Source organism: Streptomyces sp. Xyl84 (assembly GCF_059731885.1).
On record NZ_AP029182.1, the window covers coordinates 2,629,723 to 2,744,733 of the forward strand.

Here is a 115,011-nt window from a genome sequence, read left to right on the forward strand (position 1 = left end):
TGACGGCGACGAGCCAGCCGGCCGCGCCCGCCACGGCCGCGCCGCGGCCGCGCATGGCCCGCGCACCGCCGAGGAAGAGGCCCGCGGATCCGGCGAGGGCGAGGAGCAGCCCGCCGGGGAACCAGGCGGCCTGGACCAGCGCCCCGGCGATGCCGACCACCGCGCCGAGCACGAACAGCCCCAGGTAAGCGGCGGCCCGCCCGGCGGAGGGCGGCTTGAGGGGCTGCGCCAGCATGGAACCGCCGCCGCTCTGCGCGGGCCGGCGTCCGGACGTACTCATCGGGCTGCCGCCCCTTCCTCGGTCCCCGCGAACAGATCGCTCTCGGCACCGTCGGCACCGCCGGCGCCCGCCTCGCCGCGTACCAGCTCGTAGTACTCGGTGGTGAAGAGGGGCTGCGCGAGCTGGTTGGAGAGCGCGAAGTACGGTTCGGCCACCTCGATCTGGGTGGCGTGGGCGCGCATGGCGGCGGCCTTGGCGGCGGCGTGGGCGGGGCCGCCCTCGATCCGCGCGGTGATGCGCTCGTCGTCGACGACACCGGGGACGTCGTCGAGGGTGGCGGCCTTGGCGAAGGGCAGGCCGGGCAGCTCCTGGCCGAGCCGCGCGAAGGCGGCCTCGGCGACGGAACGCGGCACCCGGTTCCAGTACGCCTTCGCGATCCGCCAGGGCGCGCCGAGGTCGGGCCGTACGGCGGGGTCGGCGGCCAGGTCGAACGCGCGCATGGCGACGCGGTGGGCCTGGATGTGGTCGGGGTGGCCGTAGCCGCCGTTGTCGTCGTAGGTGACGAGGACCTGCGGACGGACCTCGCGGATCACGGCTACGAGGTGTTCGGCGGCCGCGTCGACACCGGCCTGCCAGAAGCAGTCCGGGGCGTCGTTGTCGGCCAGGCCCATCATCCCGGAGTCCTGGTACCGTCCGGCGCCGCCGAGCAGCCGGAAGTCCGTGACCCCGAGTTCTCCCATGGCGGCGGCCAGCTCCCGCCGCCGGTACGCGCCGAGCGCGGCCCCGCCCAGGTGCCGCAGCCCGTCCGGGATGACCTCACCCCGCTCCCCCAGCGTGCAGGTCACCAGCGTCACCAGCGCGCCCTCGGCCGCGTAGCGTGCCATGGTCGCGCCGTTGTTGATCGACTCGTCGTCGGGGTGCGCGTGCACCAGCAGCAGACGCCGATCGGGCAGTTCCGTCATGCCTCCACCCTACGAGGCACAGGACGCGGCACCGGCCCAGGCCCGCCCCGCCCCACGCCTCCTGCAGACTCCGCTACTCGAAGATCTGTTCGGCAACCGGCACGGTCACGGCACGGGTGAGCCAGCGCCGCAGCAGCTCGGGATCGTCACAGGCGCTGACCCGCTCACGAACCGCGCCGGACACGCCGAGCCCGCGGGTCTCCAGGACGAGGAGGATGTCCTCGGCGGCTTTCCGGACAAGACTCTCCGCCCGGACTTCGTCCTGGACCTGCGCGCGTACTTCGTCCTGTACCTGCGCACGGACTTCATCCTGTACCTGCGCACGGACTTCATCCTGGACCTGCGCGCGGACTTCATCCTGGACCTGCGCGCGGACTTCCGCACGGACTTCTTCGGCGAGGTACGACTTGTAGAAGGAGAGGTCCACGGCCACCAGGTTCCTCCAGATCTCTGCGGCCCGGCGACTGCTGCCCAGGCCTTGTGCGGTGAATTCGATGATCGGGCCGGCGAACGTTTCGGGCACGCCCCGCAGAGCAGCGGACAGGGCTTTCAGTATCCCATCGACGGCCGGTTCTTTCGCGTGGGTGATGACGGACAGCGTGGCCAGTGCCAGATCCTCACGGGCTTCGGCCGGGTCGGTGATCACAGGCATGTTGTGGGGCCCGGCCACCAGGGGGTGCAGCGTGAGGGCGGGCCACTGCCGGGGCCCGATGGCCACCGGCCGGGAGGCCCACTCGGCTGTGGCCCGGTCCTGGCAGACGACGAGCAGCAAGGGCGGGACCTTGTACTTCGTGTAGAGGTAGGCCAGGTAGTACGCCCAGCTGGCGGGCTTGTCCGGGTCCTTCCCACGCTGCGCTTCCACGGCCACCAGGAGCGACTCGTCGTCGTTCGAGTCGAAACGCAAAAGCGTGTCGACCCGGCGCTCGACGGGCTGGATCTCGGTGAGATCGCCCGGCAGAACCGCCATGGATGTGGGCTGGACGAACGGAAGACCCAGGACCTTGGAAACTCCGGCGAACAAGCCGGGGTACTCCTGGAAGATGCGGTGCATCGCCTCGTGGGACGAGTTGACCATGCGGTTCCTTGCTCGCTCTTTCAATACGGGATTCTTGTCACTTCGGAAACGTGAGAACAGGAGTTCTGGTTACGCCACGCTCAGTTCCGCCCAGACCGTCTTGCGCGGGAAGCGGCCCTCTGCGACGCCCCAGCGGTCGGCAAGGGCGTCGACCAGCAGCAGGCCGCGGCCGGACTCTGCCACGGGACCCTGGTCGGACTCGGGCTCTGGCAGCACCGGCTGCCGGTCGCCCCGCGTGTCGGTCACCTCGATGCGCAGCGTGCGCCCGACGACGTAGAGCGTGAGGCGGAAGCTGCGGCCGGGCAGGCGGCCGTGCGTGGCCGCGTTCGCCGCCAGCTCCGCCACGACGTGCCGCGCCGCCTCGCAGGGAGTGCCGGCGATGCCCCACTCACGGAGCTGGTCGGCCGCGAGCAGCCGGGCCAGGCGGGCGCCTCGCGGCGTGGAGGACAGCAGGACGCTGAAGTGGCGCACGGAAGCGTCCAGTTGGTTGCGGGGCGCGGCGATTTCCTGATTCACGTCACTCAGCGTGGCCACTCCGCCTTACTGTGGGAAGTGATCGGCCTGTTGCGTAGGGTGACTGTCCGGCTCTTGTCCAGTGCTGTCCGCACTGTCGCCGGCGTTCCCACGGGTGAGAGAGCGGCACCAGGAGGGACGCGGATGTCAGTGGACGATGTGGTGGAGGAGACGGACGAGCCGGGCTGGGAGGTGGACCCGGACGACGACTGGGCACTCGCCGTGGTGGCCACGGTGGGACGCCAGTTGCGGCTCCGCCGGGAAGCGGCGGGCATGCGCGCGGGCGAGTTCGCGGAGGCCGTCGGATACAGCGAGGACCTCGTCTACAAGATCGAGTCCGGCAAACGGATCCCCCGCCCCGAGTACCTCGACATGGCGGACAAGGTCCTGAACGCCGACGGCCTCATCTCGGCGATGAAGGAGGACGTGAAGAAGGTCCGGTACCCGAAGAAGGTGCGGGATCTTGCTCAGATGGAGGCGCGGGCGGTGGAGCTTCAGCTCTACGATCCGCTGCACATCCACGGGTTGCTGCAGACTCCCGAGTACGCGCGCGCCCTCCTGTCGATGCGGCGGCCCGCGTACTCGCTGGAAGAGGTGGAGCGGTTCATCACGGCACGTGTGGCCCGGACAGCGATCTTCGAACGGGACCCGGCGCCTGAACTCAGCTTCGTCTTGGAGGAGTGGACACTTCGGCGTCCGCTGGGAGGCAAGACAGTCCTGCACGCCCAGCTCGGGCACTTGCTTGAGGTAGGTCAGCTGCGAAGCGTCGAGCTGCAGGTGCTGCCGTTGGATCTCGAAGGGCACGCCGGAGTGGACGGCGGGATCGAAGTCCTGAAGTTCCAGGACGGCTCAGCAATCGGGCGCTCCCAAGTGGTGGCCGGCGGCCGCCCGGTCTCCGACCCCAGGCAGCTTCGTATCCTTGAGCTGCGCTATGGCATCATCCGAGCGCAGGCCCTCACGCCCCGTGAGTCGATGGCCTTCATCGAGCAACTGCTGGGGGAGACATGACCGCCACCACCACGTCCCTGGACGGCTCGGGCCTGGCGTGGTTCAAGAGCAGCTACAGCAGCGGCGCCGAAGGCGACTCCTGCGTAGAAGTCGCGCTGGACTGGTTCAAGAGCAGCTACAGCAGCAGCAGCGAGGGCGACTCCTGCGTAGAGATCGCCACCGACCCCACCACCATCCACGTCCGCGACTCGAAGTACACCGGTCGCGGCCCCCGGCTGGCCTTCGGGCCGTCCGCCTGGGCGGACTTCGTCCCGTACGCGTCCGGAGTGTGACGTCGTGAGGCTCGTCCAGCCAGGTCGGCGAGCCTCACGCTTCCGATGTCCGCGCCGCCTCAGAACTTCAGGCTGCCGATCATCCCCGCCACGTTCTTGGTCAGTTCGCTGATCGTCGGGGCGACCGTCGAAGAGGCCAGGTAGAAGCCGAGGAGGACGCACACGACCGCGTGACCTCCCTTCAGCCCCGACTTCTTGATCAGCAAGAAGACGATGATCGCCAGCAGCACCACCGCCGAAATCGAGAGTGCCACGGCGGCTCACCTCCAAAGATCCCAGGACGCGGGGGGTGTCGGGGGGTCGGACTATGGGGGCAGATAAATCCACGCAACGGTCAGCAGGTTCATACCCACTATGCGCTAACGATCATAACTATCCGCACGCGCGCATCGCTCGGCGCACGGCCGCACAAGGGGGCGCATGGCCAATATGGTCTTGGTATGACGACCGAGCCTGTCTCCTTCCCCCGGCAGCACGCACGCACCCAGCGGTTCACGCTCGGCGCACCGCGCGCCTTCACCGTCGCACCCGACGCCTCCCGTGTCGTTTTCCTGCGCTCCGACTCCGGTACGGACCGGGCCAGTTCACTGCGGGTCCTCGACCTGGCCGAACGCCGGGAGCGCGTGGCCGCGGACCCGCGCGCCCTCCTCGGCGGCGCCCTGGAGAACCTCTCGCCCGAGGAACGCGCGCGCCGCGAGCGCACCCGTGAGGGCGGTGCGGGCATCGTGGGCTATGCCACCGACAGCGCCGTGGAGTTGGCGTCCTTCGCCTTGTCAGGCCGGCTGTTCACGGCCGAGCTGCGGGCGGGCACGGCACGTGAACTGCTTGTATCCGGGCCGGTGATCGACCCGCGCCCCTCCCCGGACGGGCGGCACATCGCCTACGTCGCCGCCGGCGCGCTGCGGGTGGTCGGCGCCGAGGGCGACGGCGACCGGGCGCTCGCCGAGCCCGAGTCCGGCACCGTCACCTACGGCCTCGCGGAGTTCATCGCGGCCGAGGAGATGCACCGCTACCGGGGCTTTTGGTGGGCACCGCAGTCGGACCGGCTGCTCGTGGCGCGTGCGGACGACGCACCGGTGCAACAGTGGTGGATCTCCGATCCGGCGCGGCCCGAGCGGGAACCCCGACAGGTCCGGTACCCGGCCGCGGGCACGCCCAACGCCGACGTACGGTTGTTCGTGATCGGCCTGGACGGGGCGCGCACGGAGGTCTCCTGGGACCGTGCCCGCTACCCGTACCTGGCGAGTGTGCACTGGTCAGCGGCGGGTGCGCCGCTGCTCCTGGTGCAGGCGCGGGATCAGCGCAGCCAGCTGTACCTGGCCGTGGACGCGGAATCGGGCGCGACCCGCATGGTGCACGCGGACGAAGATCTAGATTGGCTTGATCTTTTCCCCGGTGTGCCGTGCTGGAGCCCCTCCGGGCAGCTCGTGCGCCTGGCGGACGAGGGGGGCGCGCGGGTCCTGGCGGTCGGCGAACGCCCGCTGACCGGCGCTCAGTTGCACGTCCGGGCGGTACTCGACGTCGCGGAGGGCGATGTCCTCGTCTCCGCCTCCGCGGGCGAGGAGGCCACCGCGGCGGAGATCGGCGAGACGCACGTGTACCGGGTCAACGAGCTGGGCGTGGAGCGCGTCAGCCAGGAGCCCGGCGTGCACACGGCCGTGCGTGCGGGCGACGTGACCGTGCTGGTGTCGGCGACCCTGGACCGGCCGGGGTCGCGGGTGCGGGTGCTGCGGGCCGGCGAGGAGGTGGCGTTCATCGCCTCGCACGCCGAGGTGCCCGGCATCACCCCGCGCGTGACCCTCACCGAGGGGGGCGCACGCCGAATTCCGTGCGCCGTGCTTATGCCTACGGACTACCCCCGTGACACAGCCACGGCCGCCCCCCTGCCCGTCCTCCTCGACCCCTACGGCGGCCCGCACGGCCCCCGGGTGCTGGCCGCGCACAACGCGTACCTCACCTCCCAGTGGTTCGCCGACCAGGGCTTCGCCGTGGTCGTCGCCGACGGCCGCGGCACCCCGGGCCGCTCGCCCGCCTGGGAGAAGGCGGTCCACCACGACTTCACCGTCACCCTGGACGACCAGATCGAGGCGCTCCAGGACCTCGCCAAGACCCATCCGCTCGACCTCGGCCGGGTGGCGATCCGGGGCTGGTCCTACGGCGGTTACCTCTCCGCCCTCGCCGTGCTGCGCCGCCCGGACGTCTTCCACGCGGGCATCGCCGGCGCCCCGGTCACCGACTGGCGTCTCTACGACACCCACTACACCGAGCGGTACCTGGGCGACCCGGCCGCGGACCCGGGGCCGTACGAGCGGTCCTCCCTCGTCACCGAGGACGGCGCCCTGTCCGCACCCGCCGCGCCGCACCGCCCGCTGATGATCGTGCACGGTCTGGCCGACGACAACGTGGTGGTCGCGCACGCCCTGCGGCTCTCCTCCGCGCTGCTCGCCGCCGGCCGGCCGCACGAGGTGCTGCCGCTGTCGGGAGTCACCCACATGACCCCGCAGGAACAGGTCGCGGAGAACCTGCTGCTGCTTCAGGTGGACTTCCTCAAGCGGTCACTCGGCCTCGGCGGCTGAGCCGGCACGGCGACGGCCCGGACACGGCGACCGGCCGGGACACGCCGGCGGGCCGGGACACGCCGGCGGGCCGGGTGCGCACCGCTCCCCCGCAGGGGGCGGGGCGCACCCGGCCCGCGAACGGCACCCGCACGGCCGTACCGCCTCATCCTGCCGTCCGCGCGTATCGGCCCCGTTTCCTCGGCGTTGCCCGCGTGTCAGCGCACGGTCTTCCGCTCCGCCGCGAAGTGGCAGGCCGAGTCGTGGGCGGCCGGGCCGGGCGTGTGGCGGAACTCGGCGGGGACGGCCAGCAGCGGCACCTCCCGCGCGCAGCGCTCGCGGGCCTTGAAGCAGCGGGTGCGGAAACGGCAGCCGGAGGGGATGTCCGCCGGGGACGGCACGTCACCGGTGAGGATGATCCGCTCGCGGCGCTCGCGGGCCTCCGGGTCCGGCACCGGGACCGCCGACAGCAGCGCCTGCGTGTACGGGTGCGTCGCGTGGTCGTAGATCTGCTCGTCCGTGCCGGTCTCCACGATCCGGCCCAGATACATGACCGCGACCCGGTCGGAGATGTGCCGGACGATCGACAGGTCGTGGGCGATGAAGACATAGGAGAGGTCGAACTCCGCCTGGAGCCGTTCCATCAGGTTGATCACCTGGGCCTGCACGGAGACGTCGAGGGCGGAGACCGGCTCGTCGGCGACGATGACCTCCGGGCGCAGGGCGAGGCCGCGGGCGATGCCGATGCGCTGGCGCTGACCGCCGGAGAACTGGTGCGGGTAGCGGTTGACGTACTCGGGGTTGAGACCGACGACGTCCAGCAGCTCCTGCACCTTGCGGCGCCGGTCGCCCTTCGGGGCCACCTCGGGATGGATGTCGAAGGGCTCACCGATGATGTCGCCGACCGTCATCCTCGGGTTGAGCGAGGTGTACGGGTCCTGGAACACCATCTGGACGTTGCGGCGGACCGCCTTCAGCGCACGCCCGGACAGCTTGGTGACGTCCTCGCCGCGGTAGCGGATCTGCCCGGCCGTGGGCCGTTCCAGGTGGCAGAGCAGCTTGGCCACCGTGGACTTGCCGCAGCCGGACTCGCCCACGATGCCCAGGGTCTCGCCGCGGCCGAGGGTGAAGTCGACGCCGTCGACCGCCCTGACGGCGCCGATCTGCTTCCTGAAGAGGATGCCCCGGGTGAGCGGATAGTGCTTGACCAGCCCCACGGCCTCCAGCAGCGGCTCAGCCATCCAGGCACTCCCTCCAGAAGTGGCAGGCGGAACCGCGCTGTTCGTCCACCCGGTACAGCGGTGGCACGTCCGTGCGGCACACGTCCCGGGCCATCGGGCAGCGCGGGTGGAAGGCGCAGCCGGAGGGGATACGCGTGAGGTTGGGCGGCAGGCCCTTGATGGCGTACAGCTCGCGGCCCTTGTGGTCCAGGCGCGGGATGGAGTCCAGCAGGCCCTTCGTGTAGGGGTGCGCGGGCGCCTTGTACAGGTCGTGGACGGGGGCGGTCTCCACGATCCGGCCCGCGTACATCACCGCGATCCGGTCGGCGACGTCGGCCACCACGCCCAGGTCGTGGGTGATCAGGACGAGTCCCATGTCGTACTCGCGCTGCAGTTCCGCGAGCAGGTCCATCACCTGGGCCTGGACCGTCACGTCGAGGGCCGTGGTCGGCTCGTCGGCGATGATCAGGTCCGGTTCCAGGGCCAGCGCCATGGCGATCATGATGCGCTGGCGCATGCCGCCGGAGAACTGGTGCGGGTAGTCGCGCACGCGCTGGGCGGCGGCCGGGATGCGCACCCGGTCCATCAGCTCGACCGCCCTGGCCCGCGCGTCCCTGCGGGACATCCCCCGGTGCACGGTGAACATCTCGCCGAGCTGGTCGCCGACGGTGAGCACGGGGTTGAGGGCGGACAGCGCGTCCTGGAAGATCATCGCGATCCCGGCGCCCCGGATCCGCCGCCGCTCGTCCTCCGGCAGTTTCAGCAGGTCCCGGCCGCGGAAGAGTACCTCCCCGCCGGTGATGCGGCCGGGCGGCATGTCGAGGATGCCCATGACGGCCTGCGCGGTGACGGACTTGCCGGAGCCGGACTCTCCGAGCACGGCGAGGGTCTGGCCCGCGTCCACCTCGTAGGTGACGCCGTTGACGGCGTGGGCGACGCCGTCACGGGTGCGGAACTCCACGTGCAGGCCGCGGACTTCGAGCAGCATCGCGCCGTCACCTCAGCTTGGGGTCGAGGGCGTCGCGGACCGCGTCGCCGAGCATGATGAAGGCCAGCACGGTGACGGCCAGGGCGCCGGCGGGCCACAGCAGTGCGTGCGGGGCGTTGCGGACGTAGGGCGAGGCGGCGGAGATCTGGATGCCCCAGGACACGCTCGGCGGTTTCAGCCCGACCCCCAGGTAGGACAGGGTGGCCTCCAGGGCGATGTACGTGCCGAGGGCGATGGTGGCGACCACGATCACGGGGGCGACGGCGTTGGGCGCGATGTGGCGCAGCAGGATCCGGGTGTCGGAGGCGCCGAGGGCGCGGGCGGCCTGCACGTAGTCGTGCTGTCCGGCGGTGATGACGGAGCCGCGGGCGATGCGGTAGATCTGCGGCCAGCCGAGCAGCACGATGAACCCGACGACGGGCCAGACGGTGTTGCTGGTGACCACGGACAGCAGGACCAGGCCGCCGAGGACGACGGGGATGGCGAAGAAGATGTCGGTGACGCGGGAGAGGACCGCGTCCCAGGCCCCGCCGAAGTAGCCGCCGAGGGCGCCGAGGACGGAGCCGAGGACGGCGACGCCGAGGGTGGCGCAGACACCGACGGTGACGGAGGCGCGGGCGCCGTGCACGGTGCGGGTGTAGACGTCGCAGCCCTGGCCGTCGAATCCGAAGGGGTGGCCGGGCGAGGAGCCGTCCTGGGCCCGGGCCAGGTCGCAGGACAGGGGGTTGCCGGGGGCGATCAGGGAAGGCCTGATCGCGATGACGATCAGGAAGCAGATCACCAGCGCGGAGAGCAGGAAGACGGGGTTGCGGCGCAGGTCGCGCCAGGCGTCGGACCACAGCGAGCGGGGCCGCTCCCCCGGGCCCGCGCCGTCGGCCGCCCCGCCCGGCCCCGGTACCAGGGTGCTCGCCTCGCTCGCCGCGAGGTCCATCCCGCCGCCCGTCCCGGTCCCCGCGACGGCGCCCTCGGGCTCGTGGGGCTGCGGCTGCGGCTGCGGCGGCTGCTCAGGCATAGCGGATCCTCGGGTCGAGTACGGCGTACAGCAGGTCCACGAGCAGGTTGGCGACGAGGAAGACCAGCACGAGGACGGTGACGAAGCCGACGACGGTCTGCGTGTTCTGCCGCAGGATGCCCTGGTAGAGCTGGTAGCCCACGCCGTGGATGTTGAAGATGCGCTCGGTGACGATGGCGCCGCCCATCAGCGCGCCGATGTCGGTGCCGATGAAGGTGACCACGGGGATGAGGGAGTTGCGCAGCAGGTGCCGTACGACGACGCGGCGGCGGGGCAGGCCCTTGGCGACGGCGGTGCGGACGTAGTCGGCGCGCCGGTTCTCGGCGATGGAGGTGCGGGTCAGCCGGGTGACGTAGGCGAGGGAGACGGAGGCGAGGACCAGACCGGGCACGATCAGTTCGTCGAAGGAGGCCTCCGGCGGGACGGACGGGCGGATCCAGCCCCATGTGACGCCCAGCAGCAGTTGCAGCAGCAGGCCGGTGACGAAGGTGGGCACGGAGATGACGACGAGGGTGAGCAGCAGGACGGTGGTGTCGACGGGCCGGCCGCGCCGCAGCCCGGTCACCACGCCCAGGGTGATGCCGATGACGATCTCCAGGACGATCGCGACGATGGTGAGCCGGATGGTCACCGGGAAGGCGGCGCCCATCAGTTCGGTGACGGGCTGGCCGTTGAAGGCGGTGCCGAAGTCGCCGGTGAAGACGTTGGCCATGTAGGTCGCGTACTGCTGCCACAGCGGCTTGTCGAGGCCGAACTCCCGCTTGAGCTGGGTGGCGGTGGCGGTGTCGCAGGCGCGTTCGCCGCACAGCCCGGCGACGGGGTCGCCCATCACGTTGACCATGACGAAGATGAGCAGGGTGGCCCCGATGAAGACGGGGATCATCTGGAGCAGGCGTCTGACGACGTAGCGTCCCATGGCGGGTCAGCCGACCTTGATCTCGTTGTAGACGGGCACGCTGAACGGGTTGAGGGCCACGTGGTGCAGCCGCTCCGAGTAGCCGGCGCTGCCGTTCTGGTACCAGAGCGGGATGGCCGCCATGTTGTCGCGGACGACACCCTCGGCCTGCTGGAAGAGCCGGATGGCCTGCGCCTTGCCGGTCTCCGCGTTGGCCCGGTCGACGAGGCGGTCGAACTGCTGGTTCGACCACTTGCCGTCGTTGGAGGAGGCGTCGGTGTAGTACAGCGGCTGGAGGAAGTTCTGGATGAGCGGGTAGTCCATCTGCCAGCCGGCCCGGAAGGGGCCCCGCATGCGGTGCCCGGAGATCTGGTTGCGGAAGTCGGCGAAGGTGCCGACCGGGTTGCCGACGCACGCGCGGTCGTTGCCGAGCGCGTTGTTGATGGAGTTGCACACCGCGTCCACCCACTCCTTGTGCGAGCCCGTGTCCGCGTTGTACGTGATCCGCACCTGGCCGCCGGGCAGCCCGCCGCCCTCCTCGACCAGCCTCCTGGCCTCGGCGGGGTCGTACGCGCAGGCCCTGCCGCACAGCCCGGCCCGGAAGCCGCCGGCCGTGCCGAGCACCGGTGAGGTCCAGTCGGTGGCGGGGGTACGGGTGCCGCGGAAGAGGGTCTTGGTGATCTGCTCCCGGTTGATGGCCATGGACAGGCCGGTGCGGACCTTGCGGGCGCCGTCGGTGTTCCACGCCTTGTCGTAGAACGGGAAGGCGAGGGTCTGGATGATGCCGGCCGGGGTGTTGATGTAGCGGCCGTCCAGGTCCTTGGTGACGTTCTTGAGCTGGCTGGCGGGGATGTCGTCGGCCAGGTCGAGGTTGCCGGCCAGGACGTCGGTGTACGCGGTGTTGCTGTCGGTGTAGACGAGCAGGGTCACGCCCTCGTTGAGCGCCTTGTCCGGGCCCGGGTAGCGGTCCCGCTTCTTCAGGTACATCTGCGCGCCCTTGGTGTAGGACTCGATGGTGTACGGGCCGTTGCCGACGGGCTTGGCGAGCCAGGCCGTGTGGTCGGTGAAGAAGGACCGGGGCAGCGGGGCGAAGGCGACGTAGCCGAGGGTGTCGGGGAAGGTGGAGAACTTCTGGTTGAGCCGGACGGTGAAGGTCCGCGGGCCGGTGACCTTCAGCCCGCTCAGCGTGTCGGCGCTCTGTGTGCCGCTGACGGGGTGGACCTTGTCGTAGCCGTCGATGTACCCGAAGAAGTACGCGTTCTTCTGGTTGTTCTTCAGGCTCGCGCCGTAGTTCCAGGCGTCGACGAAGGACCGCGCGGTGACGGGTTCTCCGTTGCTGAACGTCCAGCCGGGCCTGACGGTGATCGTGTAGTTCTGCGAGTCGGCCGTCTCGATCCGCTCGGCGAGCATGTTCTCGGCCTTGCCGGTGCGCGGGTTGTACCGCTTCAGTCCGCGGAAGACCATGTCGAGGACCTTGCCGCCCTGCACCTCGTTGGTGTTGGCGGGCTCCAGCGGGTTCTGCGGGTCGCCCCAGGAGGAGCTGAGGACGCCGGCCCCGGCACCCGTCGTGCTGCCGCACCCCGCGGCCAGCGGCAGCGAGGCCGCCGCCAGTGCCGCACCGGCCCACCGCACGCGGGTGCCTCCACGCATGGGCGCCTCCTCGGGTACGGGACGGGGCACGGTCCGGCCGACGGCTCGCCCACATATCAGCACATAAGCCGCATATATCCCGTACGCCTCACCGGCGACGGCCCCACTCCAGCCGTATGCACGCCCGCCGGACCCGCGAACGCCGATGCCCGGCACCCTGGTGGGGGTGCCGGGCATCGGCGGTGGTGCCGCGGTGGGGACTACGCCGCGTGGACGACGTCCTTCTCCTCGGCGAAGTGGCAGGCCGACTCGTGCGCCGCCGGGGTGTCCGAGGCCTTGAAGCGCTCGGGGATCGCCAGCAGCGGGACCTCCTCGGCGCACTTGTCCTGGGCCTTCCAGCAGCGGGTGCGGAAGCGGCAGCCCGAGGGCGGGTTGGCCGGGGAGGGCACGTCACCGGTGAGGATGATCCGCTCGCGGTGGTCGCGGGCGTCCGGGTCCGGCACCGGGACCGCCGACAGCAGCGCCTGCGTGTAGGGGTGCGTCGGGTGGTCGTAGATCTGCTCGTCCGTGCCGATCTCGGCCATCTTGCCCAGGTACATCACGCCCACGCGGTCCGAGATGTGCCGGACGATCGACAGGTCGTGCGCGATGAAGATGTACGACAGGTTGAACTCGTCCTGCAGCCGCTCCATCAGGTTGATGACCTGCGCCTGCACCGACACGTCGAGCGCGGAGACCGGCTCGTCGCAGATGATCACCTCGGGGTTGAGCGCGAGGCCGCGGGCGATGCCGATGCGCTGGCGCTGGCCGCCGGAGAACTGGTGCGGGTAGCGGTTGATGTACTCGGGGTTGAGACCGACGACGTCCAGCAGTTCCTGCACCTTGCGGCGCCGGTCGCCCTTCGGGGCCACCTCGGGGTGGATGTCGAAGGGCTCACCGATGATGTCGCCGACCGTCATCCTCGGGTTGAGCGAGGTGTACGGGTCCTGGAACACCATCTGGATGTTGCGGCGGACCGCCTTCAGCGCACGCCCGGACAGCTTGGTGATGTCCTGGCCCTTGTAGAAGATCTCGCCCGCGGTCGCCCGCTCCAGGTTCATCAGGAGCTTGGCCACCGTGGACTTGCCGCAGCCGGACTCGCCCACGATGCCCAGGGTCTCGCCCTGGTACAGGTCGAAGGAGACGCCGTCGACGGCCTTGACCGCGCCGACCTGCTTCTTGAACAAGATGCCCTGGGTGAGCGGGAAGTGCTTCACCAGGCCGCGCACCTGGAGGATCGGCTCGCCGCGCTGGACGGGCGCCTCCAGGGCGTCGACCGCCTCGTCCTCGGTGCCCGCCTTGACGACGTCCACCTCGGAGACGTTCGGCGTGGCGTCCTGCTGCTCGCCGTTCTTGCTCGGCTCAGCCATGGATCGTCTCCTTCCAGAAGTGGCACGCCGAGGCGCGGCCCGGCAGCTCGCCGCCGTCGCGCTCGGTGACCGCCAGCAGCTCCGGGATCTCCGTACGGCAGATGTCCTGAGCCTTGGGGCAGCGCGGGTTGAAAGCGCAGCCGGTCGGTACGCGCAGCAGGTTGGGCGGCAGGCCCTTGATCGCGTACAGCTCCTGGCCCTTCTGGTCCAGGCGCGGGATCGAGTCCAGCAGACCCCGCGTGTACGGGTGCGCCGGGCGCTTGTACAGCTCGTGCACGGGCGCCTGCTCCACGATGCGGCCCGCGTACATCACCGCGATCTTGTCCGCGACGTCGGCGACGACGCCGAGGTCGTGGGTGATCAGGATCAGACCCATGTTGTACTCGCGCTGCAGCTCCGCGAGCAGGTCCATCACCTGGGCCTGGACCGTCACGTCGAGGGCCGTGGTCGGCTCGTCGGCGATGATCAGGTCCGGTTCCAGGGCCAGCGCCATGGCGATCATGATGCGCTGGCGCATACCGCCCGAGAACTGGTGCGGGTAGTCGCTGACGCGCGCCGCGGCGGCCGGGATCTTGACCCGGTCCATCAGGTCGATCGCCTTGGCCCTGGCGTCCTTCTTGGACAGGCCCTGGTGGACGCGGAACATCTCGCCGAGCTGGTAGCCGACGGTCAGCACCGGGTTCAGCGAGGACAGCGCGTCCTGGAAGATCATCGCGATCCGGCGGCCGCGGATCTTGCGGCGCTCCTCGGCGGACATGGTCAGCATGTCCTGCCCGCGGAAGCGGATCTCGCCCTGGGGGATCTTCGCCGGCGGCATGTCCAGGATGCCCATGATCGCCTGCGCGGTCACGGACTTGCCGGAGCCGGACTCGCCGAGCACGGCGAGCGTCTCACCGGCGCTGACGCTGTAGTTGACGCCGTTGACGGCCCGCACGACACCCTCGCGGGTGTGGAACTCGACGTGCAGGTCGCGCACGTCGAGCAGTGGCCCGCCGTCCGCCCCGCCGTCGCGGGGCGACGGCACGGGGGTGACTTCTTCGATGGTGGTCACGTACGCCTCCCTCAGCGCGTCTTCGGGTCGAGGGCGTTGCGGACGGCCTCACCGAGCATGATGAACGCCAGCACCGTGATGCTGAGCATGATCGACGGATAGAGCATGATCCACTGGGCCACGCGGATCGAGTTGCCGCCGTCGGAGATGTCGTTGCCCCACGAGGCGCCGTTCAGGCCGAGGCCGAGGAACGACAGTGTGGCCTCGGCGCCGATGTAGACACCGAGCGAGATGGTGGCGACGACGATCACCGGCGCCACCGCGTTGGGCAGCACGTGGCGGAAGAGGATGCGGTTGGTCCCGGCGCCGAGCGCCTTGGCGGCCTGCACGTAGTCCGTGGACTTGACGGTGATGACCGCACCGCGCATGACACGGGCCGTCTGCGTCCAGCCGAGGAAGGCCAGCGCCAGGATGATGACCGGGATCGTCCGGTCGGTGAAGGCGTTCAGCAGGACCAGCGCGCCGAGCAGGAACGGGATGCCCATGAACATGTCGGTCACCCGGGACAGCACCGCGTCGACCCAGCCGCCGAAGTAACCGGCGACCATGCCGATCAGGCCGCCGAGCAGGGTCACCGCGAGGGTGGTCCCGCCGCCGACCAGCAGCGAGGCGCGGGCGCCGTAGATGGCGCGGACGTACACGCTGCGGCCCTGGGCGTCGTAGCCCAGCCAGTCGACCGAGAAGACCTTCCCGTACTGCGGGTGCGCCAGGTAGTGCCCGGCCAGGTCCTTGTTGTTCGGGTCGCCGCCGGTGAACAGGCCGGGCCAGGCGGCCATCAGCAGCAGCAGCAGGATGAGGAGCGCCGAGACGATGAACACCCAGTTGGTGCGCAGGTCCTGCCAGGCGTCGCCCCACAGGCTGCGGGTCTTCTCCGCCTTGGGCTGCGGCAGTTCGGCGCCCGCGGCGGCGGTCGCGGCGGCGCTGGGGGCTTCGTCAGCGGAAGTGGTCAGCTCAGGCATAACGGATCCTCGGGTCCAGAACCGCGTAGAGCAGGTCGACGATCAGGCTGCAGAAGAGGTACACGAGGACCAGGATGGTGACGAGGCCGACGAGTGTGGTGCCCTCTCGCCGCACGATCGAGTCGTAGATCGTGCCGCCCACGCCGTGGATGTTGAAGATGCCCTCCGTGACGATCGCGCCGCCCATCAGGGCACCGAGGTCGGTGCCGAGGAAGGTGACGACCGGGATGAGCGAGTTGCGCATCAGGTGCACACCGATCACCCGGCGCTTGGGCAGGCCCTTGGCGATGGCCGTGCGCATGTAGTCGGCGCGCAGGTTCTCGGCGACCGAGGTGCGGCTGAGCCGGGCCACGTAGGCGAGCGACGCGCTGGCCAGCACGATGGCGGGCAGGATGAACTGGTTGAGGTCGGTGTCGTCGGTGACGGACGGCTCCAGCCAGCCCAGGTTGATCGCGAAGACGGTCTGCAGGATGTAGCCGAGCACGAAGACCGGCACCGAGATCAGCAGCAGCGTCACGAAGAGGATGACGGTGTCGGCGGCCTTGCCCGCGCGCATGCCGGCGATGACGCCGAGCACGATGCCGACGACGGCCTCGATGGCGAAGGCGAGACCGGCGAGCCGCAGCGTCACCGGGAAGGCCTCACCGAGGATGTCGGTGACCGGGCGGCCACTGGCGATCTGGTCGCCGAAGTCGAAGTGCAGGATGATGCCCCGCATGTAGTCCCAGTACTGGACCAGGACCGGCTTGTCGAGGCCGTACTGGTGCCGCAGCGAGTTGATCACCTGCGGTGTGGTGGCCTTGTCCCCGAAGAGCCCGCGCACGGGGTCGCCGGGCAGAGCGTAGACCATCAGGAAGATCAGCAGGGTTGTCCCGATGAAGACCGGGATCATCTGGAGCAGTCGTCGTGCGACATAGCGCCCCATGGTGCCTCCATGTCAGTCACAGCGGCAGGCCCTTTTCGCCCCGTACGAGCGGCTTCCCGAAGAATTCCGTACGTACGAGGCGAAAAGGGCCCCCCGGCCGTTCGTCGGCCGCTTCCGTGCCGCACCCCTGGAGGGTGCGGCACGGCACGCGCTGTCGTCGTCAGCGGTTACTTCTTGACCTGAACGCCGGTCAGGATCGGGTCACCGCTCTGGTTGTACTTGACGTCGGTGACCTTCTCCGAGTAGCCCGCGTTGACCTTGTAGTACCAGAGCGGGATGCTCGGCATGTAGTTCGGCAGCTGCTTCTCGATCTGCTGGTAGAGCTTCTCCGACTCGTCCAGCGTCTTGGCCGCGTCCGCCTTGGCGATGAGGTCGTCGACCTCCTTGCTCTTGAATCCACCCTGGTTGCCGTCGGCCTTGGAGCCGAACAGGTCGCGGATGAAGTTCGAGATGAAGGGGTAGTCGAGCACCCAGCCGGAGCGGTAGAGCGACTTGACCTGCTTGTTGTCACGGGCGTTGGTGTCGGCCTGGAAGTCGGCCTTCGAGTCGCCCGTGCACGCCACGCCGGTGGCCTTGGTGATGGAGCCGCAGACGGCCTCCACCCACTCCTTGTGACCGCCGTCCGCGTTGTACTGGATGGAGATCTTGTTGCCCGGGACGCCGCCACCCTCCTGGATGAGCTGCTTGGCCTTGGCCGGGTCGTACTTGGTGATGTCACCGACGGCGTTCGGCTCGTAGCCCAGGACGCCCTTGGCGACCCAGCCGGTGGCCGGCTCACGGGTGCCCTGCAGGACGGTCTTGGTGATGGTGTCGCGGTCGATCGCCATCGACAGGCCCTGGAGGACCTTCACGTTGACGTTCTTCCACTGCGGCGCGTAGAAGGCCACGGCGATGGTCTGGATGGCCGAGTACGACTCGTCCACCGCGCGGTCGCCGAGGTCCTGCTTGTAGACCGGCAGGTCACGCGGGGCGACCTGGCGCATCACGTCGAGGTTGCCGGACTTGAGGTCCTGGTACGCCGTCTCGAGCTTGGCGTAGTTCTTGAAGACCACACCGCCGTTCTTGGCGGCGTTCGGACCCTTGTAGTCGTCGTACTTGGCGACCTCGATCGACTGCTTGTGCTTCCAGCTGACGAACTTGTAGGGGCCGTTGCCGACCGGGTGCTCGCCCGCGGCGGTCGGGTCCTTGTAGAAGGACTCCGGCAGCGGGTCGAAGACCTCGTAGCCGAGCTTGTAGACGAAGTACGGGATCGTCTTCGACAGGGTGATGGTGAAGGTGTTGTCGTCGACGACCTTCAGGCCGGACATCTTGTCCGACTTCGGCTTGCCGCTGGCCGGGGCGACGTCGTCGTAGCCCTGGATGTCGGCGAACCAGGCGCTGTTGGTCTGCTTGTTGGCCGGGTTGGCGGCCCAGTTCCACGCCTTGACGTAGGACGTGGAGGTGACCGGGGTGCCGTCGTGGAACTTCCAGCCCGGCTTCAGCTTGACCGTGAAGGTCTTGTTGTCCTTGGTGTCGACCGACTGGGCGTTGACCATGACGATCTTGCCGCTGGAGTCGTAGTCGACGAGCCCGGAGAAGAGCGACTTGATGACGATGCTGCCGTTGGACTCCATGGTGTTCGCCGGCTGCAGCGGGTGCTGCGGCTCGCCCACCTCGACGGAGAACTTTCCGTTGGGGTCGACCGCGGCCTTGCTGTCGCTGCCCTTGCCACCGCCGCCACCGCAGGCCGTCGCACCCAGCGCCACAACCGCGGCTATCGCAACCCACTTGGCGCTCTTGGCACCACGCATGGGGCTCCTCCTCATGAGTCCATTGGTTCACCGCATGGAGGGGCACTTGACGCATCACCGTTACCGGTGCCTGAAATGCTCAGGTGCCCCCTGGCTCGTGAGTCGGCGCCGCCAGCAGCGCGTGACCCGTTGATCCGAGCTCTACGCGCCTAACTATCTGCCATCCGAACCGTACCGAACCACACCTTCCAGGTCTCGGTTCGATCACACCTGCCGTGTACTTCTTCCAAAATCCGGACAAAGGGTTTGGTGAAAGATCCCTGCGAAACGGACTTGTTACACAACTATCGGGCGCGACTGTCCGAATAGCGGACAGGAGGCCGGAAAAACCCGTTGCGCTGGACGGCGGCGCGAGCATGCCTGGAGGGCGGTCCGGGGCCGGTGCGCGGAACAGACCGGCACGAGGACCCGACAAGCCGTAGATTCCGGTCACTCTAACAATGGCGCGAACCGTGCAGGTGTCACCGAGCGTGCTGATGCCCGGTTGTAGGGAAAACCCTGTACGGACCTGACACCGCGGCGCGCGGGAGAACGCGCGGGCCCGCCCGGCGTGCTGCCGGGCGGGCCCTGGTGCGCTGTGTGTCCCGCGGCCTTCAGGGGCCGGCCGGGACTCAGCCGTGCTTGGCCCTGCTGGCCGCGCGGGCGCGCTCGCGGGCGTCCAGGTTCACCTTGCGGATGCGGACCGCCTCCGGGGTCACCTCGACGCACTCGTCGTCGCGGCAGAACTCCAGGGACTGCTCCAGGGAGAGCTTGCGCGGCGGGACGATCGACTCGGTCACGTCGGCCGTCGAGGACCGCATGTTGGTGAGCTTCTTCTCCTTGGTGATGTTGACGTCCATGTCGTCGGCGCGGGAGTTCTCGCCGACGATCATGCCCTCGTACACCTCGGTGCCCGGCTCCACGAAGAGCACGCCGCGCTCCTGCAGGTTGGTCATCGCGAAGGCGGTGACGGCGCCGGCGCGGTCGGCGACCAGCGAACCGTTGTTACGGGTCGTCAGCGTGCCGAACCAGGGCTCGAAGCCCTCGTGGATGGAGTGGCCGATGCCGGTGCCACGGGTCTGGGTCAGGAACTCGGTGCGGAAGCCGATCAGACCGCGGGAGGGGACCACGAACTCCATGCGGACCCAGCCCGAGCCGTGGTTGGACATGTTGTCCATGCGGCCCTTGCGCACGCCCATGAGCTGCGTGACCGCGCCCATGTGCTCCTCGGGCACGTCGACCGTCATGCGCTCGACCGGCTCGTAGGTCTTGCCGTCGACCTCCTTGGTGACGACCTGCGGCTTGCCCACGGTCAGCTCGTAGCCCTCGCGGCGCATGGTCTCCACCAGGATGGCGAGCGCCAGCTCACCGCGGCCCTGCACCTCCCAGGCGTCCGGGCGGTCGGTGTCCAGCACGCGCAGCGAGACGTTGCCGATGAGCTCGCGGTCGAGGCGGTCCTTGACCTGGCGGGCGGTGACCTTGCGGTCCTTGACGGCCGCCTTCGCGTCGGCGCCCTTGCCGGTGCCGCCGCGGCCCACCAGCGGGGAGGTGTTGGTGCCGATGGTCATGGAGATCGCGGGCTCGTCGACCGTGATCAGCGGCAGCGGGACCGGGTTCTCCGGGTCGGCGAGGGTCTCGCCGATCATGATGTCCGGGATGCCCGCGACGGCGCAGATGTCACCGGGGCCGGCCTTCTCGGCGGGCTTGCGGGTGAGCGCCTCGGTCATCATCAGCTCGGAGATCCGTACGTTCTGCACGGAGCCGTCGCGCTTGATCCACGCGACCGTCTGGCCCTTGCGCAGCTCGCCCTGCTCCACGCGCAGCAGCGCGATACGGCCGAGGAAGTTGTCCGCGTCCAGGTTGGTGACGTGGGCCTGCAGCGGCAGGTCCTCGTCGTAGGTCGGCGCCGGGATGTGCTCCAGGATGGTGGAGAAGAACGGCTCCAGGCTGTCGGAGTCGGCCGGGACCGTGCCGTTGTCCGGCTTGGTCAGCGAGGCGACGCCGTCACGCCCGCAGGCGTAGACGATCGGGAACTCGATCTGCTCCTCGTCGGCGTCCAGGTCGAGGAAGAGGTCGTACGTCTCGTTGACGACCTCGTCGATCCTGGAGTCCGGGCGGTCCGTCTTGTTGATGCACAGGATGACGGGCAGGCGCTGCTGGAGCGCCTTGCGCAGCACGAAGCGGGTCTGCGGCAGCGGGCCCTCGGAGGCGTCGACCAGCAGCACGACACCGTCGACCATCGACAGACCGCGCTCGACCTCGCCGCCGAAGTCGGCGTGGCCGGGGGTGTCGATGATGTTGATCGTGATGGGGTCCCCGCCGTCCTTGGGGTGGTACTTCACCGCCGTGTTCTTGGCGAGGATCGTGATGCCCTTCTCACGCTCCAGGTCGTTCGAGTCCATCATGCGGTCGTCGACGGAGTCGAGCTGGTGGGCGGCGAAGGCACCGGCCTGCTTCAGCATGCCGTCGACGATGGTCGTCTTGCCGTGGTCGACGTGAGCGACGATGGCTACGTTTCGAATGTCGTGGCGCGTGGCCATATTGAGGCGTACTCCCGGAGTGTGCGGACGGCTGCGCGTACGTCCTCGGTACGCGCGCCCTGCCGGGCTGAACACGCCACGGCCTCACCCCATGGTACGGGTGCGCCGCCGCGGGGGCCTGCGGGGCCGTTCGGCCCCGGCCCCGGACCCGGCCGCGGCCCTGGTCCCGGCCCCCCGCCGGGCCCCGGCCACTGCCCGCGTTCCGGCCCGTTCGAGCCCCGGCGGCGGCGCCGGGCTACGACGACGCGCTCGCCGTGGCCCCGGCGGCCCCCTTGCGCAGGAATCCCATGTCCTCGTAGACCGGCGTCTGGAATCCGAAGGCGCCCACGTTGGCCAGGGTGTCGCGGACCGCGACGAGCTGGGGCCGCTGGTAGAGGGGGATGGACCCGGCGCTCGCCCAGATCCGCGCGTCGGCCTTGCGGACCAGACCGCGCTGCCGGCCCTCGTCCAGGGTGGCGACGGCCTCGGCGAAGAGCTGGTCGACCTGGTCGGTGCCGACGCGGGTGTAGTTCTGCTGGACGTTCAGCGAGCCGTCGGCGGCCGGGACGGGCTTGGCGTAGACCGGGCGGGCGTCGGTGGCCGGGTAGGCGGTGGCCGGCCAGGAGTACAGGGCGAGGTCGTACTGGCCGGCGGCGATGTGGTCGCGGAAGTAGCTGTCGTCGGGGACCCTGGTGACGTCGGTGGCGATGCCGACCTTCTCCAGCATGGCCGTGATCCGGTCGGCGACCTTGCGCAGCGTCTCGGAGCCGGGCCCGGACGGCAGCACGAAGCGGAGGGTGAGCGGCTTGCCGTCCTTGGCCAGCGGCCCGGCGACGGCACCGGCCGGCGCGGCCGTGCCCCGGGGGGCGTACGCGCCCGGCGCACCGCCCTGGGTCAGCTGTTCGCGGGCGTAGTGCCTGCCGTCCTGGGCGAGCTGCCGGGAACCGCTGCCGTCCCCGGCGTGGTCCTTGCCGCTCTCCTGGTCGCTCCCGCCGCCGGACCCCCGGTGACCGCCGTCCGCGCGGCCCTTGCCGTCCCCGTTGGCCTCGATGTCGTCGTTCACGCCGACGATGTAGGTGCCGTCGCCCTCGCCCGGGCCGTCCGGCGACCCGCTCGCGCCCTTGTGGCCCTCGGCGCCGGCCGCCTTGTCGCCCTTCTTCCGCTCCTTGCCCTGGCCCGGCACCCAGCCGGCGTCGGCGAGCAGCGCCTTGGCCTGGGCGGTGTCCTGGCCGCCGAGCGCGTCGCTGTTGTCGGCGTAGTCGGCCTGGCCGGACAGGGCGAGGTGGCTGCCGACGGGGGTCGCGGGCAGACCGAGCGGCTTGAGGACGATCTCGGCGAGTTCCTTGCGGTTCAGGGCGTGCGCCACCGCGTGCCGGACGCGTTCGTCGGCGAGCGGGCCGCCCGCTCCGTTCAGGGCGAGCTGGGTGAAGGCGGGCTCCAGCGACTTGCGCACCCGCACGCCGCGCAGCGCCTCCTGCTGTTTCAGGTAGGTGGTGAGCGTGCCGCGGCCCTTCTCCAGGGCGCGGCGCTCGCGGCCGGCGGCCTTCTCGTCGGAGCCGTGCACGAGCGCCCAGGAGCGCAGGGCCTTGGCCGCGGTGCGCCCGCCGCCGCCGAGGAAGGGGGAGCTGCCGTGGGCGCCGTCGGCGAGGGTGATCCGGTCGGCGTCGGCAGGGTCGATGTCGGCCACGTCCACGGTGCCGTCGGCGAGCGCCGCGGCCCGCTTGTCGCGCGCGACCGCGTGCAGCACGATCTCGTTCAGCTTGGCCGGGTGGCCCCACCAGCGCGGATTGCGGGCGAGGACGACGTCCTTCTCCTTGGTGTCGATCTTCTGCACGGTGAACGGACCGGCGCTGACCTTGAGCTTCTTGCGCGCGCCGTCGTTGAAGTCGTTCGCGGTGCCGGTGACGTCCTTGGGGTAGAGCGGCGAGAACAGCGACTTCCAGTCCGCGTAGGGGCGGGCGAAGGTGACGCGGACCTCCAGGTCGTTGGCGCCGCGCTCGACCTTCTCGATGCGGTCGTAGCCGGCGTTGCGCGCGGTCCAGTACGCGGAGTCCTTGCCGGACAGGGCGCGCCACTGGGCGGCGAAGTCGGCGGCGCCGATCTGGCGGCCGTCGCTCCAGACGGCCTGCTGGCTGAGCCGGTAGACCACGACCTGCTTGGGCTCGGTCTCCACCACCCGGGCGGAGTCGAGGTAGTCGGCGTCGCGCTGCGGGCGGCCGGCGGCGTCGATGCGGAACATGGCGGGCAGGACGGCCTGGGCGATCCGGGTGGTGCCCGCGTCCGCGTCCGCCTGGAAGGTGTTCAGCGTCTCCGGCATCGCGTCCACGGCCCAGCGCAGGGTGCCCCCGTCGGCGACCTGGGCGCGGGCCGCGGGGGCGATGTCCTGTCCGGCCAGGGGCTTGCTGCCCTCGTCGTCGGAGCCGCAGCCGGCCAGCAGGGGCACCGCGAGGGCGCCTGCGGCCAGGAAGGCGGCCGAGCGCATGACCGCGCGGGGCCCGACACCGTCGTACGACATCTGTGCTACCTCCGGGGAGCCGCTTCCCGCCGGTGGGCACGGGTGGCGGCACAGGTGGGGAGGCGGGCGGAACATATGTGGGGCTGTCTTGGTCTGCGTACTACTTGTTCACGTTTGGCGGTATTTTGGAGCTGATCAGATCTATGGCCCCACTGAAGAGGAAAGGGTTCGTCTGCCGGGGGCGACACGGCGGCGGGGGCCCGGAAGGTCACCCGTGCGGAGCAATGCGCCCCGGCGCACACAGAGCGCGTACGAGCGTGCGCGGGAAAGCCGCGATCCGCCGATCGCTGCACATCCCTTCCCACCGGCAGGTGTGACGCGCGACACTCGCAGGCGCATGAACGTCGCCGTCCAGGGCCCCCGCGGCCCGTGGAAGTGAGGTCACGTCATGTCCGTGTCCGACGACCTGACGTCCGTACAGCACACCCTCGACGACCTGCTGCGGTCGGTGGCCCGGCTGGAGCACCAGCTCGGCGGCACGCTGGAGATACGCCGCGTGCGCACCGACGCCGACCACCTGCGCGAGAGCGTCGCCCTGCTGCGCGAGGCCACCCGGAGCCCCGCCGCCGCCCAGCGCCCCGCCCTCGTCACCATCTCCGACACGCCCTACGACATCTCCCTGTGGACGGACTCGGACGACGAGGGACTCGGCGCCCGCGACCGCCACGCCCCCTGACCGACCGGAGTCCTTACGTGGCCACTGGTACGGAACCTCCCGGCACGGCCCCCCGTCCCGCGCGCGGCGGCGTCCGGTCCCCGGCGCGCGCCGCGATCGCCGCCGGGCACCTGCGGACCGACCGCTGGTGGCTGGCACCGGCGGTCACCGCCGCGGGCCTGCTGGCCTTCGTCGCGTACTCGACCTGGCGGGCCTTCGCGAACGCCCGCTACTACGCGGCCCCCTACGTCTCGCCGTTCTACTCGCCCTGCCTGGCGGAGAACTGCCGGACCATGCGCATGGGCCCCAACGCCGACGTCTTCGGCAGCTGGTGGGCGATCTCCCCGGCGGTCATCATCCTGATCTTCCCGCTGGGCTTCCGCCTGACCTGCTACTACTACCGCAAGGCGTACTACCGCAGCTTCTGGGCCTCACCGCCGGCCTGCGCGGTCGCCGAACCGCACGGCCGGTACTCGGGCGAGACCCGCTTCCCGCTGATCCTGCAGAACGTCCACCGGTACTTCTTCTACGCCGCGCTGCTCGTCGCCGGCGTGCTGACCTACGACACGGTGCTGGCCTTCCGCGACACCCACTACCGCTGGGGCCACATGGGCCTCGGCACCCTGGTGTTCCTCGTCAACATCGGGCTGATCTGGGCGTACACGCTCTCCTGCCACTCCTGCCGGCACATCGTCGGCGGCAAGCTCAAGCACTTCTCGAGGCATCCGGTGCGCTACCGGGCCTGGCGTGCGGTCGGCCGGCTCAACGCCCGCCACATGCAGCTGGCCTGGGCGTCGCTGATCAGCGTGGCGCTCGCCGACTTCTACGTCTATCTCGTCGCCTCCGGGGTGTTCGACGATCCGCGCTTCTTCTAGCGCCCCACCAGTTCGTCCAGTGATCTACGAGTGAGGACTGATGTCCGTGGTCGACCGGCAGGAGTGGGACGTCGTCGTGGTGGGCGCGGGCGGCGCCGGACTGCGCGCCGCCATCGAGGCCCGCGAGCGCGGGGCGCGCACGGCGGTGATCTGCAAGTCGCTGTTCGGCAAGGCGCACACGGTGATGGCCGAGGGCGGCATCGCGGCGGCCATGGGCAACGCGAACCCCCACGACAACTGGCAGGTCCACTTCCGCGACACGCTGCGCGGCGGGAAGTTCCTCAACCAGTGGCGGATGGCCGAGCTGCACGCCCGGGAGGCACCCGAGCGGGTGTGGGAGCTGGAGACCTGGGGCGCGCTGTTCGACCGTACGAAGGACGGGAAGATCTCGCAGCGCAACTTCGGCGGTCACGAGTACCCCCGCCTCGCGCACGTCGGCGACCGCACCGGCCTCGAACTGATCCGCACCCTCCAGCAGAAGATCGTCTCCCTCCAGCAGGAGGACCACCGGGAGACCGGGGACTACGAGGCGCGGCTGAAGGTCTTCCAGGAGTGCACGGTCACCCGCGTGCTGAAGGACGGCGGGCGGGTGGGCGGCGTCTTCGCCTACGAACGCGAGAGCGGCCGTTTCTTCGTGCTGGAGGCGCCCGCGGTGGTGATCGCCACCGGCGGCATCGGCAAGTCCTTCAAGGTCACCTCGAACTCCTGGGAGTACACCGGCGACGGGCACGCGCTCGCGCTGCTGGCCGGGGCGCCGCTGCTCAACATGGAGTTCGTGCAGTTCCACCCCACCGGGATGATCTGGCCGCCGTCGGTGAAGGGCATCCTCGTCACCGAGTCGGTGCGCGGCGACGGCGGGGTGCTGCGCAACTCCGAGGGCAAGCGGTTCATGTTCGACTACGTCCCCGACGTCTTCAAGGAGAAGTACGCCGAGACCGAGGACGAGGCCGACCGCTGGTACGACGACCCCGACCACAACCGCCGCCCGCCCGAGCTGCTGCCCCGCGACGAGGTGGCCCGCGCGATCAACTCCGAGGTGAAGGAGGGCCGCGGCTCCGCGCACGGCGGGGTGTTCCTGGACGTCTCCACCCGCATGCCGGCCGAGGTCGTCCGCCGCCGGCTGCCCTCGATGTACCACCAGTTCAAGGAACTCGCCGACGTGGACATCACCGCCGAGGCGATGGAGGTCGGGCCGACCTGCCACTACGTGATGGGCGGCGTCGCGGTCGACTCCGACACGGCGGCCGCCCGCGGGGTGCCGGGCCTGTTCGCGGCCGGCGAGGTGGCCGGCGGCATGCACGGCTCCAACCGGCTCGGCGGCAACTCCCTCTCCGACCTGCTGGTCTTCGGCCGCCGGGCCGGCCGGCACGCCGCCGAGTACGCCCAGGGCCTGGCGCACGACCGCCCGCCCGTGTCCGGCACCCAGGTGGACGCGGCGGCGGCGGAGGCGCTGCGCCCGTTCTCGGCGGAGGCGGGGAACGCGGCGGACGGACCGCCGGAGAACCCGTACACCCTCCACCAGGAACTCCAGCAGACCATGAACGACCTGGTCGGCATCATCCGCCGGGAGGCCGAGATGGAGCAGGCGCTGCACAAGCTGGCCGAGCTGCGCGTCCGCGCCCGCCGGGCCGGGGTCGAGGGCCACCGGCAGTTCAATCCGGGCTGGCACCTGGCCCTGGACCTGCGGAACATGCTGCTGGTCAGCGAGTGCGTGGCCCGGGCGGCGCTGGAGCGCACCGAGTCGCGCGGCGGACACACCCGCGAGGACCACCCGTCGATGGACCGCGCCTGGCGGCGGATCAACCTGCTGTGCCGGCTCAGCGACCCCACCGGCGGCCTGGCGGCCACCGACCCGGTGCGCGGCCGGATCACGCTGACCCGCGAGACCACCGCCCCCGTCCGCCCCGACCTGCTCGCCCTGTTCGAGAAGGAAGAGCTGGTCAAGTACCTCACCGAAGAGGAGCTGTCGGAATGAGCGGCTACGAGGCCCGCTTCAGGGTGTGGCGGGGTGACGTGAGCGGGGGCGGCCTGAAGGACTTCACGGTCGAGGTCAACGACGGCGAGGTGGTGCTCGACATCATCCACCGCATCCAGGCCACCCAGGCACCCGACCTCGCCGTGCGCTGGAACTGCAAGGCCGGCAAGTGCGGTTCGTGCTCGGCGGAGATCAACGGACGGCCGCGCCTGATGTGCATGACCCGCATGTCGGTCTTCACCCGGGACGAGACGGTCACCGTCACACCGCTGCGCGCCTTCCCGGTCATCCGCGACCTGGTCACGGACGTCGGCTTCAACTACGCCAAGGCCCGCGAGGTCCCCGCCTTCGTCCCGCCGGCCGGTCTGGGGCCCGGCGAGTACCGCATGATGCAGGAGGACGTGGACCGGTCGCAGGAGTTCCGCAAGTGCATCGAGTGCTTCCTGTGCCAGGACGTGTGCCACGTCGTACGCGACCACGAGGACAACAAGCCGGTGTACGCCGGGCCGCGCTTCCTGATGCGGATCGCCGAGCTGGACATGCACCCCCTGGACGCGGCGGACCAGGCGGGCCTGGACCGCAAGCGCACGGCCCAGGACGATCACGGCCTCGGCTACTGCAACATCACCAAGTGCTGCACGGAGGTGTGCCCGGAGGGCATCCGCATCACCGACAACGCCCTGATCCCCCTGAAGGAACGCGCGGCGGACCGCAAGTACGACCCGCTGGTCTGGCTGGGCTCGAAGATCAGGCGGCGCTCGCCGTGACGGTGGCGTCCGGGCGGCGGTGACGGCCGCGGGTCACACGTCACACCCAGTCGTTCCGGTACGCGCTCCAGTCCGCCTCCGTCGCGGCGAAGTCGACGTACAGCGCGACGCCGAAGCGCACGCGGTCCGGGTCCGTACGGGACAGGCCGAGGCGGACGCCCCGGACGGCGGCGGGCACCGTCTCGGCGTGCGCCCAGTGGCCGAACCGGTTCTCGTGGTAGAAGGGCAGGCCCATCAGCAGGTCGGTGGTGGGCGGGGTGACCTCCAGGGCGAGGGACGTCTGCTGGGCGACGTAACCGCCGTACAGGCTCTGCGACGGCTGCATGGTGTCGTACGACATCACGGCGATCTGGTCGACCCGGCGCGCGACCTCCCCGAAGTACGCCTGCGACCACCACTTGGGGTGGTCGGTCAGGGTGCCCCACAGGGAGTGGAAGGCGGGGAGCGGGTCGATCTGGTGTGCGGCGACCGACAGGACGGCGCCGTGCGCGCGGGTGACGGCGCGCAGGTCGTCGAGGAGGCCGAGGTAGTTCCGGTCACCGGAGTGCAGCGGCTCCAGGTCGAAGTGGGCGCCCTCGAACCCGGCGGCCAGGACCGCGCGGGCAGAGGCGACCACGGCGGCGCGTGTCCGGGCCCGCTCCAGGCGCAGCCCGTCCGGGCTCTCGGTGGCCAGCACGTCCCCCAGCCAGGCCTGCACCCGCACCCCGGGCAGTGCCCGGTGCACGGCCGCCACCAGCCATCCGGCGTCGCGGTACGCCGACGCCGGCAGGGTGCCGTCGTGCTCCAGCGGACCCGCGTGCACGTACAGGTCCCGGATCCCCGTCCCGCGCAGCCGCGCGGCGAGCGCCGCGACATCGGCGTCCTTCTTCCGCCCGTCCACCCAGGCGTGCCCGAGCCAGATCGCGTCCTGGCCCCTGGTCCGCGTGCCGTCGGCCGGTTCGCCGGTGTAGTTGACCCGCAGGGCGGTCTCGGCGGCGAGGAGCGGGAGGACCAGCAGGAGGACGAGGAGGGGGATCAGGCGACGGGGGCGGAGGAGGCGGCGGGCGCCGGACACGCGGCGGGCTCTGGCTTCGGGGAGGCGGCCGGGACGAGGCGTGGGCGCCCGGTCCGCGCCGGTGTCCCGGGCGTCCTCGGCGGCGCCGGGCCGCCGGCTCCGCTCGGCCGCAGCGCCCGTGACCTCGCCGGTCTCGGTGGCCTCGGTTGCCTTCTCGGCCTCGCCGGTCTCGGTGGCCTCGGTGGCCTTCTCGGCCTCGTTGGCCCGGGTCTCCTCGGCCCGGGTCCCCTCGGCCTGGGTCTCCTCGGCCTGGAGCTTCTTGCCGCTCCCGGCCTCCTCGCCGCCTCTGCCCTCTTCGCTTCTGCCCTCTTCGCTTCTGCCCTCTTCGCTTCTGCCGTCTTCGCTTCCGCTGTTCTCCATGCCGCTGTCCCGGCCCCTCACTGTCGTCGCGTCGCATCCGCCCCACCAGTGCCGCAGTCCCGGTCGCGGGCCCGCACCGGCGGTCGTACGCTCCGAGACGTGACGTCCTCCCTGCCCCGCGCGGTCCGGCCGCGCCGCGCCCGTCCGCACTGGTGCGTGCGGGCGGCGCGGGCCGCGCTGGGGGGCACGGCGGGGATCGCCTGGCTGGCGCTTCCGGTGATGACGATCAACAGCGGTACGGCGGTTGCAGCGGGAGCGCTCCCCCGCGCCGGCCCGGTCGCCGCCGGTTCCGTCGCACCCCCGCAGGACGAGACGTCGGGCGCCGACCTCGTCCTGCCGCTCGTCGCGGTGGGCGCGGCGGCGGTGGGCGCGGGGTACGGGTACGTGCGGCGCACCCGGCGCGCGAGGACACGGACGACACCGGGCGGCGGGGGCGCGGGCGCGGAGCCGCCGCCTGCGGGCACCCTCTCCGGCAGCCGGCTCGCTGACCTCGACGAACGCGACGGACTGGGCGAACTCGAACTCGACGCACGGGCCCGGCAGTCGCTGGTCCTGGCCGACGACTGCCTACGCACCAGCCGGGAGGAACTGGGCTTCGCCGAGGCGGGCTGCGGCGGCGGCGCGGACGTGGCGCCCTTCGCCGGGGCGGTCCGTGAGGCGGAGCGGGAACTGGCGGTGGCTTTCGGACTGCGCCTGCGCTACGACGCGGGCGACCCGGCGGACCCGTCCGCCCGCCGGCAGGTGCTCGCCGGAGTGATCGGCCGCTGCGAGGAGGCCGGACGGCTGCTGGACGCGGTGGCGGACGCCTTCGACGACGTGCGCGGACTGGACCGGGGGGTCGGCCGGGCGGTGGAGGTGGCGGAGACCCGTTTCCGGGCGCTGGCGGCCCGGACGCCGGCGGCGGAGGCCGTCGTGGCCGATCTCGTACGGCGCTACGCCCCCTCGGCGTCGGACCAGGTGACGGGGTGCACGGAACAGGCCAAGGACCGCCTGATGTTCGCGACGGTCCACCTCAACCAGGCGCGCCAGCAGGCGGATCGGGGCGAGACCGGCCCCGCCGCGTCCCATCTGCGGGCGGCCGAGGGCGCGGTGGCGCAGGCGGCCGTCTTCCTCGACGGCATCGAACGCCTCGCGGCGGAGCTGGACGAGGCCGCGTCGATGGTGCCGGCCGCGCTGAGCGGGGCGGAGGCGGAGCGGGCGGGGACCCAGGGCCGGCTCACGCGCGTGCCGGTGGGTGAGATCCGCTCCCGCGTCCTGCACGCGGACGCCGTCCTGGCCTCCGTACGGCAGGAGTTGGCCTCGGGCCGGCGCTACGATCCGCTGGACGTGCTGCGCCGGGTCGTCACGGCCATGGCTCCCCTGGACGCGGGGCGCACGGGAGTGCTCTCCGCCGCGGCCCTGCTCACCGCCCGCAGCGCGACCGCGGCGGCGGCCGACTTCGTCACGACGCACCGGGGTGCGGTGGGCGCCGGGGCCCGCACCCTGCTGGCCGGGGCGGAACACCTCCTGGTCTCGGACGGCCCCGCCGGCCATCTGCGCGCCGACGCCCTCGCCCGCGAGGCCCGGAACCGTGCGGAGCAGGACGTCCGCACGCACGGAAACCCGTACACGGAGGCGGACGCCGACACCCCCGGCACGGCCGCCGCCGTCCTGGGCGGCCTTCTCCTCGCCCCCTCCCCCACGGCCCCGCCCCCGCACTTCGGCGGCCCCGGCACGAGGACGCGCCGGGTCGCGTCGCACTCCTGACACCCCGTTACCCCATTTGTATGATGATGAGATCTTGACGCGAGCCGACCCTGCGGGAGGGGTCTGCGGACGGGGGGCAGTGCAGCGTGATCGAGCCGGGGGAGATTCCGCAGTTCACGGGTGATCTGGGGCTGCTGGAGAAGGCGTATGGGGATCTGAAGGCGGACGCGGGCAGTGTCCGGGATGCGGGTGGGGAGGTTCATTCCCGGTTTCAGGGGTTGTCGGCGTATTACCGGGCTCCGGAGGCGGAGCAGTTGTTCGCGTCGACGAAGCCGGTGAAGGACCGTGCGGATTCCTTCGCCACGGGTCTGGAGTCGGTGTCGGGTGCTCTGTCGGGGTATGCGGCGGAGATTCGTCCGCTGGTGAAGAAGCTGGCTGATCTGAAGGAGGAGGCCACCGCGTTCGTCGCCTCGGTGAAGGGTGATGACGACTGGGAGTACGACGGGGGGAAGGTCGCGCATCACAACCGGATCCGGGACGAGGTCACGCGGGCGGTGGCGGCGTTCTGGGCGGCGGAGCGTACGTGTCACAACAAGATCACCGCGTTGTTCCACGGGACGCAGATGGTTGCGGGGGACGGGTCGGACCGCAAGGACCAGTACGGGTTCGACGCGGAGGATCTGAAGAACGCGAAGCTTCCCTGGGGTGACCCGGTGGAGGAGAAGCACCACTGGTATGAGGTGGGGCACTGGATCAAGTCGTTCGTGTGGGACGGGTTGATCGTCGATGGTGTGTGGGGGACGGTCAAGGGTCTGGGCACGCTGGTGGGTTTCGGCGGCTGGGAGGCGATGGGCCAGGCGTGGAAGGGTCTGGCGCAGTTGGCGACCGGTCTGGTGATCTCGTCGCTGCCGGGGGTGGGGACGCTGTTCTGGGCGTTGCCGGACGACAAGCTGCCGTCCTGGTTCCGTGATTCGCGTACCGCGATGAAGGAGACGGGCAAGGCGCTGGTGGCGTGGGACGAGTGGGGGAAGAACCCGGCGCGTGCGGCGGGTGCGGTGACGTTCAATGTGCTGACGACGGTGTTCACCGGTGGTGCGGGTGGTGCGGCGTCGGGTGCGGGGAAGGCGGGTGCGGTCGCGAAGGCGTTGTCGGTGGCGGGCAAGGCGGGCAGGGTCATCGATCCGATGACGTATGTCGCCAAGGGTGCCGGCGCGGGGTTGTCGAAGATCGGGGACATCTCCAAGGCCCTGAAGGGCATGGGCAAGATCGACATCCCCGAACTCCCCCAGAACGCGATCACCCTGCCCAAGGGCACGGTGAAACTCCCCGACGGCTCCTTCCGCCTCCCCGACGGCGCCCCCGTCCCCCAGGGAGCGACCAGACTGCCCAGCGGCAGCTTCGAACTCCCCGACGACGTCCCCGTCGTCCACGACGGCGCGCACCCCCTGCACACCCCCGACGGCACCGGACAGGTCTACGGCCACCCGGACGGCCACATCGTCGACGGCAACGGCAACATCCTCATCCACGCCGACGAACTCAACCCCCCGCCCGCCGGCACCGGCGCGGGCACGGACCTCCCCCACACCCCCACCCCGTCCAGAGAACCCGTCCTGGCCGGCGCAGCCACCCACACCGCCACCGACACCGCAGCCCACGCCGGGGAACACCTCCACCTGGGCAGCAGCCTCGACACCGACCTCGGCAACGCGGGCCGCATCGGCGACGACACCCACACCCCGCCCACCCTCCACACCGGCGGCGAACACACCCCCACCATCCACGCCGGGGGCGAACACACCCCCAGCGGCCACACCCCGCAGCACACCCCCGGCGGCCACGCGGGCGACCACCTGCCCACGAACGAACTGGACAACCCCCTCCGCACCGGCCACGACCCCACGCCCACCACGAGCGGGGGCCACTCGGGTGCCTCGTCGGCCCCGGGCGGCCACGGGCCTGGCAGCGCTCCGGGAACTCACCTGCCCGGTCGGACCGACGGTCCCGGGACGACTGCCCGAGCGGAGACCCTCGGCGCCGGTGGTGGGTCCCCTACAGGCCGAGACCTGCCGGATACCCACCATGAGCACACCGGCTCGGGTGACGGCACGGGGCATCCGGAAGGCCCGGGGGGCACGGACGACCTCTCCGGAGCCGACCCGGCTGACGACCCGGGCGATGTCTTCGACGACAGCCTGGACGACCATACGGACACAGGGCACGGCCAGGGCGGCGACGATCCGTATGCAGGACACGAGCCCGACTACTCAAGGCCTGCGCTGCTGCCCGCCGACGGCCCGCTCACCCTCAGAGACGTCCGCAACAGCCGTGACGCGGCCACTCGTTGGCAGCGGGGCGAGGAGTTCCACCGCCAGTTGTGGGGTGGGGGCGCCGAGCGTCACTATCCCGTGCCGACGAACAGCGACCCCCGTTACCCGGTCACCGCCACCGGCGGCCGCAAGGTCGACGTCCCTGTTGACCTGCCCGACGGACGTACGGTCGCCGTGGAGGTGAAGACGTACGGACAGTACCGGACCATCACCTTGCAGGACGGGATGAAGCAGACGGTCAAGAACGAGGTTCCGCTCAGCAAGCACATCAAAGAGCAGATCCACAAAGATGTGGCGTTGAGACGGTTGGATCCCAACTTCGATCCTCGCTGGTCCTTCACGCACGCCGGGCCCTCCGCCGCACTGCGGGAATACCTCGTCAAGGCGAAAATCATCTTCCTCGAATACGGTCCGGCGCCGAAGAAGAGCTAGTCACGATCTTCCCCTCAAGTACAAGTAGACTCGCCCTGAGAGGCGAGTGGGAGGCTGTGCAGGATGCAGAACAGGACACCGGACGGACCTGCTGCCGAGGTGCGGGAGTGGACGGAAGGCGCCCACCGCAACGCTGCAGGCCTGGCGTCCGCCCTCGGTGTTTCTCCGGAGCGGTACGCAGAGGACCCGTTGACGCTCCTGCCCGCGCTGCAGAACTACGTGGACCGGCTGCCGCTGAACGAGTTCGAGCAGTCGGACTGGATCACCCTCCACACCGATCTGACGTCCTACCTCGGTGATCTCCTCGTGCGCCGGGACGGTGCGGTCTGGGAGAAGGCCGAGGACCCGGCCTCACCGGCCGGCTATCGGTATGTCGTGAAGGCGACGGGGCTGGACGGGAAAACGTACCGTGTCGAGCCGTACGACGTGGTGATGGAAGAATTCCAGCACCCGCCGATCGAGATCGCCCGAATGATCGCGAACGCGGAGGCCGTCCTGCACCGGACGCCGGCGCTGGACGAGGAATCCCTCGGGGACGTTTCCCTGGAAGAACTCATGGGCGACGAAGGTACTTCCTGACCACCGCCGTCACGGGCCGCAAAAGCGGTTCTCCCCAGGCGATCGGCTTCCTGCTGAACGCCGCCCTCCGCACGCCCGCGGATCCGCCGCGTCATCGATCCTCGGACCGCGCGGCTCGGGGGCGTGAGTGGCCTCGTTCCGCCCTGTTCGCGGTCGAGGCACTCGACGTCAGAACAGGCTCAGCAGCGCCTCCGCCGGGTCTGTGAGCGGGTTGTCGCCGTCGGGCAGCGGGAGTTCGAACCAGACCGTCTTGCCGCGGGGGGTGCGGCGGGAGCCCCAGGCGGCGCTGAGGAGGCCGACCAGCTGGAGGCCCCGGCCGCCCTCGTCGGTGTCGCGGGCGCGGCGGCGGCGGGGCTGGACCAGGCCGGCGTCCCAGACCTCGCAGACCAGGGTGCGGTCCAGCAGCAGGCGGAGCCTGATCTCGCCCTCCCCGTACCTGAGCGCGTTGGTGACCAGCTCGCTGACCAGGAGTTCGGTGGTGTCGACCAGCGGTTCCAGGTCCCAGGCGAGGAGCTGGCTGCGGGCGTACTCGCGGGCGCGGCCGACGCTGCGCGGCTCGCGCGGCAGCGTCCAGTCGCCGACGGACTCGGCGGGCAGGCCCTGCACGCGGGCCATGAGCAGGGCGATGTCGTCCTCGCCGTGGTGGCTGCCGAGGGTGTTGAGGACGTGGTCGCAGACGTCCTCCAGGGGGAGGTTCGGGTCGGTGAGCGCGCCGACGAAGGCCTGGAGCCCCTCGTCCAGCGGATGGTCGCGGGACTCGACCAGACCGTCGGTGTACAGCGCCAGCAGGGCCCCCTCGGGGAGTTCGACCGTCACCTCCTCGAACGGCTCGCCGCCCACACCGAGCGGCAGGCCGGGCGGGACGTCCAGCATCAGCGCCTGTTCGCCCGGCTCGACCAGGACGGGCGGCAGGTGGCCCGCGTTGGCGAACGTGCAGCGGCGGGTGACGGAGTCGTAGACGGCGTAGACACAGGTGGCGAGGTAGACCTCCGACAGGTCCGCCTCCCGCGGCCTGCGGGCGGCGCGGGTGGCCTGCTGGACGCCTCCGGGCGCGCCGAGGCCGCGGGCGATCTCGTCGAGCTGGGAGAGGACTTCCGCCGGTTCCAGGTCGAGCAGGGCCAGCGTGCGTACGGCGGTGCGCAGTTCGCCCATGGCGACGGCCGCGCGCAGTCCGCGGCCCATCACGTCGCCGACGACCAGCGCGGTGCGGTGGCCGGGGAGTTCGATGACGTCGAACCAGTCGCCGCCGACCTCGCTGGGCCGGCCGGTGGCCGCGTTGCCGGGCAGGTAGCGGCAGGCGATGTCCAGGCCGGAGGCCTCCGGGTCGCCCGGCGGCAGCAGGGAGCGCTGGAGTATCAGCGCGCGTTCGTGCTCGCGCCGGTAGAGGCGGGCGTTGTCGATGCAGACGGCGGCACGCGCGGCGAGTTCGACGGCGAGATCGCGGTCGCGGTCGCCGAACGGCTCGCTGCCCTTGGTCCGTGAGAACTGCGCCAGACCCACCACGGTGTCGTGGGCGACCATCGGCACGGCCAGCGTGGAGTGCACCAGGCCGCCGTCCTCGCCGGGCACGAGCTGCGGGCGGGCGGTGCGCAGGGCGTCCGCGCAGCGGGAGTTGAAGGGGTAGTGGTGGACGGCGCCCAGTTCGACGGGGGCTCCGGTGGCCGACAGGGGGGCACCGGAGACCGCGCTGGCGAACGCCACCCGGCGCAGTTCGGCGCTGCCGTCGGCGAGGCCGGGCGGGGTCTCGTCACCGGCGAGCAGGCCCTGGTAGAGGTCGACGGTGGCCAGGTCGCAGAAGCCGGGGACGACGACGTCGAGGAGTTCGCGGGCGGTGGTCTCCAGGTCGAGCGAGTTGCCGATGCGGGCGCCGGCCTCGTTGAGGAGGGCGAGGTTGCGCCGTGCGGCGGCGGCTTCGCGGGCGGCGGCCCGGCGGGCGGTGATGTCGGTGCCGAGCCAGGCGATGCCGATGGGGCGACCGCTGCCGCTGTGCACGCGGTAGAGGTTGATGGACCAGTGGCGGCGTTCGTCGGAGCCCGGGACGAACCCGGTGACGTGCATGTCCGTGATGGACTCGCCGTTCTCCAGGACCCGGCGCAGGGTGGCCGAGACCCGGTCCGCCTCGGCGCGGGGCAGATAGTCGTACAGGCCCTTGCCGCGGTGGTCGTCGGGGGTGCCGCCGAAGATGGAGGCGAAGCGCTGGTTGGCGCGGCGGATGCGCAGGTCGGGATCGAGCAGCAGGAACCCGAACGGGGACTGGCCGAAAATCGCCTGCGAGGCGGCGAGATCGGTCTCGATGCTGCGCAGGGTGCGGACGTCGACGACGATGCAGACGGCGGCCTTGTCGCCCTCGGCGGTGCGGGTGGGCATGACGTACACCTCGGCGAGACCGCGGGTGATGCCGCCCGCGCGGCCCCGTCCGGCCGTGCCGCGCGGACCGTCGGGGTCCGTGCCGCCGCCTCCCGCGCGCGGCCGTCCGCCGTCGTCCTGCGGGGGCACCAGGCGGAACGGGACGACGCCGGTCCACTCCCGTCCGTCGAGGATCTCGGCCATCTTGCGCTGGCCCTGCTCGCGCAGGTCGGAGTCGATGAACGCCTCGATGGGGTCCATGCCGACGGCGCGCTCGGCGGGAATGCCGAACAACTGCTCGGCCCGCACGCTCCACTGGTCGACGTGCCCGTCGGGTCCGATGGAGAAGGAGGCGACCTTGATGTAGTCGTAGATGGAGCCGGGCGGACTGCTCTGCCACATCGCGTCCACGGGAGGCGCCCCCTCGACCCCAGCAGGTCCCCCGGCGGCCCCGCCACCCGCGGACCCCGTCCTCGCGCCGTCCGACGGGTCCTCGGACTCCGTGGCCTTCGCTGGTATCTCGCTCACGCGAACCGTCCCCTCCAGCTCACCGCGTCCGGTACCGGTCACCGGGGGCGGCTGCCCGCAGTATCCAGCACTACGGCGCCGCGCAACACGGTGTTCACGATCACAGGACCATCCCGATGCTCTCTGGTCCGGCCCGGTTCGTCCTGTGACAACACAACCTGTCTTCTAACCAGGCGACACCCCGTCGAACCCCACTGCGGACAACCGCCGTGAACGAGTGTCCCCGGCGAGCGCGGCGGACGGCCTCCCCCGCCCTTCTCGTCACCCTTCGTCACGGGCGGACGCGACCGGGCCGGCTCCTCCCGCCCGGGGAGCCGTCGCACGGGGAAGCGCCGGAGGGAGAGCCGGCGGGGGGTGAACTGTCGGACGGGGAACCGGCGGAACCGCCAGGGGCCCGCGCTCCGCGGCCGCGGGCCGGTACGGCCAGTTCGAACCAGACCGTCTTGCCGCTCTCGTCCGGCCGGGTGCCCCAGCGGCGCGAGGAGGCGGCGACCAGTTGCAGGCCGCGCCCGCTCTCGTCGTCGGGCCGGGCGGGGCGTTCGCGGGGCGGGTCGGGCAGCGGGTCGGAGACCTCCACCAGCAGCACGCGCGGCAGCCCCGCCGGGCGCACCAGGCGCAGGCCGATCGGGCCGTGGGCGTGCCGCAGCGAATTGGTGACCAGCTCGCTCACCAGCAGGACCGCGGTGTCACCGACGCTGTCCAGCTCCCAGCTGCGCAACTGGCCGCGGACCGCGGAGCGGGCGGTGCGCACCGCGCCGGGCTCCGCGGAGAACGTCCACTCCGCGCAGTCGCCTTCGGTGTCGATCACGCCGATCACTTCCCGGGTCAGCGAGCCCCTCATGTCCGGTTTCATGCGGTTAAGGGGCCCATACCCGATATGCGGCGCCCAGTACCGCCCTTCCGCCGACGGTACCCGGGCGGCTGCCCGGCGGAAGGCCTACACGTGCCGGTCCCGGTGAGGCGGCGGTGGTCAGGTCCGCGGGGCGGCTTCCAGGTGGGTGAGAGCGGCGCGTACGGCGGGCACGTCCTGGTCCAGCCACGGGACGGTCCAGATCTCGGCCGGGGCCAGCCAGCGGAGTTCGTCGTGGTCCTCGAGGGGTTCGGGGGCGGCGGAGCCGGGACGCAGACGGGCCGTCCACACCCGCAGTTCGTACGGAGGCCTCAGCGGCCAGGCGCCCGGAACCGGCGCGACGGTCTCGGCGTCCACGCCCAGTTCCTCGCGCAGCTCGCGCACGAGGGCCGCCTCCGGCAGCTCACCGGGCTCGACCTTCCCGCCGGGCAGTTCCCAGCGCCCGGCCAGCTCGGGGGGCGCGCTGCGGCGCGCGGCGAGCAGACGGCCGCCGTCGAGCAGGGCGGCACCGACCACCACGATCCGTTCGGTCATGGCCCGGAGCCTACGGGAGCCGCGCCGGGGGGCCGGCCGGCGGCCCTGTGCCAGGGGCCGGGACTCAGGCGCCGGCGCTGCCGGGCTTCGTGCTCCCGGTCGCCGGGCGCGGTGTCCCGGCGGGTCAGGCGTCGCTGCCGCCGGCCGCCGGGCCGCCGCCGGGCTGGCCGACGCACTCCACCCAGTAGAGCTGTTTGTGGCCGCGCCGGTCGAGGCTGTCGGCGATCTTCTGCGCCTCGGCGCGGGTGGCGTACCTGCCCACGCGGTAGCGGTTGCCGTTGTCGTCCTGCCGGACGACGAGCCAGGGAAGAGTGATCGTGCTGTCGTTCATCCCACCCCACTGCTCCTTCCCGCCCCTGCGCGCCCCCGCGCTCCCGGTCACGTCCGGCTTCCGGTCCCCTGCCGGGAAACCGCACTTCGCATATGCCCGAGCCTACGCCCAACCTTCACTCAGCGAATACGGCTTTTCACAAAGAGGCATACAACCGGCCAATCCACAGGGGGCGCACGACGACAAACGCGCCGCTCGCGGACATGAGGGGCGCGCGGTCGCGGGCATGGCGCCGTCGGCCGACGCGAGCACGGGCGACCTGCGAGAACGGCCTGAATCCAGCGCCGAGGGCAGGGAGCGGGAAGGAAGGCCGACCCGCGGGTTTGCGGGTGGGGGCGCGCACCACCCCCACGCAGGGGCGCTCCGGGACGCCGGCGGCTCCGGAGCCCGGGGCTGCCGGACTCCGGGACTGCCGGACTTCGGGACTGCCGGACTCCGGAGCCAGCGGACTCCGGGGCTGCCGATCTCCGGAGCTGCCGGGTTCCGGGACCCACACCTTCCGTACGGTCCCTACCGGCGGCACCTTCCGCACGGCCGGTACCGTCCGCACAGGCCGTACCGTCCGTACCTGGCGAAGCGTCTGACGCGGCATTCGACGACGGATCGGGCGCAGAGCGAAGAAAACCCATGACGAGGACGGAAGAGATGACCACGCAGACCGGGGCCGGGCACGTCGACCACGAACTCGTCCGGGCCGCGGCGCACGTCGCGCGCACCCGCTGCCGCGGTGACGAGCACACCATGGCCGCCGCGGCCCGCGCCGACGACGGCCGGATCATCACCGCGGTGAACGCCTACCACTTCACGGGAGGGCCGTGCGCCGAACTGGTCGTCATCGGCGCGGCGGCCGCCCAGGGCGCCTACCGGCTGGAGACGATCGTGGCCGTGGGCGACCGCGACCGGGGTGTCGTCCCCCCGTGCGGCCGGTGCCGCCAGGTGCTCCTCGACTACTTCCCCGCCCTGGAGGTCATCGTCGGCGAGGGCGAGCACCTGCGCAGCGTCCCCGTCGCCGCTCTGCTGCCCGAGACCTACGTCTGGGCGGACCACCAGCTCGACGCCGGGTGACCCCGGCCCCCCGGACGGCACCCGGACCGCGCCCGGGCGGCTACTTCACGGGCAGGTGGTACGCCACGCGGTAGCGGTCGGCCGGGATGACCACGTCCGCCGTCTCGACGGCCCGGCCGGAGGCGTAGAACGTGCGCTGGACGACCACGACGACGTGGCCGGGCACACCACCGAGCGTGATCAGTTCCTCGGCGAGGCCGGGGCGGGCACCCACCTCCTCCGTGACGTTGTCCACGATGATGTCGATGGCGCGCATCCGCTCGACCACACCCATGCCGCCCAGCGGCCCCTCCTCGGGGAGCATCACGGGGGTGCGGCCGGTCAGCGCGAGCGGCTCCCAGGAGGTGGACAGCATCATCGCCTCACCCGCTTCCCGGAAGACGTACTTCGTGCACATCACGCGGTCGCCGGGCTTGATGCCGAGCCGGTCGGCGATCGCGACGCTCGCCGCGGCCTGCGCGCTCCGCGACTCCCAGCTGCCGCGCGCCTCGGCGTCGGCCTGCTCCTGCCGGAACGGCGTCGCCCCGCCGGCCGGGCGGAAGCCGGAGCGGGCGACCCGGCGCGGCACGGGCCGCTCGCGCACGTACGTCCCCGAGCCCGAGCGGCCCTCGACCAGGCCCTCGGCCATCAGCACCTTGCGCGCCTCCAGGGCGACCGTGTCCGAGACGCCGTACTCCTCGCGGATCCTGGCCTGCGAGGGCAGCCTGGTGTGCGGGGGCAGCAGGCCGTCGACGATCTTCTTGCGGAGGTCGCCCGCGACCCGCAGATACGCCGGCTGCTCACCGAAAGTCACTGGCCACTCCCATCAGGTTGCACAGACAGCAACAGCGTGACAACCGTAGGTTGAGCCAGGCAAGTGAAGGCCAGAGAATCACTCGATGTGATGACTTCTGGGGTCGGGGGGCTTTACCCAGGCACTTTCTCCCCGCTATGAGCGTGCTCACACCTGCCGCCCGGTCCCGCCCGCGACCCCCGCGTCCCCGCCACCGCGCCGCGCAGGCCATGGCACCTGCCTGGCCGGGCCCATAGCCTTGCGCGCCGTGACGGACCGCGCGGTGACGGACCGCGCGGTGACGGAGATCGGGCGTGGCGGGCGGCCCGGCGAGCGGCCAGGGGGTCGGCGGGCGGCCCGGGGGTCGGCGGGTGCCCGGCGCGCCGGAGCGGGTTCCGGGGCCGCAGCGGTGACCGCCGACACGGCCGCGCCCGGCGCGGCGCCCCCGTCGGCCCGGCACACAGCCGTCCTCGTACGGGCGTGGTCCGACCGGCCCTTCGGCTTCCTCGCCGTGCACCGGTCGAGCGGCCTCGCCGTCACCGCCGGGTGGGTCACCGACCCGACGCCGTACCCGGAGCGGGGCGCCGTCCGCCCCTAACCTGCCTCCATGACAAGTCTGCCGGACCGCTACTGCCCCACCGACGGCGTCCGGGTCCCCAGTGACTCGCTCGCCTGGTGCTGCCCGTCCTGCCACGGCCCCCTGGACCTCGACTTCTCGCCCACTCCGGCGCCCCTGAAATCCCTCACCGGGCGGGTGAACTCGCTGTGGCGGTACGCGGAGACGCTGCCGCTCGCGCCGCCCTCGGTGTCCCTGGGCGAGGGCCGCACCCCGCTGGTGACGCTGACCGACGAGGTGTCGGCGAAGCTGGACTACCTGATGCCGACGCTGTCGTTCAAGGACCGGGGCGCGGTGCTGCTGGCCCAGCTCGCGCAGCGCACCGGCCCGCGCCGGGTGGTCGCGGACAGCAGCGGCAACGCGGGCACGGCGATCGCCGCGTACTGCGCCCGGGCCCGGCTGCCCTGCACGGTGTACGTCCCGCTGGGCACCTCCGCGAAGAAGCTGGAGCAGATCGAGGCGCACGGTGCCCGGCTGGAGATCGTCGACGGCGACCGGGCGGCGGCGGGCACGGCGGCGCAGCGGGCGGCGGACGAGCCGGAGACGTTCTACGCGTCGCACGTGTACAACCCGTACTTCCTGCACGGCACCAAGACCTACGTCCACGAACTGTGGGAGGACCTGGGCGGCCGGCTGCCCGACGTGCTCGTGCTGCCGGTGGGCAACGGCACGCTGCTGCTCGGCGCGGCGCTGGCGATCGCCGAGCTGTACGGGGCCGGGCTGCTGGACCGGCGTCCGGCGTTGTGGGCGGTGCAGGCGGCGGCGGTGGCCCCGCTGGCCGACGCCTGGGCGCGGGGCGCGGAGGAACTCACCGGCACCACCACCCTCGCCCCGACCTACGCCGAGGGCATCGCCATCCCGCGTCCGCCCCGCGCCCGGCAGATCCTGCGCGCGGTGCGGGGCTCGGGCGGCACCTTCCTGACGGTGACGGAGGACCAGATCCGCCACGCCCAGCTGGACCTCGCCTCCCGGGGCCTGTACGTCGAGGCGACGGGCGTGGCCTGCTGGGCGGCGGTGCGGGAGGGCGCGCTCGGCGGAAGGTCGGCGGTGGTGCCGCTGTGCGGGGCGGGACTGAAGTCGGGACTGGCGCGGCCGTAGCGCCCTCGGAGGGCCGTGCCGCCGTGCGGGGCCTTGGCGCCCGCACAGGGCCTTGACGCGCGAGCGGGCCGGGCGGCCGTCGGGGCTCAGTCGTCGAAGGCGGTGGCGCGCGTGCGCTTCTCCCAGGCGGTGACGTCGCCGCGGACCTGGTCGAGGTGGCCGAGGACGGCGGTGACCGCGTCGTCGCCCAGCGGCAGGCGCAGGGGGGTGTCGTCCGCCTCCAGGGCGGCGAGGATCAGCGCCGCCGCCTTCGCGGGGTCGCCGGGCTGGCTGCCGTCACCGCCGGCCACGGAACCGCGGGTCTCGCTCACCTTGGCGTACAGGCCGCTGTCCGCGCTGACCCCGGCCCTGCCGGTGCCGAACAGCGACGTGCGGAAGGCTCCCGGCTCGACGACCAGCACCTTGACGCCGTACTCGGCCACCTCGTCCGCCAGCGCCTCCGACATGCCCTCCAGGGCGAACTTCGTCCCGCTGTACGCCGCGAACCCCGCGAAGGACATCTGCCCGCCCATGCTGCTCATCTGCACGATCGCGCCCGAACGCCGCTCGCGCATGTGCGGCAGCACGGCGCGGGTGAGCGCGGCCGGACCGAAGACGTGCACGTCGAACAGTTCGCGCAGCTCCTGCTCGGTGGTCTCCTCGAAGGCGCCGACATGGGTGCGGCCCGCGTTGTTGACCAGGACGTCGATGCGCCCGTGCCGGGCCAGCACGTCCCGTACGGCGGCCTCGGCGGCGACGGTGTCGGCGACGTCCAGCGCCAGCGCCTCCACCTGGTCGGCGTGCGCGGCGACGAGGTCGGCCAGGGCCTCGGGGCGCCGTGCCGCGCCCACCACGATGTCACCGGCCGCGACGGCGGCCTCGGTGATCGCCCGTCCGAAACCGCTGCTCGCCCCGGTCACCAGCCACACCTTGTTCATGACCCCTCCTGGGTTCGTCATCGCGCTCGCGCTCGTGCTCACGTTCGTGCTCGCGTTCATGCTCGTGCTCTTGTCACCAGGTTCGGCCCGGAAGCGGTGGCGCGTCCAAGATCCGTCGTGATAGCCGATGGTTATGACGACGGACGTGCACCTGAGAGACCTGCGCTACTTCGCGACGGCGGCCGAGGAACTGCACTTCACCCGTGCCGCGGAACGGCTGTACGTGTCGCAGCCCGCGCTGAGCAAGCAGATCCGGGCACTGGAGGGGCAGTTGGGCACCGAACTCTTCGAGCGCGGCCCGCAGGGCGTGGCGCTCACCGACGCCGGGGAGGCGCTGCTGCCGCACGCCCTGCGGGTGCTGGAGGACTGGGAGCGGGGTGCCGCCGCCGTGGAGTCGGCGCGCTCGGCGCGGCGCGGCACGCTGGTGGTGGGCATGAGCACCAGCCCGGGACGCGGCGGGCTGCTGCCGGCGATCCGCTCCCGGTTCACGGCCGCGCGGCCCGAGGCGTCCCTGCGGTTGCGGCAGGTGAGCTGGGACGATCCGACGGCGGGTCTGGCGGACAAGGAGACCGACGCCGCCTTCGTCTGGCTGCCGCTGCCCGACCCCGAGCGGTACGGGTGGACGGTGGTCGCCGAGGAGCCTCGCCTGGTCGCGCTGCCCGAGACGCATCCGCTGGCCGCCCGTGCGCAGATCGACTTCGCCGATCTGGTCCCGCTGCCGTTCCTGGCGCTGCCGCGGGCCGCCGGTGCGCTGCGGGACCACTGGCTCGCCCTGGACGCCCGCGGCGGGCGCCCGCCGCGGATCGGCGCGGAGGTGGCGAGCGCCGAGGAGACGTACGAGGCGCTGGTCGCGGGGCTCGGCGTCTGCCTGGTCGCGGCCGGCAACGCCCCGCTCGTCACCCTGGGCGGGGTGACCACCCGTCCGGTGCTCGGCATCGAACCCAGCCGCTACGCCTTCGCCTGGCGCCGCGAGGACGCGGACCATCCCCTGGTCCGCGCCTGCGCCCAGGCCTGCCGGCTGGCGACGGGCAGCGCGTGAGAACACCGGGAACGTGTGAGACGTGGAGCACTGGAGCCCCCGAGAACGGGAGGGCCCGAGAACGGGAGGGCCCGGTGGGACCCGCCCGGCCAGGCAGGTCGCACCGGGCCCTGTGCCCGTGCCGGGCGGCCCTGTGCCCGTACGGGGGGCCGCCCTGTGCCCGTGCCGGGCGGCTCCGGGCCACGCCGAGCGCCCCTCGGGCGCGCCGGGCGGGGCTGGTCCGCGCCGGGCGACCCTCGGGCGCGCCGGGTGGCTCCGGGCGGTGCCGGTCAGAACTCGTCGGCGCCGTTGCGCAGTTCCTCGGTCCAGTAGCCGGTCTTCGCGACCGCCTCGTCGACCGCGAGGCCGCCGGCCGGCGCGTGGACGACGATGCTGCCCTCGGCGGGTCCGTCGGCGGCGAAGAGGTTCACGTTGAACTCCTTGACGACCTTGTTGTCCTCGTGCGCACCGCCGTTCGCGATCCGGACGTTGGCGTACGCCGACGCGCCGGACGCCAGGACGACGGGCACCCCCGGGTTGCTCTTCGCGACGGCCGGGATGTCCTTGGCGGTCTGGACGGGGCCGAAGGCGAGCAGCGGGTACTTCAGCAGGCGGCAGGAGTGGCCGGAGGTGTTGGTGGCCGTCAGCACGACGTGCTCGGTGGGCGTCTCGTCGGCCTTCGCCGCCTTGACCTTCACGTCCTGGAAGGTGCAGACGGGAGCGTTGGCGCCGGACTTGCCGGAGGCGGAGCCGGAGCCGGCCTTGTTCTTGGCGGCGGGCTGGGCGTTGGTCCCGGACTTCGCGGTGCCGGACCCGCCGGAGGCCGAGGCGGCGGAGGACCCCGCGGAGTCGGCGGCGACGGTGGCGCCGGTCGTGGCGGTGGCGGACTTCGCGGTGTCCGTGGCCGTCTGCGACGTCGAGGCGCCCCCCTCGTCCTTGGTGCCGGACCCGTCGCCGCCGCAGGCGGTCAGGCCCAGCGAGAGGGCGGCGACGGCGGCGACGGCCAGGACGGTGTGCTTGCGGTGGTTGCGCATGGTGGTTCTCCCCCGTGGTGTGATAAAGGCGGTGATGGCGGTGAAGCCGGTGGTGTGGCGGTCGTGGCCGGTACCCGGTGCCCCCTGACCCCGCACGCCCCCGCGGTCGTTGACGCGGTGGCGCGGTCGTGGTTCCGGGCGGCCGGAATCCCGTACTCCGGGCGCCTCCGCGTCGGGCGTCGGCGTCCGGCGTCCCGTGCCCGGTGTCCCGTGCTCGGTGCCATGTACAGCTTCGGATCCCGCGCTGCCGTCCCGCTTACGTCCCGCTAACGCTTCGCTGCCAGCCCGGACAGCAGGTGCGCGGCCCGTTCGGCCCCGGGGGTGAAACCGGCCGCCTCCGACGCCGCCGCGGCCTGCCGGAACTCCTCGGCGGCCTCGTCGGTCCGGCCCAGACCGGCCAGCGCCTCGCCGCACAGGATCCGCAGCTGGGCCCGGCCGACGGCGGCGTGCGGCGAGACGAGGGAGGTGGCGCGCAGCGTGTGCGTGAGGGCCGCCTCGTACGCGCCGGTCCGCAGGCAGTGCTGCGCCAGGTGCTGGAGCGTCAGCACCTGGGTTGAGGGATGGCCGGTGCGGTCGGCGAGCGCGACGGCGCGGACCATCAGCTCCCCGGGGCGCGTGACGTCCCCGGTGGCGTCCAGGACGGCGGCGAGGTTGACGCAGGCGATGGCCTCGCTGATCGTGTCGCCCGCGCGGGCGGCCAGCGCGGGTGCCTGTTCCAGGTGGACGAGGGCTTCGGCGTCCCGCCCCTCCTCGTGCAGGATCCAGCCGAGCAGTGCCCGGGTCCGCGCCTGCGCGTCGAGGTCCTCCGCGCGCTCGGCGGAGGCGAGCCCGGCTTCCAGCAGGGGCGTCCAGCCGTCCGTGATCCGCCACAGCATCAGCGGCCACTGGACGAGGGCGAGCCGCCAGGCCCGGTCGTGCAGGCCCAGGGCAGCGGCGGCGGCGACGGCCCCCTCCAGCGCGGGGCGCTCCGCCGCGTACCAGGCGAGCGCGGCGGCCCGGTCGTCGAACTCGCGGGTGGCGGCCGGGCGCCGGGCGTCGGCGGGCAGCGCGTAGCAGGGCTGCGAGCCGGGTTCGGCGGCGGCGTCCGCGGCGAGCCCGGTGTAGAGGTAGTGGTCGAGGAGGCGGCGCAGCCCCTCGGGGTCGGCCTGCGGGGCGAGGTGGCGGGCGTAGAGGCGGACCAGGTCGTGCGGTGTCCAGCGGCCCGGGACGGACTCGGTGAGCAGGTGGGCCGCGGCGAGCCGGTCGAGGTCGGCGGAGGCCTGGGCGGGGGTGGTTCCGGCGAGGGCGCTCGCCGTGAACCGGTCCAGGTCGGAACCGGTGTGCAGGCCGATGGCGCGGAACATCCGGGCGGCCGGTTCGGGCAGTTGCTGCACGGTGAGGTGGAGGGCCGCGGCGACGCCGGTGTCCTCGACGTTCAGCAGGGCCAGGCGACCCTGCTCGTCGGCGAGTTCGTGGGCCATCGCGCCGAGGGTCCACCGGGGACGCTCGGCGAGGCGGGCGGCGGTGACGCGCAGGGCGAGCGGCAGCCCGTCGCAGAGCCCGGCCAGCCGGGCGGCGGCCTCCGGTTCGGCGGCGACGCGGTCCTCGCCGAGGACGCTGACGAGCAGTGCCTCGGCGTCGGCCGCCGGGAGGTGGGCGAGCGGCAGCGGCCGGGCCGCGTCGGAGGCGATGAGCCCGCCGAGCCGGTCCCGGCTGGTGACCAGCGTGACGCAGTGGTCACCGCCGGGCAGCAGCGGTCTGACCTGTTCGGAGGAGCGGGCGTTGTCGAGGACGACGAGCAGCCGGCGTCCGCTGGTGAGCGCGCGGAACAGCGCGCCGCGGGCGGCGGTGGTCTCGGGCACGTGGGGCGCCGGGGTGCCCAGCGCCAGCAGGAACTCCCGCAGCACCGAGCCGGTGTCGGGCGCCGGGGTGTCGCTGAAGCCGCGCAGGTCCGCGAAGAGCCGGCCGTCGGGGAAGCCGGCGCGCCGCTGGTGGGCCCAGTGCAGGGCGAACGCGGTCTTGCCGACCCCGGCGGGCCCGGTGATCAGGCAGACGGGCGCGTCCGTGACACCGGCGGCGCGGTCGAGGGCGGCCAGTTCGGCATCCCGGCCGGTGAAACCGCGCGGGGCGCGGGGCAGCAGCTCCGGGACCGGGACGGCGGACTCGGCATGCGGCGGGCCGTGGCGGACGGCAGCCGGGGCGGTGGGGTCGCAGGACGGGGGCGGGGTGGGGGCGGCGGGAGCGGTGAGGGCGGTGGGCGCGGTGGGCGCAGTGGGAGGCGGGGGCGCTGCGGGGGAGGTGGGGGTGGCGGAGTCGAGGAGCGCGGCGGGGCCGGGGGGCGCGGGGGTGGGGGCACCGGGGACGGGCCGCGCGGGAGGCTGATCGGCGTGGGCGCCGGGGGCGGCGTGGGCGGACAGCGTGGGCGGCTGTCCGGCGGGGGCGGGCCGCAGGGTGTGCGTTCCGGGCGGCGCGGAGTGGGCGGTGGGTACGGCGGGCGTGGCGGGCGCCGGGGGTACGACGGACGGGAGCGGTGTGTCCGCTGAGACCGGGGCGTCTGACGGGACCGCCGTGGCCGGGGCGGCCCAACTGGCAGAGGCGGCCGGCATGGCAGGGGTCGCCGGCACGGCAGGCGTGCCCCCGGGGGCAGGCAGGCCGGCCGGGCTCGGCGGTGCCGCGGAGGCGGAGGCCGCACGGGCCGGGGCCGTGGCCATGGCGGTAGCTGGGGCGGTGGCGGTGTTCGGGCCAGGTGAGGTGGCCGGGGACGGCGCTGTGGCCGCCGGGACAGGAGCCGGCGCCGGAGCGGGCGCCTGCGCCGGTGCGGGCGCCGAAGCCGGAACAGGGGCCTGGGGCGCGGGCGCCGGTGGGGCAGGGACCGGTGGGGTGGTGACCGGTCGGGCGGGTTCAGGAGACCGCAGCAGGGTGGCGTACGCCTCGGTGAGCGCGTCACCGGGGTCCACACCCAGCTCGTCGGCGAGCAGCCGCCGGGTGCGGTGGTACCAGTTGATCGCGTCGGACTGCCGCCCGGAGCGGCCGAGCGCCAGCATCAGCGCGGCGGCCAGGGACTCCCGCAGTGGGTGGGCGACGGCCTCGGTACGCAGGACGGCGGCGGCCCGGCCGTGCTCGCCGAGCTGCCCGTACGCCTCGGCCAGGGCCTCCACGGAGGCCAGCCGCAGGTCCTCCAGGCCGCTTGCCGCCGCCTCCAGCGGCCCGCTGCGCACCGTTCCGGTGAGCGCGGGGCCCTGCCAGCAGGCCAGGGCCTCGCGCAGCATCCGCACGGTGTCGGCGGGCAGGCGCTGCGCCCGGGAGAGGGCGACGAGTTCCTCGAACCGGTGGGCGTCGACCAACGACTCCGGCATCTGCAGCTCGTACGCGGTGCCCTGGGTGGTCAGTTCGACCCCGTAGTCCCGGGCGCCGTGCGCGGCGAGCAGGGCGCGCAGCCGCGAGACGTGCCCCTGCAGAACGGTCTTGAAGTGGGTGGGCGGCTCGTCCTCCCACAGCGCGGCGGTCAGCTGGTCGACACTGACCGCGGTGTTGGGCCGCAGCAGCAGCATCGCCAGCAGGCTGGAACGCTTGACGGGACCGGGGGCGAGGTCGCCGTTCTCCGTGATCACGGCGACGGATCCGAGCAGCCGGAACTCCACCTGCCTGACACCTCCCGATCCGCGGCCCGCCGTCCCGAGCCGAGGATACGTGGGGACGTAGGCGGAAACGACCGGCATACCGTCCGCCACCAGGCGACTTCGGCCACCGGCCGCACCGCTCACCGCCCGGGACCCGGCTGCCCCACACCGGCCCCGGCAAGGTGTCCTGACCGGGTGGAAGCACCCGAGGCGCGTCTCCTCCGCCAGTCCAATGTCATGCGCATGGTGAACAAGGTCACACGGACGGACGTACGTTCACGCCGTGCACGGCTCACCAGGCCGTCGTTCCTCTCCACCCGCACGCCCCCCTCTCCACCCCCACGCCCACCGACGTGTCGTCCGGATCGAGGCGGGCGGTCGGGGACGGTGCGGGCCGCCGGCGCTCTCGTGTCCCGCCCCCACCGAATCGCTGCGGACGCATGACCGCATTGCCCGACTGGATGCTGAAGCGTCCGCCCTGGATGCTGAAGCGCCCCGTCCCCTTCGGTATCACCCTGGACCTCGACAAGCTCACCCCGGCACGGGCCGTCACCCCGCCGCGGGCCGAATGACGACCACCCCTTCCTGCCCGCCGCCGCTCACAGTGGCCAAGCGGCCAGCAGATCGCCGGGGCCGTAGGCAGCATCGAGCCCCTGGCAGTCGACCCCGCTTCGCGCGACCGCCACGACCGGCAGGGGCTCGTCCGTGAGGGCCGCCCGGTGCCGATGGAGAGCGGCCAGATCGTGCCGGTCGAAGGGTGAGTGCTCGAGCCACTTGACGGAGCCGACGAAAAGCAGCTCCTTGGCCAGGGGAGCGCGGTCCGCTCCGACGAGGTCGATCTCGACGTCGTTGGTGCGGGTCCAGTAGCCGCCGACCGCGGGCGCGGCGGGGAGCCGGCCGTCGGGCAGCATCCGGGCGAGCGCCTCCCGGACGAGTGGCTCGATCGCCCGGCCGCGCCAGCTGGTCCAGCTGTCCCGGATCCGCGCCAAGGCCAGATCGCCCCGTCCCCGCTCGATCTCGTCCAGGGACGGACCGAGCAGATGCAGCCAGAACCGCAGGTAGGGGTCGGCCACCCGGTAGCGGCGATCCTTCGACGGACGCAGCGAAACGGGCAGCTCCGCAGCGACGATCCGCTTCTCCGTGAGCAGTTCCAGCGCTCGCTGAAGCGGCGTGGCCCCGATCCCGCCGGCTGCCCTGGCGATGTTGGTGAAGGTCCGCTCACCACTGCCGATGGCCGCCAGCACCGTACGCGCCTGGGCCTGCGGGGGGAATTCGGCGGCCAGCGAGCGCTCGGCCGACACCAGCAGGGCCGAGACCGGATCACTCAGCGCCTCGGCGAGGAAGTCCCACAACCCTTCCCCTCTCGGCCACTCCGCGCAGATCAGCGGCAGCCCGCCGGTGACCAGAGCGGCGTCGAAGGCTTCCGCCGGGTCCAACCCGAGCATCCTTCCCACCTCGGCGGGGTTCAGCGGCCCCAGCACCATCTCCCGGCCGCGCTGGTGGAAGGGGCGTCCGTAGCTGTTCAGAGCCTCCATCATTGACAGATCGGACCCGATGAGGATCAACAGCACCGGCTTCGCCTCCAGCACCCGGTCCCAGGCTCGTTGCAGCATCCCCTCGAACGCGCCGTCGCCGTCCATGAGGTACGGCACCTCATCGATGATCAGCACGCTCACCCGGTCCGCGGGGAGCGCGGCAGCCAGCACATCGAAGGCGGCATCCCAGTTCTCCGGCCGCGCGGCGGTCACCAGCCCCGCCAGCGGCAGCGTCGACGCTTGTGCGTCCCGCGCCAGCCGCGCCAGATCGTGCCTCGGTGACGCCCCGGTCGCCGCGTAGAACAAGAACGGGGCTCCGGAGCGCTCCGCGAACCGCTCGACCAGTCGCGACTTACCCACCCGGCGCCGCCCACGCAGCATCACGCACCGACCGGGCCGCTCCCCGCCGACCCCTGCCGCGACCTTCTCCAGTTCCCGCTCCAACGTCGCCAGCTCCTGCCGACGACCCACGAAATCCACCACGCCCACACCCCCGTCCCACAAGGTCTAGGTCACTAACATATAAGTTAGTAACATAGATGTTAGTGACCTGCGGGCCGAGACACGAAGCGGTTCGAAGATCCGCCGGACAGGCCTTAGCCGAAGGTGCTGCGCAGCCTCTTCACGCTGAGCCGCCCGTCGTTCACTGTGTGGTCGGCCACGAAGCCCAGCAGCGTGCGCCCCAGGTCGGCGCAGGAGCCGGTATACCCCTGGTCCAACTTGAGTGCTTGGGCGGCGTACTCTCCCCACACCAGGTGGGCGAGCGCCAGGACACGGCCCTGGGCCAGCGCGAGAGCGACCCGGCTCTCCCAGTCACCCGGGTCGAGCCATACCGCCGCGTTGAGGCAGGCCCATGCCCGCACGAGGCGGTTCCTCACGAGCTCTTTGCTCTCCGCTGTGGCCGGAAAGGTGAGCCAGGAATCCCCCGGTTCCCGGGGTTTCCACGGAAGGGGAACAAAGCCGCACAGCCGTTCCGCCTGCTCCAGATGGAAGAGGGCCAGTTGTCGCACCGTCTCAACCGTGGCGCCGAGGTCGGTCAAGGCAGCGGTGCAGGCGCTGCGTTCGCTTTCCGTGGTGGCCTGACCCAGATCCGTCAGCGCTGCCGCGAGCTGCAAGAAGCCGGCCTGTTCCGCCGAGGTGAGCAGGCTGTCCAGCTCAGCGGGGATCCCCGTCAGTGAGGGATCCGGTGACGGGCTGAACGCGCACGCCGCACGGAGGCGCAGCACCTCGCCCCAGTGTCCCGGCGCAGACTTCGCAGACTCCGCGAGCTCCCGGTGCGCGGTCTCCAGGAGGCGGCTCCGCTGCGGTCCGGGGCCGGTCCTCCACAGTCCTGCCCGGAGCAGGGCGTCCGCGCGCAGCAGAATCAATTCCCGCCTCTTGTACTCAGGCATGACCTTGCGCCTGGGATCCGTCCTCCGGGCGGCGTCGGCGAAGTTCCATGCGGCCATGTCGTCCTTGGCCTTGATCGTCAGGAACTCGTACTGCGGTGGTGGCTGCCGTCCTTCGGTCACGGAGTAGATTTGGCGGAACGCCCCGTTCGGGATCTCTCTCCCGGAGATCGCAGCCAGCTCGTGCAGGAAGCGGCGTTCCAGGGAGTGGTGCGCCCTGAACCAGGTGTTGGACTCCCCATAACTCTCGGCGAACGACCGCACCCTGGCCTGACGGGCCGCGTGAACAGCACGCAACTTCTGCTCGAGCTCAGGCTCCGGCACCGAAGCCAGAGGGCACGACCACGGCAGGACGAGCGGGGAGTCCGTCTCGGCGAGCAGTTCCTGGCCCACGAGAACGGACCAAGTGCCGGGCTCCCTCTTGTCGGCGGCCCGCCCGACCGCGGCCGTCCACCTCCTGAACGCGGGGCCCGCGGCGTCCCGCAGCGACTCGGACCAGACCCGCTGGGACAGCATGGTGGTCACTGTGAGCCAGCTGCGCAGCACCATCCAGTCCGGGTCGGCGTCCAGCGACCGGTCCAGGCCGGCCTTCACCTCACGCAAGTCCCTCAGCACCTCCCGGTGCATACCCAGGGACTCCTTGTCGAGGACACCGGCTGTGAGGAGGAGCGCCCTGAAGATCCACTCGTCCCTGTCCGACCCCGGAACCAGCGAGCCGGACGCCTCGATGTCTCCCAGCACCTCCAGCCAATCCCTCCGGAGCAACGAGGAACGTGCCGAGATGAGGGAGTTCATCACCTGGCTGGCCGCCCGCCAGCGGGTGACCGGGACCAGGCCCTCCGCGGGGCCGTGCGGGTCATAGGTCAGGAGGTGTTTCATCAGGCATCCGAGTGTCGCCGCGGCCGTCTTCTGGCCGATGACGGCTTCCAGCGTCTCCTCGAACTGCTGCCCCATGCCCACTTGGGCGGACTCCGTCATGATCCGGATGGCTTCGACCAGGTGCCAGGCCTTCCTCTCCGGGGCGTCACCGACGCGCGCCTCGAGCAGATGCAACTGATGGCACAGACGCGCGAGCCCGTCACTCGGCGACGCCTTGATCGAGTCGTCGATACTGTCGATCAGCAGCGCCACCGACCGAGCGATCCGCCGCAGGACGTCGTGGTCGTCGGTGAGCTGAACCGTCTGCAGACCCCAGCCGGCCAGGGCGAGGACCCTGCTCACGTGCCCCGCTCGGAAGTCGAGGCTGAAGTCGTCGGCGAGTCGGTCCAGCACGTAGGTCCGGAACTCGCAGACCTCCTCAACGGCGTCCAGTTGCCGCGCGCAGAGCAGAGTGAGGCGGTCCAGCGTGTTGATCTCGGTGTGGTCGATGCCCTGCGTCCGGCGGAGCTCTTCCTCGAGATGAAGCAGGGCCTCCGACAGGTTCTCGCGCATCCCCGGCGTGTGGGCGGGCAGGCGCGAGAGCACGTTGAGCTGTGCGATGCCGAGCTGGACGGCAGGCAACGCGCCCCGGGTACGGATCGGCGACTTGCTCCGCAGTCGGCCCAGACCGGCCTGGGTCTCCTTCAGGTCGACCGGAAGGAAAGGGGTGTCGACGGACTGCGCCAGCAGGTGGGTGATGAGGATGGACCGCGTCTCGGACCATTCCGCGAGGCGTGACCGCGAAAGGCCCGGGAACTCCAGTTCGTCCAGTTCGTTGAGGGCACGTTCCAGGACGCCCACCGTCTGGAACTCGTCAGCTGCTCGCCGGCTGTGGTCCGCGGGGGGGCCGGCCAGTTCCGGGCTCTGCCGCGCGCCGAACTGATGCATGTGGGCGAGCAGATCCGCAGACGCCTTGCCGATGAGCTGGTCGACCTCCGCCTCGTCGACCTGCACAGCGCCGAGAAGCACGTCGGGGACCCGGTTCTCCCCGTACCGGTCGTGGGGGGAGAACTGGAGCCGTCTGCGGATTTCCCGGAGCGCGTCCTGGGCCACCGAGCCGACCGTCACCTCCAGCGGGCTACCGCCGGGGACAGTGTCCACCAGGACTCCGGATGTCCGCAGCCAGTCCACGACCCCCTGGAGGGGCTTCAGCGCGATCGGCAGTTCGTCCACCACAAGTGGGGGAGCGCCCAGCTGGACCCAGGCCAGCAGAATGGCGAGAGCGCCTGGCTCGGACCCCTCCCGGAGCCGGCAGCCGGATTCGATCAGCACCGGCTCGATCACGTAGTGGGTCGCCCGCCTGATCTCCTTGCCGAGGCCGGCGCTGTCCGGCTGCTCGTTGAGGAGACTCATACGCGCCCCCAGGGCGGCGACGGCCTGCATCAGCACCACCGGACGAAGGGTTATCGTGTCGTCGCCGGCCAGCCGCAGCGCTTCGTCCGGATCCGGGCCGGTGATGCCGTGCTCGTCCAGAAGCTGACGGATGAGTTCGGCGGCCTCCCCCCGCTCCAGGCCGGGTACGGGCACCGCCGCGACAGGTATCAGTTGGCCGTTGCCGGTCACGCCTCCCGCGTTGCGGGCCGCGACCAGCAGGACCAGTGCATCCCGGAACAGCGGGTAGGCGAGCAGCAGTTCCAGGTCCTCGTAGACCTTGCGCAGGTCGGTCCTGGTGGCGCGGAGGGTGATGTACAGGACCATCGGCCGTCCGTCGGCGCGACGGGCGAGTTCCGCCACCGCGCGCTCACGGGCGTCGGCGAAGTGCGCGGTGGTCAGTTCCAGGTTGGTGGTGTCGTCCCTGGTCACGCCCAGGGCGAGCTGCAGCGACCGCAGAGCCGGGACCGGACTGTCGTACCGGATCAGGTCAAGGTCGAGCCGCAGTACGTAAGGGTCCTGGGGCAGGGCGGTGCGCACACCTTCGGGTGCGCCCAGAAAGCTCTCCGTGAGGACCTTCTTCCCCACGCCCGGTTCCCCGGTCACCGGCACCACGGCACCGGACCGGGAACGGTCCTGGAGCAGGGCGAACTGCTTCGGCCGGGGAAGGACCGGACGACCGGTCCGCCGGTAGTCCCAGGGCCACTTCAGCCCCGTGGGAGCGGGAGACTCCTGCTGGGCAGGCTTGGCGCCAGCCTCCTTCGGCGCCGCGGCCGGGGACCCCTGGGCGGGCTCTGGTCCGGTGGTGGCGGTGGCCACGGCCTTCGGCGCCAGGTTGGGAAGCCAGGGCATGTGCCGGATCCCGCCGGGCGACAGGAGCGGTTCAGGTACGTACTTGTCGGAGTCGACGAGTCCGAGGTTGCTGTTGTGGTCTTCGGCCTGCTTCTTGATCAGGAGACCGAGAGTGTCGAGGCTCAGGTGGGAATCTTTCGGCGGAGCCAGTTCGGTGACGGCCCTGACCAGCGCGTTGGTGAAGAAGCTGGGACCGTCCTCCACCGGCGATCTGGCCAGCTTGTCCTTGTCGGCGGCGACCAGCAGGGCGACCTTCTCCACCGCCCCGGGCTGCTGCAGTTCGGCGCGGACGTGGTCGATCGCCGCGCCGGCATGGCAGCAGTCGAGGATCACGATGACGTGGTCGGCAGGGAACTTCGCGGCTTGCAGGGTGTGGGCGACGTCGCTGAAGGCCAGGCTGCCGCTCTTCGTCTCCACCGACGTCGTGTGACTCAGCGCCAGGTGGAGCCCTTGCTCGCCGAGGGGGTAACCGTGTCCTGAGAAGTAGACCAGGAAGAGGTCCATCTGCTCCGGAGAACGCGCCGCCGTGTTCTCCAGCGCCATGAGGACGTCGTCGGGTCGCAACGGCCCGTTCTGGGAGCTGAGCCGCACACAGTTGCGACTGGGGAGGCCCCAGCTCTGCAGCAGATCGCTTACGGCGTCGAGGCTGTGCAGGACCGAGGGCAGGTTGTCCAGCCCCGGGCTGTGCGAGTACTCGTGGCAGCCGATGAGCACGGCACGGGATCGCTGCGGGTCGAACGGTCTGGGCTGGCTGGTCATCAACGGCCCTCTTCCGGACGGACTCAGCTGCCCGGTCGGTCTGTCACTTCCTCGTCAGCGTCCTTCAGAAGCTCCGCGATGGACTCTCGCATGCGTCGGTCGAGCTTCGTCGCCTCCACCCGCACGGTGCGCCTGCCGTTGGACACCGTCCAGGTGCTGGTCCGCCCGAGACGCGCCTCCAGCCAGATGAGGAAGGCGGTCAGGGCTTCTTCGATCACCTTCGGGTGCTGAGAGGCGAACGCGAGTCCCTCGTCCAGCAGGCCCATGTCCCCTGGCGCACTGGGCCTCTTGATGATCTCGGCCGTGAAGTCCGGCCTGCCGACCTGCCGGTTGACAGCGTCCTGGAGCGAAGAAAGATCCTCCGAGCCGTCAACACAGACCAGACTGATGCGCACAGCCGGACCCCCCTTGTGTCACCGATGCAAGTACGCGCGAGTATAGCGGCGCCGCTCGGATCCCCGCCGCGTCTGCATGCCCTTCCCCGCCCGCCCGCGGCTGCCCATCGCCCACTGGCAGTTCTGCACGGACCACGGTCCGACCACAAACACGAAGGGGACGCCACTGCGCCGACATCCGGAAGCGGCCCGACGGTAATCGGTGGGCCCGCTACCGCGACCTCGGCGGCAAGGAGCACGCCCGCCCCTTCCGGCGCAAGATCGCGGCAACAAGCCCTGTGACGTACAGGAGACAACCGCCCGATACAAGGGCCTCGTGCCGGTCGGCGCCACGACCGCACCCCCGTGTGGCCCGACTCCGAGGAGCGGACCGCGCCGCCGTCGACAAGGCGTACGCGGACCCTTCCGCCGATGACCAGCCGCGGGCCGGCGAAGCGGCGCAGCCGCTCCCCCGCGTGCCGGACCCATCCAGCACGCCACGGACACTCCGTGGACCGCAAAGGCCGCCCAACCCGCTCCTGCGCAGGTCAGACGGCCTTTCGCCGAACGTATTAGACGTTGAACCGGAACTCCACCACGTCCCCGTCCTGCATCACGTAGTCCTTGCCCTCCATGCGGGCCTTGCCCTTGGCCCGGGCCTCGGTGACGGAGCCGGTTTCGACGAGGTCTTCGAAGGAGATGACCTCCGCCTTGATGAAGCCCTTCTGGAAGTCGGTGTGGATGACGCCGGCGGCCTCGGGGGCGGTGGCGCCCTTCTTGATGGTCCAGGCGCGGGATTCCTTGGGGCCGGCCGTCAGGTAGGTCTGCAGGCCGAGGGTGTCGAAGCCGACGCGGGCGAGGGTGGCCAGACCCGGCTCGTGCTGGCCGACGGACTCCAGGAGTTCCAGGGCCTCCTCCTCGTCCAGCTCGGCGAGGTCCGCCTCCAGCTTGGCGTTGAGGAAGATCGCCTCGGCGGGGGCGACCAGGGCGCGCTGCTCGTTCTTGAAGTCCTCGTCGGTCAGCTCGTCCTCGTCGACGTTGAAGACGTAGAGGAAGGGCTTGGTGGTGAGCAGGTGGAGGTCGTGCAGCAGCTCCGCGCGTTCGGTGCCCTGGAGGATGCCGTGGGAGAAGAGGGTGTCGCCCTTCTCCAGGATCTCCTTGGCCTCCTCGACGGCCTTGACCTTCGGCGCCACGTCCTTCTTGATCCGCGACTCCTTCTGGAGGCGCGGGAGGACCTTCTCGATCGTCTGGAGGTCCGCGAGGATCAGCTCGGTGTTGATCGTCTCGATGTCGTCCTTGGGCGAGACCTTGCCGTCGACGTGCACGACGTTCTCGTCCTTGAAGGCGCGGATGACCTGGCAGATCGCGTCCGACTCGCGGATGTTCGCGAGGAACTTGTTGCCCAGGCCCTCGCCCTCGCTGGCGCCGCGCACGATGCCGGCGATGTCGACGAAGTCGACCGTGGCCGGCAGGATCCGCTCCGACTTGAAGATCGAGGCGAGCTGGGCGAGGCGACCGTCCGGAACACCCACGACACCGACGTTGGGCTCGATCGTGGCGAACGGGTAGTTGGCCGCGAGCACGTCGTTCTTGGTCAGGGCGTTGAACAGGGTCGACTTGCCGACGTTCGGCAGACCGACGATTCCGATCGTGAGCGACACGTTGCGACTTCCCGTACGTGAGGAGACTGGGGGCCAGGGGGCCGATCCACCAGTCTACGGCGTGCGGCGTCCCGTCTTCGCGACGGTTCGAACGCCTGGCCAGCCGGCCGGCCACCACAGGACCGCCACACCCGCGCGGCGTGTCAAACGGCCTATTCAACACATAAACAGACCTAGGTTGGTCCAGTGGAGCAACACGGGACGCGACCTCAGCAGCACGGACCGCGACGCGGCAGGCCGCCGCTGCCCTCGCAGGCGGCCCAGGGGCGTACGCAGCCGCCCCGCCGGGAAAGGGGGCACGGGCAGGGCGGCGTCGCGGACCGGCGTCCGGCGCGGCGTCCGGGTCCGGTGCCCGCCCGGCGCGCCCCGGCCGCCGCGCGGAATCACGCCCCGCCCCCTGTCATACAGCGGCTGCGCCAGGTGCCCAACCCCCGGCTGACGGGGCTCGGGGGCGGCCTGTTCTGCGGTGGGGTGATGTTCGTCCTCGGCTGTCTGGACGCCCTGCTGCTGGACGCCTCACCGGCCGTGTACGGGGTGCTGTTCCTGCCGGTGTGCGTGCTGACCGCGGTGTGGATCCGCAGGGGCGACCTGCTGAGCGCGCCCGTGGTGGTGCCCATCGGGTTCGCCGTGGGACTGCTGCCGGTGGCCGACGGCGGTGAGGGGCTCCTCGGCACGCTCATGGGCCTGGTGACCGCGCTCGCCACCCAGGCGGTGTGGCTGTACGCCGGGACGCTGGTCGCGGGGGTCACGGCACTGGTGCGGCGGGCCGCGTCGGCGCCCGCCCGGGCAGCGGAACAGGCGGGGGCGCGAGGGTGCGAGCGTGCGGGGGCAGGGGCAGGGGCAGGAGCGGAGAAGGGGGCGGCGGCCCGCAGGCGCGGGTGACCTCCGGGCCGTGCGGCCCTCTCAGCCCCACAGCGTGCGCCCCCCCCCGGCCCGGCGCCCCCGGCAGCGTGCGGCCCCCTCAGCCCGGCGCCCCCGGCAGCGGCCTCTCGGCGCCCCGCCGCGCCGCCTCCCCGTCACGCCCAGCGGCCTCCCGCCGCCCGCTCACGCCTCGCTCGCGCCGCCCTCCGCCGCGCGCATCGCCGCGCCCACGATGCCCGCGTTGTTCTGGAGCCGGGCCGGGACGATCTCCGCCCGGACGCCCTCCAGGTAGGGCAGGAACTTGTGGGCCTTGCGGCTGACCCCGCCGCCGATGATGAACAGCTCCGGGGAGAAGAGCATCTCCACGTGGGCGAGGTACTTGCGGACGCGGTGGCCCCACTGCTCCCAGGACAGGTCACCGTCGTCCTTGGCCTTGCTGGAGGCCCGCTTCTCCGCCTCGTGGCCGTCCAGCTCCAGGTGGCCCAGCTCGGTGTTGGGGACGAGGACGCCGTCGACGAAGACCGCGCTGCCGATGCCGGTGCCGAAGGTGAGCAGCACGACGGTGCCGCCGCGGCCGCGGCCCGCGCCGAAGTGCATCTCGGCGACGCCCGCCGCGTCCGCGTCGTTGACGACGGTCACCGGCAGGCCGCCCAGCCGCTCGCCGAACAACGCGCGCGCGTCGGTGTCGATCCAGCTCTTGTCGACGTTGGCCGCCGTACGCACCGTGGCGCCGCCGGTGACCACGCCGGGGAAGGTCAGTCCGACCGGTCCGGTCCAGCCGAAGTGGGCGACGACCTCCCGGACGCCGTCGGCCACGCCGTCGGGGGTCGCCGGGTGCGGGGTGAGCACCTTGTGGCGCTCCTGGGCCAGGTCGCCCTTGTCGAGGTCCACCGGGGCACCCTTGATCCCCGACCCGCCGATGTCCACACCGAAGATCTGCATGGCTCCACGTTACGGCGTGCCACCGACAGTCACGCCGGCCGTGTCCCCGCGCGGGGACGCGGACCCGCTCAGCCTTCCGCCGTGCCCGACCCGCCGCGCCCGGCGGCCAGCTCGGCCGCCTCCTCGCGCAGGTCGCGGCGCAGCTCCTTGGGCAGCGAGAAGGTGATCGACTCCTCGGCCGCCTTGACGATCTCCACGTCCCCGAAGCCGCGCTGCCCGAGCCATTCGAGCACCTGCTCGACCAGGACCTCCGGCACGGAGGCGCCCGAGGTCACGCCGACCGTGGTGACGCCCTCCAGCCAGGCCTCGTTGATCTCGTCGGCGAAGTCGACCAGGTGGGCCCGGTCCGCGCCCGCGAGCTTCGCGACCTCCACCAGCCGCTTGGAGTTGGAGGAGTTGCGGGAGCCGACCACGATGACCAGGTCCGCCTCGGCGCCCATCTGCTTGACGGCGAGCTGGCGGTTCTGCGTGGCGTAGCAGATGTCGTCGCTGGGCGGCGAGATCAGCTGCGGGAACTTCTCCTGCAGCGCGTCGACCGTCTCCATGGTCTCGTCGACCGACAGGGTCGTCTGGGAGAGCCAGACCACCCGCGACGGGTCGCGCACCTCGACGTTCGCCACGTCCCCGGGGCCGTCGACGAGCTGGATGTGGTCGGGAGCCTCACCGGAGGTGCCGATGACCTCCTCGTGGCCCTCGTGCCCGATCAGGAGGATGTCGTAGTCCTCCTTGGCGAAGCGGACGGCTTCCTTGTGGACCTTGGTGACCAGGGGGCAGGTGGCGTCGATGGTGGCGAGGCGGCCCCGAGCGGCCTCCTCGTGCACGACGGGCGCGACACCGTGCGCCGAGAACATCACGATGTTGCCCGGCGGCACTTCCTCCGTCCGCTCGACGAAGACGGCGCCCTTCTTCTCCAGGGTCTGTACGACGTACTTGTTGTGGACGATCTCGTGCCGGACGTACACCGGGGCCCCGTACTGCTCCAGGGCCTTCTCGACGGCGATCACGGCGCGGTCCACGCCCGCGCAGTAGCCCCGGGGGGCGGCGAGCAGGACACGGCGGCCAGACGTAGCAGTCATGGGCCCCATCGTAAGGCCGTCCACGGCGCGTCGAAGATCCCGAGGGGGCATGGAGCCCCGGGAGCACTCCTGCGGTGCCCTCACTGTCGGCCGGGCCCGCGTCGTCGCCGGGCGCCCGCGTTGTCGGTGGTGACCGTTACGCTCGCGGGCATGGCTGTCTCCACGTCCCCCGAAGCCCCGCTTCCCGTCGGCGAGGTCTCCCGGCTCATCGGCGGCTGGATCGACCGGCTCGGCGCGGTCTGGGTCGAGGGGCAGATCACGCAGCTGTCGCGGCGGCCGGGCGCGGGGGTGGTGTTCCTGACGCTGCGCGACCCGTCGTACAACATCTCCGTCGGCGTGACGTGCTACCGCGAGGTGTTCGACGCCGTCGCGGACGTCGTCGGGGAGGGCGCCCGGGTCGTCGTGCGCGCCAAGCCCGAGTGGTACGCCCCGCGCGGCCAGCTGTCGCTGCGGGCGGCCGAGATGAGACCGGTGGGCGTCGGTGAGCTGCTGGCCCGCCTGGAGCAGCTGAAGAAGACCCTCGCGGCGGAGGGGCTCTTCGCGCCGGACCGCAAGAAGCCCCTGCCCTTCCTGCCGCAGCTGATCGGCCTGGTGTGCGGCCGGGCCTCCGCCGCCGAGCGGGACGTCCTGGAGAACGCCCGGCACCGCTGGCCCGCCGTCCGCTTCGAGGTGCGCAACGTGCCCGTGCAGGGTGTGCACGCCGTCCCGCAGGTCGTGCAGGCCGTCAAGGAACTCGACGCGCTCGACGCCGTGGACGTGATCGTCGTGGCGCGCGGCGGCGGCAGCGTGGAGGACCTGCTGCCGTTCTCCGACGAGCAGCTCGTCCGCGCGGTCGCCGCGTGCCGGACGCCGGTCGTCTCGGCGATCGGCCACGAACCGGACACGCCGCTGCTGGACTACGTCGCCGACCTGCGCGCCTCCACGCCCACCGACGCGGCCAAGAAGGTCGTGCCGGACGTCGGCGAGGAGGCCGAGCGGGTACGGCAGCTGCGCGACCGCGCGCGCAGGTGCGTACAGGCGCACGTCGAACGGGAGGAGCGCGGCCTCGCCCACGCGCTCTCCCGGCCCGTCATGCAGGATCCGCACCGGATGCTCGACGAGCGGGCCGACCACGTGGCCGCGCTTCTGGACCGGAGCCGGCGCACCCTGCGGCACCTGCTGGACCGCGCCGACTCCGAGCTGGGGCACACCCACGCGCGCGTGGTGGCCCTCTCCCCCGCCGCGACGCTGCGGCGCGGGTACGCCGTGCTGCAACGGGCCGACGGGCATGTGGTCCGCGATCCCGGCGAGGTGACGGAGCAGGAGACGCTGCGGGCGCGGGTCGCCGAGGGCGAGTTCACGGTTCGGGTCGACACAGGGAAGAGTCAATGACGAGCAGGACACCGGCGGCCGACGAGACGCTGGGCTACGAGCAGGCGCGGGACGAGCTGATCGACGTCGTCCGGCGCCTGGAGGCGGGCGGGACGAGCCTCGAGGAGTCCCTCGCGCTGTGGGAGCGGGGCGAGGAACTGGCCAAGGTCTGCCGGCGGTGGCTGGAGGGCGCCCGCGCCCGGCTGGACGCCGCACTGGCGGAGGAGGCCGCGCACGACGAGGACGAGGAGGGGGACGAGCGGTGAGGGGGCGCGCGGCGTGAGGTGCCGCGCGGGCGTGCGGTAGGGGTCGCTACGCGTGGACAGGTCGCCACGGGCGCGGTGACAGACCACGCGGCTCGGTGACACACGCACGGGCTCGGTGACAGGCCGCGCGGGCCCGGTGACACACGCACGGGCTCGGTGACACCTGCACGGGTGCGGTGGCAGGCCGCGCGGGCTCGGTGGCAGGCCGCGGGGGCGCACTGTGAAGGGTCACGACAAGTGACGGCCGCAGGCGCGCAGTGGCGGCGGCCGCGTGCGTCGGCCGCAGGAACACGGTGACGGGCCGCCGAGGGCGGCGGGCCCGCGAACGGGGGCGGGGCGGGCGCCCGGCGGGCACGAGGACCGCTGCTGGGGCCGGGCTGCCGACGGTCGGCGGACGGCAGGCGGCAGGCGGCAGGCGGCAGTCTGCACCCCCCAGCCGGACCAACGCCGAAGGACCCCGGCGCAGGAGGAGGGGCCGCCCGAGGCAGGACGAGGGGGACGAGGGGGCTGACGCAGGACAACGGGGCGGAGGCAGACCGAGAGCCGACGTAGACCGAGGGGTCGACGTAGACCGCAAGGCCGACGAGCCCCGGGAGGCCGGGGCGGCGGCCCGCGTCGGGCCGGCCGCTCAGGACGTCTGCAGTGCCTGCGCCATCTTCGTCAGCTGGGCGAAGGAGGCCGTACCCGCCACCACCGTCGTGTCGCCCTTGGCACCCTCCGACACGAGGGCGTCGTAACGGCCGCCGCTGTACCGGGTCCAGGTGCGGCCGCCGATGTTCTGCGTGACCTTGGTCGCGCGGGAACCCTGGCTGGCGTCGTCGATGAAGTCCTTGCGCTTCTGCGTGGACTGCTCGATGGCCACGTACTGGCCGTCGGGGTCCTGGAAGCCCAGGTGCCAGCGGTCTCCCTGGTCGGCCTGGTAGCGGACCGAGGTGGCCTTCCACGTGTCCGGCAGGCCCTCGGGGGCGGCCACGGGGTAGGAGGCGGCGCGGCGCGCCGTGAGCAGTTCGACGCGGTAGTCGACCCGCTTGATGTCGGGAGCGTGATCGTCGTGCGGGACGAAGAGGTAGACGACGCCGGCCGTCGCCATGATCACGATCAGGGAGAGGATCGTGCCCCGGACTGTCTTCTGCTTGCCGTTCGAACCTGCCACGCCCCCTATCGTCGCAGGTGTCCGATCCGCTCATCCGTGGGGTCCCCTGCTCATTCTGTCCGCCCGGCGATAGAGTCATGGCCAGAACCCTCATCCGGCCGTCGTCGTATCAGAAAGGTGCGCTCCGATGACCGAGCATCATCACTTGCCGTCCGAGCTCGATGTCCCCTCCGAGGCTCCCGACCGCAACCTCGCCCTCGAACTCGTCCGGGTGACCGAAGCCGCCGCGATGGCCGCGGGCCGCTGGGTCGGGCGCGGCGACAAGAACGGCGCCGACGGCGCCGCGGTCCGCGCCATGCGGACCCTCGTCTCCACCGTCTCGATGAACGGCGTCGTCGTCATCGGCGAGGGGGAGAAGGACGAGGCCCCGATGCTCTTCAACGGGGAGCGCGTGGGCGACGGGACCGGTCCGGAGGTCGACATCGCCGTCGACCCGATCGACGGCACGACCCTGACCGCCAAGGGCATGCCCAACGCCATCGCCGTGCTGGCCGCCACCGAGCGCGGTGCCATGTTCGACCCGTCCGCCGTGTTCTATATGGACAAGCTGGTCACCGGGCCGGACGCCGCCGACTTCGTCGACATCAACGCGCCGGTGTCGGTGAACATCAAGCGGGTCGCCAAGGCCAAGCGGGCCACGCCCGAGGACGTGACCGTGGTCGTCCTCGACCGGCCGCGCCACGAGGGCATCATCAAGGAGATCCGGGAGACCGGCGCCCGGATCAAGCTGATCTCCGACGGTGACGTGGCCGGCTCCATCCTGGCGCTGCGCGACGGCACCGGCATCGACCTGCTGCTCGGCATCGGCGGCACGCCCGAGGGCATCATCTCGGCCTGTGCCGTGAAGTGCCTGGGCGGCACGATCCAGGGCAAGCTGTGGCCCAAGGACGACGAGGAGCGGCAGCGGGCGATCGACGCCGGGCACGACCTCGACCGCGTGCTGACCACCGAGGACCTGGTCACGGGCGAGAACGTGTTCTTCGTCGCCACCGGCATCACCGACGGCGAGCTGCTGCGCGGGGTGCGCTACCGCTCGGAGACGGCGACGACCGACTCGATCGTCATGCGCTCCAAGTCCGGCACGGTCCGCCGGATCGACTCCGAGCACCGGCTGAGCAAGCTGCGCGCGTACAGCGCGATCGACTTCGACCGCGCGAAGTAGCGGACCGGCTCGGCCTGCCGGACGACCGGCCTGCCGAGCCGACGACCTGCGCCCGGCACGACGACGGGGCGCCCCCGGTGCGGAGGGGGCGCCCCGTTCGCCGTACCGAAGACAACCGCACGGTCGGCCTGCCGCACCGCCGACCGGCGGCAGCCCTGACCCGGATCCGGGCCGCCGTCCTGGAAACCGGCCGCCCCTCAAGCCCGATACCCCGAAGCCGTACGCCCGACGGGCCCCGGTCCCCCGCCTCCCCCGCGGGACCGCCGCCCCGCTAGCCGGCTGCCGCTATGCGGCCCGTCGCGCGGGCCACCTTGTCCAGTTCCAGGTCGCGGCGCCTGCGGCGGGCCAGGACCACGCGGCGCTCGGCGGCGGTCAGGCCGCCCCAGACGCCGTACGGCTCGGGCTGCAGCAGTGCGTGCTCGCGGCACTCCACCATCACGGGACAGCGGGCGCAGACCCGCTTGGCCGCCTCCTCGCGGGACAGCCGCGCGGCCGTGGGTTCTTTCGAGGGTGCGAAGAACAGGCCGGCCTCGTCGCGCCTGCACACCGCCTCGGTGTGCCACGGTGCGTCTTGGTCCCTGTCTCGCACCGGTCCCCGCTGGGCCGGTACGGCAGCGACCTGCAGGGACGAATGCGGCGGTTGCAGCACGGTCTACTCCTGACGACGGCTTCGCGAGCGAGAGACGATGCAGCAAGGCCTACCCGCTGTGCGCGGGCCTATGCACTCAGTGGTGAACCGGCCGTTTGCTCACAGGTGCTTGCGCACATGTCTGTCGACCTTGCGCTGCACCCGGTCGAGGATGTCCGCGACGAGCTTGCCGCGCTTGGGCCGCGCCTCCACATTGCCGAAGACGGCCCAGCCGTCGACGTAGACGACGGGCGCGTCGGGGTCGGCCGCGTCCAGCGTGTCCACCTCGAAGTTGCCGAGGACGCCGCCGCCGGTGCCGCGCAGCGACACGTTCTCCGGGACGCGGATCTGGACGTCGCCGAAGACGGAGACGGCCTTGATGACGACCTGCTGGTACTCGAAGGTGGCCTCGCTGAGATCGATCTCGACGCTGCCGAAGACCGAGTACGCGTGCAGCCGCCGCCCGGCGCGCCAGCGGCCCTTGCGGGTGGCCGCGCTGAACACCGCCACCACGTTCTCGTCGGCCTGCGGGAGTATCTCGCCGTCGGCAGGGCGCTTCGGGGGGTACGCGGCGGAGGTGCGGTTCCGGTGGGCGGCGGGCAGGTCCTGGATGAAGACCTCCAGTTCGCCGACGGTCTTGGCGTTCAGCACCCCCTCGACGCGCTCGGCGTGCTCGTCGGCCGTGAGGCGGCCCTCGGCGAGGGCGTCGCGCAGCATGTCGGCGATGCGGTCACGGTCGGCGTCCGAGGCGCGCAGCTCCGTGGCAGGGGGCGCGGTCTGCTTCTGAAGGTCCACGGCAGCAGCCTACCCAAACACGATAGATCGCGACACCTCTTCGGCAAGGGAACCGGCGGGAACTGAGCGGGACCTCACAGACCCGCCGTCGGCGGCAGGTTCTACGCTGGTCGGTGCCCGCCAGCGTCGGCGGGCAGCCGTCCGTAGAGTGAGGAATGGGCTGAGATGCCTGAGTTCGCGTACACCGATCTGCTCCCCCAGGGTGAGGACACCACTCCGTACCGGCTGGTGACGTCCGAGGGCGTCTCCACCGCCGAGGGGCCCGACGGGCGTACGTTCCTCAAGGTCGAGCCGGAGGCGCTGCGCAAGCTCGCCGAGGAGGCGATCCACGACATCCAGCACTACCTGCGCCCGGCCCACCTCGCGCAGCTGCGCCGCATCATCGACGACCCGGAGGCCAGCGCGAACGACAAGTTCGTCGCCCTGGACCTGCTGAAGAACGCCAACATCGCGGCGGCCGGCGTGCTGCCGATGTGCCAGGACACCGGCACGGCGATCGTCATGGGCAAGCGCGGGCAGAACGTCCTCACCGAGGGCGAGGACGAGAAGGCCCTCTCGCGCGGCATCTACGACGCGTACACCAGGCTGAACCTGCGCTACTCGCAGATGGCCCCGCTGACGATGTGGGAGGAGAAGAACACCGGTTCGAACCTCCCCGCCCAGATCGAGCTGTACGCCACCGACGGCGGCGCCTACAAGTTCCTGTTCATGGCCAAGGGCGGCGGCAGCGCCAACAAGTCCTTCCTGTACCAGGAGACGAAGGCCGTCCTGAACGAGTCCTCCATGATGAAGTTCCTGGAGGAGAAGATCCGTTCGCTGGGCACGGCCGCCTGTCCGCCGTACCACCTGGCGATCGTGGTCGGCGGCACGAGCGCGGAGTACGCGCTGAAGACCGCGAAGTACGCCTCGGCGCACTACCTGGACAACCTGCCCGCCGAGGGCTCCCCGCTCGGCCACGGCTTCCGGGACAAGGAGCTGGAGGAGAAGGTCTTCGAGCTGACGCAGAAGATCGGCATCGGCGCGCAGTTCGGCGGCAAGTACTTCTGCCACGACGTGCGCGTGGTGCGCCTGCCCCGGCACGGCGCGTCCTGCCCGGTCGCCATCGCCGTCTCCTGCTCCGCGGACCGCCAGGCGGTCGCCAAGATCACGGCGGAGGGCGTCTTCCTGGAGCAGCTGGAGACGGACCCGGCGCGGTTCCTGCCGGAGACCACCGACGAGCACCTGGACGAGTCCGGTGACGTCGTGAAGATCGACCTCAACCAGCCGATGGACTCGATCCTCGCCGAGCTGACCAAGTACCCGGTCAAGACCCGGCTGTCGCTGACCGGCCCGCTGGTCGTCGCCCGTGACATCGCGCACGCGAAGATCAAGGAGCGGCTCGACGCGGGCGAGGGCATGCCGCAGTACCTCAAGGACCACCCGGTGTACTACGCCGGTCCGGCCAAGACTCCCGAGGGCTACGCCTCCGGCTCCTTCGGCCCGACCACGGCCGGCCGTATGGACTCCTACGTCGAGCAGTTCCAGGCGGCGGGCGGCTCCAAGGTGATGCTCGCCAAGGGCAACCGCAGTAAGCAGGTCACCGACGCGTGCGACGCGCACGGCGGCTTCTACCTGGGTTCCATCGGCGGCCCGGCGGCCCGCCTCGCCCAGGACTGCATCAAGAAGGTCGAGGTCCTGGAGTACGAGGAGCTGGGCATGGAGGCCGTCTGGAAGATCGAGGTCGAGGACTTCCCGGCATTCATCGTCGTGGACGACAAGGGCAACGACTTCTTCACTTCGCGGGAACCTGAGCAGCCGACATTCACCAGCATCCCGGTGCGGGGTCCCGGCCTGCGCTGACCCCTCGGCGCGACGGGCGGAGCCCCCGGCGGTTGCCGGGGGCTCCGCCCGTTGCGCGGTCGCGCGGCGCGGTTCAGTACGGGTGGCGGTCCGGCTTGGCCTCCCAGGCCTCGTACGCCTTCGCGCCCAGCTCCGGGAAGATCTGCTCGATGTGGATCCGGCGCTGGTCCAGGGGCTTTTGGAAGTCCTCGTACTGGAAGGCGTCGTCGAAGCCGATCTTCCGCGTGGCGTCCAGGTCGCAGCTGAAGTAGACGCTGTCGATGCGCGCCCAGTAGATGGCGCTCATGCACATGGGGCAGGGCGCGCCGCTGATGTAGATCGAACAGCCCTGGAGCATCCGGGCCCGCTCCGGAACGGGGTCGGGGGAGCCTTCGGGGCGCGGCACGTATTCCAGGCTGCCCTCGTTCTGGTGGTCCTCCGAGATGGTGGGGGCCTCGGGGTTGAGGAGCTGGGACGCCTTGTGGATGGTCTCTATCTCGGCGTGTGCGGTCGGGTCCCCGGTCAGCAGGACGCGGTTCTGGCCGCGGGCGAGGATCTCGCCGTCCCGGGTGATCACGGCGCCGAACGGGCCGCCCCAGCCGTGCTCCACCGACTCCGTGGCCAGGCGCACCGCCTCCGCCAAGAACTCCTTGTGACCCATCACGACCTCCGCTCCGCGCCCGCCCCGGCATTCGGGTGTGGATTTCCCCTTACCCCGATCCCGATTTTTACCTGACCCCGATTTTTGTTATCGATTTCTCCCGCTTGTCCGGTAAGTCCCTTTAGGATTACGCTACTCCGCATGAGCGCCAGCGCAAACCGCGGACGTGGTGGAGCCGGAGCCACCGTCGTGACCTCCCAGAAGGTCGTCCCCGGTCGCGAGGACGACTACGAGCACTGGCAGGAACGAGTGAACGGGGCCGTGCGCGATTTCGACGGCTTCGAGGGAACGGAGCTGTACCCGCCCGACGCCGCCGAGGACAACCAGTGGGTCGTGGTGTTCCGCTTCTCGGACGTGGGCCGGCTGAGTGCCTGGCTCCGGTCGGCGAGGCGCCGCGAACTCCTCGACGAGGGCCGTGACTTGTTCGAGGAAGAACCCTCCCAGGAAGTCCTCAGCGGAGGGCAGCCCGCTCAGGAAGCCGTGACGGCCGTCATCTCGCACAAGGTGCGGCCGGGCCACGAGCAGGACTTCGTGCACTGGCAGGAGAAGGTGCTGAGGACCCAGCAGAAGTTCCGGGGGTTCATGGGATCCGAACTCTTCGCGCCGGTCGAGGGAATTCAGGACCGGTGGGTCGTCGTGTTCCGGTTCGACAGCCGTGAACATCTCGAGCAGTGGCTGGAGTCGGACGTCCGCAGGAAACTCCTGGCCGAGGGGCGTGAATCCTTCGCGGAATTCGACGTGCGCGAGATCGCGTCCGCCTTCAGCGGGTGGTTCCGCTTCGGCGGCGGCGAGGAGGCGGGTGTCCCGCCCAACTGGAAGCAGGCCATGTCCGTTCTTCTCGCGCTCTATCCCACCGTCATGGTGCTCAACCTCACCGTGTCCGCCGCCCTCACGCGGGCCGGCGTCGCGGGGTTCCTCGGCCTTTTCGTCGGCAACGTGCTGAGCGTGGGGATTCTGACCTGGTTCCTGATGCCCTTGGTCGTCAATCGCGGCCTGGCCTTCTGGCTGGCCCCCGACCGGCCGCGCTCGCGGCGCACCGATCTGGCGGGCGCGGCCGTGGTGCTCGCGTGCTACGCGATACTCCTCGTGATCTTCAGCGTCACCACGTGAATCCGCACACGGCACGGAGGCACATGCGGCGTCAAAGGCGCACGCGGAACGCGGAAAAGGACCCACGCGTGTTTCTCACACCGACGGTTTCAGCCGACGAAGGGATTCATCCGAGGGCCTTCACCGGTTTCATGGTGTTTCCCGGAAATCCGCTGCCGCTCACGGGTCGTGTGCTCGCGGGCCGGGAGGTAGCCTGAAAAAGCCCGACCGCTCCGGCTGGTCACCCGACGGCGCCTCTCGGCGTCTCCTCGCATCTCTCCTTCAGAGTCGTTCACGGTCCCGGTGTTCGCCACTTCGCTGCCCGAGGGCCTGAACGGGCTTCGGGGCACCGGCGAGGAGGCACGTGATGGGCCGCCACACGCGGATACGCGGTCTCGGGGCGCTCGCCGTCCGGCGGGACGACGACGGTTACGAGGACCTCCGCAGGGCCGCGGTGTGGAACGCGCTCGTTCCGGCTCGGTTCCCGGACGTCATCGTGCGCGCGGCGTCCGCGGGCGATGTCGTGGAGGCGGTGCGCCTGGCCCGGTCCGAGGGGCTCCGGGTCGCGGTGCGGTCGGGCGGGCACAGCTGGTGCGGGTCGCCGCTGCGCGACGGGGGCATGCTCATCGACGTGTCCGGGCTTCGCGCCTGCACCGTCGACCCCGCCTCGGCGACGGCGACGGTGCAGCCCGGTGTCACGGGCGCGCAGCTCACTTCGTGGCTCGGCGATCACGGACTCGCCTTCCCCGCCGGCCACTGCGGGTCCGTCGCCGTCGGAGGCTACCTCCTCAGCGGCGGGCTCGGCTGGAACTCCGGTGCCCGCGGGCCGGCGTGCGCCGGTGTCGAGCGCGTCGAGGCCGTGACCGCGGACGGGGAGCCGGTCACGTGCAGCGAGAGCGAACACGCGGACCTGTTCTGGGCGGTCCGTGGAGCGGGTCCCGGCTTCTTCGCCGCGGTCACCGCCTTTCACCTCAAGCCGTATCCCCGTCCCGGCGCGATCACCTGCACCCGGTGGACCTTTCCCCTGGCGGACGTCACAGAGGCGACACAGTGGGCCACCGGGCTGGCCCCGCGCCTCTCCCCCGACGTCGAGCTGAGTTTCGCCCTGGGTACGGCGGCCCCCGGCACCGGACCGGCCTCCACGGTGGTCACCGTCACCGGCACCGTCTTCGCCCCGTCACGGCGGGAAGCCGATGAGTTCCTCCGGCCGCTGGACCGCTGTCCCCTGGACGGACGCGCCCTGTCGCGGCTACGGGACGAACCGATGACGTACGAGTCCCTGTACGCCGCCTCCAGCGCCCTGTGGCCGCCGCGGCTCCGCTACGCGGCGGACACCCTGTGGTCGGACGCCGGCTTCCCCGCGCTGCTCGGCCGGCTGGCGGAGGCCGTCGACTCGGCCCCTTCGCGCAGATCGCTGGTCCTCGCCCCGGTCTCGCCGGTGGCCGGCCGGCGCAGGACATGGCCTTCTCGCCGCTCGGCGAGAGCTACGTCGTCCCCTACGCCGTCTGGGACGACCCCGGTCAGGACGCCGCCAACATCGGCTGGCTGCGGGAAGCGATGCACCGGGTCGAACCCCTCGGAACGGGGCACTGCATCGCCGAGACGGACCTCACCGCGGCATCGTCGCGCGCCCGCCGCTCCTTCACCCCCGACGCCTGGCAGCGGCTGCGGGCCCTGAGAACGCGCTACGACCCCGAAGGCCTCTTCTGCTCGTACCTGTCGCCGGACGACGGCGCACCGTAGCGGGCACCGCGCCCACGGCTCGGGCGCCCCCGGACGGGTGGCGGCCGCCCCCGCACCCGCCACCCGTCCGGCCCAACGGCCGGAACAAGCCCACCCCCTGACACGCTGTACCCGGTATGAGTGAATACCGCATCGAGCACGACTCCATGGGCGAGGTCCAGGTTCCCGCGCACGCCAAGTGGCGGGCGCAGACACAGCGGGCCGTGGAGAACTTCCCCGTCTCCGGGCAGCGGATCGAGCGCGCCCACATCGAGGCGCTCGCGCGGATCAAGGGCGCCGCCGCCAAGGTCAACGCGGAACTCGGGGTGCTCGACAAGGAGGTCGCCGAGGCGATCCAGGCCGCGGCCGAGGAGGTCGCCGCGGGCACGTGGGACGAGCACTTCCCGGTCGACGTGTTCCAGACCGGGTCCGGGACCTCGTCCAACATGAACACCAACGAGGTGCTCGCCACCCTCGCCGGCGAGCGCCTGGGCCGCGACGTGCACCCCAACGACCACGTCAACGCCTCCCAGTCCTCCAACGACGTCTTCCCCTCCTCGATCCACATCGCCGCCACCGCCGCCGTCACCCGGGACCTGATCCCCGCCCTGGAGCACCTCGCCGACGCGCTCTCCCGCAAGTCCGAGGAGTTCGCCGACGTCGTGAAGTCCGGGCGGACCCACCTGATGGACGCCACGCCCGTCACCCTGGGCCAGGAGTTCGGCGGCTACGCGGCCCAGGTGCGCTACGGCGTCGAGCGGCTGCGGGCCTCCCTGCCCCGGCTGGCCGAACTGCCGCTGGGCGGCACCGCCGTCGGCACCGGCATCAACACCCCGCCCGGCTTCTCCGCCGCCGTCATCGAGGAGATCGCCCGCGTCACGGGGCTGCCGCTCACCGAGGCCCGCGACCACTTCGAGGCGCAGGGCGCGCGGGACGGGATCGTGGAGACCAGCGGGCAGCTGCGGACCATCGCCGTGGGCCTGACGAAGATCGCCAACGATCTGCGCTGGATGTCCTCCGGGCCCCGCACCGGACTCGCCGAGATCTCCCTGCCCGACCTCCAGCCCGGCTCCTCGATCATGCCCGGCAAGGTCAACCCGGTCGTTCCCGAGGCCGTCCTGATGGTCGCCGCGCAGGTCGTCGGCAACGACGCCACCGTCGCCACCGCGGGCGCCGCGGGCAACTTCGAGCTGAACGTCATGCTGCCGGTCATCGCCAAGAACGTGCTGGAGTCGGTGCGGCTGCTGGCCAACGTCTCCCGGCTGCTCGCCGACCGCACCGTGGACGGCATCACCGCCCACCGCGAGCGGGCCCGGGAGTACGCCGAGTCCTCGCCCTCGGTGGTCACCCCGCTCAACAAGTACATCGGCTACGAGGAGGCCGCGAAGGTCGCCAAGAAGGCGCTCGCCGAGCAGAAGACGATCCGCCAGGTCGTCCTGGAGGGCGGGTACGTCGAACGCGGCGACCTGACGGCCGAACAGCTCGACGAGGCCCTGGACGTCCTGCGGATGACGCATCCGTGACGGCGGGGCTCGGCGCACCGGTGTGAACCGCGACGCCGACCGTCCCGCCCCATGGCCATGACACCTAATATCTGTGCATGGCAGACGACGGAGCGGTGAGAGACGTGAAGGCGGACGGCGCGACGGCCCGCTGGGCTCCCGGGAGCCGGATCCTGTGGCGCTACCGGGCGAACGGCGGGCCGGGTTTCCACATCGCGCGTCCCGTGACCGTCGTGCGCGACGACGCCGAGCTGCTGGCGGTGTGGCTGGCGCCCGGCACCGAGTGCGTCAGGCCGGTCCTCGCCGACGGGACGCCCGTGCACCTCGAACCCCTGGCGTCCCGCTACACCAAGCCCCGGGCGGTGCAGCGGGACCGCTGGTTCGGCACGGGCGTGCTGAAGCTGGCCCGGCCCGGCGAGCCCTGGTCGGTGTGGCTGTTCTGGGAGCCGGGCTGGCGGTTCAAGAACTGGTACGTGAACCTGGAGGAGCCGCTGGCCCGTTGGGCGGGCGGCGTCGACTCCGAGGACCACTTCCTGGACATCACCGTGCAGCCGGACCGCGGCTGGCAGTGGCGGGACGAGGACGAGTTCGCGCAGGCGCAGCGGGACGGCCTGGTGGACGACGCGCTGGCCGCGCGCGTGCGCGCCGCGGGCCGCCGCGCGGTGGAGGTGATCCGCGCCTGGGGCCCGCCGTTCCGCGACGACTGGCAGCACTGGCGCCCGGACCCGTCCTGGGCGGTACCGTCACTGCCACAGGACTGGGACCGTACGCCCGCGCATGTGTCCTCATGAGACCCTTGATGCGCCCCCGGACAGGAACCGTAGGATCGTCCTCCGCAAGGGCGCAGGGGGGCACGTGGCCGGCGCAACTCCCGCGTCCGGCCGAGAGTCTGACCGTATGTCACCGAGGGGCGGCAGCACGTGAGCGAGGGGTACCAGGGCACGACCCGAGCGGGGCGCATACGGCCCGCCGGTGGCACAGGAACAGCCTCTGACCACGCCGGAATTCCGTTCCCGGGGCACGTGTTCCGGGTATCGGGTCTTCGGCGGGACGAACCGCGCGCCCGGCGCGCAGCCCCGGACGGATGGATGCGACACGCGTGACGGAGCAGCCGACCTCCTTCGAACGCCCCCAGCCGGGCGCCGACCCCACGGACTCCCGTGGGGCCCTTCTGCGTACCCCGCAGCCGCCGCAGACGGCGTTACCGCTGCAGTCGCGCGCGGAGGGCGCGACCCCCTGCCCCGCGGCGCGCGCCGCGCAGGGCGAGCCCTCCGGAGCCGCCCCGCGTTCCGGCACGGCGACCGCAGCCGACGGTTCGGCCGGGGCCGGGCCCGAGCATTCCCAGCCCGCTTCCACCGAGCCCGACCCGCACCGGCCGCGCCCCGCCCCGGAGGGCATCCCCGCCCAGCCGGAGGCGGCGGCGCGTACCGCCGGCGGCGCGGAGACGGCCCGTACGGTCCCCGCGGCCCCCGTGCCTCCGGCGGGTCCTGCGGACCCGGCGGCGTCCTCGGGCGCCGCGGCCTCTGACACGGCGGGCCCGCCCGTCGGGCCGGACCGGCAGGGACCCGACGGGCCGGACCGGCGCACCGGGCAGGGCCTGCCGCCGGGGCGGCCGCTGCCGATGCGCCGCGACGGCGACCGGCTGCGGTTCGTGGGCGCGGCGACGCGGCGCATCGCGCGCGGTATGGACCTGGACGAGATCGTCATGGGTCTGTGCCGGGCGACCGTGCCGACGTTCTCCGACGCGATCCTGGTCTATCTGCGCGAGCCGCTGCCGGTGGGCGACGAGCGGCCGGTGGGCCCGCTCGTGCTGCGGCTGCGCCGCACCGACCGGATCCCGGCCGAGCGGGACCTGGAGGCCGGTTTCCTGCCCGTGCCGCCGCCCGAGCAGCCGGCGGAGCTGTCCGTGGTCACCAACGAGCTGTGCGAGGTACGGCCCGGCAGTGCGCTCGGCGAGGTGCTGCGCGGCGTGCGGCCGGTGTTCACCGACACCCCGTCCGCGGGCGCCGCGCTGGCCGAACTCCTCGGCGAGGACTCGGAGCTGGCGGTGCCCGGCGGGCAGCGCACGATCCTCGCGCCGCTGCGCGGCCGGCGCCGTGTCATCGGTGCCGCGCTCTTCCTGCGCCGCCCCGACCGCCCCGCGTTCGAGGCCGACGATCTGCTGGTCGCCGCCCAGTTGGCCACGCACAGCGCGCTCGGTGTCGACAAGGCGGTGCTGTACGGGCGTGAGGCGTACATCGCTGACGAGCTGCAGCGCACCATGCTGCCGGAGACACTGCCGCGCCCCACGGGTGTACGGCTCGCCTCGCGCTACCTGCCCGCCGCCGAGACGGCGCGGGTGGGCGGCGACTGGTACGACGCGATCCCGCTGCCCGGCAGCCGGGTCGCGCTCGTCGTCGGTGACGTGATGGGGCACTCCATGACGTCGGCGGCGATCATGGGCCAGCTGCGCACGACCGCGCAGACGCTGGCGGGCCTCGACCTGCCGCCGCAGGAGGTGCTGCACCACCTGGACGAACAGGCGCAGCGCCTGGGCACCGACCGCATGGCGACCTGCCTGTACGCGGTCTACGACCCGGTCTCGCACCGCATCACCATCGCCAACGCCGGTCATCCGCCGCCCGTGCTGCTGCACCTGGGCGGCCGGGCCGAGGTGCTGCGGGTGCCGCCGGGCGCGCCGATCGGTGTGGGCGGCGTGGACTTCGAGGCGGTGGAGCTGGACGCGCCGGCCGGCGGCACGCTGCTGCTGTACACCGACGGTCTGGTGGAGTCCCGGCTGCGGGACGTGTGGACCGGCATAGAGCAGCTGCGCGAGAAGCTGGCGGCGACCGCGCAGCTCACCGGGCCCGACCATCCGCCGCCCCTGGAAGCCCTGTGCGACGAGGTGCTGGACATGCTCGGCCCGGGCGACCGGGACGACGACATCGCGCTGCTGGCCGCCCGTTTCGACGGGATCGCGCCGAGCGACGTGGCGTACTGGTTCCTCGAGCCGGAGGACTCCGCTCCGTCGCGGGCGCGCCGGCTGGCCCGCCGGGCGCTGGCGCGCTGGGGTCTGGAGGAGCTGACCGACTCGGTGGAGCTGCTGGTCAGCGAGGTCGTCACCAACGCGGTGCGGTACGCCTCGCGCCCGGTGACGCTGCGGCTGCTGCGCACGGACGTGCTGCGCTGCGAGGTCGGCGACGACGTGCCGCAGCTGCCGCGGCTGCGGCAGGCGCGGGCCACCGACGAGGGCGGCCGGGGCCTGTACCTGGTGAACAGGCTGGCCCGGCGCTGGGGCGCGACCCGGCTGAGCACCGGCAAGGTGGTGTGGTTCGAGCTGCACCGCGGCTGACCGTACGGGCCCGGAGAGCCGGGAGGACGAGGGCGTCGCCCTCGTCCTCCCGGCTCTCCGCCGTCGTGCTCCCGGCTTCCGGCCGCCGTCCCGCCGGCGTCGCGGCGTCGGCTACTGCCCGGGCATGCGGCCGTGCAGGTGCTGCTGGTCGTTCGGGTCGAGCGGGTTGTCCGTCGAGGTGCTGGTCGACGGGTCGGGCGCGGTCGGCGAGTGGCTCGGCGACATCGACGGCGAGTGGCTGGGCGACTGCGTCGCCGAGTGGCTCGGCGGCGGCTGGCTCGCGGAGTGGGACGGCTGCGTCGGCGAGTGGCTCGGCGACATCGACGGCGAGTGGGTGGGCGACTGGGTCATCGACGGCGTCCGGCTCGGCAGCTGCTTGGCCGCGCCCTGCGTGGTGTCCAGGTCGAACTTGCTGGTGTCGCCCATGACGCCGAAGGTGTACCCGGCCCAGATCTCCGCCGGGTAGCCACCGCCGTTGATCCGGCCCTTGCCCGGCAGGAGGCCGGTGGCGCCGGTCATCGTGGTGTGCCTGCTGGTCTTGGGGTTCTCGCCGAACAGCCCGACCGAGGTGACCAGGTCCGGCGTGTAGCCGGTGAACCAGGCCGACCAGTTGTTGTCGGACGTACCGGTCTTGCCCGCCACCTGCTGCCCGTCGCGCAGCGGGTTGTCGGCCACCGACGTCCGCGCCGTACCGTCGTCGACCACGCCGGTCAGGACCGAGGTGACCGTGTCGGCGGCCTCGCGGCTGATGACCTGGTCCCCGATCGGGTCGGTGACGGAGACCTTCCGGGTCCGGTTCTCGGCGGCGGCGATGATGCCGGGGGTGACCTTCTTGCCGTGGTTGTCGAGGGTGGCGTAGATCCCGGCCATCTCCAGGGGGCTCGCGCCCATGGAGCCGAGGGTCTGGGCGGGCACGGCCTGCATGCCCTCGGTGTCCATGCCGAGCTTCTTCGCCGTCGCCATCACCTTCTCCATGCCCACGTCGACACCCATCTGCGCGAAGACGGAGTTGACGGACTTGTTCATGGCGGACTGGACGGTGATGTTCCCGTAGCTGACGTCGTCCTCGTTGGGCGGGGCGAAGCCGACCTTGGCGCCGTGGTCGACGACCGGGCGTTCGCTGGTGCCGTCGTAGACCGTGTTGGCGTCGATCGGCAGGCCGTCCTGCGTCTTGGCGCCCTCGTCCATGGCGGCGGCCAGGATGACCGGCTTGAACGTGGAGGCCGGCTGGAAGTCCCGCCGGGTCGCGTTGCTGATGTAGTGCTTGAAGTAGTCCTGGCCGCCGTACAGCGCGACGATCCTGCCGGTCTTCGGGTCGACGGAGACCGCCCCGGCCTGGACGTCGGCGTCGACCTTGCGCTTCTTCGGGTCGAGCTTGCTGGTGAGCTGCTTCTTGACCGAGTCCTCCAGCGCGGCCTGCTTCTTGCGGTCGATGTTCAGGGTGATGGTCCACCCCCGGTCCACGACCGCGGCCTCCGCCTGGGACTGCGTGATGCCCTGTTCCTTCATCAGCTGCTGTTCCAGCTGCTTGTTGGCGAGTTCGATCAGGTAGCCCTTCTGGCCCTCGCGGCCGGGGGCTCCCTTGGGCTCCTTGGGCACCGGGAACTTCATCGCCTGGCGCTTGCCGGCGTCGAGCCAGTGCTGCTTGACCATGTTGTCGAGGACGTAGTTCCAGCGGGCCTGCACCAGCCGCTTGCCGTTGGGGCCGGCCACCGCCCAGTCGTACTGGCTCGGCGCCTGGAGCAGCGCGGCCAGGTAGGCGCCCTGTTCGACGGTCAGGTGCTGGGCGTCGACGCGGTAGTAGGCCTGGGCCGCGGCCTGGATGCCGTAGGCGCCGCGGCCGTAGTAGCTGGTGTTGATGTAGCCGGCGAGGATCTCGTCCTTGCTCTCCCGCTGGTCCACCTTCAGGGAGATGACCAGTTCCTTCAGCTTGCGCGTGACGGTCTGGTCCTGGGTGAGGTAGTAGTTCTTGACGTACTGCTGGGTGATCGTCGAGCCGCCCTGGGTGCCCTTGCCGGTCAGGGTGTTGAGCAGACCGCGGGCGGTGCCCTTCAGGTCGACGCCGGAGTCGTGGTAGAAGGACTTGTTCTCGGCGGCGACGAAGGTGTGCTGGACGTCCTTGGGCACCTTGTCCAGGGAGACGCTCTCGCGGTTGATCTCGCCGTCCCGGGCGAGGATGGTGCCGTCGCTGTACTTGTAGACGTTGCTCTGCCGCTCGGCGGCGGCGTTGCCCTTGGGTATGTCCACCAGCATGTAGAGCACGACGAAGGCGCCGATGCCGAGCAGGCAGACGCCGAGGAAGGTGCCGAGGATCTTCTTCCAGGTGAACAGGCGGCGTATGCCGCTCTTCCTGGCCTTGGCGGGCCTGGCCGCGCGCCGGGCCGCGGCCCGGCCGCCCGGAGCGCCGCCGTCCCCGACGCCGGTCGCCGGTGTCACGGTCGAGCGCCGGGGCGCCGCGCGGCGGCCACCGCGCTGTCGCGCTCGTCTTTCTTCCGCTCGTCCCATGCGTCCGTTCGCTCCGCTTCCGTCTCGGATGTCTCGGCTGTCACTCACGTACGTCGTTCAGGTCAGCTCAGAAAACTAACACCGCTCTCTGTGACAAAGGGGCCCCGATCCGGGCCTTCAGGGACGTGACAATCAGCACCCGCCCCCAAGTGAACCGACGTCCGGGAGGGTTCGGGGGTTGCCGTCCGCCGCTAAAGTGATATCACTTAGCTAGGCAGAAGCTAGTGCGGCTGCCGTTCGCACGCTCCACGAGAAACGGGGGGACCCTCCATGTCCGCAGCCACTCCACCCGCGGTGACCACGGCCGACGCGCCCGAGATGCCCGCACCCCAGGTGCGGGAGTTCGCGGCGCACAGCATCAAGGGCGGCCTCGCCCTGCTGCTCGGTCTGCTCGGCCTGCTCGCGGCCGTGGCCCTGGTCGCCGGCGGCGCGAGCCTGACCGGCGGCGGCAAGGCCGCGCTGATCGTCGCCGGCGTCCTGGTCGGCATAGCGGCGCTGCTCGCCATGGCGGGGCTGAACATGGTGGCGCCGGGCGAGGCGAGGGTCGTCCAGCTCTTCGGGCGCTACCGGGGCACCATCCGCGAGGACGGCCTGCGCTGGGTGAACCCGCTCACCTCCCGCGAGAAGATCTCCACCCGCGTCCGCAACCACGAGACCGCCGTCCTGAAGGTCAACGACGCCTACGGCAACCCGATCGAGCTGGCGGCGGTCGTGGTCTGGAAGGTCCAGGACACCGCGCAGGCGTCCTTCGAGGTGGACAACTACCTGGAGTTCGTCTCCACGCAGACCGAGGCCGCGGTGCGGCACATCGCCATCGAGTACCCCTACGACGCCCACGACGAGGGCGGGCTGTCCCTGCGCGGCAACGCGGAGGAGATCACCGAGAAGCTCGCCGTCGAACTGCACGCGCGCGTGGAGGCGGCCGGGGTACGGATCATCGAGTCACGCTTCACCCACCTCGCGTACGCTCCCGAGATCGCCTCCGCGATGCTCCAGCGGCAGCAGGCGGGCGCGGTCGTCGCGGCCCGGCGGGAGATCGTGGACGGCGCGGTCGGCATGGTCGAGGCGGCGCTCGCCCGCATCGCCGAGCAGGACATCGTGGAACTGGACGAGGAGCGGAAGGCGGCGATGGTGTCGAACCTGATGGTGGTGCTCTGCGGGGACCGGGCACCGCAGCCGGTGCTCAACACGGGGACGCTCTACCAGTGACCCCGGCGACGGATCCCTCCGAGGGGAGCCAGGGGGCCGAGGGGGTCACGGAGGCCGAGGGGACCGCCGAAGCCGCCCCCCGGCGCCGGCCGCAGCAGCGCAAGCAGGTGCTGCTGCGGCTGGACCCCTCGGTGTACGACGCCCTCGCGCGCTGGGCGTCGGACGAACTGCGCTCGGCCAACGCCCAGATCGAGTTCCTGCTGCGCCGCGCCCTCGCGGACGCGGGCCGCCTGCCGGGCGGGACCGGCCCGCTGCCCCGCCGGGGGCGGCCCCCGCGCAGGACACCGCCGGGACCGCAGTAGCACCGGCCGCCGCCTCGCCCGCTGCGGCGCACCCTCGGCCCGAGCGGCGGCGCACCGGCCCGCACCGGGCGGCGGCCACGGAGCCTCCAGGCCCGCCCGCCGCCCGTAGCACAACCGTGACAAACGCCTCCCACCTGCGGTTCCACCCTCCGCCCTGACACCGGGCCATCCACTGCACACTGGGCGTATACATCGTGCGTATACACGGTGTGTAGAGTGCTCCGCATGTCCATCGGTCACACCCTTCTGGGGCTCCTGGAGTCCGGACCGCGCCACGGCTACGACCTGAAGCGGGCCTTCGACGAGACGTTCGGCCACGACCGGCCGCTGCACTACGGCCAGGTCTACTCGACGATGTCGCGGCTGCTGAAGCACGGTCTCGTCGAAGTCGACGGGATCGAGGCCGGCGGCGGCCCCGAACGCAAGCGCTACGCCATCACCGCGGCCGGCATCACGGACGTCGAGCAGTGGCTGGCCACGCCCGAGAAGCCCGAGCCGTACCTCCAGTCGACCCTCTACACCAAGGTCGTCCTGGCCCTGCTCACCGAGCGCGACGCGGCTGACGTGCTGGACACCCAGCGGTCCGAGCACCTGCGCAGCATGCGGATCCTGACCGACCGCAAGCGCAAGGGTGACCTGGCCGACCAGCTGATCTGCGACCACGCCCTGTTCCATCTGGAGGCCGATCTGCGGTGGCTCGAACTCACCGCCGCGCGCCTCGAAAAACTCCGTGAGGCGGTGACCCGGTGACTCCTCCCCCCGGCTCCCTGTTGTCGGCCCAGGACCTGCGCAAGGCCTACGGCCCCACTCCCGCGCTGGACGGCGCCGAGTTCTCCATCCACCCCGGCGAGGTCGTCGCCGTGATGGGACCCTCCGGGTCCGGCAAGTCCACGCTGCTGCACTGCCTCGCCGGGATCGTCACCCCGGACTCGGGCTCGATCCTCTACGACGGCCGGGAACTGGCCACCATGTCCGACGCGCAGCGCAGCGCGCTCAGGCGCTCGGAGTTCGGCTTCGTCTTCCAGTTCGGCCAGCTCGTGCCCGAGCTGACCTGCGTGGAGAACGTGGCCCTGCCGCTGCGGCTGAACGGCACCCCGCGCAAGGAGGCCGAACGCACCGCGCTCACCTGGATGAGCCGGCTGGAGGTCGACGACCTCGCCAAGAAGCGGCCCGGCGAGGTCTCCGGCGGTCAGGGGCAGCGCGTCGCGGTCGCCCGCTCGCTGGTCACCGGCCCCCGGGTGCTGTTCGCCGACGAGCCGACCGGCGCGCTCGACTCGCTCAACGGCGAGCGCGTGATGGAACTGCTCACCGAGGCCGCCCGCTCCACCAACGCCGCCGTCGTGCTGGTCACGCACGAGGCACGGGTGGCCGCGTACTCCGACCGCGAGATCGTCGTCCGCGACGGCAGGTCACGGGACATGGAGCGCGTCGTATGAGTGCCCACCCGGCGTCCCCCGCCACCCGGCCCGAGGCGCCGCGCGCCTCCTCCTTCGTCCAGAGATGGGCGCGCGACCTGCGCATGGGCGCCAAGTTCGCCTTCACCGGCGGGCGCGAGGGCTGGACCCGGGTGCTGCTGACGGCCGTCGGCGTCGGGCTCGGCGTCGCGCTGCTGCTGCTGACGACCGCGCTGCCGACCGCGCTGTCGGTCCGGCACGAACGCGACCAGGCCCGCTCCGACTACACGTACAGCCAGAAGGTCAAGCCCAAGGCCGACAACACCCTCGTCATCTCCGACATCAACACGACGTTCGGGGACAAGGACATCCGCGGGCGGCTCGTGGAGCCCGAGGGACCGCGCGCCCCGCTCGCGCCCGGGCTCAGCGGTTACCCGGCACCGGGTGACATGGTGGTCTCCCCCGCGCTGAAGAAGCTGCTCGACTCCGACGACGGCAAACTGCTGCGCGGCCGGCTGCCCTACCGGGTGACCGGGACGATCAGTGAGAGCGGGCTCATCGGTTCGCAGGAACTCGCCTACTACGCCGGTGCCGAGGGCCTGGCCCCGCACATCAACGGCTGGCAGACCGCGCGGATCAGCGAGTACGGCTCGCCCCACCGGATGCCCGAGCGCCAGGACCCGGTCCTGATCCTGCTGGTGCTGGTCGTCTTCGTGGTGCTGCTGATGCCGGTGGCGGTGTTCATCACGGCGGCCGTGCGCTTCGGCGGCGACCGGCGCGACCGCAGGCTGGCCGCACTGCGGCTGGTCGGCTCCGACAGCCGGATGACCCGCCGGATCGCGGCGGGCGAGGCCCTGGCGGGCGCACTGCTCGGCCTGGTCTTCGGCGCGGTCTTCTTCCTGCTCGGCCGCGAGGCCGCGGGGTCGATGGAGATCGTCGGGATCAGCGTGTTCCCCAGCTACCTCAACCCGTCTCCGGCGCTGGCCGCGCTGGTCGCCGTCGCCGTCCCGGCGGCAGCGGTGCTGGTGACCCTGCTCGCGCTGCGCGGGGTGGTCATCGAACCGCTCGGTGTGGTCCGCACGGCCAAGCCCACGCGGCGCCGCCTGTGGTGGCGGCTGCTGCTGCCGGTGGCCGGCCTGGCGATGCTCACCCCCATGATGGGCAAGGGGCGCGACAAGGGCGACTTCAACCAGTACCTGGTGTCCGGCGGTGTCATCCTGCTGCTGATCGGTGTGACCGCGCTGCTGCCGTGGATCGTGGAGGCGGTCGTCGCCCGGCTGGGCCGCGGCTCGGTCTCCTGGCAACTGGCCGTGCGGCGGCTTCAGTTGAACAGCGGAACCGCCGCCCGCACGGTGAACGGCATCTCGGTCGCCGTGGCCGGCGCCATCGCCCTGCAGATGCTGTTCGCGGGGATCGAGGGCGACTACACCAAGGTCTCCAAGAACGACCTCGACCGGGCGCAGATCCAGGTGCAGCTCTCGCACGGGGTCGCGACCGACCCGGCCGTCGCGAAGTTCCGGCAGACGCCCGGGGTGCGCAAGGCCGTCGCGCTGGCGAACGCCAGCGTCGGCAGCACGACCGCCGCCTCGCCCGACGGCCCCAAGCTGAGTTCCGAGGTGACCATCGGCGACTGCGCGGCGCTGCGCGAGGTGGCGGCCCTGCCCTCCTGCCGTGACGGTGACGTCTTCGCCGTCCGGGGCGCCGAGTACGACACGGACACGCCGGCCCTGGCCAAGCCCGGCAAGAAGCTGTACATGGACACGTCCCAGGGGATGGAGGCCCCCCACGAGGTGCGCTGGACGGTGCCGCAGGGCCTGAAGAAGGTCCGCGCCATCACGGACCCCACGGGCATGGAGCACGGCGGTTTCCTGCTGACGCGGGGCGCGCTGCCGGCCTCGGCCGGGCAGCCCTCCGCCCAGGTCTACGTCTCGATCGACGGCTCCGTGCGCGATGTGCACGAGTACGTGCGCAACACCGCGGCGGACGTGGACCGGTTCGCGGAGGTGATGGTCTGGACGTCCAGCCAGAAGTCGGAGAAGTTCACCTCCATCCGCACCGGGCTGCTCGTCGGCGCCACCTGTGTGCTGGCGCTGATCGGCGCGAGCCTGCTGGTCTCCCAGCTGGAGCAGTTGCGGGAGCGCAGGAAGCTGCTGTCGGCGCTGGTCGCCTTCGGCACCCGGCGGCGCACACTCAGCCTGTCGGTGCTGTGGCAGACCGCGGTCCCGATCACCCTCGGGCTGCTGCTGTCGCTGGCGGTCGGCCTGACGCTGGGCACGGTCCTGCTGAAGATGACGGCCACGGCCCTGAGCATCGACTGGCCGAGCGTGCTGACCATGACCGGCATGGGCGCGGGGATCGCCCTGGCGGTGGCCGTGCTCAGCCTGCCTCCGCTGCTGCGCATGATGCGCCCGGAGGGCCTGCGCACGGAGTGACCTCCGGCCGGCCTCCGGCCGCCCTGGGCCCCTTTCCTCCCACCCGGGAGGCGAGGGGCCCTGGCGCGTTCGGGGCGGTACGCGCCGGGGGTACGGCCGCCGGGGGGCCGGGGCGGCCCGCGGGTGAGGGCCGGGCAGCCGGGCGGCTCAGTCCTCGGAGTCGAGCACCCGTACGGGCAGCGCCCGCAGGTCGGTGCGCAGGGCGGCGGCCAGTTCGCGGTACTCCGCGCCGCGGGCGGCGCCGGTGCGCATGACGAGGGCGATCCGGCGGGCGGGGGCGGGGTCGGCGAAGTAGCCGGTGAGGAGCTGGTTGCTGCGGGAGATCTCCACCTTGAGCGCGGTGCGCGGCAGCAGCGTGCAGCCGAGGCCGCCCGCGACGAGCTGGACCAGAGTGGACAGCCCGGCGGCGGTGGTGGTCACCGGGGCGTCCTCGCGGCCCGCCTCGCGGCAGATGTCCAGGGCCTGGTCGCGCAGGCAGTGCCCCTCGTCGAGGAGCAGCAGGTTCAGTTCCTTCAGGGCCTCGCGCGGTATGCCCTCCCGGCCGCCGAGCCGGTGGTCGAGAGGGGTGACGAGCACGAAGTCCTCGTCGAACAGAGGGAGTTCGGTGACGCCGGGCACGCCGAGCGGCACGGCGAGCAGCAGCAGGTCGAGCCGTCCGCCGGACAGCCCCTCCAGCAGGCTCGCGGTCTGCTCCTCGTGGACCTGGAGGTCGAGATCCGGGTAGCGGTCGTGGACGAGGCGCAGGACGGTGGGCAGCAGGTAGGGCGCGACGGTGGGGATGACGCCGATGCGCAGCACACCGGTGAAGGGCGCCCGGACCGCCTCGGCGTCCTCGATGAGCGCCCCGACCTCGTCCAGGACCGCCTTGGCCCGCACCGCCAGACGCTCACCGGCGGGCGAGAGCAGCACCCTGCGCGTCGTACGCTCGACGAGCGTCACGCCGAGGGTGTCCTCCAGGGCGGAGACGGCACCGGAGAGCGCCGGCTGGCTCATGCCGATCGCGGCGGCGGCGTCCCGGAAGTGCAGGTGCTCGGCGACGGCCGCGAAGGCGCGCAACTGGGAGAGGCTGGGCAGGCTCCTGCGCCTGGCGGCACTACCGACGGTCACTGATAACCACCTCCGATCAACCCGACCGAGTGTAGCTATTTCCGTAATCAATTGACTCTGTGCCAACATCATCAGGGTCCAACCCATGGGAAACACGGGCAAAGCCGGTGTTTCTTCGCTGCAAGGAGAGCGTGTGCTCACTGTCGGTGACAAGTTCCCCGAGTTCGAACTGACCGCCTGCGTCTCGCTGGAGAAGGGCAAGGAGTTCGAGAAGATCAACCACAAGACCTACGAGGGCAAGTGGAAGGTGATCTTCGCTTGGCCCAAGGACTTCACCTTCGTGTGCCCCACCGAGATCGCGGCCTTCGGCAAGCTGAACGACGAGTTCGCCGACCGCGACGCCCAGGTCCTGGGCTTCTCCGGTGACTCGGAGTTCGTCCACCACGCCTGGCGCAAGGACCACCCGGACCTGCTCGAGCTGCCCTTCCCGATGATGGCCGACTCCAAGCACGAGCTGATGCGCGAGCTGGGCATCGAGGACGAGGACGGCTTCGCCAAGCGCGCGGTCTTCATCGTGGACCAGAACAACGAGATCCAGTTCACCATGGTGACGGCGGGCTCGGTCGGCCGTAACCCCAAGGAGGTCCTGCGGGTCCTGGACGCGCTGCAGACCGACGAGCTGTGCCCGTGCAACTGGAGCAAGGGCGACGAGACCCTCGACCCGGTCGCGCTGCTGGCTGGTGAGTGAGGCATGTCCCTCGACTCCCTGAAGTCCGCCGTCCCGGACTACGCCAAGGACCTCAAGCTCAACCTGGGCTCGGTCATCGGCAACAGCGACCTGCCCGCGCAGCAGCTGTGGGGCACGGTGCTGGCCACGGCCATCGCCTCGCGGTCGCCGATCGTCCTGCGCGAGCTGGAGCCGGAGGCGAAGGCGAACCTGTCGCCGGAGGCGTACACCGCGGCCAAGTCCGCGGCGGCGATCATGGCGATGAACAACGTCTTCTACCGCACCCGGCACCTGCTGTCGGACCACGAGTACGGCACCCTGCGCGCCGGTCTGCGGATGAACGTCATCGGCAACCCCGGCGTCGACAAGACCGACTTCGAGCTGTGGTCCTTCGCGGTCTCGGCCATCAACGGCTGCGGCATGTGCCTGGACTCGCACGAGCAGGTCCTGCGCAAGGCGGGCGTCGAGCGTGAGGTCGTCCAGGAGGCCTTCAAGATCGCCTCGGTGATCCAGGCCGTCGGCGTGACGCTGGAGGCGGAGGCCGTCCTCGCGGAGTGACTCCGTGAGAACGCCGCAGGAGGGGCCCCGCCCGGGCATCGGGTGGGGCCCCTCCCGCGTTGCCGGGGCGGGACACCGGCGTGGTGCCGCCCCGGCGGCGGGGCCACGCACTGCTGCGGAAGCCGCGCGCCCGGGAGCGGGGCCAGCGTGCCGTCCCGTTTCTCGTCCTCACCGACCGTCCAGGTCAGCGCGGGAACCGGGTGCCCGCCGCGGTGGTGTGCGCCCCGACGGCGAGGCCCGCCTCGCCCGCCCGGGAGACCAGGATCCCGGCCCGGGCCTCGGCGCCGTCCGGCTCGGCTACGTCTCCTCGGTGGGCGCCGGCGGCTCGGACGGCCCTGCGTCCGGCGGTGTGGCCGCGGCGGGCGCCGCCACCGGTGCCGCGTCCACCTCGGTGGCGGCCGCCGGTGCGGTACCCGGCGCGGGGGCCCCCGCCGTCGCGGCCGCCCGCGGCCGGGCGTGCCGCAGCGCCGCCTCCCGGGAGTACTGGCGCAGGTAGCCCACCACCGTGTTGGTGACCGCCACCAGCGGCACGGCGACCACCGCCCCGCCGATCCCCGCGATCATGCCGCCCGCCGCGACCGACAGGACCACCGCCAGCGGGTGCACCCGCACCGCGCGGCCGAGGATGAACGGCTGGAGGACGTGCCCCTCGATCTGCTGGACGGCGAGCACGACGACCAGCGTCATCACGGCGGTGAACACACCCTGGGTGACCAGCGCGACGACCACCGCGAGCGCGCCCGACACCACCGCGCCCACCAGCGGGACGAAGGCGAACAGGAAGATGAACACGGCCAGCGGCACCGCCATCGGCACGTTCAGGAAGTAGATCCCGAGGCCGATGAAGATCGCGTCGATCAGCGCCACGATCACCGTGCCGCGCACGTACGCCGTCAGCGTGCGCCAGGCGCGCGGGCCGGCCCCGGCCACGCCCGGACGGGCCGCCGCCGGCACCAGCTTCAGCGTCCACTCCCAGATCCGCCGCCCGTCGTAGAGCAGGAACAGCGTCGAGAACATCGTCAGCAGGATCCCGGTCAGGGCCTCCACGATGACCGTGACGCCCTCCAGACCGGCGGACGTTATCTGGTCGGTGTTCGCGCCGATGGCGTCCCGCAGGCTCTTGGCGATCTGGTTGATCTGCTTGTCGGTGACGTGGAAGGGGCTGTTCAGCAGCCACTTGCGCAGTTCGTCGATGCCGTCCTGGATCTGGTTGGAGAGGTTGTCGATGTTCTCCATGACCTGCCAGGTCACGAACCAGCCGATCAGGCCCATGATGACGAAGCCGAGGATCGCGGTGAGCGCGGTGGCCGGTCCGCGCGGCAGCCCGTGGCGCCGCAGCCGGGCCACCGTGGGCTGGAGCAGGGCCGTGATGAGCAGCGCGGCGACGAAGGCCAGCACCACCAGCTGCACGGCGCTGATGACCTTCATCAGCACCCAGACGGTGCCGGCGAGGACGAGGACGCGCCAGCCGGCCTCGGCGGCCACCCGCACCCCCCAGGGCACGGCCTGGGCCGGGTCGGGACGGGCGGGGACGACGGTCACGTGATCGACGGGCACCACCGGGTCCGCGGACGGCTCCGGCTCGGGAGCGGAGTGGTCCTTCTCCACCTCGGCGCGACGCTCGTCCAACCGCTCACCCATCTCGGTCAGTCCGGCACCGAGCCGGCCGAGCCACCCTGGAACTCGCGACATGATCCGTCCTCTTCCCCCGTCCTTGACCACCACGCCCCCTGGAGTCGTTCCGACAGACGCTACATGGCAAAAGCCCCTCCCCCTAGGACGGGGAGGGGCTGCGCGGGGTTGAGCACGCCGGGCGGCTCAGTAGTTGTGGTTCACCTGCCAGTACGACCAGGCGTCGCACGGACTGCCGTAGCGGACGTTCATGTAGTTGAGGCCCCACTTGATCTGCGTGGCCGGGTTGGTCCGCCAGTCGGCGCCCGCGGACGCCATCTTGCCCGCGGGCAGCGCCTGGACGAGGCCGTAAGCGCCCGAGGAGGGGTTGACCGCCTGGTAGTTCCAGGTGGACTCGTGGTTCACGATGTTGCTGAAGCACTGGAACTGGCCGCTCGGCACGATCTGCCGGGCGATCGCCTGCACCTGGGCCACGGTGTAGGAGCCCTGGACGGGGAAGTCGGAGGCGTCACGCGTGCTGCGGGTGGTCGCCTTCTTCTGCTCCTCCCGCTGCTTCGCCTCCTTGGCCGCCTTCTCGGCGGCCTCCTTCTTCGCGATCGCGGTCTCGGCGGCCGCCTTGCGGGCCGCCTCCTCGGCGTCCTTCTTGGCGCCGGCGTCCGCGGCGATCGCCTGGGCGTCGGCCTGCTGCGTGAGGGACGCGGTCTGCACGGGGGCCTGCTGGCCCACCGGGATGTCCGCGAGGAGGGTGGCGTCGGCTGCCATCGCTTCGGCGTCGTTGTTCTGCGCGGTGCTGCCCGAGGCAACACCCACGACGCTTCCGACGGCGGTGACCGCGGTGGCGGAGGCCACTGCGAGTCCCCGGACCGAGATCCGGCTCACACGGTTTCCTTCCAGCATCGCCCGCTTCGGTGACCCTCGCGGACGCGATCGTGCCCCTGGCACTGGCCTCCCAACTACGGGTCACGGAGGCGCGGGCCCGGTGGACAACTCCCGTGACGGGAGAGCCGCGTGGTGCTTCGGGCGGCATACGACGCCGTTATGGAGTTGAGGGTGATGCTCTGGGGGCGCTACGCCGCTGGGGGCACAGCTGTGTCGTATGCGGGGCCTGACAGGAATGAGACTCTGCCGTAACCGAACGCCGAGAGGCAATTCTGAGTTGCGTGGGAAAGCTCACACCACGTTCGGCCCACGGGATTTCGGGAAATGCCCACGCGTGACGGCGCCGCCCGGCTAGGCTCTCGGCCTTTGCCGGACGGCGCCAACTCCCGCACATATGCCCCCGAGTGGAGCAATGGTGCGAACGACGGTCAGAGGTGCCCGTCCTCCAGCATTTCGGTCACCAGGGCGGCGATCTGCGACCTCTCGGACCGCGTCAGCGTGACGTGCGCGAAGAGCGGATGCCCCTTCAGTTTCTCCACGACGGCGACGACACCGTCGTAGCGGCCGACCCGCAGGTTGTCCCGCTGCGCCACGTCATGGGTGAGCACCACCCGCGAGTCCGCGCCGATCCGGGACAGCACCGTCAGCAGGACGTTGCGCTCCAGGGACTGCGCCTCGTCCACGATGACGAACGCGTCGTGCAGCGACCGGCCGCGGATGTGCGTGAGCGGCAGCACCTCCAGCATCCCGCGCGCGGTGACCTCCTCGATGACCTCGCGCGAGGTGACGGCCGACAGCGTGTCGAAGACGGCCTGCGCCCACGGGCTCATCTTCTCCGCCTCGGTGCCGGGCAGATAGCCCAGCTCCTGCCCGCCGACCGCGTACAGCGGACGGAAGACCATCACCTTCTGGTGCTGGCGGCGCTCCAGCACCGCCTCCAGGCCCGCGCACAGCGCCAGCGCCGACTTGCCGGTGCCGGCCCGGCCGCCCATCGACACGATCCCGACGTCCGGGTCGAGGAGCAGGTCGAGCGCGATCCGCTGCTCGGCGCTGCGGCCCTTGATGCCGAACGCCTCCCGGTCCCCGCGCACCAGGCGCACGGCACCGTCCGGGGTGACACGCCCCAGCGCCTTGCCGCGCTCCGAATGGATCGTCAGCCCGGTGTGCACGGGCAGCTCGGCGGCCTCGGGGACGTGGAGGTGCCCCTGGTCGAAGAGGATGTCCACCTGTTCGGCGGGCAGCGTCAGTTCGGCCATGCCGGTCCAGCCGGAGGCGTCGGTGATGGCGAGTTCCGCCCGGTACTCCTCGGCGAGGAGTCCCACGGAGGACGCCTTGATCCGCAGCGGCAGGTCCTTCGAGACGACGGTGACGTCGAATCCCTCGGCCTGCAGGTTGCGGGCGACCGCGAGGATGCGCGAGTCGTTGTCCCCCAGGCGGTAGCCGGTGGGCAGCACGCTGGGGTCCGAGTGGTTCAGCTCGACCCGGACCGTCCCGCCGAGGTCCCCGATCGGGATGGGGGCGTCCAGGCGACCGTGCCGGACCCGGTAGTCGTCCAGCAGGCGCAGGGCCTGCCGGGCGAAGTAGCCGAGTTCGGGATGGTGCCGCTTGGCCTCCAGTTCCGTGACCACGACGATGGGGAGCACGACCTCGTGCTCGTCGAAGCGGGTCAGGGCGTTCGGGTCCGCCAGCAGGACGCTGGTGTCGAGAACGTAGGTGCGCCGGTCTGGCTTGTGGCGCTTTGTGCTGGTCACCACGGAAGGACGTACCCCCTCGGATGAGGTCGGGGAGCGACGAGGTGGATGCCGGGCCGGGAGGGTGGGGGCATCGGGGCCGGTCGCCGGCCGCGATGCGCGGGCCGGGAACCGGCCCTCCACGTCTTCGTCCGCACTGTGACCGCACGGTCGGGCTGGTGCAACGGGCCTCCCGGGCGGACGGCCCCGAGCCGCCCGCTGAGATCCGACACCCGGGGTTCGGGTGTCGACCTGCCTGGGTTATGCCCTCGAACATGCACCGCCATGCAGAAGCGGGGCACGGCGCACGGATGAACTCCTCGTGAAGACGGGTACGGGCCCGGCGGGCCGTCCGCCCGGGTCAGCCGCCGTAGCGGCGGTGACGGGCCGCGTAGTCGCGCAGCGCGCGCAGGAAGTCGACCTTGCGGAAGGCCGGCCAGAAGACCTCGCAGAAGTAGTACTCGGAGTGCGCGGTCTGCCAGAGCATGAATCCGGACAGCCGCTGCTCGCCGCTGGTGCGGATGACGAGGTCGGGGTCGGGCTGGGCCCGGGTGTAGAGGTGCCGGCCGATCATCTCGACGTCGACGGCCTCGGCGAGGTCCTCCATGGACACGCCCCGGTCGTGGGCGTCGTGCAGCATGGAGCGCACGGCGTCGGCGATCTCCTGGCGCCCGCCGTACCCGATGGCGACGTTGACCACTATTCCCTGGACGTCGGCGGTGGCCTCCTCCGCCTCCTTGAGGACGGCCTGCATGCCGGAGGGGAGCAGGTCCATGGTGCCGACGTGGTGCACGCGCCAGCGGCCGTCGGCGGCCAGCGTCCGGACGACGTCCTCGATGATGCCGAGCAGCGGGACCAGCTCGTCCTGGGGCCGGTCGAAGTTGTCCGTGGACAGCAGCCAGAGGGTGACGACCTCGACGTCCGTCTCGGTGCACCAGCCGAGGAACTCCTCGATCTTGTCGGCGCCGGCCCGGTGTCCGTGCACGGTGGTGGAACCCGAGGCCTTCGCCCAGCGGCGGTTGCCGTCCATGATGACGCCGATGTGCTTGGGCACCTGAGCGTGGTCCAGGTGGCCTTCCACCCGGCGCGCGTACAGCCTGACCAGCAGGCTGCGCAGCTTGTCGCGCAGGTTCACGTGTTCGTCAGCCCCTCCGTATGGATCGGACAGGCGCAGCCGGGGGCGTTCCCTGCCCGTGCGGCGGCCTCGTCCGTATGGCGGTCCCCGGGGCGAAGCCTACCCCCGGCACCCCCAGGGTCCCCCAACGGGCGGTCACGCGCGCCCCGGCGTCCGGCCGCCCCGGATCCGTGCTCCGCGCCGCACGGGCACCGGCGCCAAGGGGGCGGAGGGGGCGGACGGAAGCGGAAAGAAAAACGGGCCGGTCCGTGGGGGGGAGACGGACCGGCCCGAGGGGGGGTTTCCACCATAACCCTTCGTAAGTGATGCTGCGTGCATCAGCGCGCCACAACTACTCTCCGGAATCACCCGGCGACGGGCCGACGAGCACGGAACCTGCCATTCCCTGGTCGGTCGTGGCCGGATGACAGCGAATCCACAGGGAAATTCGGCCGAATGAGACAGGATATGCAGGGTTTGCGCCATCCGGGGGCGGGCGGCGAGTTGTCCTCGATTACCCCTCCCGGGCGACCCCACCGTTCACACCCGCTTGACGCCGGGGGCGCCCGGGGCCCCGTACGGCCGGGCGGGGACCGGTGGCCGCCATCAGGGGGGCCCGGCGCCGCGCAGCCCCCTCCACTGCGCGATGCCACCCGCGCGACTTTGCTCACGCGAATTTCGTTGGTCTGAACTTACGCCGGACGGAGCAGTGACGGGAGGGGAATGCGATAACGATGTGGAAACTGTGACTGCCCGGGAGGGCCGCCGGGGCCGCCGCGGGCCCCTCAGCTCGGCTTGCGGGCCTCGAAGAGATGGCGGGTGCTGTGCGCCACGAACGGGCCGTCGGCCGTCATCCGCTCGTGCAGCTCCCGCAGCCGGGGCTCGTACGCCTCCACCGTGAAGCCGGGGACCATCCAGACCACCTTGCGCAGGAAGTGCACGACGGCCGCGATGTCGTGGAACTCCACGCGCAGCCTCTCGGACCGCAGGGCGGCCACGTCGAGACCGGCCGCCTCGGCCTGTGCCCGCTCCTGCTCGGGGTGGCGGGCCCGGCGGACCTCCTCGGGCTGCGGACCCAGGAAGTACTCGACGAGTTCGAAGACGCTGGCCGGTCCGACGTGCTGGGCGAAGTACGTACCGCCGGGGCGCAGCACGCGGGCGATCTCCGTCCAGTGCGGGCGGACGGGGTGCCTGCTGACGACGAGGTCGAAGGCGCCCGGGGCGAACGGCAGGGGCGCGTCCTCGTCCGCGGCGACGACCACGACACCGTGCGGGCGCAGCAGTTCGGTGGCCTTGGCCACGTTGGGCGGCCACCCCTCGGTGGCGGCCAGGAGCGCCGGGACCCGGGCGGCCCGGCCGAGGGCGAAGCCGAACACCTCCCCTCCTCCGGTCTGCACGTCGAGGACGGCCTGCGCGGTGGCCAGCCGGCCGGCCACCGACACGGCGTACCCCCAGGAGGGCCGCTCCTCGGTGGCGCGCCCCGCGAACCAGGAGAAGTCCCACCCCTCGGTGGGCACGGCCGCCCCTTCGGCCACGAGGTCCTCGAACGTGCGGTGCTGACGGTCTGCCATGGCAGCGATCCTCCCAGGTACGGGCCTGGGCCGCCGCCGGATTTCCGGCGGCGGCCGCTCCGCGCGGTCCGGCGCCGTCAGGACACCAGCGGGCGCACCTGGCGGGCGGCGAACCGGACGAAGCCCTCCGGGTCGGGTTCGTCGGCCGTCGGCTGGAGGACCACCGTGTCGGCACCGGCGTCGGCGAGCGCCGACACGGCCTTGGCGACGTCCTGGGCGTCACCGGCGACCCCCAGGCCGGGGACGGCCGCCAGCCCCTCGGCGGCCAGCTCGGCCCGCAGCCGTCGCTCGGCGTCGGGGCCGGTGGTGGTGAGCAGGTAGACGACGACGCGGTGCGGGTCGTCGCGGCCCGCGGCCTCGCGTCCCTCGTCGATGAGCCGGCGGGCCCGGCGGACCCCCTCCGGGGAGGTCGCGACGGTCAGGATCGTGCCGTCGGCCGCCTCACCGGACAGGCGGAGCGTGCGCGGCCCGGTGGCACCGGCGAGGACCGGGACGTCGCTGCCCGCGGGCGGCGGCCAGTCCAGGGCCACGTCGGTCAGGCGGACGTACCGGCCGTCCGTGGTGACCCGCTCACCGCCCAGCAGGGCGCGCAGCGCGCCCAGGTGCTCGCGCAGCAGCGTCAGCGGGGACTCGGCGCGCGCCCCGACCTGCCCCATCCAGTCCTGCACGCCGTGCCCGACACCGAGCCGGGCGCGGCCGGGGAAGAGCCGGTGCAGCGTGGCCGCCTCCATCGCGGTGACGGCGACGTTGCGCAGCGGGACGGGCAGCAGGCCGACGCCGATCCGGACCCGCTCCGTCCAGGCCAGGGCGGCGGCGGCCGTGGAGATCCCGCCCTCCAGGAAGCAGTCCTCCCACAGCCACAGCTCCTCGAGCCCCGCCTCGTCGGCGAGGCGGGCGATCGAACGCAGCCACTCGGGGGGCAGTTGGGGGCGGAAGACGACGCCGAGTCCGGTCATGCGGGCTTCCTCCCCACGTCCCGCCCGCCTCATGCCACGGCGGCCGCCCCCAGCAGCACTCCCGTGAACGCACCGCCGATCATGAACGGTCCCAGCGGCATCGTCGCGCCGCGCCCCGCCCCGCGCAGCACGATCAGTCCCAGCCCGTACACGGCTCCGTAGAACAGCCCGGCGAAGCCGCCCGTGACCAGCACCGGCCAGCCGTACCAGCCGAGGACCGTGCCCAGGGCGAGGGCCAGTTTGACGTCGCCGAAGCCCAGGCCGGCCGGGTTGACGAGGAAGAGCACGAAGTAGCAGGCGCCCAGCGCGAGACCGCCGAGCAGCGCCCTCGGCCAGGAACCGGAGGCGGCGGGAGCGAGCGCGGCGACACCCAGCAGCGCCGCGGTCGCGGCGGCCAGCGGCAGGGTCAGGACGTCCGGGAGCCGGTGGACGCGGTGGTCGACGAGCGCGAGCAGCACACCGGCCGGCGCGGCGAGCAGCCAGACCGCCGCCTCGGGGTGCGGCCCGGTGGCGGCGGCGAGGACGGCGCACACGAGCGCGGTGACGGCGGTGACGAGGGGGGTGCTGGGGCCGTATGCGGCGCAGTTGGGGGTGGCAGCGGGGGTGGGGTGGGGTGTTCGGGAGGCGCGGGGGTGGGCGGTGGCGGTGTGAGGGGCGGTGGCCGTGTGGGGGGTGGGGGTGTCGGGGGTGCCGCTGGCTGCGGCTTTGTGGGGGGCGGCTTCGGGGGGTGTGGTGGGGGTGGGTTGGTGGGGTGCGGGGGTGGTTGTTCGGGGTGCGGCTTCGGGGGGTGCCGGCGGGGCTGGGTCGCTGTAGGGCGCGAGCGGGGCGGGGTGGGTGTGGGGTGCGGTGGAGGTGCAGCGGGCCGGGCCCAGCCAGCCGCCGAACACCCCGGTGATCGTGTGTCCGCCGGGACACTCCGCCCGCCACGGCTCACCGGCGGCCACCGACAGGCGGTGCGCGGCCCGGGGCACCAGCAGCCCGGCGCCCGCGCCCCACAGGACGGCGACCACGATCAGGAGTACGCGCACGCCGGGACCCTAGCGGGGGACCGGGCGGTACGGCATGGGCCCGTGGACCCAGGGTCCGGGCTCGCGGGCCCAGTGCGTGTCGGCGGCGTACCCATGACGTGCCGGTGGCGTGCTCCTGACGCGCCCGTGGCGGGGCTGCCGGCTGGGGGATACGGTCGGCCGGACACTTCGCGGCGGAGCGGGAGGGCGGCCCGGCATGGCAGGACGCTGGCGGGACGGACGGGGCCGGCTGGTCGTGCCCGGGGGTGCGGGCGACGGAGACGGAGGGGGCGAAGGGGAGGCGGGAGCGGGGGCGGTGACGGTCCCTCTCGAACTGGCGACGTCCTACCGGGCCCGCACGCGCGGGCTGCTCGGCCGCGACGCCGTCGACGGCGCCCTCCTCCTCTCCCCCGCGGGCAGCATCCACACCTTCGGCATGCGTGTCCCCATCGACGTCGCCTACCTCGACCGCGGCCTGCGGGTCCTCGCCGTCGTCACGATGCGGCCGGGCCGCCTGGGCCGGCCCCGCCTCCGCTCCCGGCACGTCCTGGAGGCGGCGGCGGGGGCGATGGCGCGGTGGGGGGTGCGGGCCGGGGTGCGGGTGACGGTGGAGGCGGATTTCCCTGCTGGAGCCCCAGGGCTCGTTCACCCGGACTGAGCACCGGTCGCGGAGATCACCGTGTAGGCGACGCGCGTCCCGGCGTTGGTCCGCAGTCAGGTCCGGGGGCGGTCAGCTCCGGGCGGTCGGCTCCGGGCGGTCAGCTCTGGGTGCGCGGGAAGGTGACCTCCACTCGGCGGTTCTTCTTGCGGCCGTCCTCCGTGGCGTTGTCCGCGATGGGGTAGTCCTCGGCGTAGCCGCGCACGTCGAAGGTGATGGCCGGATCGTTCAGCTCCTGGGAGAGGACGTCCTGGACGGCGTTGGCGCGCTGCTTGGACAGGACGACGCCGTGTTCGTGGGTGCCGAGGTTGTCGGTGAAGCCGAAGACCCGGACCTGGGAGGCGTTCTGCTTCCTGATCTCCTGGGCGATGGCGTCGATGCGGGACCTGGCCTGGTCGCTGAGTTTGGCGCTGTCCTTGGCGAACAGCACCTCGGCCTGCAGCGCGAACGTCACGTCCGTGTTGGTGTCCTCACGGCGTTCCTCGCCGCCCTGGTCCTCGACCACCGACTTGATGTCCAGCACCTTCGGCGCGGCGAGGGTCGCCCCCTCCGGGAGCTTGAGGTCCGGGTCGTTCGGATCGACCTTCACGGGGGGCGCGGCGGAGGACTCGGTGCCCGGCGGGACACTCGGGGCGGTGCCGTCGGCACGGGCCGCGGCGGCTCCGCAGAGGTCGGCGGCGAGCAGGAGGGCGACGACGCCCAGGGCGAGAGGGAGCCGGGCTGGGGTGTGGGTCATGGTGGCCGCCTCACCCGGAGATCTTGACGGTGCCGCTGGAGAAGGTGGGGAGTTGCAGGGTCACGTCGGTGGTGCCGGGCGGGGGGGCGGGGAATTGCATGAAGACGGGGATGGTCTGGCCTGACTCGATCGTCGTCAGACCAACCGTCGTCAGTGGGCGTCCGTCTGTGTCCCGGAGCACGTAGTAGCGCTTCTTTCCGTTGGAATCCACCAGGGTGGCTCCACCGAGCGACTGACCATGCTTGATGATCTCGGTCTCATCCCCACTCATCTGAGACGGGAGGACGGCTGACTTGGCCCCGTCGTTCTTGATGCTGCCGTTCACGGTGACGAAGCCACCGGAGTCCCGCTGGGCAGAAGCGACATCGAAAAGCAGACCGTCCGGCCCCCGAAGCTCTGCCAATGGAGCTTGCGACTGCTCCTCCTGAGCACTCGGGACCGAACCGCCGCCGCCTTTGGAGGCCGAGGCGGTGGGCGCCTGGGGCTTGTCGTCATCGCCGCCGCTGCCGCAGCCGACCGCACCGACGGCCAGACCGGCCGCCATGGTCAACGCGAGTAGCCCCCTGCGGGCCCTCACAGTGAACCGAATGCTCATCGCTCTGCTTCCTTCGTCGCTCTGTGTTCGGGAGTCAGTCGGCCAGGTGGACGTCGAACAGGTCTTGAGGCCGAGGGAGGTCGGTGACGTCCTTGGGGTCCAGGTGGTCCCAGTACCGGTTGTTCTTGCAGACGAGGCGCGGCAGCACAGAACGGTCCGCGTCCGCGGGCAGGGGCTCGAACGTACAGAGCCGCTCGATCACCGCAGTGGCGTGCGCCTTCGAGTGCTTGCTCTCGGTGATGGGGACGACCGACTTGCCCATCGCCTTGTTCGTCACCACATCGACTGTGTAGCTGAGCGGACCGCTCTGCACACAGTCACGTACCTGGGCGTCGTTCCGCTCGGCGAGTTCGTAGGCGCGCCAGCAGGACGGTTCGAGCCCGTCACCGTTGCCGTCGAAGATCCTCTGCCACTCGTCCGGATCCGCCACGTCCTTCAACCACTCAGCCGCGAGCTGGTCCCGGGTGTCCTGCGCAGCAGCGAGCGCTGCAGCGTCGGCAGCCGTCTGCGCACCACTTCGGTTCACCGTCGCCTGGCCGACCGCGAAGTACGCCAACCCGAGAAAGAGCAGGCCCGCCACCACCGTGATGTAGATGGGGAAGGCCTGTCCTGCGTCACCGCACCGGCGGAGGTGCGTCAATTGCCGACCTTGCCGATCAGTCCTGTGATCTTGTTCAGGATCGTCTGCCCGATGCTCGTGCCATTGATGACCAGGACGATCGCCACGACGACGGCGAGGATGCCCAGATACTCCACCGCCGTCTGCCCCTTGTCGCCGGCGCGGCGTTGCATCGCTCGGGTGGTGGTGTTCTTCCAGCCGTTCACGCGGACCTTGGTCGCCACCACGGTCTTCAGCATCAGGTTGCTCATGGTGTTCCCCTCCGGGTTCGGGCGCGGTGCCGGTTGCGGCGGGGGCAACGTACGGCCGGGCGGGCGGGGCGGCCGAGGGTCCGTGGGCCCAATTCCGGGCCCAGATCCGTACCGGCATCCCAGGTCACCTCGCTTCCCGTGGCGTGGAGCCGGGGGCCGTGCCCAGCCACTTCGCGGCGGCCTCGGCGCGGCTGGTGCTGTGGAGCTTGGCGAAGATGCGGTTGACGTGGTTCTTGACGGTCTTCTCGCTGATGAAGCACGCGGTGGCGATCTGCCGGTTCGTCATGCCGGACGCGATGAGGTCCATGATCTCCGCCTCCCTCGCGCTGAGGTGGAACCTCGACCTGTCGACCGGGGACGACTGTCTCACAGATGATTGCATCTGCGAAAGGGTTTCCGCAGGGATACGTCGATTATTGGTTGTTGAGGGTTCCTTGACGTGTGCGTTCGCATCCATCTCGCCCAAGCCGTCCGACAGGGAACCCCCGGCGGGCGCCGGGCCACGGCGCAGTTGGGCCAGCAGCGCTCCCGTCGCCGTCGACGTGAAGCGGGCGTGCCCCTGGCTGACGTCCCGCACCGCGTCGATCAGCTGGCCGGCCGTGAACTCGCCGTGGACCAGGTAACCGGCCGCGCCCCTGCGCAGGGCCTCCCGCACGACCTCCGGTTCGCCGCTGTAGGTGAGCATCAGCACCGGGGCGACCGGCACCAGGTGGGGCAGGGCGGAGATGCCGTCGACGCCGGGCATGCGGACGTCGAGCAGGACGACGTCCGGGCGGTGCTGGTGCGTGGCTTCGCAGGCCTCGCGGCCGTCCGCCGCCTCCGCCACGACCGTGATGTCCTCGCGGCCGGAGAGCAGGGCGGTGAGACCGGCCCGGACCACCGGGTTGTCGTCCGCGACGACGACCCGCAGGGGCGCGCGACGGTGGGGATCCGGGCCCTGGGGCGAGGGCGGGCGCGGCGGTGTCTCGTGCGGCATCGGGCCTCCTCTCGGGCTCGGGGCGAGTGGTGGGTGAGGGGCTGTTTGCGGGGGGGTCCACCGGACGGGAGCGGCGGTCACGGCGGTGGAGGCGGGGGGCGGGGCGGCAGGGCGTCCAGCGGTAGTTCGAGGGACACCGCGGTGCCCTTCGCGTGGCGTCCCGGGCCGATGGTCAGGCGGGCGCCGATCGCCGCTGCCCTCTCCGCCATGCCGACCAGGCCGAAGTGGCCGGTGCGGCGCAGTTGTCCGATGGTGGTGCCCGGGGGCAGGCCCCGGCCGTCGTCGACGACGCTGAGGCGCAGCAGGCCGCCGTCGCGGCCCACCCGCACGTCGACGCGGCTCGGCGCTGCGTGGCGGTGCGCGTTCTCCATCGCCTCCGCGGCGATGGAGCGGAGCTGGCGCGCCACTGCGGGCGACAGGAGCGGGGGCGTTCCTCCCGCCGTGGCGCCCTCGGGCGGGAGGCAGGCGGCGGGCAGGCCGGTGCGGGCGCTGAAGTCGCGCACCTCCGCGTCGAGTTCGGCGAGCAGGTCTCTTCCGCCGTCCGGGCCGTGGTCCGGGTCGTGTGCGCGTCGCAGGTCCGTCAGCAGCGCGCGGGACTCGGCCGCGGCGCGGCGGGCCGAGCGGGCGACGAGGTCCGCCTGCTGCCGGATCAAGGCGGGGTCGGGGCGGTCCGCGCCGGCCGAGCGGGCCAGTCCGTCGGCGGCCAGCGCCACGCCGTGCAGGGTCTTCGCCACGGAGTCGTGCATCTCCCGGGCGAGGCGGGCCCGCTCGGCGCTCACGGCCTCGCTGACGGCGAGGCGGGCCTGGACCGCGGTCAGTGTCCGGCTGGCCTCGCCGAAGCGGAGGAGCAGCGTGCGCTGGGTGGCGCCGGCCGCGCCCACGACGACGCACAGTCCGGGGAAGAGGGCGGACTGGGCGAGGTTGGCGTGCAGTTCCCTGGTCGCGGCGTAGACAAGGAACAGGATGAGGGACTGGAGCGAGGCGAAGATCGCGGCGCCGCGCCAGCCGTAGACGAGGCCTGCGAGCAGGGGCGTGCAGACGCTGACGTAGGCCAGGGTGCTGTCCGGGCCGGCCGCGACGAGCAGGAGCGCGCCGAAGAGGGTGTCCAGGGCCAGCAGGGTGGGGTGGCGCAGGAGCAGCGGGCCGAAGCGTTCCCAGTCGCGGAAGAGGACGTAGGAGCCCATGAAGGTGACGACCACCGCGGCACCGACGAGGCGTACGGCCAGGCCGGGGGCGGCGTGGACGAGGGCGGCCGGGGCGGACAGGGCGATCATCGCCAGCCGGAAGGCGAAGACGTGCCGGCACATCGCCTGGAGGGCACTGATCTGAAGCCTCTCCGGAGCGGCGAGGCCCTGCGGGGCGGGTGCGGCAGGGTTCGGTCCAGGGGGGCGAGTCCCTGGGGGTTCGGTCCGGCGGCGCGGGGCGGGGGTGGAGGTGGGGAGGCCCGGATCGGCCGGAACGGAAAGGCCCTGCGGGGCCGGGGCGGCGAAGCCCTGTGGGTCCAGGGGGGTGGGTTCCTGCGGATCCTCCGGTCCGGCGGGCAGCCGCCGGTCCGGGCCGGTGGTCCCCCGCCGGTCCGGGCCGGTGGTCCCCCGCGGGATCGGGCGGGTGGCCCCCCGCTGCTCCGGTCCGGCGGGCAGCCGCGGGACCGGTCCGGTGGTCCCCCGCGGGACCGGGCCGGTGGACATCCGCGGAATCGGCCCGACGGCCCCCCGCGCGTCCGGACCAGCGGAGTCTTGCGGCCGTCGGCCCGACTGTTCCGGCGCCCCCGGCTGCTCCCCTGGACCCGGCTGTTCATGCGCCCCCGGCACGCCTGACCCCGGCTGTTCCGGCGGAGCCGGCTGCTCCCGTGGGCCCCGGGGTCCCGGTACGGCCGGCAGGGGCTCCGGTGTCGCCTTCGCGGCGGGGCGTGGGCCGTACGGGCGGAGGTGTTCCTCCTTGGACGGCATGTCCGTGGCCACCTGTCTTCCTACTTCCCCGTGACAGAGCCGAAGTCCACGCCGGAGCCCAGGAGCAGGCCCGCGCCGAGGAGGATGAGGGTGGCCGGGACCATGAAGGTGGTGATCATCATGGTGGCCTTGGGGACCGCGCGGGCGGCCTTGCGGCGGGCGTTCTGCGCGTCGGTGCGGCGCATGTCCTTGGCCAGGGAGACGAGGGTGTCGACGATCGGCGCGCCCAGTTCCTCGCCCTGCTGGAGGGCGGTGACGAACATCGCGACCTGTTCGGAGTCGTTCCGGCGGCGCAGTTCCGCGAAGGCCTCGCGGCGGCTCATGCCGAGGTCCATCTGGCGCAGGGTGATGCGCAGTTCGTCCGCCCACGGGCCCTCGTAGCGGGAGGCCACCCGGTCCAGTGCCTGGCGGAAGCCGAGGCCCGCGCTGACGACGACGGCGAGGACGTCGAGGAAGTCGGGCAGCGTCCGCTCGATCACGTCCCGGCGGATCCGGATCGCCGACCAGATGCCCACCTCGGTCCAGAACGCGCCGAACGCGAAGAGGAGCAGGGCGACGACGAACTGGCCGCGCAGCAGGCAGAGCAGGCCGCCGAAGCCGCCCAGGAAGCCGTACACCGCACGGCGGGCCGCGTACCGGTCGATGGTCAGGCCGCCGGGGTTGCCGGCCAGGTCGATCTTGCGGCGGTAGCGTGCGACCAGCTTGGGGCCCATCAGGCGCAGTACGGCGGGGGCGTAGCGCATGCCCATGCGGTCGATGAGCGAGCCCACCGCCCCGGTGCGGGTGGAGCCGACCTCCAGTGCGAGCGCGAGGTCGCTGGGGAGCCGGGCGTCCGCGCGGTACATGCGGATGCCGGCGAAGGCGCCCCAGACGCCGAGGCCCATCCCGAGTGCGAGCAGCCATGCCATCGTCGATCCTCTCCTTTCCGGCGCTGCCGTCGACCGGTCAGACGTCGATGCGGGACATCCGGCGGATGAGGAAGAAGCCGACGGCGTACAGCGCGAAGGCGATGATCACCGCGGCCTGGCCGAGCGGTGAGCCCGTCATGCGGTCCAGGGCGCCCGCCTTGACGCCGTTCATCAGGAAGAGCGCGCCGACGCCGAGCACCGGCACCGCGTACGAGGTCATGTTGACCTGGGAGAGCTGGGTGCGGACCTCGCGGCGGGTCTCCTTGCGCTCCTCCAGGGTCTCGGTGAGGTTGCGCAGGGCACTCACCACCTGACCGCCGGCCCGGTTGGAGAGAACCAGGGTGGTGACCAGGACGACGAGTTCGCGCGAGGGCAGCCGGTCCGCCAGCTCACCGAGGGCGTCGTCCATGGACGCGCCCAGGGCCAGCTGGTGGGCCACCTTTCCCAGTTCCTCGCCCGCCGGGGCCTCCAGTTCCTCGGCGGCCATGCCGATGGCGGTGCGCAGGGCGAGGCCTGCCTGGGTGGCGTTGGCCAGGATGCGGGCCAGTTCGGGAAGCTGGTTGATGAACTTCTCGATGCGTCTGGCGCGCTGCCAGTTGAGGAACTGCACCGCCGCCCAGATGCCGAGGAGTCCGGCGAGCGGGCCGAAGAAGGGGGCCAGGGCGGCCTGGCCGATCAGCCAGAGGGCGGCGACGACGACGAGCATGCAGGCGGTGAACTCGCCGGGGGTGATGTCGAGGCCGGTGGCGGCCAGCCTCAGTTCGAGTTTCCGGCCGAGGGCGGTGCGCCGCAGGCGGCGGTCGAGGGAGCGGAAGCGGCGCCTGCGGCCCTGTGGAGCACCGCTGGTCAGGGCGAGCCGGTCGACGAGTTCCGCCCGCTGGGCCCGGCCCGTGGCGTAGGCGTGCAGTCCGAGGACGGCCAGGACGCAGGTCAGCAGGGCGGCGCCGGTGGTGAGGGTGACGAGGGTGCTCAGGTCCATGGGGGCTCCTACCTGGCTTCCCGAGTGGCCAGTTGGTCTGCGGACTGGGCGATGCCGAAGGCCTGCGGGACGGGCTGGCTCGCCATGTAGAGGCGGTCGGCGGCGCGGCGGGGCAGCGGATGGTGCTCGTAGACGCCGTGGATGCGGCCGTCGGCGGACATGGGGCGCGCGGCGAAGCGGGCCACGGTCGCCAGCCGGTACGGCTCGCCGCCGTGGCTGTCGAGCAGGGCGATCTCGGTGACGCGGCGGGCCCCGTCGGCGAAGCGGGTGAGCTGGACGATGACGTCGACGGCGCTGTTGATCTGGTCGTGCAGGGCGGGGAAGGGGATCTCGACGTCGGACATGGAGGCGAGGGTCTGCAACCGCATCAGCGCGTCCTCGGCGCTGTTGGCGTGCACGGTGGCCAGCGAGCCGTCGTGGCCGGTGGACATCGCCTGGAGCATGTCCAGCGACTCGCCGCCGCGGACCTCGCCGACGACGATGCGGTCGGGGCGCATGCGCAGCGAGTTGCGCACCAGGTCGCGGATGCTGATGCGGCCCCGCCCCTCCACGTTGGGCGGGCGCGCTTCGAGGCGTACGACGTGGGCCTGCTGGAGCTGGAGTTCGGCGGAGTCCTCGATGGTGATGATGCGGTCGCTCTCGGGGATCAGTCCGGAGAGGGCGTTGAGGAGGGTGGTCTTGCCGGTGCCGGTGGCACCGGAGACGATGATGTTGAACCTGGCCTGCACCAGCGCGGCGAGCAGGTAGAGCATGGGTTCGTCGAGCGAGCCGAAGCCGATCAGCTCCTGGAGGGTGAAGGAGCGCGGGAAGCGGCGGATGGTGAGGGTGGGGCCGGTCAGCGCGAGCGGCGGGATGATCACGTTGACGCGTTCGCCGGACGGCAGCCGGGCGTCGACCATCGGGTTCGTCTCGTCGACCCGGCGGTTGACGGTGGAGACGATGCGTTCGATGGTCTGCATCAGCTGGTCGTGGGAGGCGAAGCGGAGCGGGAGCTGTTCGACCCGGCCGCCGCGCTCGACGAAGATCGAGTCGGGTCCGTTGACCATGATCTCGGTGATCGAGGCGTCTTCGAGCAGGGGCTCGAGGATGCCGAGGCCGAGGGCCTCGTCGACCACCCGGCGGATCAGCTGGGAGCGTTCGGCCGTCGACAGGACCGGGCCCTCGCGGCTGATGATGTGCCCGAGCACCCGCTCCAGCCGTACCCGGCGCTCGGCCGGGGCGAGCGCGCTCATCTCCGCGAGGTCGATCTCCTCCAGGAGCTTCGCCCGGTAGGAGGCGACCAGGTGGGCGTCCTCGCCCCGGCTGCCGTTCTCCTCGGGGGAGTTGATGCGTGCGCGCAGACTCATGGGGGCGGGGCTCCTCGTCCTTCGTCAGTGGTCGAGCGGGAGTCGTCGAGCGGCATGGTGGCGGTCTTGCGGACGGTGCCCACCGGGTTCCACAGCGGGATGACGGAGGGGATGCGCACGGTGGCCGTGACGGTGACCGTGTCGCCTCCGGGTTCGGGATCGCAGGTGGTGCGTCCGGAGAGTCCGCCGCTGACCGCCGCCGTGCACGCCGCCTGCGCGTCGTGCCCGAGCGAGGCCGCGCGCGCCCCCGCCCGTGCCGCGGTACCGGCCTGCTGGGCGGCGTACGCGACGAGGCCGAACTGGATGACCGCCATCGCGACCAGCAGCAGGACCGGGATGAAACCCAGGTACTCGATGGCGACCTGACCGTGATCGCGGGGCCGGCGCCCTCGCCCGTGGCGCACGTCGGCACGCCGCCCGCGGGACAGCTCGTGAGGCACGTCGGCACGCCGCCCGGGGGGCGGCGCGTGAGGCACGTCGGTACGTCGGGCGGGGAGCATCTCAGTCCTTCACCTCCTCCACGGCACCGGCGTGACCGGTCACCGGGACCGGGAAGCCGATCAGGCCGGGCAGCAGGACGGGAACGTCCAGGTGCACCGTCGCCGTGACGAAGCCGGTGCCCCGGCCGCCGCACTCGATCCGGGCACCGTCCCGCCACGCGCTCGGCAGGTCCTCCAGTCCCGCGCGTTCACAGGCCCCCTGCAGGTCCCCGGTGGCCGCCGTCCCCGCCCGCACGGCCTCGTCCGCCGCGTTCCCCGCCAGGGTGAAGGTGTATCCGAGCAGCACGCACTGCCACATCAGGACCAGCGTGATGACGATCGTCGGCGCCATGCCCAGGAACTCCACGGCGACCTGCCCGCTGTCGGACCGGGCGCCGCCGCATAAGAGCTGCGGACAAAAGCGGGCCCCGGCGGCCGGCGCCCGGCACGCGCCCTCGCCGTGTTGCCGGAAGGCCCTGACAGCTCCGCTACAAGGACCTTCCGGCGCCTTGCGATCGCACGCACCGGACACCGCCCGCTGACCGGAACCCACTTTTGTCCGCAGCTCCAAGCGTCCCCGGGCCCGTCCCCTCCCCCGCCTCCGTCCGCTCATCCCCCCGCCTCCCTGCGCCGCCGGAAGCTGACCGCGCCCCGGTCGCCCCGCATCCGGCCGTGGCCCTTGTGGGTGCCCACCGGGCTCTTGACCAGGCCGAGTTCACCGGCCAGGCCCCACAGGGCCTGCTTCACCGTGCTGCGGGCGTCCAGCTCGTGGAGGCGGCCGGCGTCGACCACGGCCTGGAGTTCCTTGAAGTTCGCGGGGACCGCCGTGCCGGCCACCGCCGTGCCGGTGATCTTGCCGATGAGCGCGGGCTGGATCTCCGTGGCGCGGGTGTGGCGGTTGACGACGACGGTCGTCTCCTCGGCCTTGCGCACCTGGAGCCGGTCCCACATCCGCACGGTCCGCTTGGCCGCCCGCACCGCCACGACGTCCGGGGTGGTGACGAGCAGGGCGGTGTCGGCCATCTCGACGGCCGCCGCGCCCGCCCCGCCGAGCTGTGCGCCGCAGTCCAGGACGACGACCTCGTAGCGGGAGCGCAGGGCACCGACGATCTGGCGGGCGGCCCGGTCGGTGACCTCCTCGCCGCGTTCGCCCTCGCCGGGGGCGAGCAGCAGGGCGACGCCGGTGTCGTGCCGGAAGACGGCGTCGGCCAGGACGCGCGGGGAGATGTCGCTGATGGCGGCCAGGTCGACGACCGAGCGGCGGAACTGGACGTCCAGGTAGGAGGCGATGTCGCCGGTCTGCAGGTCCATGTCGACCAGGGCCGTGCTCTGCCCGGAGGCCTGGGCGGCGAGGGCGAGCTGGACGGCGGTCAGCGTGGCCCCGACGCCGCCCTTGGCCCCGCTCACCGTCACCAGGCGTCCGCCGGCGCCGGGGAACACGTCGCCGCCGTGGCCGAGGTGACGCCGAACGCCCACCGACCACTGGGCGACGGCCTGGACGCGGCTGGCCAGTTCCTCGTAGCTCAGCGGCAGGGACACCAGTCCGCGCGCGCCGCAGTCCATGGCGGCGGAGAACAGGCCGGGGCTCGCGTCGGAGGTGATGAGGATGACGCCGACCGCCGGGAAGCGCAGGGCGACCTCGCGGATCAGTTCGAGCGCCGGGACGGGGCCGACGCGTTCGTGCACGACCACGATCTCGGGCAGTTCGTCGACGGATTCGGCGGCCAGGCGCGCGAGGGTGTCGACGAGCTGCGTGGAGTCGGCGACGGGGGTCACCGGCTCCGCGTCGGGGAGCTGGCTGAGCAGTGTCGTGAGGGACCGGACCGCGTCCGCGTCGCCGACTGCCGGGAGGATCCTGGTGGGCATGGCTGCGGGCCTCTCACTTGTCGTTCGCGAGTTCGTAGGTCCGGTCCCTGGCCGGGACGTCGGTGCCGCCGCCGGGCGCGACCAGCGCGAGCCGGACCCGCTGGGCGAAGGACTCGGCGTAGGTGACGCGCTGGGCGTCGATGGTGGAGAGCGCGAAGGTGATGGGGACGGCCTCGGTGGGCTGCCGGTCGCGGTTGTCGGCGCTCGGGTCGAGGGCGGTGATCCGGCCGACGTCGAGGACCCTGGCGTTGGTCACGATGATCTTCGACTGGGCGGGGTCGCCCTGCCGCTGCCCGGGGAAGGTGGCGTACACGTTGACCGTGGAGCCCGGTGTGATCTTGCCCGCCACGCCGGTGGCCGCGTCGATCATGATGGCGACCTCCTGCTGACCCGGCCGCAGCTCGGGCTGGTTCACGATCATGTCGCTCTGCAGCAGCGAGCCCTGGCGCAGGGTGGTGACCGCGATCTTGCCCCGCACCTGGCCGAGGTCGGTGACGGCGTTCGGCGACAGCCACCGCTTCGGCATCCGGATCTTCTCGAACTGGCTCGCGGTCAGCGGGGTGTACGGCTTCACGTCGGCCCTCAGCTGGTACGCCGTGACCTCGGGGCCGACCTTCGACTTGACGTCGCCGATGACGGAGAGCACGCCCGCGAACGCGCCGAGGGCGCAGACGACGGACAGGACCAGGAGTATGACGCCGCGGCGCTGACGGGAGTTCATGAACCGTACGACCTCGTTGGGGGGTGGGTCCGGGCGGACTCGGCGGATGTCGGAGGCTGGCGGCGGTGCGGGCTCACCCTGCGGGTGCGCGGCTCACGTGGGCGGTCCCGTACGGGGCGTACGTCCCGGGGCTCCCGTACTCGTCCCGCCGCCCGTCCTCCTGGCCGCCGCCGGGATCGGGCGGGACGGCCGAGCAGAAGACGCAGCGGTCCCCGATGACGTCGACGCCGCACCAGTGACACACGCTCTGCCGCACCGAGGTGACCAGCTGGTAGAGGACCGGCAGGTCGGGCAGGTAGCTGCAGAACTCGATCAGTTTTCCGGTGCCCCACCAGGCGGCGGACTCGGCCGGCGGCGCGGCCTCGCGCAGGCCGAGCACCTTCCAGGCCGGGGCGAGGTGCGAGCCGATCCAGTCGGACTGGAGCTGTCCCTTCGCGACGAGCATCCAGGTGCCGAAGTCCGGTCCGGGCAGGGTGGCTCCGGGACCGATGCGCACCAGGTGCGGCACCGGGTGGGCGACGACGCCGAACTGGCTGCCCGGGACCCAGGACCGGGCGTGGGCCTTGAGATCGACGGGGACGCGGTCGAGGCGGGTGACGGAGTTGAGGACCGCTCCGCAGTGGACGTAGTGGGTGAGCAGGCGGCCCGCGGAGGCGAGCACGCCGGGGCTGAGGTCGCAGGAGGCCAGCTGCCGTAACTGGCGGGCCAGGACGGCGACGGCGAGCGGCGGCAGCTCGGGGCGGAAGAGCGCCATGCGGTCGCTCTCCAGCAGCGAGCGGACCGTGTGCAGACGGCGCTGCGCGGCGGCGGGCAGGGCGCGTGAGCAGACGACGATCAGGTGGCTGTGCTGGTCGAGCAGGGCCCGTATGCCGTCGAGCGTCCGTTCGAGCGGTTCCCGGTCCAGGTCCGGCAGGACGGCGGCGGGCACGGTCCGTTCGTCCTGCGCGGGCAGTGCCATGTCCGCGCCGGTCACAGCGATCGCAGTTGACACGCCAGCTCCCCGTCTGCCGCCTGTCGGGCCGCCGTCGTTCCTCCGGCGCACCGAGTTGACTTCACTGCGTGACTACTTGAGCACTGTATCCACGCCCCTGTGACCGGAGAACAGCGATTCGTCAGCTCCGTGGCAACTGCGGTCGCACAAGTCACACCAAAACGGGGCAGGTTGTCCATTCCTGTCGGGCCCGAAAGCGTGGCGGCCCTCCGGTCCGTTGACCCGGGCCGGCCGGAGCGGCGGACGCGATTTTGGTCTGGACCTCTTGACAACACAATTGGTCTGGACCAACTTGTACGACCAACGGCGGCACAGCAGTTCATGTCTCTCCCCCCGGACTCCCCCGCCCGATCCCTTCCCCGCTTCCCTCCCCCTCTCCCTCCCCGCCCCCTTTCCCTCTCCTCTCCCCGGAGGCCCCAGTGGACCGCGCCCCAGGCACGCCCGGCACCCGACGGCTTCGGCCGCTCGGCATCTGGTCCGGAGCCGTCACCGCAGCCCTCGCCCTCTCCCTCGCGGGCACCGGCCAGGCATCGGCGGCCGACGTCAACAACGCCAAGAACGCCGGCTTCGAGGCGGGTCTGAGCAACTGGACCTGCTCGGCCGGCAGCGGCACGACCGTCTCCTCGCCCGTGCACGCCGGTACGGCCGCGCTGAAGGCCACCCCGGCCGGGCAGGACAACGCCCAGTGCACCCAGACCGTGGCGGTCAGACCCAACTCGACGTACACGCTGAGCGCCTGGGTCCAGGGCGGGTACACCTACCTGGGCGCCACCGGCACGGGCACCACCGACGTCTCGACGTGGACGCCCGACACGACGGCCTGGAAGCAGCTCTCCACCACCTTCACCACCGGCGCCTCGACCACGTCGGTGACGGTCTACCTTCACGGCTGGTACGGGCAGGCGGCCTACTACGCCGACGACGTGTCGGTGTCCGGGCCCGACGGGGGCGGCGGGGGCGACCCGGCGCCGACGGTCCCGGCGGCCCCGGCCGGCCTCACGGCGGGCGCCACGACCTCGTCCTCGGTCTCCCTGTCCTGGAACACCGTCACGAACGCCACCGGTTACAACGTCTACCGCGACGGCACCAAGGTGGCGGCGGTGACCGGCACCTCCGCGACGGTGACCGGCCTGACGGCCTCGACCGCCTACTCCTTCCAGGTCACCGCGACCAACGCGGCGGGCGAGTCGGCGAAGTCCGCGGCCGTGACCGCCACGACGGCGGGAACCGGCGGCGGTGGCGGCGGCACCGGTCTGCCCAAGCACGCGGTGACGGGCTACTGGCAGAACTTCAACAACGGCGCGACCGTCCAGAAGATCTCCGACGTCCCCGCGGCCTACGACATCATCGCGGTCGCCTTCGCCGACGCCACGACGACTCCGGGCGCGGTGACCTTCAACCTCGACTCGGCGGGCCTGAACGGCTACACGGCCGACCAGTTCAAGGCGGACATCAGGGCCAAGCAGGCGGCCGGCAAGAAGGTCGTCATCTCCATCGGCGGCGAGAAGGGCACGGTGTCGGTCGGTGACTCGGCGTCGGCGGCGAACTTCGCGAACTCGGTCTACTCCCTGATGCAGACGTACGGCTTCGACGGCGTCGACATCGACCTGGAGAACGGCCTCAACCCGACCTACATGACGCAGGCACTGCGCGCGCTGTCCGCGAAGGCCGGGCCGAACCTGGTCATCACCATGGCCCCGCAGACCATCGACATGCAGTCGACGTCCGCCGGCTACTTCAAGACGGCCCTGAACATCAAGGACATCCTCACGGTCGTCAACACCCAGTACTACAACAGCGGCGCCATGCTGGGCTGCGACGGCAAGGTCTACTCGCAGGGCACGGTCGACTTCCTCACCGCCCTCGCCTGCATCCAGCTCGAAGGCGGCCTCGCGCCCTCCCAGGTCGGCCTCGGCCTGCCCGCCTCCCCGAGCGGCGCCGGCGGCGGCTACGTCTCCCCGACGGTGGTCAACAACGCCCTGGACTGCCTGGCGAAGCTCACCAACTGCGGTGCCTTCAAGCCCTCGAAGGCCTACCCCGACGTGCGCGGCGCGATGACCTGGTCCACCAACTGGGACGCGGCGGCGGGCAACGCCTGGTCCAACTCGGTGGGCGCGCACGTGCACGCGATGCCGTGACCGTGACCTGACCCCCTCGCAGTGCGGCGCCGTCCCCGACGGCGCCGCACTTTTTGTGTGCCCTTCTCGTGTCCGGCCCCCGTGGACCGTTCCGACGCGGCGTGAAACATTCCGGGTGGCTCACCGCATCAATGAGGTGAGGGCGCCGCAGGAGGGCGCGGGAGCCACAGGGGGGCGTATGCGGTGGGGCGGCGGCGACGAGGCCGGGGACGAGGGGTACCCGGAGTTCGCGGCGGCGCGGGCCGGGCATCTGTACCGGTCGGCCTGCCTGCTCACCGGGGGCGACACCCACCTCGCCGAGGACCTCGTCCAGGAGGCGCTGGGCCGGGTGTTCGTGCGCTGGAAGCGCGTCTCGCGCGTGGGCAATCCGGCCGGGTACGTGCAGACCGTGCTCACCCGGGTCTTCCTCGCGCACCAGCGCCGGCACAGCAGCCGCAGGGAACGCGCCACCGACGTGCTCCCCGAGATCGCCGGACCGGACCCGGGCGGTGACGCGCCGCTGCGGCTGACCCTGCTGGAAGCCCTCGGGCAGCTCTCCGCCAAGGACCGGGCCGTGGTCGTCCTGCGCTACTGGGAGGACCGCAGCGTCGAGGAGACGGCCACGGTGATGGAGACCAGCTCCGCCGCCGTGCGCACCCGGTGCGTGCGCGCGCTGGCCCGGCTGCGCGTGCTGCTCGGCGACTCCCTCAGCGAGCACGCGGGCCGCTGACCGGCGCCCCGCCCGGCCCCCTCACCCGACACGCCCCTCACGCCCCCTCCCGTCGTCCCACGCCCCCACCACGCCACCTCACGACCCATCACATCGGCTCGCGTCACATCACGTCACTTCACAACACGTCACTTCACGTCCATCACGGTGCAGGAAGCGGTGGTTCGCCATGTCCGTCCCCGATCACGACCCCTTCGAGGGGCAGCTCGCCGACGTCCTGCGGGACACGGGCGCAAGGTTCGAGACCGACCGGGACTCGCTCGTCGCGCGGGGCGAGACGCGCGGGCGGCGGCTCAGGGCACGGCGCCGGGCCGCCGTCGCGGGCGGGGTCGCCGGGGTCGCCCTCGTCGGGCTGGGCGGCGCCCTGCTCCTGCCGGGCGGTCCCGGGGACGGCCCGCGGCAGCGGGAGGCGGCGGCCTCCCGCCCCTCCGCCCGCACCCACACGGACACCGCCGCCGCCTCCGTGTCCGCCGACGACTTCGTCCGCACCCTGAAGAAGCTGCTCCCCGCGGGCCGGTTCAGCGGCGAGCAGGGACGCGGCACGGACACCCCGGTCGCCGGGAACACCGTGGCCCCCTACGCCCAGGTCGTCTACGACGACGGGCGGGGCAAGGCCGCCGTCTCCGTCTCGCTGACCCGGCTGAAGCCCGGGACCGAGGAGGCCCGCCAGGACGCCCAGTGCCCCGACCGGGTGTTCATCGCCTACGACGCCTGCTCCGCCACGAAGCAGGCCGACGGCTCCTCGCTCGTGATCCTCAAGGGGTACGAGTACCCGAACCGCCGCGGTGGCACCAGGCTGTGGACCGCCGACCTCGTCACGCCCCAGGGCGTGCACGTCGGCGTGCGGGAGTGGAACGCCGCCGCGGAGAAGGACGCGCCGGTCACCCGCGAGGAACCGCCGCTCGGCGGCGAGGCGTTGAAGAAGCTGGTCAGCGCGCGCGAGTGGCTCGCCCTCGCCGCTGCCGTGCCCGTCGATCCCCGGACGAACGCCGCGCCGCCCGCCCGCGCCGGCTCGGTCTCGGCGACGCTCGCCCGCATGGTGCCGCACGGCCTGAAGGTCGTCGGGAAGGGATCGGCGGACCCGGGCTTCGGGTACGTGGTCGTCGACGACGGCCGGGGCCGGAGCATGGTCCAGGTCAACGTGCAGCCCGACATGCGCGACGTCGAGGGCCAGTTGTTCGGTCCGGACGCCCGGATCCTGCCCGACGGCACCAAGGTCGCCGTGCACCGGCGGCCCGGGGAGAAGGGCATCGACGGGATCGTCATGTGGACCGTGGACACGATCCGTCCGGACGGCCGCCGCGTGGTGATCAGCGCCTTCAACGCCGGGACGCAGAACACCCCGGCCACACGGGAGGCGCCGGCGCTCACCCTGAAGCAGCTGGAACGCATCGCCACCGACCCGAAGTGGCTCACGCTCGGCTGAGGCCGCGCTGCGGGCGGGTTCCCGGCGGCCTGCCGCGAACCCGCCCGCCGCTCAGCCCGCCGTCAGTCCTCGTCCGGCCGGCCGTCGGCCCCGGAGCCGTCCTCGGCGTCCGCCGCCCCGGCCTTCTCCGCCTCGCCGTCCTCGAAGTACGCGTCCAGCACCGCGTCCAGTTCCGTCTCCCACACGCTGAAGCGGGACCGGGCCGGGGCCTCGATCTCGATGGGGTACCAGCGGCGGTCGGGGGTGTGGACGACGACGGTGAACCGCTTGCCGAAGCGCGCGGTCGCCGTCTCCACGGCACCGATCTCGTCCCAGCGGAACTCGCACTCCTGGTCGTCCAGGGCCAGACGCACGCCCCGGTGGTCCGCGAGGATCCGGGCGCGGCGGTCGGCGGCCTCGAAGACCGGGCCGTCGGGGACCTCCTCCTCGGCGGCCCTCTCGCCGGCCTCGGCCTCGGCGGCGGACTCCTCCCCGGCGGCGTCCTCGACCGGCGCCGCGGCCTTCGGGGCGGCCCCGTCCGCGGCGGGCGTCCGCTCCGGCTCCTCCGCCGCCGCGTCCCGGGCGGGCGCGGGCGAGGTGAGGCCGGGGACGAACGCCGGGTCGAATCCGGCGCCCTTCACGGGCTCGCTCTTCAGGGGCTGGCTGCTCGAACCTATGCGCTGCTCCACAGCGGGCAGTATGGTCGACGATCCTGTGCCGGGGACAGCCAGCCCCTACTTCGTTATCAGACCCCTACAACTGGCGGTCCGCGACGGGACGGACGGCCGTACGCCCGTCCGGCGCCCGCTCACCCGAACAGGCACCGCCCGGACGCACCGGCACCACCCGGGCACCACCCGGACGCCCAAGGCACCCCCCGGGCGCCCGGACGCCGCTCACACGAACAGGCTCACCACCGCAGCCACCGCGAAGCCCGCGAGCGACAGCACGCTCTCCAGGACCGTCCAGGTCTTCAGCGTGTCCCGTTCGCTGATGCCGAAGTACTTCGCCACCATCCAGAAGCCGCCGTCGTTGACGTGCGAGGCGAAGATCGAACCGGCGGAGATCGCCATGATGACCAGCGCCACGAAGGCCTGGGAGTGGTGCCCCTCGGACAGCAGCGGGGCGACGATGCCCGCCGTGGTCACGATGGCCACCGTCGCCGAGCCCTGCGCGACCCGCAGCACCACCGAGATCAGGTACGCCAGCACGATCACCGGCAGGCCCACGCCGTTGAAGGTGTCCGAGAGGGCCTGGGCGACCCCGCTCGCCTTGAGGACGGCGCCGAAGACCCCGCCCGCGCCGACGACCAGCAGGATGTTGCCGACCGGCTTCAGCGAGGCGGTCGAGACGGTCTCCAGCGACTTGCGCGACCAGCCGCGGCGGATGCCCAGCAGGTAGTAGGCCAGCACCAGGGCGATGGTGAGCGCCACGAAGGGGTGGCCGAAGAACTCGATCACCGACCAGCCGGATGGGGGTCCCCCCTGCTCGGAGCCTGCCGAAGAGCTTGGGGGAGGGTCGAGGGCGATGGAGGAGAAGGTGGCCGCGAGGATCAGGACCAGCGGGGTGCCGATGATGCCGAGGACCGCGCCGAGGGGCACCGGCGTCTCCCGCGGCTCCACCCCGGAGGCCCGCTGCTCGGCCAGGACGGCCCGCTTGGCCTCCTCGGCCGCCTCGGCCATGTCCTGCGGCACCTCGACGAAGACGCGCTTGCCGATCCACGCGGAGTACGCCCAGGCGGCCAGCACCGCCGGGATGCCGCAGACGACGCCCATGAGGATGATCCAGCCGAGCTGCACGTGCAGCAGTCCGGCGGCGGCCACCGGGCCGGGGTGCGGCGGCAGGAAGGCGTGGGTCATGGACAGGCCCGCCAGCAGCGGCATGCAGTACAGGACGACCGACTTGCCGCCTCGCTTGGCGGCGGCGTAGACGAGCGGCGCCAGGACGAAGATGCCGACGTCGAAGAAGACGGGGATGCCGAAGACGAGGCCGGTCAGGCCCATGGCGAGGGGGGCGCGTCTTTCGCCGAAGAGTCCCAGCAGGCGCGAGGCGAGGACTTCCGCTCCGCCGCTGACCTCCAGGATCGCGCCGAGCATGGTGCCCAGGCCGATGATGACGGCGACGTGGCCGAGGATGCCGCCCATCCCGGACTCGATGGTGGAGACGGCGTCCGAGCGCTGGACGGTGCCGAAGAGTTCGGTGACCGAGAGGCCGGCCAGCAGGCCGACGGCTATGGAGACGGCCAGCAGCGCGACGAACGGCTGGAGCCGTGCCTTGATGATCAGGAACAGCAGCAGCGCGATGCCGATCCCGGCCACCAGCAGCAGGCCGGTGGTGCCGTCGACGAGGAGGAGCAGGCCGCCGGTGTGCGGGGGTGTCTGCGGGGCTGCCGCGGCGAGCGGGTGGGACATACGGGGGTCCTCTGCGTAAGTACATACAGCTTTCGGGCAGGGAGGATCGCGGCGCGGCGCCCGAAGGGACGGGCGCCGCGCCGTGAAGGGACGTGCGGTGGTGCGAGGGGGGGTGGAAG

96 protein-coding genes and 2 pseudogenes (1 of these 98 only partly in view) are annotated in these 115,011 nt (G+C 71.9%); 37 read left to right on the forward strand and 61 right to left on the reverse strand.

Annotated features, from left to right (window positions below; translation table 11 throughout):
* The 4 genes from AC6I72_RS11185 to AC6I72_RS11200 all read right to left on the reverse strand — a co-directional run.
* Positions 1-280 carry the 5' portion of a DUF6113 family protein gene (locus AC6I72_RS11185; protein WP_498000643.1) on the reverse strand. The gene continues 158 nt to the left of window position 1, outside the view, so the window shows 280 of its 438 coding nt (coding positions 1-280); its start codon is at positions 278-280; the stop codon falls past the left edge of the window.
* Entirely contained in the window at positions 277-1,182 is a 906-nt protein-coding gene (gene mshB / locus AC6I72_RS11190) for an N-acetyl-1-D-myo-inositol-2-amino-2-deoxy-alpha-D-glucopyranoside deacetylase (protein ID WP_498000644.1), read from the reverse strand. The genes AC6I72_RS11185 and mshB overlap by 4 nt, the downstream gene beginning before the upstream one ends.
* A gap of 73 nt (positions 1,183-1,255) precedes the next feature.
* Entirely contained in the window at positions 1,256-2,257 is a 1,002-nt protein-coding gene (locus AC6I72_RS11195) for a hypothetical protein (RefSeq protein WP_498000645.1), read from the reverse strand.
* Between the two features lie 69 nt (positions 2,258-2,326).
* Positions 2,327-2,782 (reverse strand): ATP-binding protein, encoded by a 456-nt coding sequence (locus tag AC6I72_RS11200; RefSeq protein WP_498004650.1) that lies wholly within the window; start codon positions 2,780-2,782, stop codon positions 2,327-2,329.
* 132 nt (positions 2,783-2,914) lie between these two features.
* On the opposite strand from AC6I72_RS11200, the gene AC6I72_RS11205 reads away from it, so the two are divergent.
* Positions 2,915-3,778 carry a helix-turn-helix domain-containing protein gene (locus AC6I72_RS11205; RefSeq protein WP_498000646.1) on the forward strand — a complete coding sequence of 288 codons (864 nt, stop codon included), beginning with the start codon at positions 2,915-2,917 and terminating at the stop codon, positions 3,776-3,778.
* Positions 3,775-4,050, forward strand: a complete 276-nt coding sequence (locus tag AC6I72_RS11210) for a DUF397 domain-containing protein (RefSeq protein WP_498000647.1) — start codon at positions 3,775-3,777, stop codon at positions 4,048-4,050. The genes AC6I72_RS11205 and AC6I72_RS11210 overlap by 4 nt, the downstream gene beginning before the upstream one ends.
* 59 nt (positions 4,051-4,109) lie before the next feature.
* On the opposite strand, the gene AC6I72_RS11215 is transcribed toward AC6I72_RS11210, so the two are convergent.
* Complete coding sequence (locus AC6I72_RS11215; RefSeq protein ID WP_037852162.1) at positions 4,110-4,304, reverse strand: SH2 domain-containing protein; 195 nt, start codon at positions 4,302-4,304, stop codon at positions 4,110-4,112.
* Positions 4,305-4,490: 186 nt separating this feature from the next.
* Between AC6I72_RS11215 and AC6I72_RS11220 the strand changes: the two genes are divergently transcribed.
* Positions 4,491-6,626, forward strand: a complete 2,136-nt coding sequence (locus AC6I72_RS11220) for a S9 family peptidase (protein WP_498000648.1) — start codon at positions 4,491-4,493, stop codon at positions 6,624-6,626.
* 197 nt (positions 6,627-6,823) lie between these two features.
* On the opposite strand, the gene AC6I72_RS11225 is transcribed toward AC6I72_RS11220, so the two are convergent.
* From AC6I72_RS11225 to AC6I72_RS11280, 12 genes are all read right to left on the reverse strand, one after another.
* Positions 6,824-7,846 (reverse strand): ABC transporter ATP-binding protein, encoded by a 1,023-nt coding sequence (locus AC6I72_RS11225; protein ID WP_498000649.1) that lies wholly within the window; start codon positions 7,844-7,846, stop codon positions 6,824-6,826.
* Positions 7,839-8,813: an ABC transporter ATP-binding protein gene (locus AC6I72_RS11230; protein ID WP_498000650.1), complete on the reverse strand. Its 975-nt coding sequence runs from the start codon at positions 8,811-8,813 to the stop codon at positions 7,839-7,841. The genes AC6I72_RS11225 and AC6I72_RS11230 overlap by 8 nt, the downstream gene beginning before the upstream one ends.
* A gap of 7 nt (positions 8,814-8,820) precedes the next feature.
* On the reverse strand, positions 8,821-9,825 hold the full coding sequence (locus tag AC6I72_RS11235) for an ABC transporter permease (protein WP_498000651.1): 1,005 nt from the start codon (positions 9,823-9,825) through the stop codon (positions 8,821-8,823).
* Entirely contained in the window at positions 9,818-10,741 is a 924-nt protein-coding gene (locus AC6I72_RS11240) for an ABC transporter permease (RefSeq protein WP_498000652.1), read from the reverse strand. The genes AC6I72_RS11235 and AC6I72_RS11240 overlap by 8 nt, the downstream gene beginning before the upstream one ends.
* A 6-nt stretch (positions 10,742-10,747) precedes the next feature.
* Complete coding sequence (locus AC6I72_RS11245; RefSeq protein ID WP_498000653.1) at positions 10,748-12,370, reverse strand: peptide ABC transporter substrate-binding protein; 1,623 nt, start codon at positions 12,368-12,370, stop codon at positions 10,748-10,750.
* Between the two features lie 200 nt (positions 12,371-12,570).
* On the reverse strand, positions 12,571-13,719 hold the full coding sequence (locus AC6I72_RS11250) for an ABC transporter ATP-binding protein (protein ID WP_498000654.1): 1,149 nt from the start codon (positions 13,717-13,719) through the stop codon (positions 12,571-12,573).
* Positions 13,712-14,770 (reverse strand): ABC transporter ATP-binding protein, encoded by a 1,059-nt coding sequence (locus AC6I72_RS11255; RefSeq protein WP_498000655.1) that lies wholly within the window; start codon positions 14,768-14,770, stop codon positions 13,712-13,714. The genes AC6I72_RS11250 and AC6I72_RS11255 overlap by 8 nt, the downstream gene beginning before the upstream one ends.
* An 11-nt stretch (positions 14,771-14,781) precedes the next feature.
* The gene (locus tag AC6I72_RS11260; protein ID WP_037852175.1) at positions 14,782-15,729 is read right to left on the reverse strand and encodes an ABC transporter permease; all 948 of its coding nucleotides are present in this window, start codon (positions 15,727-15,729) and stop codon (positions 14,782-14,784) included.
* The gene (locus AC6I72_RS11265) at positions 15,722-16,654 is read right to left on the reverse strand and encodes an ABC transporter permease (protein WP_037852178.1); all 933 of its coding nucleotides are present in this window, start codon (positions 16,652-16,654) and stop codon (positions 15,722-15,724) included. Before AC6I72_RS11265 ends, AC6I72_RS11260 begins: the two co-directional genes overlap by 8 nt.
* A gap of 167 nt (positions 16,655-16,821) precedes the next feature.
* Positions 16,822-18,444 carry a peptide ABC transporter substrate-binding protein gene (locus tag AC6I72_RS11270; protein WP_498000656.1) on the reverse strand — a complete coding sequence of 541 codons (1,623 nt, stop codon included), beginning with the start codon at positions 18,442-18,444 and terminating at the stop codon, positions 16,822-16,824.
* Positions 18,445-19,055: 611 nt separating this feature from the next.
* A complete protein-coding gene (gene typA, locus AC6I72_RS11275) occupies positions 19,056-20,963 on the reverse strand; it encodes a translational GTPase TypA (protein ID WP_366726063.1) in 1,908 nt (635 codons plus the stop codon).
* 235 nt (positions 20,964-21,198) lie between these two features.
* Complete coding sequence (locus AC6I72_RS11280) at positions 21,199-23,457, reverse strand: ABC transporter family substrate-binding protein (RefSeq protein WP_498000657.1); 2,259 nt, start codon at positions 23,455-23,457, stop codon at positions 21,199-21,201.
* A 388-nt stretch (positions 23,458-23,845) separates the two neighbouring features.
* Here AC6I72_RS11280 and AC6I72_RS11285 point away from each other — a divergent pair, with 388 nt between their 5' ends.
* The 4 genes from AC6I72_RS11285 to AC6I72_RS11300 are packed head-to-tail and all read left to right on the forward strand — an operon-like array spanning position 23,846 to position 27,729.
* Positions 23,846-24,133, forward strand: a complete 288-nt coding sequence (locus AC6I72_RS11285; RefSeq protein ID WP_037852185.1) for an Rv0250c family protein — start codon at positions 23,846-23,848, stop codon at positions 24,131-24,133.
* Between the two features lie 17 nt (positions 24,134-24,150).
* Positions 24,151-24,987, forward strand: coding sequence for a succinate dehydrogenase subunit SdhC (gene sdhC / locus AC6I72_RS11290; RefSeq protein ID WP_498000658.1), 837 nt, complete (start codon positions 24,151-24,153; stop codon positions 24,985-24,987).
* Between the two features lie 40 nt (positions 24,988-25,027).
* A complete protein-coding gene (locus AC6I72_RS11295) occupies positions 25,028-26,962 on the forward strand; it encodes a fumarate reductase/succinate dehydrogenase flavoprotein subunit (RefSeq protein ID WP_498000659.1) in 1,935 nt (644 codons plus the stop codon).
* The gene (locus AC6I72_RS11300; RefSeq protein ID WP_498000660.1) at positions 26,959-27,729 is read left to right on the forward strand and encodes a succinate dehydrogenase/fumarate reductase iron-sulfur subunit; all 771 of its coding nucleotides are present in this window, start codon (positions 26,959-26,961) and stop codon (positions 27,727-27,729) included. Before AC6I72_RS11295 ends, AC6I72_RS11300 begins: the two co-directional genes overlap by 4 nt.
* A 40-nt stretch (positions 27,730-27,769) precedes the next feature.
* On the opposite strand, the gene AC6I72_RS11305 is transcribed toward AC6I72_RS11300, so the two are convergent.
* Entirely contained in the window at positions 27,770-29,143 is a 1,374-nt protein-coding gene (locus AC6I72_RS11305; protein WP_498000661.1) for a hypothetical protein, read from the reverse strand.
* Positions 29,144-29,362: 219 nt separating this feature from the next.
* Between AC6I72_RS11305 and AC6I72_RS11310 the strand changes: the two genes are divergently transcribed.
* The 3 genes from AC6I72_RS11310 (at position 29,363) to AC6I72_RS11320 (ending at position 34,170) form a co-directional block, all read left to right on the forward strand.
* Entirely contained in the window at positions 29,363-30,889 is a 1,527-nt protein-coding gene (locus AC6I72_RS11310) for a hypothetical protein (RefSeq protein WP_498004651.1), read from the forward strand.
* Positions 30,890-30,975: 86 nt separating this feature from the next.
* The gene (locus AC6I72_RS11315; protein WP_498000662.1) at positions 30,976-33,591 is read left to right on the forward strand and encodes an ICP22 family protein; all 2,616 of its coding nucleotides are present in this window, start codon (positions 30,976-30,978) and stop codon (positions 33,589-33,591) included.
* A gap of 63 nt (positions 33,592-33,654) precedes the next feature.
* Positions 33,655-34,170 (forward strand): hypothetical protein, encoded by a 516-nt coding sequence (locus AC6I72_RS11320; RefSeq protein ID WP_498000663.1) that lies wholly within the window; start codon positions 33,655-33,657, stop codon positions 34,168-34,170.
* 168 nt (positions 34,171-34,338) lie between these two features.
* Here the strand turns inward: AC6I72_RS11320 and AC6I72_RS11325 are convergent, their stop codons facing one another.
* From AC6I72_RS11325 to AC6I72_RS11340, 4 genes and pseudogenes are all read right to left on the reverse strand, one after another.
* Entirely contained in the window at positions 34,339-37,044 is a 2,706-nt protein-coding gene (locus tag AC6I72_RS11325) for a SpoIIE family protein phosphatase (protein ID WP_498000664.1), read from the reverse strand.
* A 415-nt stretch (positions 37,045-37,459) separates the two neighbouring features.
* Positions 37,460-37,897 (reverse strand): annotated as a pseudogene (locus AC6I72_RS11330) (ATP-binding protein); the annotation flags it as partial.
* A gap of 117 nt (positions 37,898-38,014) precedes the next feature.
* Positions 38,015-38,428 carry a (deoxy)nucleoside triphosphate pyrophosphohydrolase gene (locus AC6I72_RS11335; RefSeq protein ID WP_498000665.1) on the reverse strand — a complete coding sequence of 138 codons (414 nt, stop codon included), beginning with the start codon at positions 38,426-38,428 and terminating at the stop codon, positions 38,015-38,017.
* A 124-nt stretch (positions 38,429-38,552) separates the two neighbouring features.
* Positions 38,553-38,759 (reverse strand): SPOR domain-containing protein, encoded by a 207-nt coding sequence (locus AC6I72_RS11340; protein WP_498000666.1) that lies wholly within the window; start codon positions 38,757-38,759, stop codon positions 38,553-38,555.
* Between the two features lie 645 nt (positions 38,760-39,404).
* Between AC6I72_RS11340 and AC6I72_RS11345 the strand changes: the two genes are divergently transcribed.
* Positions 39,405-39,824: a cytidine deaminase family protein gene (locus AC6I72_RS11345; protein ID WP_498000667.1), complete on the forward strand. Its 420-nt coding sequence runs from the start codon at positions 39,405-39,407 to the stop codon at positions 39,822-39,824.
* 40 nt (positions 39,825-39,864) lie between these two features.
* On the opposite strand, the gene AC6I72_RS11350 is transcribed toward AC6I72_RS11345, so the two are convergent.
* Positions 39,865-40,617, reverse strand: coding sequence for a GntR family transcriptional regulator (locus tag AC6I72_RS11350; protein WP_037864665.1), 753 nt, complete (start codon positions 40,615-40,617; stop codon positions 39,865-39,867).
* A 388-nt stretch (positions 40,618-41,005) separates the two neighbouring features.
* Here AC6I72_RS11350 and AC6I72_RS11355 point away from each other — a divergent pair, with 388 nt between their 5' ends.
* Together AC6I72_RS11355 and AC6I72_RS11360 are read left to right on the forward strand one after the other, a co-directional pair.
* A complete protein-coding gene (locus AC6I72_RS11355; RefSeq protein ID WP_498000668.1) occupies positions 41,006-41,194 on the forward strand; it encodes a hypothetical protein in 189 nt (62 codons plus the stop codon).
* A 9-nt stretch (positions 41,195-41,203) separates the two neighbouring features.
* On the forward strand, positions 41,204-42,310 hold the full coding sequence (locus tag AC6I72_RS11360; protein ID WP_498000669.1) for a pyridoxal-phosphate dependent enzyme: 1,107 nt from the start codon (positions 41,204-41,206) through the stop codon (positions 42,308-42,310).
* An 86-nt stretch (positions 42,311-42,396) separates the two neighbouring features.
* Here AC6I72_RS11360 and AC6I72_RS11365 read toward each other — a convergent pair whose 3' ends face one another.
* Positions 42,397-43,227 (reverse strand): oxidoreductase, encoded by an 831-nt coding sequence (locus tag AC6I72_RS11365; protein ID WP_498000670.1) that lies wholly within the window; start codon positions 43,225-43,227, stop codon positions 42,397-42,399.
* Positions 43,228-43,354: 127 nt separating this feature from the next.
* Between AC6I72_RS11365 and AC6I72_RS11370 the strand changes: the two genes are divergently transcribed.
* Positions 43,355-44,266, forward strand: coding sequence for a LysR family transcriptional regulator (locus tag AC6I72_RS11370; RefSeq protein WP_498000671.1), 912 nt, complete (start codon positions 43,355-43,357; stop codon positions 44,264-44,266).
* A gap of 269 nt (positions 44,267-44,535) precedes the next feature.
* Here the strand turns inward: AC6I72_RS11370 and AC6I72_RS11375 are convergent, their stop codons facing one another.
* Both AC6I72_RS11375 and AC6I72_RS11380 read right to left on the reverse strand, forming a co-directional pair.
* Complete coding sequence (locus tag AC6I72_RS11375) at positions 44,536-45,279, reverse strand: DUF4232 domain-containing protein (protein WP_498000672.1); 744 nt, start codon at positions 45,277-45,279, stop codon at positions 44,536-44,538.
* A gap of 266 nt (positions 45,280-45,545) precedes the next feature.
* Complete coding sequence (locus tag AC6I72_RS11380) at positions 45,546-48,899, reverse strand: AfsR/SARP family transcriptional regulator (RefSeq protein ID WP_498000673.1); 3,354 nt, start codon at positions 48,897-48,899, stop codon at positions 45,546-45,548.
* Between the two features lie 419 nt (positions 48,900-49,318).
* Between AC6I72_RS11380 and AC6I72_RS11385 the strand changes: the two genes are divergently transcribed.
* Complete coding sequence (locus tag AC6I72_RS11385) at positions 49,319-49,450, forward strand: hypothetical protein (protein WP_498000674.1); 132 nt, start codon at positions 49,319-49,321, stop codon at positions 49,448-49,450.
* Positions 49,451-49,477: 27 nt separating this feature from the next.
* On the opposite strand, the gene AC6I72_RS11390 is transcribed toward AC6I72_RS11385, so the two are convergent.
* The 4 genes from AC6I72_RS11390 to ychF all read right to left on the reverse strand — a co-directional run bounded on the left by AC6I72_RS11390 (position 49,478) and on the right by ychF (position 57,736).
* Positions 49,478-50,896: an ATP-binding protein gene (locus AC6I72_RS11390; RefSeq protein ID WP_498000675.1), complete on the reverse strand. Its 1,419-nt coding sequence runs from the start codon at positions 50,894-50,896 to the stop codon at positions 49,478-49,480.
* A gap of 113 nt (positions 50,897-51,009) precedes the next feature.
* Positions 51,010-55,701, reverse strand: a complete 4,692-nt coding sequence (locus AC6I72_RS11395) for a caspase family protein (protein WP_498000676.1) — start codon at positions 55,699-55,701, stop codon at positions 51,010-51,012.
* A gap of 23 nt (positions 55,702-55,724) precedes the next feature.
* On the reverse strand, positions 55,725-56,096 hold the full coding sequence (locus AC6I72_RS11400) for an effector-associated constant component EACC1 (RefSeq protein ID WP_366729064.1): 372 nt from the start codon (positions 56,094-56,096) through the stop codon (positions 55,725-55,727).
* 551 nt (positions 56,097-56,647) lie between these two features.
* On the reverse strand, positions 56,648-57,736 hold the full coding sequence (ychF, locus tag AC6I72_RS11405; RefSeq protein WP_498000677.1) for a redox-regulated ATPase YchF: 1,089 nt from the start codon (positions 57,734-57,736) through the stop codon (positions 56,648-56,650).
* A gap of 420 nt (positions 57,737-58,156) precedes the next feature.
* Between ychF and AC6I72_RS11410 the strand changes: the two genes are divergently transcribed.
* Entirely contained in the window at positions 58,157-58,618 is a 462-nt protein-coding gene (locus tag AC6I72_RS11410; RefSeq protein WP_498000678.1) for a DUF6542 domain-containing protein, read from the forward strand.
* A gap of 162 nt (positions 58,619-58,780) precedes the next feature.
* Here the strand turns inward: AC6I72_RS11410 and ppgK are convergent, their stop codons facing one another.
* Both ppgK and AC6I72_RS11420 read right to left on the reverse strand, forming a co-directional pair.
* Positions 58,781-59,539, reverse strand: coding sequence for a polyphosphate--glucose phosphotransferase (ppgK, locus tag AC6I72_RS11415; RefSeq protein WP_498000679.1), 759 nt, complete (start codon positions 59,537-59,539; stop codon positions 58,781-58,783).
* Between the two features lie 68 nt (positions 59,540-59,607).
* Positions 59,608-60,624: a 4-hydroxy-3-methylbut-2-enyl diphosphate reductase gene (locus AC6I72_RS11420; protein WP_498000680.1), complete on the reverse strand. Its 1,017-nt coding sequence runs from the start codon at positions 60,622-60,624 to the stop codon at positions 59,608-59,610.
* 141 nt (positions 60,625-60,765) lie between these two features.
* On the opposite strand from AC6I72_RS11420, the gene xseA reads away from it, so the two are divergent.
* Both xseA and AC6I72_RS11430 read left to right on the forward strand, forming a co-directional pair.
* Positions 60,766-61,986, forward strand: a complete 1,221-nt coding sequence (xseA, locus tag AC6I72_RS11425; protein ID WP_498000681.1) for an exodeoxyribonuclease VII large subunit — start codon at positions 60,766-60,768, stop codon at positions 61,984-61,986.
* A complete protein-coding gene (locus AC6I72_RS11430) occupies positions 61,983-62,231 on the forward strand; it encodes an exodeoxyribonuclease VII small subunit (RefSeq protein WP_498000682.1) in 249 nt (82 codons plus the stop codon). Before xseA ends, AC6I72_RS11430 begins: the two co-directional genes overlap by 4 nt.
* 628 nt (positions 62,232-62,859) lie before the next feature.
* On the opposite strand, the gene AC6I72_RS11435 is transcribed toward AC6I72_RS11430, so the two are convergent.
* The gene (locus AC6I72_RS11435; RefSeq protein WP_498000683.1) at positions 62,860-63,384 is read right to left on the reverse strand and encodes a DUF4245 domain-containing protein; all 525 of its coding nucleotides are present in this window, start codon (positions 63,382-63,384) and stop codon (positions 62,860-62,862) included.
* A gap of 127 nt (positions 63,385-63,511) precedes the next feature.
* Between AC6I72_RS11435 and glpX the strand changes: the two genes are divergently transcribed.
* The gene (gene glpX / locus AC6I72_RS11440) at positions 63,512-64,546 is read left to right on the forward strand and encodes a class II fructose-bisphosphatase (protein WP_498000684.1); all 1,035 of its coding nucleotides are present in this window, start codon (positions 63,512-63,514) and stop codon (positions 64,544-64,546) included.
* Positions 64,547-64,817: 271 nt separating this feature from the next.
* Here glpX and AC6I72_RS11445 read toward each other — a convergent pair whose 3' ends face one another.
* Both AC6I72_RS11445 and AC6I72_RS11450 read right to left on the reverse strand, forming a co-directional pair.
* Positions 64,818-65,195, reverse strand: coding sequence for a WhiB family transcriptional regulator (locus AC6I72_RS11445; protein WP_498000685.1), 378 nt, complete (start codon positions 65,193-65,195; stop codon positions 64,818-64,820).
* Between the two features lie 99 nt (positions 65,196-65,294).
* A complete protein-coding gene (locus AC6I72_RS11450; RefSeq protein WP_498000686.1) occupies positions 65,295-65,969 on the reverse strand; it encodes a DUF1707 SHOCT-like domain-containing protein in 675 nt (224 codons plus the stop codon).
* Positions 65,970-66,134: 165 nt separating this feature from the next.
* Here AC6I72_RS11450 and AC6I72_RS11455 point away from each other — a divergent pair, with 165 nt between their 5' ends.
* Positions 66,135-67,808 carry a fumarate hydratase gene (locus tag AC6I72_RS11455; RefSeq protein ID WP_498000687.1) on the forward strand — a complete coding sequence of 558 codons (1,674 nt, stop codon included), beginning with the start codon at positions 66,135-66,137 and terminating at the stop codon, positions 67,806-67,808.
* A gap of 73 nt (positions 67,809-67,881) precedes the next feature.
* Here the strand turns inward: AC6I72_RS11455 and AC6I72_RS11460 are convergent, their stop codons facing one another.
* Positions 67,882-68,448 carry a nucleoside deaminase gene (locus tag AC6I72_RS11460; RefSeq protein WP_498000688.1) on the reverse strand — a complete coding sequence of 189 codons (567 nt, stop codon included), beginning with the start codon at positions 68,446-68,448 and terminating at the stop codon, positions 67,882-67,884.
* Between the two features lie 141 nt (positions 68,449-68,589).
* On the opposite strand from AC6I72_RS11460, the gene AC6I72_RS11465 reads away from it, so the two are divergent.
* From AC6I72_RS11465 to AC6I72_RS11490, 6 genes and pseudogenes are all read left to right on the forward strand, one after another.
* Entirely contained in the window at positions 68,590-69,558 is a 969-nt protein-coding gene (locus AC6I72_RS11465; protein WP_498000689.1) for an antibiotic biosynthesis monooxygenase, read from the forward strand.
* Between the two features lie 346 nt (positions 69,559-69,904).
* Positions 69,905-70,369: pseudogene (locus AC6I72_RS11470) on the forward strand (FAD-binding oxidoreductase); the annotation flags it as partial.
* A gap of 626 nt (positions 70,370-70,995) precedes the next feature.
* Positions 70,996-71,280, forward strand: a complete 285-nt coding sequence (locus AC6I72_RS11475) for a hypothetical protein (RefSeq protein ID WP_498004878.1) — start codon at positions 70,996-70,998, stop codon at positions 71,278-71,280.
* A gap of 116 nt (positions 71,281-71,396) precedes the next feature.
* Positions 71,397-72,782 (forward strand): class II fumarate hydratase, encoded by a 1,386-nt coding sequence (locus AC6I72_RS11480; RefSeq protein ID WP_498000690.1) that lies wholly within the window; start codon positions 71,397-71,399, stop codon positions 72,780-72,782.
* A gap of 77 nt (positions 72,783-72,859) precedes the next feature.
* Positions 72,860-73,552 (forward strand): cytidylyl-2-hydroxypropylphosphonate hydrolase, encoded by a 693-nt coding sequence (fomD, locus tag AC6I72_RS11485; protein WP_498000691.1) that lies wholly within the window; start codon positions 72,860-72,862, stop codon positions 73,550-73,552.
* A 308-nt stretch (positions 73,553-73,860) separates the two neighbouring features.
* Complete coding sequence (locus AC6I72_RS11490; protein WP_498000692.1) at positions 73,861-76,092, forward strand: SpoIIE family protein phosphatase; 2,232 nt, start codon at positions 73,861-73,863, stop codon at positions 76,090-76,092.
* A gap of 111 nt (positions 76,093-76,203) precedes the next feature.
* On the opposite strand, the gene AC6I72_RS11495 is transcribed toward AC6I72_RS11490, so the two are convergent.
* Positions 76,204-78,597: a transglycosylase domain-containing protein gene (locus tag AC6I72_RS11495; protein ID WP_498000693.1), complete on the reverse strand. Its 2,394-nt coding sequence runs from the start codon at positions 78,595-78,597 to the stop codon at positions 76,204-76,206.
* A 270-nt stretch (positions 78,598-78,867) separates the two neighbouring features.
* Here AC6I72_RS11495 and AC6I72_RS11500 point away from each other — a divergent pair, with 270 nt between their 5' ends.
* The 5 genes from AC6I72_RS11500 (at position 78,868) to AC6I72_RS11520 (ending at position 83,934) form a co-directional block, all read left to right on the forward strand.
* A complete protein-coding gene (locus AC6I72_RS11500) occupies positions 78,868-79,806 on the forward strand; it encodes an SPFH domain-containing protein (protein ID WP_498000694.1) in 939 nt (312 codons plus the stop codon).
* Positions 79,803-80,108, forward strand: coding sequence for a type II toxin-antitoxin system antitoxin (locus AC6I72_RS11505; protein WP_498000695.1), 306 nt, complete (start codon positions 79,803-79,805; stop codon positions 80,106-80,108). Before AC6I72_RS11500 ends, AC6I72_RS11505 begins: the two co-directional genes overlap by 4 nt.
* A 225-nt stretch (positions 80,109-80,333) precedes the next feature.
* A complete protein-coding gene (locus tag AC6I72_RS11510; protein WP_498000696.1) occupies positions 80,334-80,858 on the forward strand; it encodes a PadR family transcriptional regulator in 525 nt (174 codons plus the stop codon).
* On the forward strand, positions 80,855-81,544 hold the full coding sequence (locus AC6I72_RS11515) for an ABC transporter ATP-binding protein (RefSeq protein ID WP_498000697.1): 690 nt from the start codon (positions 80,855-80,857) through the stop codon (positions 81,542-81,544). The genes AC6I72_RS11510 and AC6I72_RS11515 overlap by 4 nt, the downstream gene beginning before the upstream one ends.
* An 83-nt stretch (positions 81,545-81,627) precedes the next feature.
* Positions 81,628-83,934 carry an ABC transporter permease gene (locus tag AC6I72_RS11520; RefSeq protein ID WP_498004652.1) on the forward strand — a complete coding sequence of 769 codons (2,307 nt, stop codon included), beginning with the start codon at positions 81,628-81,630 and terminating at the stop codon, positions 83,932-83,934.
* A 147-nt stretch (positions 83,935-84,081) separates the two neighbouring features.
* On the opposite strand, the gene AC6I72_RS11525 is transcribed toward AC6I72_RS11520, so the two are convergent.
* Positions 84,082-85,041, reverse strand: a complete 960-nt coding sequence (locus AC6I72_RS11525; RefSeq protein ID WP_498000698.1) for a LysR substrate-binding domain-containing protein — start codon at positions 85,039-85,041, stop codon at positions 84,082-84,084.
* 133 nt (positions 85,042-85,174) lie between these two features.
* On the opposite strand from AC6I72_RS11525, the gene AC6I72_RS11530 reads away from it, so the two are divergent.
* Positions 85,175-85,729 (forward strand): peroxiredoxin, encoded by a 555-nt coding sequence (locus tag AC6I72_RS11530; protein ID WP_498000699.1) that lies wholly within the window; start codon positions 85,175-85,177, stop codon positions 85,727-85,729.
* A 3-nt stretch (positions 85,730-85,732) separates the two neighbouring features.
* Complete coding sequence (locus AC6I72_RS11535; RefSeq protein ID WP_037862023.1) at positions 85,733-86,266, forward strand: alkyl hydroperoxide reductase; 534 nt, start codon at positions 85,733-85,735, stop codon at positions 86,264-86,266.
* A gap of 297 nt (positions 86,267-86,563) precedes the next feature.
* Here AC6I72_RS11535 and AC6I72_RS11540 read toward each other — a convergent pair whose 3' ends face one another.
* The 7 genes from AC6I72_RS11540 to AC6I72_RS11570 all read right to left on the reverse strand — a co-directional run bounded on the left by AC6I72_RS11540 (position 86,564) and on the right by AC6I72_RS11570 (position 95,176).
* Positions 86,564-87,958 (reverse strand): AI-2E family transporter, encoded by a 1,395-nt coding sequence (locus tag AC6I72_RS11540; RefSeq protein ID WP_498000700.1) that lies wholly within the window; start codon positions 87,956-87,958, stop codon positions 86,564-86,566.
* Positions 87,959-88,084: 126 nt separating this feature from the next.
* A complete protein-coding gene (locus AC6I72_RS11545) occupies positions 88,085-88,777 on the reverse strand; it encodes an aggregation-promoting factor C-terminal-like domain-containing protein (RefSeq protein ID WP_498000701.1) in 693 nt (230 codons plus the stop codon).
* A 428-nt stretch (positions 88,778-89,205) separates the two neighbouring features.
* On the reverse strand, positions 89,206-90,531 hold the full coding sequence (gene phoH2, locus AC6I72_RS11550) for an RNA 5'-3' helicase PhoH2 (RefSeq protein ID WP_498000702.1): 1,326 nt from the start codon (positions 90,529-90,531) through the stop codon (positions 89,206-89,208).
* Between the two features lie 337 nt (positions 90,532-90,868).
* Positions 90,869-91,642 carry an isoprenyl transferase gene (locus AC6I72_RS11555; protein WP_498000703.1) on the reverse strand — a complete coding sequence of 258 codons (774 nt, stop codon included), beginning with the start codon at positions 91,640-91,642 and terminating at the stop codon, positions 90,869-90,871.
* Positions 91,643-92,406: 764 nt separating this feature from the next.
* Positions 92,407-93,192, reverse strand: a complete 786-nt coding sequence (locus AC6I72_RS11560; protein ID WP_498000704.1) for a class I SAM-dependent methyltransferase — start codon at positions 93,190-93,192, stop codon at positions 92,407-92,409.
* A gap of 77 nt (positions 93,193-93,269) precedes the next feature.
* Entirely contained in the window at positions 93,270-94,148 is an 879-nt protein-coding gene (locus tag AC6I72_RS11565) for an LLM class flavin-dependent oxidoreductase (RefSeq protein ID WP_498000705.1), read from the reverse strand.
* Positions 94,149-94,177: 29 nt separating this feature from the next.
* The gene (locus AC6I72_RS11570) at positions 94,178-95,176 is read right to left on the reverse strand and encodes a prepilin peptidase (protein WP_498000706.1); all 999 of its coding nucleotides are present in this window, start codon (positions 95,174-95,176) and stop codon (positions 94,178-94,180) included.
* Between the two features lie 196 nt (positions 95,177-95,372).
* On the opposite strand from AC6I72_RS11570, the gene AC6I72_RS11575 reads away from it, so the two are divergent.
* Entirely contained in the window at positions 95,373-95,813 is a 441-nt protein-coding gene (locus AC6I72_RS11575) for a DUF192 domain-containing protein (protein WP_498000707.1), read from the forward strand.
* Between the two features lie 100 nt (positions 95,814-95,913).
* Here AC6I72_RS11575 and AC6I72_RS11580 read toward each other — a convergent pair whose 3' ends face one another.
* The 14 genes from AC6I72_RS11580 to AC6I72_RS11645 all read right to left on the reverse strand — a co-directional run bounded on the left by AC6I72_RS11580 (position 95,914) and on the right by AC6I72_RS11645 (position 108,229).
* A complete protein-coding gene (locus tag AC6I72_RS11580) occupies positions 95,914-96,549 on the reverse strand; it encodes an OmpA family protein (protein ID WP_498000708.1) in 636 nt (211 codons plus the stop codon).
* Between the two features lie 10 nt (positions 96,550-96,559).
* Positions 96,560-97,144, reverse strand: a complete 585-nt coding sequence (locus AC6I72_RS11585; protein WP_498000709.1) for a hypothetical protein — start codon at positions 97,142-97,144, stop codon at positions 96,560-96,562.
* Between the two features lie 34 nt (positions 97,145-97,178).
* Positions 97,179-97,784 (reverse strand): pilus assembly protein TadG-related protein, encoded by a 606-nt coding sequence (locus AC6I72_RS11590; RefSeq protein WP_498000710.1) that lies wholly within the window; start codon positions 97,782-97,784, stop codon positions 97,179-97,181.
* Positions 97,781-98,014, reverse strand: coding sequence for a hypothetical protein (locus AC6I72_RS11595; RefSeq protein ID WP_498000711.1), 234 nt, complete (start codon positions 98,012-98,014; stop codon positions 97,781-97,783). The genes AC6I72_RS11590 and AC6I72_RS11595 overlap by 4 nt, the downstream gene beginning before the upstream one ends.
* Positions 98,015-98,138: 124 nt before the next feature.
* Positions 98,139-98,990 (reverse strand): response regulator, encoded by an 852-nt coding sequence (locus tag AC6I72_RS11600; protein WP_498000713.1) that lies wholly within the window; start codon positions 98,988-98,990, stop codon positions 98,139-98,141.
* A 77-nt stretch (positions 98,991-99,067) separates the two neighbouring features.
* Positions 99,068-100,297, reverse strand: a complete 1,230-nt coding sequence (locus tag AC6I72_RS11605) for a sensor histidine kinase (RefSeq protein ID WP_498000714.1) — start codon at positions 100,295-100,297, stop codon at positions 99,068-99,070.
* Between the two features lie 662 nt (positions 100,298-100,959).
* Positions 100,960-101,847 (reverse strand): DUF5936 domain-containing protein, encoded by an 888-nt coding sequence (locus AC6I72_RS11610; protein ID WP_366723518.1) that lies wholly within the window; start codon positions 101,845-101,847, stop codon positions 100,960-100,962.
* Between the two features lie 37 nt (positions 101,848-101,884).
* A complete protein-coding gene (locus AC6I72_RS11615; RefSeq protein WP_498000715.1) occupies positions 101,885-102,826 on the reverse strand; it encodes a type II secretion system F family protein in 942 nt (313 codons plus the stop codon).
* An 8-nt stretch (positions 102,827-102,834) separates the two neighbouring features.
* Positions 102,835-104,172 (reverse strand): TadA family conjugal transfer-associated ATPase, encoded by a 1,338-nt coding sequence (locus AC6I72_RS11620; RefSeq protein WP_498000716.1) that lies wholly within the window; start codon positions 104,170-104,172, stop codon positions 102,835-102,837.
* On the reverse strand, positions 104,169-104,576 hold the full coding sequence (locus tag AC6I72_RS11625) for a TadE/TadG family type IV pilus assembly protein (RefSeq protein WP_498004653.1): 408 nt from the start codon (positions 104,574-104,576) through the stop codon (positions 104,169-104,171). Before AC6I72_RS11625 ends, AC6I72_RS11620 begins: the two co-directional genes overlap by 4 nt.
* A 97-nt stretch (positions 104,577-104,673) precedes the next feature.
* Complete coding sequence (locus AC6I72_RS11630) at positions 104,674-105,003, reverse strand: pilus assembly protein (protein WP_498000717.1); 330 nt, start codon at positions 105,001-105,003, stop codon at positions 104,674-104,676.
* Positions 105,004-105,260: 257 nt separating this feature from the next.
* Positions 105,261-106,517 (reverse strand): CpaE/TadZ family protein, encoded by a 1,257-nt coding sequence (locus tag AC6I72_RS11635; RefSeq protein WP_498000718.1) that lies wholly within the window; start codon positions 106,515-106,517, stop codon positions 105,261-105,263.
* A 13-nt stretch (positions 106,518-106,530) separates the two neighbouring features.
* Positions 106,531-107,238 (reverse strand): Flp pilus assembly protein CpaB, encoded by a 708-nt coding sequence (gene cpaB / locus AC6I72_RS11640; protein WP_498000719.1) that lies wholly within the window; start codon positions 107,236-107,238, stop codon positions 106,531-106,533.
* A 73-nt stretch (positions 107,239-107,311) separates the two neighbouring features.
* Complete coding sequence (locus tag AC6I72_RS11645) at positions 107,312-108,229, reverse strand: hypothetical protein (RefSeq protein ID WP_498000720.1); 918 nt, start codon at positions 108,227-108,229, stop codon at positions 107,312-107,314.
* Positions 108,230-108,648: 419 nt separating this feature from the next.
* Here AC6I72_RS11645 and AC6I72_RS11650 point away from each other — a divergent pair, with 419 nt between their 5' ends.
* From AC6I72_RS11650 to AC6I72_RS11660, 3 genes are all read left to right on the forward strand, one after another.
* Complete coding sequence (locus AC6I72_RS11650; protein ID WP_498000721.1) at positions 108,649-110,367, forward strand: chitinase; 1,719 nt, start codon at positions 108,649-108,651, stop codon at positions 110,365-110,367.
* A gap of 178 nt (positions 110,368-110,545) precedes the next feature.
* Complete coding sequence (locus tag AC6I72_RS11655) at positions 110,546-111,076, forward strand: SigE family RNA polymerase sigma factor (RefSeq protein WP_498000722.1); 531 nt, start codon at positions 110,546-110,548, stop codon at positions 111,074-111,076.
* Positions 111,077-111,245: 169 nt separating this feature from the next.
* Entirely contained in the window at positions 111,246-112,502 is a 1,257-nt protein-coding gene (locus AC6I72_RS11660) for a hypothetical protein (RefSeq protein WP_498000723.1), read from the forward strand.
* A gap of 62 nt (positions 112,503-112,564) precedes the next feature.
* Here AC6I72_RS11660 and AC6I72_RS11665 read toward each other — a convergent pair whose 3' ends face one another.
* Positions 112,565-113,170 carry a hypothetical protein gene (locus AC6I72_RS11665; protein WP_498000724.1) on the reverse strand — a complete coding sequence of 202 codons (606 nt, stop codon included), beginning with the start codon at positions 113,168-113,170 and terminating at the stop codon, positions 112,565-112,567.
* Between the two features lie 207 nt (positions 113,171-113,377).
* Positions 113,378-114,892 carry a GntP family permease gene (locus tag AC6I72_RS11670; RefSeq protein ID WP_498000725.1) on the reverse strand — a complete coding sequence of 505 codons (1,515 nt, stop codon included), beginning with the start codon at positions 114,890-114,892 and terminating at the stop codon, positions 113,378-113,380.
* Positions 114,893-115,011: the final 119 nt, after the last annotated feature.

Excerpts from the sequence above, each read along its gene's own strand:
- AC6I72_RS11205 (WP_498000646.1), top strand. The coding sequence starts at position 2,915 with ATGTCAGTGGACGATGTGGTGGAGGAGACGGACGAGCCGGGCTGGGAG.
- AC6I72_RS11385 (WP_498000674.1), top strand. The coding sequence starts at position 49,319 with ATGACCGCATTGCCCGACTGGATGCTGAAGCGTCCGCCCTGGATGCTG.
- AC6I72_RS11600 (WP_498000713.1), bottom strand. The coding sequence starts at position 98,990 with ATGCCGCACGAGACACCGCCGCGCCCGCCCTCGCCCCAGGGCCCGGAT.
- AC6I72_RS11340 (WP_498000666.1), bottom strand. The coding sequence starts at position 38,759 with ATGAACGACAGCACGATCACTCTTCCCTGGCTCGTCGTCCGGCAGGAC.
- AC6I72_RS11620 (WP_498000716.1), bottom strand. The coding sequence starts at position 104,172 with ATGAGTCTGCGCGCACGCATCAACTCCCCCGAGGAGAACGGCAGCCGG.
- AC6I72_RS11460 (WP_498000688.1), bottom strand. The coding sequence starts at position 68,448 with ATGGGTCACAAGGAGTTCTTGGCGGAGGCGGTGCGCCTGGCCACGGAG.
- AC6I72_RS11495 (WP_498000693.1), bottom strand. The coding sequence starts at position 78,597 with ATGGGACGAGCGGAAGAAAGACGAGCGCGACAGCGCGGTGGCCGCCGC.
- AC6I72_RS11610 (WP_366723518.1), bottom strand. The coding sequence starts at position 101,847 with ATGGCATGGCTGCTCGCACTCGGGATGGGCCTCGGCGTCTGGGGCGCC.
- AC6I72_RS11310 (WP_498004651.1), top strand. The coding sequence starts at position 29,363 with ATGACGATCAACAGCGGTACGGCGGTTGCAGCGGGAGCGCTCCCCCGC.
- AC6I72_RS11535 (WP_037862023.1), top strand. The coding sequence starts at position 85,733 with ATGTCCCTCGACTCCCTGAAGTCCGCCGTCCCGGACTACGCCAAGGAC.
- AC6I72_RS11630 (WP_498000717.1), bottom strand. The coding sequence starts at position 105,003 with ATGGCGCCGACGATCGTCATCACGCTGGTCCTGATGTGGCAGTGCGTG.
- AC6I72_RS11210 (WP_498000647.1), top strand. The coding sequence starts at position 3,775 with ATGACCGCCACCACCACGTCCCTGGACGGCTCGGGCCTGGCGTGGTTC.
- mshB (WP_498000644.1), bottom strand. The coding sequence starts at position 1,182 with ATGACGGAACTGCCCGATCGGCGTCTGCTGCTGGTGCACGCGCACCCC.
- AC6I72_RS11320 (WP_498000663.1), top strand. The coding sequence starts at position 33,655 with ATGCAGAACAGGACACCGGACGGACCTGCTGCCGAGGTGCGGGAGTGG.
- AC6I72_RS11560 (WP_498000704.1), bottom strand. The coding sequence starts at position 93,192 with ATGGCAGACCGTCAGCACCGCACGTTCGAGGACCTCGTGGCCGAAGGG.
- AC6I72_RS11500 (WP_498000694.1), top strand. The coding sequence starts at position 78,868 with ATGTCCGCAGCCACTCCACCCGCGGTGACCACGGCCGACGCGCCCGAG.
- AC6I72_RS11240 (WP_498000652.1), bottom strand. The coding sequence starts at position 10,741 with ATGGGACGCTACGTCGTCAGACGCCTGCTCCAGATGATCCCCGTCTTC.
- AC6I72_RS11635 (WP_498000718.1), bottom strand. The coding sequence starts at position 106,517 with ATGCCCACCAGGATCCTCCCGGCAGTCGGCGACGCGGACGCGGTCCGG.
- AC6I72_RS11585 (WP_498000709.1), bottom strand. The coding sequence starts at position 97,144 with ATGAGCATTCGGTTCACTGTGAGGGCCCGCAGGGGGCTACTCGCGTTG.
- glpX (WP_498000684.1), top strand. The coding sequence starts at position 63,512 with ATGACCGAGCATCATCACTTGCCGTCCGAGCTCGATGTCCCCTCCGAG.
- AC6I72_RS11540 (WP_498000700.1), bottom strand. The coding sequence starts at position 87,958 with ATGTCGCGAGTTCCAGGGTGGCTCGGCCGGCTCGGTGCCGGACTGACC.
- AC6I72_RS11270 (WP_498000656.1), bottom strand. The coding sequence starts at position 18,444 with ATGCGTGGTGCCAAGAGCGCCAAGTGGGTTGCGATAGCCGCGGTTGTG.
- AC6I72_RS11250 (WP_498000654.1), bottom strand. The coding sequence starts at position 13,719 with ATGGCTGAGCCGAGCAAGAACGGCGAGCAGCAGGACGCCACGCCGAAC.
- AC6I72_RS11670 (WP_498000725.1), bottom strand. The coding sequence starts at position 114,892 with ATGTCCCACCCGCTCGCCGCGGCAGCCCCGCAGACACCCCCGCACACC.
- AC6I72_RS11575 (WP_498000707.1), top strand. The coding sequence starts at position 95,373 with ATGGCAGGACGCTGGCGGGACGGACGGGGCCGGCTGGTCGTGCCCGGG.
- AC6I72_RS11265 (WP_037852178.1), bottom strand. The coding sequence starts at position 16,654 with ATGGGGCGCTATGTCGCACGACGACTGCTCCAGATGATCCCGGTCTTC.
- AC6I72_RS11245 (WP_498000653.1), bottom strand. The coding sequence starts at position 12,370 with ATGCGTGGAGGCACCCGCGTGCGGTGGGCCGGTGCGGCACTGGCGGCG.
- AC6I72_RS11285 (WP_037852185.1), top strand. The coding sequence starts at position 23,846 with ATGTCCGTGTCCGACGACCTGACGTCCGTACAGCACACCCTCGACGAC.
- AC6I72_RS11370 (WP_498000671.1), top strand. The coding sequence starts at position 43,355 with ATGGTTATGACGACGGACGTGCACCTGAGAGACCTGCGCTACTTCGCG.
- AC6I72_RS11510 (WP_498000696.1), top strand. The coding sequence starts at position 80,334 with ATGTCCATCGGTCACACCCTTCTGGGGCTCCTGGAGTCCGGACCGCGC.
- AC6I72_RS11375 (WP_498000672.1), bottom strand. The coding sequence starts at position 45,279 with ATGCGCAACCACCGCAAGCACACCGTCCTGGCCGTCGCCGCCGTCGCC.
- AC6I72_RS11455 (WP_498000687.1), top strand. The coding sequence starts at position 66,135 with ATGCCTGAGTTCGCGTACACCGATCTGCTCCCCCAGGGTGAGGACACC.
- AC6I72_RS11615 (WP_498000715.1), bottom strand. The coding sequence starts at position 102,826 with ATGGACCTGAGCACCCTCGTCACCCTCACCACCGGCGCCGCCCTGCTG.
- AC6I72_RS11365 (WP_498000670.1), bottom strand. The coding sequence starts at position 43,227 with ATGAACAAGGTGTGGCTGGTGACCGGGGCGAGCAGCGGTTTCGGACGG.
- AC6I72_RS11520 (WP_498004652.1), top strand. The coding sequence starts at position 81,628 with ATGGGCGCCAAGTTCGCCTTCACCGGCGGGCGCGAGGGCTGGACCCGG.
- AC6I72_RS11595 (WP_498000711.1), bottom strand. The coding sequence starts at position 98,014 with ATGAGCAACCTGATGCTGAAGACCGTGGTGGCGACCAAGGTCCGCGTG.
- AC6I72_RS11360 (WP_498000669.1), top strand. The coding sequence starts at position 41,204 with ATGACAAGTCTGCCGGACCGCTACTGCCCCACCGACGGCGTCCGGGTC.
- AC6I72_RS11395 (WP_498000676.1), bottom strand. The coding sequence starts at position 55,701 with ATGACCAGCCAGCCCAGACCGTTCGACCCGCAGCGATCCCGTGCCGTG.
- AC6I72_RS11295 (WP_498000659.1), top strand. The coding sequence starts at position 25,028 with ATGTCCGTGGTCGACCGGCAGGAGTGGGACGTCGTCGTGGTGGGCGCG.
- AC6I72_RS11235 (WP_498000651.1), bottom strand. The coding sequence starts at position 9,825 with ATGCCTGAGCAGCCGCCGCAGCCGCAGCCGCAGCCCCACGAGCCCGAG.
- AC6I72_RS11220 (WP_498000648.1), top strand. The coding sequence starts at position 4,491 with ATGACGACCGAGCCTGTCTCCTTCCCCCGGCAGCACGCACGCACCCAG.
- cpaB (WP_498000719.1), bottom strand. The coding sequence starts at position 107,238 with ATGAACTCCCGTCAGCGCCGCGGCGTCATACTCCTGGTCCTGTCCGTC.
- AC6I72_RS11420 (WP_498000680.1), bottom strand. The coding sequence starts at position 60,624 with ATGGGGCCCATGACTGCTACGTCTGGCCGCCGTGTCCTGCTCGCCGCC.
- AC6I72_RS11300 (WP_498000660.1), top strand. The coding sequence starts at position 26,959 with ATGAGCGGCTACGAGGCCCGCTTCAGGGTGTGGCGGGGTGACGTGAGC.
- typA (WP_366726063.1), bottom strand. The coding sequence starts at position 20,963 with ATGGCCACGCGCCACGACATTCGAAACGTAGCCATCGTCGCTCACGTC.
- AC6I72_RS11225 (WP_498000649.1), bottom strand. The coding sequence starts at position 7,846 with ATGGCTGAGCCGCTGCTGGAGGCCGTGGGGCTGGTCAAGCACTATCCG.
- AC6I72_RS11260 (WP_037852175.1), bottom strand. The coding sequence starts at position 15,729 with ATGCCTGAGCTGACCACTTCCGCTGACGAAGCCCCCAGCGCCGCCGCG.
- AC6I72_RS11480 (WP_498000690.1), top strand. The coding sequence starts at position 71,397 with ATGAGTGAATACCGCATCGAGCACGACTCCATGGGCGAGGTCCAGGTT.
- AC6I72_RS11345 (WP_498000667.1), top strand. The coding sequence starts at position 39,405 with ATGACCACGCAGACCGGGGCCGGGCACGTCGACCACGAACTCGTCCGG.
- fomD (WP_498000691.1), top strand. The coding sequence starts at position 72,860 with ATGGCAGACGACGGAGCGGTGAGAGACGTGAAGGCGGACGGCGCGACG.
- AC6I72_RS11195 (WP_498000645.1), bottom strand. The coding sequence starts at position 2,257 with ATGGTCAACTCGTCCCACGAGGCGATGCACCGCATCTTCCAGGAGTAC.
- xseA (WP_498000681.1), top strand. The coding sequence starts at position 60,766 with ATGGCTGTCTCCACGTCCCCCGAAGCCCCGCTTCCCGTCGGCGAGGTC.
- AC6I72_RS11335 (WP_498000665.1), bottom strand. The coding sequence starts at position 38,428 with ATGACCGAACGGATCGTGGTGGTCGGTGCCGCCCTGCTCGACGGCGGC.
- ppgK (WP_498000679.1), bottom strand. The coding sequence starts at position 59,539 with ATGCAGATCTTCGGTGTGGACATCGGCGGGTCGGGGATCAAGGGTGCC.
- AC6I72_RS11430 (WP_498000682.1), top strand. The coding sequence starts at position 61,983 with ATGACGAGCAGGACACCGGCGGCCGACGAGACGCTGGGCTACGAGCAG.
- AC6I72_RS11605 (WP_498000714.1), bottom strand. The coding sequence starts at position 100,297 with ATGTGCCGGCACGTCTTCGCCTTCCGGCTGGCGATGATCGCCCTGTCC.
- AC6I72_RS11465 (WP_498000689.1), top strand. The coding sequence starts at position 68,590 with ATGAGCGCCAGCGCAAACCGCGGACGTGGTGGAGCCGGAGCCACCGTC.
- AC6I72_RS11305 (WP_498000661.1), bottom strand. The coding sequence starts at position 29,143 with ATGGAGAACAGCGGAAGCGAAGACGGCAGAAGCGAAGAGGGCAGAAGC.
- AC6I72_RS11280 (WP_498000657.1), bottom strand. The coding sequence starts at position 23,457 with ATGTCGTACGACGGTGTCGGGCCCCGCGCGGTCATGCGCTCGGCCGCC.
- AC6I72_RS11475 (WP_498004878.1), top strand. The coding sequence starts at position 70,996 with ATGGCCTTCTCGCCGCTCGGCGAGAGCTACGTCGTCCCCTACGCCGTC.
- AC6I72_RS11655 (WP_498000722.1), top strand. The coding sequence starts at position 110,546 with ATGCGGTGGGGCGGCGGCGACGAGGCCGGGGACGAGGGGTACCCGGAG.
- AC6I72_RS11580 (WP_498000708.1), bottom strand. The coding sequence starts at position 96,549 with ATGACCCACACCCCAGCCCGGCTCCCTCTCGCCCTGGGCGTCGTCGCC.
- AC6I72_RS11660 (WP_498000723.1), top strand. The coding sequence starts at position 111,246 with ATGTCCGTCCCCGATCACGACCCCTTCGAGGGGCAGCTCGCCGACGTC.
- AC6I72_RS11230 (WP_498000650.1), bottom strand. The coding sequence starts at position 8,813 with ATGCTGCTCGAAGTCCGCGGCCTGCACGTGGAGTTCCGCACCCGTGAC.
- AC6I72_RS11565 (WP_498000705.1), bottom strand. The coding sequence starts at position 94,148 with ATGACCGGACTCGGCGTCGTCTTCCGCCCCCAACTGCCCCCCGAGTGG.